91 protein-coding genes and 4 tRNA genes (2 of these 95 cut by a window edge) are annotated in these 115343 nt (G+C 46.9%); 59 read left to right on the top strand and 36 right to left on the bottom strand.

The features are described from left to right. On the top strand, positions 1 to 203 hold the 3' portion of the coding sequence (locus WBG78_RS24830) for a hypothetical protein (protein ID WP_337329212.1). Its footprint begins 112 nt before the window's first position; 203 of the gene's 315 nt are visible here — the last part of the coding sequence; its start codon lies off the left edge, out of view; its stop codon occupies positions 201 to 203. Positions 204 to 223: 20 nt separating this feature from the next. On the opposite strand, the gene WBG78_RS24825 is transcribed toward WBG78_RS24830, so the two are convergent. The 3 genes from WBG78_RS24825 to WBG78_RS24815 form a co-directional block, all read right to left on the bottom strand. Then, entirely contained in the window at positions 224 to 952 is a 729-nt protein-coding gene (locus WBG78_RS24825; RefSeq protein ID WP_337329211.1) for a restriction endonuclease subunit S, read from the bottom strand. Then, complete coding sequence (locus tag WBG78_RS24820) at positions 943 to 3354, bottom strand: restriction endonuclease subunit M (RefSeq protein WP_337329210.1); 2412 nt, start codon at positions 3352 to 3354, stop codon at positions 943 to 945. Before WBG78_RS24820 ends, WBG78_RS24825 begins: the two co-directional genes overlap by 10 nt. Positions 3355 to 3625: 271 nt before the next feature. Next, a tRNA-Lys gene (locus WBG78_RS24815) sits at positions 3626 to 3698 on the bottom strand. Between the two features lie 165 nt (positions 3699 to 3863). Between WBG78_RS24815 and WBG78_RS24810 the strand changes: the two genes are divergently transcribed. Continuing rightward, on the top strand, positions 3864 to 4598 hold the full coding sequence (locus WBG78_RS24810; protein ID WP_337329209.1) for an SH3 domain-containing protein: 735 nt from the start codon (positions 3864 to 3866) through the stop codon (positions 4596 to 4598). Here WBG78_RS24810 and WBG78_RS24805 read toward each other — a convergent pair whose 3' ends face one another. Continuing rightward, complete coding sequence (locus tag WBG78_RS24805) at positions 4599 to 5168, bottom strand: hypothetical protein (RefSeq protein ID WP_337329208.1); 570 nt, start codon at positions 5166 to 5168, stop codon at positions 4599 to 4601. 842 nt (positions 5169 to 6010) lie between these two features. On the opposite strand from WBG78_RS24805, the gene WBG78_RS24800 reads away from it, so the two are divergent. Further along, positions 6011 to 9457, top strand: a complete 3447-nt coding sequence (locus WBG78_RS24800; protein WP_337329207.1) for a two-component regulator propeller domain-containing protein — start codon at positions 6011 to 6013, stop codon at positions 9455 to 9457. Between the two features lie 127 nt (positions 9458 to 9584). Here WBG78_RS24800 and WBG78_RS24795 read toward each other — a convergent pair whose 3' ends face one another. Then, positions 9585 to 12275 carry a gliding motility-associated C-terminal domain-containing protein gene (locus tag WBG78_RS24795; protein ID WP_337329206.1) on the bottom strand — a complete coding sequence of 897 codons (2691 nt, stop codon included), beginning with the start codon at positions 12273 to 12275 and terminating at the stop codon, positions 9585 to 9587. A gap of 76 nt (positions 12276 to 12351) precedes the next feature. On the opposite strand from WBG78_RS24795, the gene rlmD reads away from it, so the two are divergent. Together rlmD and WBG78_RS24785 are read left to right on the top strand one after the other, a co-directional pair. Continuing rightward, positions 12352 to 13788: a 23S rRNA (uracil(1939)-C(5))-methyltransferase RlmD gene (gene rlmD, locus WBG78_RS24790; RefSeq protein ID WP_337329205.1), complete on the top strand. Its 1437-nt coding sequence runs from the start codon at positions 12352 to 12354 to the stop codon at positions 13786 to 13788. Positions 13789 to 13903: 115 nt separating this feature from the next. Beyond that, positions 13904 to 16573 carry a cation-translocating P-type ATPase gene (locus WBG78_RS24785; RefSeq protein ID WP_337329204.1) on the top strand — a complete coding sequence of 890 codons (2670 nt, stop codon included), beginning with the start codon at positions 13904 to 13906 and terminating at the stop codon, positions 16571 to 16573. Positions 16574 to 16710: 137 nt separating this feature from the next. Here the strand turns inward: WBG78_RS24785 and WBG78_RS24780 are convergent, their stop codons facing one another. Then, entirely contained in the window at positions 16711 to 17715 is a 1005-nt protein-coding gene (locus WBG78_RS24780) for a hypothetical protein (RefSeq protein ID WP_337329203.1), read from the bottom strand. Between the two features lie 406 nt (positions 17716 to 18121). On the opposite strand from WBG78_RS24780, the gene WBG78_RS24775 reads away from it, so the two are divergent. From WBG78_RS24775 to WBG78_RS24725, 11 genes are all read left to right on the top strand, one after another. Further along, a complete protein-coding gene (locus WBG78_RS24775) occupies positions 18122 to 19423 on the top strand; it encodes a pyridoxal phosphate-dependent aminotransferase (protein ID WP_337329202.1) in 1302 nt (433 codons plus the stop codon). 432 nt (positions 19424 to 19855) lie between these two features. Continuing rightward, positions 19856 to 20743 (top strand): branched-chain amino acid transaminase, encoded by an 888-nt coding sequence (locus tag WBG78_RS24770; RefSeq protein WP_337329201.1) that lies wholly within the window; start codon positions 19856 to 19858, stop codon positions 20741 to 20743. Positions 20744 to 20868: 125 nt separating this feature from the next. Continuing rightward, positions 20869 to 22548, top strand: a complete 1680-nt coding sequence (ilvD, locus tag WBG78_RS24765; protein WP_337329200.1) for a dihydroxy-acid dehydratase — start codon at positions 20869 to 20871, stop codon at positions 22546 to 22548. Further along, positions 22523 to 24271 carry a biosynthetic-type acetolactate synthase large subunit gene (ilvB, locus tag WBG78_RS24760; protein ID WP_337329199.1) on the top strand — a complete coding sequence of 583 codons (1749 nt, stop codon included), beginning with the start codon at positions 22523 to 22525 and terminating at the stop codon, positions 24269 to 24271. The genes ilvD and ilvB overlap by 26 nt, the downstream gene beginning before the upstream one ends. A gap of 59 nt (positions 24272 to 24330) precedes the next feature. Further along, positions 24331 to 24624 (top strand): hypothetical protein, encoded by a 294-nt coding sequence (locus tag WBG78_RS24755; RefSeq protein WP_337329198.1) that lies wholly within the window; start codon positions 24331 to 24333, stop codon positions 24622 to 24624. A 171-nt stretch (positions 24625 to 24795) separates the two neighbouring features. Next, complete coding sequence (gene ilvC / locus WBG78_RS24750) at positions 24796 to 25866, top strand: ketol-acid reductoisomerase (RefSeq protein WP_337329197.1); 1071 nt, start codon at positions 24796 to 24798, stop codon at positions 25864 to 25866. A gap of 90 nt (positions 25867 to 25956) precedes the next feature. Beyond that, positions 25957 to 27210 (top strand): threonine ammonia-lyase IlvA, encoded by a 1254-nt coding sequence (gene ilvA / locus WBG78_RS24745; RefSeq protein ID WP_337329196.1) that lies wholly within the window; start codon positions 25957 to 25959, stop codon positions 27208 to 27210. Between the two features lie 112 nt (positions 27211 to 27322). Continuing rightward, a complete protein-coding gene (locus tag WBG78_RS24740; protein ID WP_337329195.1) occupies positions 27323 to 28657 on the top strand; it encodes a hypothetical protein in 1335 nt (444 codons plus the stop codon). An 88-nt stretch (positions 28658 to 28745) separates the two neighbouring features. Beyond that, on the top strand, positions 28746 to 29057 hold the full coding sequence (locus WBG78_RS24735) for a hypothetical protein (protein WP_337329194.1): 312 nt from the start codon (positions 28746 to 28748) through the stop codon (positions 29055 to 29057). 202 nt (positions 29058 to 29259) lie between these two features. Next, positions 29260 to 30456, top strand: coding sequence for a serine hydrolase domain-containing protein (locus WBG78_RS24730; protein WP_337329193.1), 1197 nt, complete (start codon positions 29260 to 29262; stop codon positions 30454 to 30456). Positions 30457 to 30712: 256 nt separating this feature from the next. After that, the gene (locus WBG78_RS24725) at positions 30713 to 31195 is read left to right on the top strand and encodes a hypothetical protein (RefSeq protein WP_337329192.1); all 483 of its coding nucleotides are present in this window, start codon (positions 30713 to 30715) and stop codon (positions 31193 to 31195) included. A 73-nt stretch (positions 31196 to 31268) separates the two neighbouring features. Here WBG78_RS24725 and WBG78_RS24720 read toward each other — a convergent pair whose 3' ends face one another. After that, on the bottom strand, positions 31269 to 31925 hold the full coding sequence (locus WBG78_RS24720; protein WP_337329191.1) for an ankyrin repeat domain-containing protein: 657 nt from the start codon (positions 31923 to 31925) through the stop codon (positions 31269 to 31271). A gap of 28 nt (positions 31926 to 31953) precedes the next feature. After that, entirely contained in the window at positions 31954 to 32964 is a 1011-nt protein-coding gene (locus WBG78_RS24715) for an AraC family transcriptional regulator (RefSeq protein WP_337329190.1), read from the bottom strand. Between the two features lie 130 nt (positions 32965 to 33094). Here WBG78_RS24715 and WBG78_RS24710 point away from each other — a divergent pair, with 130 nt between their 5' ends. Beyond that, positions 33095 to 33586, top strand: a complete 492-nt coding sequence (locus tag WBG78_RS24710) for a hypothetical protein (RefSeq protein WP_337329189.1) — start codon at positions 33095 to 33097, stop codon at positions 33584 to 33586. 1 nt (position 33587) lies between these two features. Here the strand turns inward: WBG78_RS24710 and WBG78_RS24705 are convergent, their stop codons facing one another. Continuing rightward, positions 33588 to 34580: a cytochrome C gene (locus WBG78_RS24705; RefSeq protein WP_337329188.1), complete on the bottom strand. Its 993-nt coding sequence runs from the start codon at positions 34578 to 34580 to the stop codon at positions 33588 to 33590. Positions 34581 to 34866: 286 nt separating this feature from the next. On the opposite strand from WBG78_RS24705, the gene WBG78_RS24700 reads away from it, so the two are divergent. From WBG78_RS24700 to WBG78_RS24685, 4 genes are all read left to right on the top strand, one after another. Further along, the gene (locus tag WBG78_RS24700; RefSeq protein ID WP_337329187.1) at positions 34867 to 36387 is read left to right on the top strand and encodes an alkaline phosphatase family protein; all 1521 of its coding nucleotides are present in this window, start codon (positions 34867 to 34869) and stop codon (positions 36385 to 36387) included. Between the two features lie 80 nt (positions 36388 to 36467). Further along, positions 36468 to 36803 (top strand): cupin domain-containing protein, encoded by a 336-nt coding sequence (locus WBG78_RS24695; RefSeq protein ID WP_337329186.1) that lies wholly within the window; start codon positions 36468 to 36470, stop codon positions 36801 to 36803. A 419-nt stretch (positions 36804 to 37222) separates the two neighbouring features. Beyond that, on the top strand, positions 37223 to 43516 hold the full coding sequence (locus tag WBG78_RS24690) for a putative Ig domain-containing protein (protein WP_337329185.1): 6294 nt from the start codon (positions 37223 to 37225) through the stop codon (positions 43514 to 43516). A gap of 221 nt (positions 43517 to 43737) precedes the next feature. Further along, positions 43738 to 44184 (top strand): hypothetical protein, encoded by a 447-nt coding sequence (locus WBG78_RS24685; protein ID WP_337329184.1) that lies wholly within the window; start codon positions 43738 to 43740, stop codon positions 44182 to 44184. Between the two features lie 231 nt (positions 44185 to 44415). Here WBG78_RS24685 and WBG78_RS24680 read toward each other — a convergent pair. Then, positions 44416 to 44487: transfer RNA gene (locus tag WBG78_RS24680), tRNA-Thr, on the bottom strand. 121 nt (positions 44488 to 44608) lie between these two features. Here WBG78_RS24680 and WBG78_RS24675 point away from each other — a divergent pair. Both WBG78_RS24675 and WBG78_RS24670 read left to right on the top strand, forming a co-directional pair. Continuing rightward, positions 44609 to 45076, top strand: coding sequence for an RrF2 family transcriptional regulator (locus WBG78_RS24675; RefSeq protein WP_337329183.1), 468 nt, complete (start codon positions 44609 to 44611; stop codon positions 45074 to 45076). Between the two features lie 117 nt (positions 45077 to 45193). Further along, positions 45194 to 45829 (top strand): peroxiredoxin, encoded by a 636-nt coding sequence (locus WBG78_RS24670; protein ID WP_337329182.1) that lies wholly within the window; start codon positions 45194 to 45196, stop codon positions 45827 to 45829. Positions 45830 to 46476: 647 nt separating this feature from the next. Here the strand turns inward: WBG78_RS24670 and WBG78_RS24665 are convergent. Both WBG78_RS24665 and WBG78_RS24660 read right to left on the bottom strand, forming a co-directional pair. Next, a tRNA-Leu gene (locus WBG78_RS24665) sits at positions 46477 to 46558 on the bottom strand. A gap of 343 nt (positions 46559 to 46901) precedes the next feature. Further along, positions 46902 to 46985: transfer RNA gene (locus WBG78_RS24660), tRNA-Leu, on the bottom strand. Positions 46986 to 47165: 180 nt separating this feature from the next. Between WBG78_RS24660 and WBG78_RS24655 the strand changes: the two genes are divergently transcribed. After that, positions 47166 to 47693 (top strand): GNAT family N-acetyltransferase, encoded by a 528-nt coding sequence (locus WBG78_RS24655; protein WP_337329181.1) that lies wholly within the window; start codon positions 47166 to 47168, stop codon positions 47691 to 47693. A gap of 84 nt (positions 47694 to 47777) precedes the next feature. Here WBG78_RS24655 and WBG78_RS24650 read toward each other — a convergent pair whose 3' ends face one another. Continuing rightward, the gene (locus WBG78_RS24650; protein ID WP_337329180.1) at positions 47778 to 48563 is read right to left on the bottom strand and encodes an XRE family transcriptional regulator; all 786 of its coding nucleotides are present in this window, start codon (positions 48561 to 48563) and stop codon (positions 47778 to 47780) included. Positions 48564 to 49086: 523 nt separating this feature from the next. On the opposite strand from WBG78_RS24650, the gene dinB reads away from it, so the two are divergent. The 4 genes from dinB to WBG78_RS24630 all read left to right on the top strand — a co-directional run bounded on the left by dinB (position 49087) and on the right by WBG78_RS24630 (position 55505). Continuing rightward, the gene (gene dinB, locus WBG78_RS24645; protein ID WP_337329179.1) at positions 49087 to 50280 is read left to right on the top strand and encodes a DNA polymerase IV; all 1194 of its coding nucleotides are present in this window, start codon (positions 49087 to 49089) and stop codon (positions 50278 to 50280) included. 17 nt (positions 50281 to 50297) lie between these two features. Then, on the top strand, positions 50298 to 50834 hold the full coding sequence (locus WBG78_RS24640; protein WP_337329178.1) for a 2'-5' RNA ligase family protein: 537 nt from the start codon (positions 50298 to 50300) through the stop codon (positions 50832 to 50834). Between the two features lie 142 nt (positions 50835 to 50976). Then, positions 50977 to 52476, top strand: a complete 1500-nt coding sequence (gene recQ / locus WBG78_RS24635) for a DNA helicase RecQ (RefSeq protein WP_337329177.1) — start codon at positions 50977 to 50979, stop codon at positions 52474 to 52476. Next, positions 52467 to 55505, top strand: coding sequence for a DNA polymerase III subunit alpha (locus tag WBG78_RS24630; protein ID WP_337329176.1), 3039 nt, complete (start codon positions 52467 to 52469; stop codon positions 55503 to 55505). The genes recQ and WBG78_RS24630 overlap by 10 nt, the downstream gene beginning before the upstream one ends. Here WBG78_RS24630 and WBG78_RS24625 read toward each other — a convergent pair whose 3' ends face one another. From WBG78_RS24625 to WBG78_RS24585, 9 genes are all read right to left on the bottom strand, one after another. Next, positions 55506 to 55991: a hypothetical protein gene (locus tag WBG78_RS24625; RefSeq protein WP_337329175.1), complete on the bottom strand. Its 486-nt coding sequence runs from the start codon at positions 55989 to 55991 to the stop codon at positions 55506 to 55508. It abuts the gene before it with no gap. A gap of 376 nt (positions 55992 to 56367) precedes the next feature. After that, the gene (locus WBG78_RS24620; protein ID WP_337329174.1) at positions 56368 to 57171 is read right to left on the bottom strand and encodes an ABC transporter permease; all 804 of its coding nucleotides are present in this window, start codon (positions 57169 to 57171) and stop codon (positions 56368 to 56370) included. A gap of 5 nt (positions 57172 to 57176) precedes the next feature. Further along, positions 57177 to 58070 (bottom strand): ABC transporter ATP-binding protein, encoded by an 894-nt coding sequence (locus WBG78_RS24615; RefSeq protein WP_337329173.1) that lies wholly within the window; start codon positions 58068 to 58070, stop codon positions 57177 to 57179. Positions 58071 to 58124: 54 nt separating this feature from the next. After that, a complete protein-coding gene (locus tag WBG78_RS24610; protein ID WP_337329172.1) occupies positions 58125 to 58643 on the bottom strand; it encodes a DUF4252 domain-containing protein in 519 nt (172 codons plus the stop codon). A gap of 50 nt (positions 58644 to 58693) precedes the next feature. Continuing rightward, positions 58694 to 59191 carry a DUF4252 domain-containing protein gene (locus tag WBG78_RS24605; RefSeq protein WP_337329171.1) on the bottom strand — a complete coding sequence of 166 codons (498 nt, stop codon included), beginning with the start codon at positions 59189 to 59191 and terminating at the stop codon, positions 58694 to 58696. A 50-nt stretch (positions 59192 to 59241) separates the two neighbouring features. Further along, positions 59242 to 59769, bottom strand: a complete 528-nt coding sequence (locus WBG78_RS24600) for a DUF4252 domain-containing protein (RefSeq protein ID WP_337329170.1) — start codon at positions 59767 to 59769, stop codon at positions 59242 to 59244. A gap of 82 nt (positions 59770 to 59851) precedes the next feature. Next, positions 59852 to 60355, bottom strand: a complete 504-nt coding sequence (locus tag WBG78_RS24595; RefSeq protein ID WP_337329169.1) for a hypothetical protein — start codon at positions 60353 to 60355, stop codon at positions 59852 to 59854. Continuing rightward, entirely contained in the window at positions 60345 to 60857 is a 513-nt protein-coding gene (locus WBG78_RS24590) for an RNA polymerase sigma factor (protein WP_337329168.1), read from the bottom strand. Before WBG78_RS24590 ends, WBG78_RS24595 begins: the two co-directional genes overlap by 11 nt. 113 nt (positions 60858 to 60970) lie before the next feature. Next, complete coding sequence (locus tag WBG78_RS24585) at positions 60971 to 63787, bottom strand: VWA domain-containing protein (RefSeq protein WP_337329167.1); 2817 nt, start codon at positions 63785 to 63787, stop codon at positions 60971 to 60973. Between the two features lie 428 nt (positions 63788 to 64215). Here WBG78_RS24585 and WBG78_RS24580 point away from each other — a divergent pair, with 428 nt between their 5' ends. Further along, entirely contained in the window at positions 64216 to 64743 is a 528-nt protein-coding gene (locus WBG78_RS24580; RefSeq protein ID WP_337329166.1) for a YceI family protein, read from the top strand. A gap of 128 nt (positions 64744 to 64871) precedes the next feature. Then, positions 64872 to 65708, top strand: coding sequence for a 4,5-DOPA dioxygenase extradiol (gene ygiD, locus WBG78_RS24575; protein ID WP_337329165.1), 837 nt, complete (start codon positions 64872 to 64874; stop codon positions 65706 to 65708). Positions 65709 to 65756: 48 nt separating this feature from the next. Here ygiD and WBG78_RS24570 read toward each other — a convergent pair whose 3' ends face one another. Continuing rightward, complete coding sequence (locus WBG78_RS24570; protein ID WP_337329164.1) at positions 65757 to 66278, bottom strand: 5' nucleotidase, NT5C type; 522 nt, start codon at positions 66276 to 66278, stop codon at positions 65757 to 65759. A gap of 186 nt (positions 66279 to 66464) precedes the next feature. Here WBG78_RS24570 and WBG78_RS24565 point away from each other — a divergent pair, with 186 nt between their 5' ends. Genes WBG78_RS24565 through WBG78_RS24555 form a run of 3 tightly spaced genes read left to right on the top strand, consistent with a single transcriptional unit; the run spans position 66465 to position 69458 of the window. Further along, positions 66465 to 68477: a glycoside hydrolase family 97 protein gene (locus tag WBG78_RS24565; RefSeq protein WP_337329163.1), complete on the top strand. Its 2013-nt coding sequence runs from the start codon at positions 66465 to 66467 to the stop codon at positions 68475 to 68477. Next, on the top strand, positions 68474 to 68896 hold the full coding sequence (locus WBG78_RS24560; protein ID WP_337329162.1) for a putative signal transducing protein: 423 nt from the start codon (positions 68474 to 68476) through the stop codon (positions 68894 to 68896). The genes WBG78_RS24565 and WBG78_RS24560 overlap by 4 nt, the downstream gene beginning before the upstream one ends. 58 nt (positions 68897 to 68954) lie before the next feature. Further along, positions 68955 to 69458, top strand: coding sequence for a TIGR00725 family protein (locus tag WBG78_RS24555; RefSeq protein ID WP_337329161.1), 504 nt, complete (start codon positions 68955 to 68957; stop codon positions 69456 to 69458). Here the strand turns inward: WBG78_RS24555 and WBG78_RS24550 are convergent. From WBG78_RS24550 to WBG78_RS24540, 3 genes are all read right to left on the bottom strand, one after another. Then, a complete protein-coding gene (locus WBG78_RS24550) occupies positions 69455 to 70450 on the bottom strand; it encodes an aldo/keto reductase (RefSeq protein ID WP_337329160.1) in 996 nt (331 codons plus the stop codon). The two genes, WBG78_RS24555 and WBG78_RS24550, sit on opposite strands and share 4 nt — an antisense overlap. A gap of 129 nt (positions 70451 to 70579) precedes the next feature. Further along, entirely contained in the window at positions 70580 to 73435 is a 2856-nt protein-coding gene (locus tag WBG78_RS24545) for a CHAT domain-containing tetratricopeptide repeat protein (RefSeq protein WP_337329159.1), read from the bottom strand. Positions 73436 to 73544: 109 nt separating this feature from the next. Beyond that, positions 73545 to 74465 (bottom strand): hydroxypyruvate isomerase family protein, encoded by a 921-nt coding sequence (locus tag WBG78_RS24540; protein ID WP_337329158.1) that lies wholly within the window; start codon positions 74463 to 74465, stop codon positions 73545 to 73547. 142 nt (positions 74466 to 74607) lie between these two features. Here WBG78_RS24540 and WBG78_RS24535 point away from each other — a divergent pair, with 142 nt between their 5' ends. From WBG78_RS24535 to WBG78_RS24520, 4 genes are all read left to right on the top strand, one after another. After that, a complete protein-coding gene (locus tag WBG78_RS24535; RefSeq protein ID WP_337329157.1) occupies positions 74608 to 75804 on the top strand; it encodes an RsmB/NOP family class I SAM-dependent RNA methyltransferase in 1197 nt (398 codons plus the stop codon). A gap of 68 nt (positions 75805 to 75872) precedes the next feature. Continuing rightward, positions 75873 to 76832 (top strand): formylglycine-generating enzyme family protein, encoded by a 960-nt coding sequence (locus WBG78_RS24530; RefSeq protein WP_337329156.1) that lies wholly within the window; start codon positions 75873 to 75875, stop codon positions 76830 to 76832. A 146-nt stretch (positions 76833 to 76978) separates the two neighbouring features. Then, a complete protein-coding gene (locus WBG78_RS24525) occupies positions 76979 to 78316 on the top strand; it encodes a Gfo/Idh/MocA family protein (RefSeq protein ID WP_337329155.1) in 1338 nt (445 codons plus the stop codon). A gap of 143 nt (positions 78317 to 78459) precedes the next feature. Beyond that, positions 78460 to 79200 (top strand): lysophospholipid acyltransferase family protein, encoded by a 741-nt coding sequence (locus WBG78_RS24520; RefSeq protein WP_337329154.1) that lies wholly within the window; start codon positions 78460 to 78462, stop codon positions 79198 to 79200. Positions 79201 to 79357: 157 nt separating this feature from the next. On the opposite strand, the gene WBG78_RS24515 is transcribed toward WBG78_RS24520, so the two are convergent. The 6 genes from WBG78_RS24515 to WBG78_RS24490 form a co-directional block, all read right to left on the bottom strand. Beyond that, positions 79358 to 80905 (bottom strand): phosphatase PAP2 family protein, encoded by a 1548-nt coding sequence (locus WBG78_RS24515; RefSeq protein ID WP_337329153.1) that lies wholly within the window; start codon positions 80903 to 80905, stop codon positions 79358 to 79360. Positions 80906 to 80912: 7 nt separating this feature from the next. Beyond that, the gene (locus tag WBG78_RS24510) at positions 80913 to 81866 is read right to left on the bottom strand and encodes a transporter (RefSeq protein ID WP_337329152.1); all 954 of its coding nucleotides are present in this window, start codon (positions 81864 to 81866) and stop codon (positions 80913 to 80915) included. A gap of 136 nt (positions 81867 to 82002) precedes the next feature. Beyond that, positions 82003 to 82536: a hypothetical protein gene (locus WBG78_RS24505; RefSeq protein ID WP_337329151.1), complete on the bottom strand. Its 534-nt coding sequence runs from the start codon at positions 82534 to 82536 to the stop codon at positions 82003 to 82005. 147 nt (positions 82537 to 82683) lie between these two features. Continuing rightward, positions 82684 to 83313 carry a 16S rRNA (guanine(527)-N(7))-methyltransferase RsmG gene (rsmG, locus tag WBG78_RS24500; RefSeq protein ID WP_337329150.1) on the bottom strand — a complete coding sequence of 210 codons (630 nt, stop codon included), beginning with the start codon at positions 83311 to 83313 and terminating at the stop codon, positions 82684 to 82686. Positions 83314 to 83415: 102 nt separating this feature from the next. Further along, on the bottom strand, positions 83416 to 84024 hold the full coding sequence (locus WBG78_RS24495) for an RNA polymerase sigma factor (RefSeq protein ID WP_337329149.1): 609 nt from the start codon (positions 84022 to 84024) through the stop codon (positions 83416 to 83418). Next, positions 84012 to 85124 (bottom strand): glycosyltransferase, encoded by a 1113-nt coding sequence (locus tag WBG78_RS24490; RefSeq protein ID WP_337329148.1) that lies wholly within the window; start codon positions 85122 to 85124, stop codon positions 84012 to 84014. Before WBG78_RS24490 ends, WBG78_RS24495 begins: the two co-directional genes overlap by 13 nt. A 469-nt stretch (positions 85125 to 85593) precedes the next feature. On the opposite strand from WBG78_RS24490, the gene WBG78_RS24485 reads away from it, so the two are divergent. From WBG78_RS24485 to WBG78_RS24470, 4 genes are all read left to right on the top strand, one after another. Next, on the top strand, positions 85594 to 86661 hold the full coding sequence (locus tag WBG78_RS24485; RefSeq protein WP_337329147.1) for a substrate-binding domain-containing protein: 1068 nt from the start codon (positions 85594 to 85596) through the stop codon (positions 86659 to 86661). A gap of 604 nt (positions 86662 to 87265) precedes the next feature. Further along, a complete protein-coding gene (gene tgt, locus WBG78_RS24480; protein ID WP_337329146.1) occupies positions 87266 to 88396 on the top strand; it encodes a tRNA guanosine(34) transglycosylase Tgt in 1131 nt (376 codons plus the stop codon). Between the two features lies 1 nt (position 88397). Next, complete coding sequence (locus WBG78_RS24475) at positions 88398 to 89528, top strand: LptF/LptG family permease (RefSeq protein ID WP_337329145.1); 1131 nt, start codon at positions 88398 to 88400, stop codon at positions 89526 to 89528. Next, positions 89529 to 90431: a DMT family transporter gene (locus WBG78_RS24470; RefSeq protein WP_337329144.1), complete on the top strand. Its 903-nt coding sequence runs from the start codon at positions 89529 to 89531 to the stop codon at positions 90429 to 90431. A gap of 47 nt (positions 90432 to 90478) precedes the next feature. Here the strand turns inward: WBG78_RS24470 and ispE are convergent, their stop codons facing one another. Continuing rightward, complete coding sequence (ispE, locus tag WBG78_RS24465) at positions 90479 to 91282, bottom strand: 4-(cytidine 5'-diphospho)-2-C-methyl-D-erythritol kinase (protein WP_337329143.1); 804 nt, start codon at positions 91280 to 91282, stop codon at positions 90479 to 90481. Positions 91283 to 91306: 24 nt separating this feature from the next. After that, positions 91307 to 92119, bottom strand: a complete 813-nt coding sequence (locus WBG78_RS24460) for an enoyl-ACP reductase FabI (protein ID WP_337329142.1) — start codon at positions 92117 to 92119, stop codon at positions 91307 to 91309. Positions 92120 to 92253: 134 nt separating this feature from the next. On the opposite strand from WBG78_RS24460, the gene murI reads away from it, so the two are divergent. The 10 genes from murI (at position 92254) to WBG78_RS24410 (ending at position 104929) form a co-directional block, all read left to right on the top strand. Further along, positions 92254 to 93069 (top strand): glutamate racemase, encoded by an 816-nt coding sequence (gene murI / locus WBG78_RS24455; RefSeq protein WP_337329141.1) that lies wholly within the window; start codon positions 92254 to 92256, stop codon positions 93067 to 93069. 87 nt (positions 93070 to 93156) lie between these two features. Beyond that, positions 93157 to 94239: a complex I subunit 1/NuoH family protein gene (locus tag WBG78_RS24450; RefSeq protein WP_337329140.1), complete on the top strand. Its 1083-nt coding sequence runs from the start codon at positions 93157 to 93159 to the stop codon at positions 94237 to 94239. A 58-nt stretch (positions 94240 to 94297) separates the two neighbouring features. Further along, positions 94298 to 96259: an ATP-binding protein gene (locus tag WBG78_RS24445; protein WP_337329139.1), complete on the top strand. Its 1962-nt coding sequence runs from the start codon at positions 94298 to 94300 to the stop codon at positions 96257 to 96259. Between the two features lie 72 nt (positions 96260 to 96331). Beyond that, positions 96332 to 97099: a NuoI/complex I 23 kDa subunit family protein gene (locus tag WBG78_RS24440; protein WP_337329138.1), complete on the top strand. Its 768-nt coding sequence runs from the start codon at positions 96332 to 96334 to the stop codon at positions 97097 to 97099. After that, positions 97096 to 97605 carry an NADH-quinone oxidoreductase subunit J family protein gene (locus WBG78_RS24435; RefSeq protein ID WP_337329137.1) on the top strand — a complete coding sequence of 170 codons (510 nt, stop codon included), beginning with the start codon at positions 97096 to 97098 and terminating at the stop codon, positions 97603 to 97605. The genes WBG78_RS24440 and WBG78_RS24435 overlap by 4 nt, the downstream gene beginning before the upstream one ends. After that, positions 97602 to 97907: an NADH-quinone oxidoreductase subunit NuoK gene (nuoK, locus tag WBG78_RS24430; RefSeq protein ID WP_337329136.1), complete on the top strand. Its 306-nt coding sequence runs from the start codon at positions 97602 to 97604 to the stop codon at positions 97905 to 97907. The genes WBG78_RS24435 and nuoK overlap by 4 nt, the downstream gene beginning before the upstream one ends. Beyond that, on the top strand, positions 97904 to 99868 hold the full coding sequence (locus WBG78_RS24425; protein ID WP_337329135.1) for an NADH-quinone oxidoreductase subunit 5 family protein: 1965 nt from the start codon (positions 97904 to 97906) through the stop codon (positions 99866 to 99868). The genes nuoK and WBG78_RS24425 overlap by 4 nt, the downstream gene beginning before the upstream one ends. Before the next feature lie 35 nt (positions 99869 to 99903). Continuing rightward, positions 99904 to 101517 (top strand): complex I subunit 4 family protein, encoded by a 1614-nt coding sequence (locus WBG78_RS24420; protein WP_337329134.1) that lies wholly within the window; start codon positions 99904 to 99906, stop codon positions 101515 to 101517. A gap of 2 nt (positions 101518 to 101519) precedes the next feature. Then, positions 101520 to 102992, top strand: coding sequence for an NADH-quinone oxidoreductase subunit N (locus WBG78_RS24415; protein WP_337329133.1), 1473 nt, complete (start codon positions 101520 to 101522; stop codon positions 102990 to 102992). Between the two features lie 53 nt (positions 102993 to 103045). Further along, complete coding sequence (locus WBG78_RS24410) at positions 103046 to 104929, top strand: amidophosphoribosyltransferase (RefSeq protein WP_337329132.1); 1884 nt, start codon at positions 103046 to 103048, stop codon at positions 104927 to 104929. Between the two features lie 53 nt (positions 104930 to 104982). Here the strand turns inward: WBG78_RS24410 and WBG78_RS24405 are convergent, their stop codons facing one another. Continuing rightward, entirely contained in the window at positions 104983 to 105984 is a 1002-nt protein-coding gene (locus WBG78_RS24405; protein WP_337329131.1) for a glycosyltransferase family 9 protein, read from the bottom strand. A 66-nt stretch (positions 105985 to 106050) separates the two neighbouring features. Here WBG78_RS24405 and WBG78_RS24400 point away from each other — a divergent pair, with 66 nt between their 5' ends. From WBG78_RS24400 to WBG78_RS24385, 4 genes are all read left to right on the top strand, one after another. Then, a complete protein-coding gene (locus WBG78_RS24400; protein WP_337329130.1) occupies positions 106051 to 106455 on the top strand; it encodes an EVE domain-containing protein in 405 nt (134 codons plus the stop codon). Between the two features lie 65 nt (positions 106456 to 106520). Next, complete coding sequence (locus WBG78_RS24395) at positions 106521 to 108125, top strand: hypothetical protein (RefSeq protein WP_337329129.1); 1605 nt, start codon at positions 106521 to 106523, stop codon at positions 108123 to 108125. Then, positions 108076 to 109617, top strand: a complete 1542-nt coding sequence (locus tag WBG78_RS24390; protein ID WP_337329128.1) for a hypothetical protein — start codon at positions 108076 to 108078, stop codon at positions 109615 to 109617. The genes WBG78_RS24395 and WBG78_RS24390 overlap by 50 nt, the downstream gene beginning before the upstream one ends. A gap of 70 nt (positions 109618 to 109687) precedes the next feature. Beyond that, entirely contained in the window at positions 109688 to 110809 is a 1122-nt protein-coding gene (locus tag WBG78_RS24385) for a Gfo/Idh/MocA family protein (protein ID WP_337329127.1), read from the top strand. 55 nt (positions 110810 to 110864) lie between these two features. On the opposite strand, the gene WBG78_RS24380 is transcribed toward WBG78_RS24385, so the two are convergent. Continuing rightward, entirely contained in the window at positions 110865 to 111824 is a 960-nt protein-coding gene (locus WBG78_RS24380) for an alpha/beta hydrolase (RefSeq protein WP_337329126.1), read from the bottom strand. 34 nt (positions 111825 to 111858) lie between these two features. On the opposite strand from WBG78_RS24380, the gene pyrR reads away from it, so the two are divergent. The 4 genes in view from pyrR to WBG78_RS24360 are tightly spaced (at most 60 nt apart) and all read left to right on the top strand, a layout consistent with a single transcriptional unit that may run on beyond the window. Next, complete coding sequence (gene pyrR, locus WBG78_RS24375) at positions 111859 to 112401, top strand: bifunctional pyr operon transcriptional regulator/uracil phosphoribosyltransferase PyrR (protein WP_337329125.1); 543 nt, start codon at positions 111859 to 111861, stop codon at positions 112399 to 112401. 5 nt (positions 112402 to 112406) lie between these two features. Next, positions 112407 to 113330 carry an aspartate carbamoyltransferase catalytic subunit gene (locus tag WBG78_RS24370; RefSeq protein ID WP_337329124.1) on the top strand — a complete coding sequence of 308 codons (924 nt, stop codon included), beginning with the start codon at positions 112407 to 112409 and terminating at the stop codon, positions 113328 to 113330. A gap of 60 nt (positions 113331 to 113390) precedes the next feature. After that, positions 113391 to 114761, top strand: a complete 1371-nt coding sequence (locus WBG78_RS24365) for a pyridoxal-phosphate dependent enzyme (RefSeq protein WP_337329123.1) — start codon at positions 113391 to 113393, stop codon at positions 114759 to 114761. 37 nt (positions 114762 to 114798) lie between these two features. Next, positions 114799 to 115343 carry the start of a tetratricopeptide repeat protein gene (locus WBG78_RS24360; protein WP_337329122.1) on the top strand. The gene runs 1000 nt beyond the window's last position, so only the first 545 of its 1545 coding nucleotides appear in the window; the start codon lies at positions 114799 to 114801; its stop codon lies beyond the right edge, outside the window.

Below are 115343 nucleotides of genomic sequence, written 5' to 3'. Positions count from 1 at the left end.
AGGGCTGGAAAGATGTTGAACGACTAATACGTCTTTTCGATTTGAACGTTACAAAGAGATACGAGGCATTTGAGCTACTTACGGGCGACTTGGAATCCGATCAGGCAAGAGTCTTTATCTACGACGAAATAAAACAACCTGCACGTTTCGGAACCGAATTGGCGCAGTTCTTAACAAAAATCAAAACTAAATTTCCGAGTTAGACTATTTGACTATATACGCGCTACTTTCCCGCAAGTTTGTCGTTGAAATTCAACCAGGCCGTTGCAAGGTCGCTATCCAGCTTGCTCTTTTGAAATTCAACTTGCTTTTTCATTTTGTCCATCTTATTAACCTCCTTTTCAAGTGCATTAAGGTTAACCAACGGAAATCTGAAACGTCTGATATCTTCCTCTGTTACCGCCGTTTGTCCACTCGCGCCTGACTCGGCACGCTTAAACTGTATTTGACCCATTGGGGAGGCCAGCAAATAAACCAGGACAACGGGCTTGATTCCAACTGGCCTCAGAATAGAAACGTGACTATCAATCGTAAAATCGCCTTCCAAGGAAAATAATACAGCCTTTCCAATACTCGTGCCCCCATCGACAGTCAAAAGAATATCGTTCTGTCGGCACTTCCGTTCCTCGTCAATGCTGTCAAAGTCTTCCTCCGTAATAAATCGACAGTCAGAAACATTTATCTGCATGTTTTGAATGGCCAAAGTATTAACAACAGGAACTCCAGATACATTTATTTCCTCTATATAGGACGGCTGTATTCCCTTAATAATTGGATTCGGTAGCACATCGCCAACCTCGAAACTTTCAATGCTATTTATGAATGCATCGAACTTCAAGAATCGGTCCTGTGCTTGCTTTGCATCACAACGAAGCGAATGACTTTTTGCAATCATTTTTAGGTCGATTGAGAGGCACTGCGGATTTAAGGGCTCGTCAAATATCAATCCCATTTTACTTTCGTTTTAATGTGGTCAAGCACCGTTTGTGGTTTTTTAATGTTGATCACTAATTCAAAGTCCTCGTCCATTAAATGCAAGTTTGGCTTTTCCAGTTTACTCGTTAGTCCTACAAACTTACATAGCTGGTTCGGCCTGATCTTTTCTTTTCTATTGCTCAGCTTGTATCCTACTTCATCAACAGCATAAGCCGGAAAGCTGTAATTCAGTTTATCGGCAACCACCTTAAAACAATAATTGGTAATTAGTTGTTCAAATCCTGCTGTCGCCAACATGGCTATGCACTTACTGACTACCTGCGTTGATGTCAAACTACCTAAAGCAAAATTGATTCTTTGAACGGATGGATTTTTCCCCCGCTTTATTAGCCAATCAGTGTTGGAAACGACTGGGGAAAGCATTGAAATGAACTGGTCCTTAACGGCCGCCGGCGTTAGCTTGGCTTTATTCATCTTTAATTCCGACAAAAACTTTTTAGCAAGCTTAACCTTTGTGCGGGCGAAATGCTCGGCCGCCTCCCATGTTTCATCCCATGTCGCAATTTCAGCGGTTGTCTTCTTTTGCGCGAACAAGAGGCTGCAAAGCGTCGGTGTATCCTTAAAGATATTTCGCGGCAATGACACTATCGTCTTAATCTTGAAGGTTCGGTATAAAAATATCCGGGCCTCAGCATTATCACCAGAATTCAGAATTGACTCCGGCAGTACCAACGCCATGCGACCGTTTTGCTTCAAGAGTTGAAAACATCTCTCAATAAACAATGCCTCACTGGGCAACGATTCCTTCAGGCTGAAAACCTTCGACAATTTCGACTTGGTTTCGCTGCTTAGTGATACGCCAAACGGCGGATTGGAAACAATCAAATCGAAACTTTCGCAGGTCTCAAACGGATACTTTGTTTTACTAATTGCTCGATTTTTTTCAGGCGCGGGGCGCAGGTTCGACGCCTCATATGAATTAAAATCCTTATAAGCATCGTACTTATAGATGTGTGCCGATCCGTCACCGTGGAGCACCATATTCACTTTTGCTGTAATGGCCATAATGAATTTGGGATCCATCCCATAGATGAAGTTTTCAGCCCAATAGTTAGGTTTTGATTCGGAAAGTCTCGCATTAAAGAACTCCTCCGCCTCAAGGTCAGCCTTAAAAGCATTTGAATTCCGTTTTACGTAGCCAGTAATCGTATTCATCGCCTTTAGCAAAAATGTGCCCGATCCGCACGCAGGGTCGATGATGTAAGGCAAGCGATTATCAGGATGCGTCGATACACTCCAGACTTTTTCGACCAAGCCATTTAAATCAACAACTTGTAACATGAACGAGACAAGATTGTCATGCGTGAAATACATCCCCTTGTCTTGCTTAAATCCGAAACGCAAGATCTCTTCAAAAAATGCTCCGATAACATCACCATGAATAGATGCACCTTTCGTTATAGACATCGATTGGATCGCCTTTACCACCGTCTTGACCTTCTCAGGTGGAAATTCACCACGATTTATTTCGTCATTTTCCTTTGCAACAGGATCAATGTAACGTTTAAACGCTACCATGTATAACTCCTCATTTATCCTTTTAAAGACCTCTTCCGCGCTTTCAGGTTTGCCATTTTTTTGAAGGACTTGGAATTTATACACGCCATTTTTGACGGTGGTCCTTTCATCATATATTTTTGCGAGCAGGCACTTTACCAAATTAATGAACAACGAGTTATCAGCGTGTTCTCCAAAAAACTCATTGTGAAAAGTCGCTGCAACGCCACGAAAATCCGCCTGTGTGCAATCAGTTCGCAAGTCATTGCTACCGCCATTTCGCAGCGGCTCGTAATCAATATCTTGATACTTAATCGGAAATTGATTGTAAGCCGGACTATCCGCATTAGTCCAGCTTTGAAATGACTGATAATCCGTGTAGTTAATGGTTTGAAGTGACAGCACTGCGGTTTCACCCTCTGGAAAAACCGTTGCATAAACGAGATACTTGGGCACGCCTGTCAAGAGTGCTGTTCCGAACAATTGAAACTCAATTGTTTCAGCAGCCTTAGATTTAAATTCTCGCGGTTCTTTAATTTCCCACAGGGCATAAGGCAACTCATCCTCGTCATAAATCATGAAATCGACTTCGTCACTAAGGGAACCTGCACTGCCATGGCGAAAATACTTTTCGTGATATATAGACTCAATTTGGTATCCGTATTTTTTAGAGCAAAGCATGGCCAGAACCAGAGCATGGACAAGCTCCTCGGGAGTTATGTTTTTGTGACTCGTTTCGTCGGTTCTAAGTTTAGGAGAGTATGAAATAATTTGTTTTTCTAAGTCAACCTTCACGGAGACTCCTTTGGGGTCATGCTTTACTATTTGGTTAGCGTACCAGTTTAAATCCTGCTTGGTCATGAGGCTGTTAAGGGGTAACTACTTTAAATAATTAAACTTAGATGTTTATAGCTAAAAATCAACATTGGCCCATGAAAGCCTTAGAGGAAAACAATTTCTTATAGTTCAATTAGTTTTAGCGCTGCCAGTTAAGCACAGAAGACAACTACAACCAGGTAGCCGCGTAGCGCAGGTATGTTAAAACTGAACTTTTGTCCGCAAATGTGTCCGCAGGAAACAAAAAAATAAGGCCTAAGTTGCTTATAATTAGCTTCTTAGACCTTATTTGAAGTGATCCCGCTGGGACTCGAACCCAGGACCCATACATTAAAAGTGTATTGCTCTACCAACTGAGCTACGGAATCTTGACCCCCTACGCCAAAACGTTGGACGCCACGATTTTAAGTTATCTCCCTATTAATCAACCAATTTCACTAACCACACGACAAACCCGGAGATCACTCATTTCAACTTCGTTCTTGGCCGTTTTCTAGCCATTTCCGTAATTGAGGTCGCAAAGGTAGCAGGATATGAAAAATATACAAAGGTGGCTGTGCAAAATTGTGGTGATGATTGTAATTGTTGCATCAACCCCCGCCCTGGCCCAAAAAACGGGTTTTCGCCTGTCGCAGGCCGACTCCCTCTACGACAAAAAGCAATACACCCAGTCACTCGAGCACTACCGCGAAATCCTCGACCAGCATGAGTACACTCCTGCCATGCTTCTGAAAATGGCCTACATCGAAGAAGGCTTAAACCACCCGGGAAAAGCTCTCTATTATCTGAACCTATATTACCTCGCCACCAGCGACAAGGGCGCCCTCGACAAGATGGAAGAGCTGGCAACAAAGTTTGACCTTGAAGGATATAATACCTCAGACGCTGACCTGGCGCTGTCGTTCTACCACGACTATCATCAGCAAATATCGCTTACCCTGGGCGCCATCGTTCTTTTCTGTATCGCTCTCGTTGTATTTTGGAAACGAAAAGGCAAACGCTCAATCGCCGCAGGCACTGTGGCCTTCTTCCTGCTGGCCATCATGATCGTCCATGTAAACTTTGGTGAAAAGATTTCTACCGGCATCATCGGTGAACCAAACACATATTTATTGGATGGCCCGTCGGCTGGCGCATCCGTTGTATCCGTTGTCGGAGAAGGACACAAGTTTGAGATCGTCGGTAAAGTGGATGTCTGGTATAAGGTCCGCTGGAATGATCATACAGTGTTTGTAAAGGATCACAACCTGCTACCCGTCCAGTTGTGATTATTGGCGCTGTTCAATAATGCACCCGATTTCTTTCAGAACGGTATTTCCCGCCACATCCTTGGCTTCGGCAACTATCATCAATCCCTTAGCGTCCGGTATCCCAGTAGTTGTCATGAATCTCCATAAACCTCTTTTTCCACGCGCCTGAGCGTGTCCAGTCTCAACAAGGTTTCCGCTGGTAGTTCGGACAGTAACAATCACAGACATTACCATAAAGTCATCAAACGCACGCACCCGGATCATTTCACCAGCGCGGCCGTTGTAATCCTTTATGTCAATCTCCTCAATGATAGGCTTGTTCAGTATATCCTTCAACGCGACAGCATAGGCACTCCTCTGTCGTTCATTAATGCCGCGTTCATATAAGGCCTTCTTTTCAGGCAGCTTCATCAACTTCTTCGCGAATCGTGTCGCACTCTTGAAGTTGTCAATAGTAGTTACCTGCTTTTCGGAAATCGACTTTCGCTTCTTTGGCTTGTTCGTCACGAGTGTACGTCCATACCAATCTTTGTACACGAGGGTCTTGCCAAGCATGCCGCGCGTGCCATACATAGCTGGATTGTTCATGAAGGGCATAAGAAAATGAGGGTTTTGATAGTGATAAAATAGGGTTGAATTCGAGCTAATTGGCTGGTCTCCTGAATATAGCAATTTATGCGGCTCCAGCCTAGGGCAATAGACAACATACAGACAAGATCTACAGTGCTTCTTCCGTGATTAGTCCGTGCCTTTTCCGTATTATGGGGTTATTTTCTTTGAAAACAGATCGTAAAAGGCATTCCGATGAAAAAATAATGCCTTGACGCACTAAAAAACGAGTTGCGATACAACTCATATGACCGAAATTAAGAATATCAGTGCACTGCTAAGATACTTATAATCAATAAATTAAGCAAATTAAATTTACAGGAGTTTAAACATTTATATGTCTTCTGGTATAAGGATTTAAGCGGCAGTGTTGGCGGATCTCTTGGCATCAATTATTCCACAAATGTTCGCGTCCTGGTCGATGCAGTGTGTCTGCCTAACTAATGACAATACATCCTATCATTACCAACAGCTGTCAATGATTCATCACGATGCATCTGATGGTCATCAGGCACGCCGATGAAGTCAATGAACGTATTGTGAATGATGGCGCTCACAACAAATCAATTGCTAAGCGCATTGTGACTCAGGAACATAGACGTATCGAATGCACACGTCGCCTCAATCAATGTGCAAAGCTGGTGAACAATGCTCCTCCCAACATGTCACATCCCGGGGGTGCGGCCGCCCCCACCAATTATCAATTATGAATTATCAATTGTCAATTAACTTGATGTAGACTTTTCTCCGCGAACGCCTCCGCTCCTCACAATTGTCAATTATCAATTGTCAATTATCAATTCCTTAACCTATCTTATAATATGAATCGTCGGGCCGTACTGTTCATATCTCTGCTACTGATTACTTCTCCCCTCGCGGCACAAACGATCTATTTTAATAACCTCGGAATAGACGATGGTCTCCGTAACGGCAACGTCAGGGCTTTCGTGAAGGACTTCCAGGGATTTATGTGGATAGGAACTGAGGACGGCCTCCATCGCTACGATGGACAATCCATAAAAGTCTATCGGAAAATCGACGGTGACCCGACAAGCCTCGGCAGTAACTTCATCCTTTCATTAGTTGAAGACAAGCGACATAATCTGTGGATAGGCACGCTGGATGGCGGACTCTACGTATACAGAAGAAAGACAGACGATTTCAAAGCCGTTCCCCTGCCCTCACGCGAAGATGAATCACCGCGGGTCACTGTTCGCTCAATGCTGGAAGCACGCGACGGTTACTTGTATGTGGGTACGGATGGATTCTTTCGTACCAAGGTTACTCACATCGATTCAATTCGTATAACGAAAGTCCCCTTTGTCACCGACACGGTTGAAGGACGATTAACCCGATTTGTTGCCATTGCACATGATCTTGATTCCAATCTTATTGTTAGCGTCAACTCCGAAGGCCTCTTCAAGTATGATCTTGACTCTGGCAAAAGTTATGTACATCCTGCCAATGGTATACCCGATGCAATTACCGTCTACGTTGATCGGCGGAGGAAACTGATCTGGACAGGATCATACAAGTCCGGTGTGGTCATTAATGACCCTGCTAATAACCGACGGATACAGATTGGTGATGGAACTGACAATAAAACTATCCGAAGCAACTTCGTCGCAGCCATCACTGGAGATGCAACAGGAAATGTTTGGATTGCTGCTGACAACGGACTGAGTCTTATCCGAACAGATATTGATCCGTTTTCAAATCTTAGCATAACGACCTTTCTTCCTGGCGCCGCCGATCGGACGCGAATTCACGGTAACATCATGAAGTCAGCGTACGTGGATCGGGATGATAAGGTCTGGATCGGCACTATTTACGAAGGCGTCGACATCTACAATAAGAACGCGCTGAACTTTGGCTCTATTACCATTGATGCAACTGGGGGATCGGGTACGGGCCTTGGCAATGTAAACGCGCTTGCCCAGGATAAACTTGGCAACATCTGGATAGGCCTGGACGGCGGAGGGCTGTATCGTTATCATGGACAACTGGGTAGTCAACCAGACTCGTCCCTTTCCAAATTACCAGTCCCGCCCGTCGTCGATAAGATCAAGGCTTTGGCCGTTGACAAAGAACAAAACCTTTGGATTGGAACCTGGGGCGAGGGACTATTCCGATATCGGCAAGCCACACGGACACTCGAGAGAATTAAACCTTCAAACGATGTGGACATGGGCACAGAAATTATGGCGCTCGCCACGGATGGGCTGGGTAACCTTTGGGTTGGCACATTTGACCAGGGTCTGTATCGCTATACTATCAGCAACGGAGAGGCTGTATACACGAGAGGACCGGATACTGACCCCAATACGATTGATCGCATTCATGGAATAACGATCGACCCGGAGAACAACGTATGGATTGCAAAAGATGTAGGGGGTCTCAATTTCCTGAAAGCAGGACGCACTGAATATCACCCGGTATTGACCAATCACCTCAACGCTGCCACAACAGTTACTTCAATTGGTATCGGCAACGGTGACATAATCTGGGCAGGTGTCCCCAGCATAGGACTTGTTTCCTATAACACCAGCAGTAAAACAAGCGAACTCTATAACGAATCAAACGGCCTTGCCAATAGCAGTATCCATAGTATTGTACTGGACAGCTTAAACCGCCTTTGGATAAGTCACAACGCCGGCATTAGCGCTTTAGAATTGTCCGACCATCGCTTCTCAAACTATCAGAGAGCGCATGGTATCGCTGCCATCCAGTTTAACAACGGTAGCGGCATTGGCCTGAGCAACGGACAAATCGCCTTCGGAAATATCCACGGTGTCAGTTTCTTCGCCCCAAATGAATTCAGGCAAAACGAGTCCAGCTTTCCGATCGTCTTCACACGCTTTTATGTAAACAACGAGGAGCAGTATCCTGGAGCGTCCTCTGTTCTTCGTGAAAACATTGTGATAGCAAAACAGGTGATGTTGAATTACGATCAGCATTCATTCAGCGTACAATTTTCACCACTTCGTTTCGATTTCACGGACGATCGTCAATACGAATACATGCTTGAAGGATTTGATAAAGAATGGCAACCCGCCGGAAGCCGGCGACTATTATCATACACAAATCTTGAACCCGCGAGATACGTCCTTCACGTTCGGAATACCCGCAGACCAGGCGACACGTCAGTCAACGAAGGCACTCTCGAAATAGTCATCATCCCCGCCTGGTACCAGGCCATGTCCTTTAAAATATTCCTGGCTGGAGCGCTTGTGCTGCTCGCTCTTGCTTTCCACCGGCTACGAATACAATTCCTGATTCGTCAGAAAAAGATTCTGGCCCAAAAGGTTGAAGAACGGACTCACGCGATCTTTGAAGCCAATCGTGTATTACAGACCCACCTCGATGAAATCAATCTTATGAATGAACAGCTTCGTGTTCACCAGGTTGAAATATTTGAAAAGAATAAGGAAATACAGACGCAGAACGAAGAACTGATGGCGCAGCATGAACATATCATGCATCAACAGGAGAGCCTGTTGCAGGCACGCGAACAATTACAACACATCAACACGACCCTTGAGAAGACCGTCGAGGCGCGCACTGAACAATTAAACAATACGATCAGCAATCTGAATAAAACAGTCTTTGAATTAGACCGCTTCGTCTACAGCGCCTCGCATGACTTATCTGCACCGCTGAAATCTATCAACGGCCTTGTCCAGCTGATCAACATGGAAAAGGAGCCTGCCAAGATTTACGAGTACACGGCTTTCATCAGGCAAACCATTACAAAGCTCGAGGCTGTTATCAAAAGCATGGTTGACTATGCCCGCAATACGCACGTGCTGGTTAATTATGAAAATGTACTGCTGAAAACCTTGGTAGACGAAGTGGTGAATGAGCTGGCATTCTGGCAGGAAGCGTCCAGATTTCGATTCATCAATCAAATCGACGATACACTGAACATCACGACAGACCGGGCACGGATCAAAGTCGTCCTTCACAATCTGGTCAGCAACAGTATCAAGTACCGCGACCGCTTCAAGGACGACAACTGGATCCGTTTCACAAGTGCGTCGACGGCCACTTACTGGGAGCTCACGCTCGAAGACAACGGTATCGGCATACGTCGGGAATATCTCGACAAAGTTTTCAACATGTACTTCCGCGCCACCGACAGCTCAAAGGGATCAGGACTCGGTTTGTTTATAGTGAAGGAAACGCTGGCCAAGGTTAACGGCACCATCCACGTTGAGTCGGAACTGGGCCATTTTACGAAGTTCGTCATCCGCGTCGGCGTCGGATAAAACCTGCGACCTTACCTTTTTTTCATCCAGGGACAACGTCATCCAACAACGTGACATCCACGACCAAAAGTCGTGTCACATGCGGCGTATAGCCGCCAGCTAATTCTTAATTCTTAACTCTTAATTCCTAATTCTTCTTCGCCTGGTCCTCAAAATAAGCCACGCTCACCGTGCCCTTATAGTCGCGGTCTGAGTACTTCAATGTATAGAAGTAGACCCCTGCAGCCTGATTGTCGGCGTACCATCGGAAATCGCGATCGGATGAATTATATACTTCCATGCCCCAGCGGTTCACGATGAATATCCCCTCAAAGTGGCCATCACAGTTGTCTGTGGGCAGAATGTTCACGAGCTCATGCGTTATGGGATCTTCCCTCACCATGGCGAAGAAGTCGTTCTTGTCATCGCCATTCGGAGTAATGATATTGGGGGGCAGGAAATCTTCGTCGTCGCGGTCAACATCGTGAACCGTGACGTCTACTGCAACAGTATCTCCCTTCTGACTCCAGCAACGATCGTCGGTGACGTTGAATGTGAAGGTGAACGAAGCTTCATCTTCTCCTCCCAGTATTTTACATTCGGGAAGCCAGGCAAAGGTGCTGCTCACGGATCGCCGGCCGTCAGCCGCTTCAAAGATATAGCCGTCTGCGCCGCCCTGCACATCGATGAGGTCCAGATGCAGCATGTCCGCCTGCGGCGCGACATCCGGATCAGTTGCCGATAGACCAAGCGTTATCTGCTGACCTATCATTGCAGCTACACCGCCATTTGTCATGGGCATATCCTTTTCAAGACTGGTGATCTGCAGTGTCGGAGCATCGTTATCGGGAGGAAGCAGCTTCACCGTTACATCCAGCGTATCTGCCTGATATACCTTGCATCGGTTATTGTCGTCGACAAGAATAAAACGGAATGTGAATTGGTCGCGCTTCTTCAGATCGACGTTGTCGCAGAATACATTCCATGAAAATGGCGAGACTACCGCTCCATTACCGCTGGCACCCGGAAAGGAAATATTGTAATCAGCCATGGTGAACCCAACGCCCTGACCACCCAGAACCAGGTGATCATTATCGTCGTCGCGCCCCATGACGTGAAAGAATAAAGACTCATTTACTTTTCGGGTGATGCCCGTTACATAGCGCTCGGCCGGATTAGCTGTAAGATCGGAATCGATGATTGGCGGAACGTTTGGCGGAAGGTCGACCTTCAGCTTGAATTCCATAATATCGGGCTGCGCCAAAAGACATTTGTCGACATCGTCGAGAAGGATTTTGATGTTGAACTCCGACTTGTATTTGAAGTCTGCAATGTCGCAATGTGTATCCCATATAAGCTCGGCTTCGTAAACGCCATTTGCCAGCTGATGCTGAACGATCTGCATGCCCACGTCGGCCAGTACGAAATTATCGGTTACGACGCCGACAACCAGCTGATCGCCGTCCGGGTCCATTCCCTTAATTGGCCATGACTTAGTAGTTCCCTCGGCAACCGTTTCCTCCACGTCGGGTGTGAGAAACTGCGCGAGCTGATTAGGCGGCGGTTGAATATTTACCGTGATCACGAGTGTATCGCTCAACGGCACGCTACACGCATCATCGAAAGCAACGATGCCCACTTTGAATGGACCGTTTACAAGAGGGCATTCATCGAAGCAGATCTGAAAACGTCTCGTGCTGCCGTTAATGAGCGTGGCGGATACCTGAGCAGGCAGAATATCGGAGACGTTCTTTTTGAAGCCGATAGCAATAGCTTTGATCCTTACGTTCTCCGTCATGTTGTCATCCGGACTCAATGCATCGGGGTCAGAAACCTCTACTTCAATGCAACGGTCGGCATCGGGTACGTTGGCAAATGTTACTGACATCTGCTCATCATAGCTGAAGGTGGCGTCGGCAAGTTTACGCCCCTTGATCTGCGGAGGCTCGGCCCTCGGACACGCATCAACAACAAGCATTTGAAAGTCTCTGCGAACTTCTCCAATCTTAACTCCATTGCGATACTCCTCACACTTCACTGCAAATACGAACAACCCCTGCTGCATCGGTGTCGCCGTGAGCAATCCGTCGGTGCTGATACGAAGATCAGGGGCACCATTGATAATATTATTGAGACTGAAGGGTGGACGCCAGGCCACTTCCGGATACGGTCGCGGCAACAATGGAGGAAAGGCATCAATTGTGTGTGTACTTAAGGGCGTTACCAGCGAGTAAGCAAGCGAATCACCATCGTCGTCAACACCGGCGAAGTCGACAAAGTATGGTTTCCGTGGGCACGCATAGTCACTGAGTGGCGGAAACAGGTGCGGCGTTGAATTGATGAATGACGTTCCATTTTTTACCACGGGAGGAAATTCGAGATAAAATGTCTGGCCCGCAGCAAGTGAGCTTACCGCCGGATCGTTGCTGTAAACGTTGGTGATGGTGTAATTCCGACAGCAACGTTCCCATATAATATAGTATCCCGCCGGGTCTGAATACTGTGAGTCAGATAGCGTGACCGTTGTGCTATAAACCATTTTCGTGGTCACCACCTCTCCGTGTGAACAACTAGGTTGCGTGTATTGTACCGGAGATTCAGCAGGGTTGGAAAAGCTCACACTCCTCATCAGAGCATTGTCACTTTTCCGGTAGATCACTGCGGTTATGGCATTATCGCGGGCGCCTGAGGAGCCATTAAGCACATCGAAATATAGAATCAGGTTGATCCGGTAACTGTTCCCTGAAATATGGCTAATCTCGAATTCGCCACCGACAATGTGCGATGCGAAGGAGGGTAGGGAAATAAGCAATAGAATCGCCAGTAAAATCCGCTTCATATCAACCCATAAGACACTCAAGATAGACAAATGGTTGAAGGCATAAAACCCCCGTTTTGTGTATTTTGACGCCCCCATGAAAAAAGGAGACATAATCGAGGATATTGTAGTCGAAACCATGGCGGCCGAAGGCAAATGCCTGTCCCGTATCGGCGGTCTGGTGATCTTTCTGGACGGCGGTGCACCCGGCGATACAGTAGATGTAGAGTTGACTAAAATAAAAAGCTCCTTCCTGGAGGGGCGTGTAAAGAGAATTAAGCGCTATTCTGAAGCCCGCGCTACCCCTTTTTGCCAGCATTTTGGTACCTGCGGCGGCTGCTCCTGGCAGCACATTCAATATGAAACGCAGCTTCAGTACAAGCAAAAGCAGGTTGTCGACAACCTTGAACGCATCGGCGGATTAGAACTTCCATCCATTCGGCCAATCGTTGGCGCTCCTGAAACGCGTTATTATCGTAACAAACTCGACTTCACGTTCTCCGCGCAGCGATGGCTCACATTCGACGAAATGTCCGCGCGGAAAGAGGCAACTGGAAATCCCTGGGGGAATCCGGAACCGGCGTTGGGATATCACATTCCCAGGAAGTATGATCTCGTGTTTGATGTAATTGAGTGTCATTTACAAGCGGATCCATCCAACGCCATACGACTTGCCCTGAAAGATGAAGCGCTCCGGCACGACATTCCGTTCTTCGATCTGAGGAAACAAATAGGATATCTCAGAACCGTCACCATTCGAACTACTACCAGTGGCGAGGTGATGGTTATCCTGCAGGTCACTTATGACCGGATGGAATGGGTGGATTTACTGCTGTCACGGCTCGAACGCGATTTTCCTTCGATAACGTCGTTCATGCACGTGATTAATGGTAAGAAGAACGATACGTTTGCTGATCTGAACATTCTTACCTGGAAGGGAACACCTTATATAACAGAGCAGATGCCTTCTGCGGACGGACAAAGTACACTTCAATTCCGTGTCGGGCCCAAATCATTCTATCAGACAAATTCAGTTCAGGCCCATCGCCTGTATCAGATCGCATTCGATATGGCCCAATTGCGTGGTGACGAACTTGTTTATGATTTGTACACGGGAACGGGAACGATTGCAAACTTTGTTGCTAATAAGGCTAAAAAGGTAGTGGGGCTTGAGTATGTCGCTGCCGCAATCGAGGACGCAAAAGTGAACTCGAAACTAAATAATATTACCAACACAGATTTTTACGCTGGCGATATCAAAGACCTGCTTGATGATGAGTTTCTCAGTCTGCATGGTCGCCCCGATACTGTAATAACGGACCCTCCACGCGCAGGCATGCATGAGGATGTGTCGCGCATGCTCCTGAAAGCGGGACCGAAACGTATCGTTTATGTCAGTTGTAATCCCGCTACGCAGGCACGCGACCTGAAGATCCTCGCTGAGCGATATGTGATCGAAGATGTCCAACCTGTGGATATGTTCCCTCACACTATGCATGTCGAAAACGTGGTTGGGCTGAAACTAAAAGTCTGAGACTGAAGAATTCGTATTCATTAACGGAAACTTCTTTGAAATAACACGTCGCCAGGGGATCGTTCAATGATTTGGCCCTATCTTATAGGGAATTCATTGATTAACCCACAAAATCATGAGTAGTGAAAAATTCTACTTACTGTCAGGCCCGGACGTCGTGACTAAACTTTCGGCGTCAACTGAGGGCCTAAGCGACGGCGAGGTGAAGAAAAGGCTGGAACAGCACGGCAGGAATAATATCCCTCAGCCAAAGTCGAAGACACTGCTGCGCATTTTTCTATCTCAGTTCCTCAATCCATTAATATACGTCCTTATTGCCGCTGCAGTAATCTCATTGTTTACAGGCGACTCGGGCGATGCAATATTTATCACAGCAATCATCACCATCAATGCAGTTCTGGGAACATACCAGGAATCACGCGCTGAGAACAGCGCCAAAGCATTGCGCGACATGGTGAAGGTGATGACGCGCGTTCGTCGTGGAAACAAGATTCATGAAATCGATTCGGAAGAGTTGGTGCCGGGAGATGTTGTACTCCTTGAGTCGGGGAACAAGATTCCGGCCGACCTCCGTCTGCTTGAGGCCAGGGATCTGGCAATAGAGGAAGCTCTGCTTACAGGAGAGTCTGTTGCAGTTGTCAAGAATATCGAGCCATTGGATGCCAATGCAGAACATTCACTGGGTGATCAATTGAATATGGCATTTGCCGCGACGACGGTTCAAAAGGGTCGGGGCATCGGAATCGTAACTGCCACGGCACAGCATACCGAAATCGGCCGGATAGCCGACTCGTTGAGAACAACAGAGCCGGAGAAGCCACCCCTGGAAAGAAGGATGGAATCTTTCAGTCGCCGCATCAGCGTGATCGTTGTTTTTGTGTGCATCGCCCTGGGCATCATTGGCTACTTCGAAGGAATGCCAGCGCGTGAAGTATTCTTCCTGATGGTAGCCGTTGGCGTATCGGCTATACCGGAGGGGCTGCCGGTCGCTCTCACCGTCGCGCTGTCGATTGGAACCAGGCGAATGGCCCGTCGTAATGTAATCGTGAGGAAGCTGCCTGCCGTTGAAGGACTGGGAAGTTGCACCCTTATCGCAAGCGATAAGACAGGCACACTTACGATGGATCAGCAATCGGTTCAAAAGTTATACATGCCCGATGGCATCTTCTACAACGTGACGGGTATTGGCTATACGGGGGAAGGAACCATAACCGACGACAAGAACAAACCAGCGGAAGCAACGGGTGCCCTGGAGAAATTTCTAGTCGCCAGCATTCTCGCCAATGAAGGCATCTTGCGAAAGACCGATATTGGCTGGGAACACAGTGGTGATTCGGTCGATGTGGCCATCAGAGCATTGGCCTATAAGATTGGAAAAGAACCTGGTACATTTAAAAGTAAAGGAGAGGTATTGGAGATGATACCTTACGAATCCGAGCAGAAATATTCGGCGGTTTTCTACAAACAGGATGGACAGACGTTCTATGCTATGAAGGGAGCTGTTGAAGTAGTTGGAAAGATGTTGAAGGAAGATCAGCAGGTGAAGATAAAAGATGTTTCCGAACAAATGGCAGCCGACGGCTTTCGGGTGCTGGCCATGGCTGGTGCATCTGTTCAAAATACATCGCGGGATCAGCTCCCTCCGCTTGAGCTCCTGGGGCTTATTGGCATGATCGACCCGCTGCGCGAAGAAGCAAAAGAGGCGGTCATCAAATGTCAACAGGCCGGCATTCGTGTAGTGATGGTTACAGGCGACCATCCTGCTACTGCCCTTGCCATTGGCAAATCACTGGGCATCGTTTCCAAACGCGAAGAGGTTATCACGGGCACCGAGCTCTCTGCCTTTGATAATGTGGATCCAAAACAAATGGCGGAAAAGATCAAAGACAAAATGGTCTTCGCCCGTGTTGCTCCACTTCAAAAGCAACGCATTGTAGAAGCCTTTAAAGCTCTCGGACACTTTGTAGCCGTTACTGGCGATGGAGCAAACGACGCCCCTGCCTTGAAATCAGCGCACATCGGAGTGGCTATGGGCGGAGGCACGGACCTCGCCAAAGAGGCCTCGTCAATCATCATCACCGACAACAATTTCGCTTCTATAACAGCTGGTGTAGAAGAAGGACGAATAACGTTCAGCAACTTGCGTAAGGTTATCTATCTGCTCATTTCAACGGGCGCCGCCGAACTCCTTATTGTTGCACTGGCCATCATATTTAATCTCCCACTCCCTTTCATTGCAGTTCAATTGTTATGGCTGAATCTGGTGACCAATGGAATTCAGGATATCGCCTTGTCATTTGAAAAGGGACATGGCTCTGTCATGCAAAGCCCGCCGCGCAAACCGGACGAAAGCATATTCGATAAACTGATGAATTCGCAGATGCTGGTCTCCGGTTTGGTAATGGCCGGCGTTCTTTTCGGAGCCTGGTTGTTTCTTCTTGATCACGAAGCCTACGGCGAACGCCACGCCCGATCAGTTGTGATGATGCTCATGGTATTCCTTCAGAACTTCCACGCGCTCAACTGTCGCTCTGAAACGGAAAGTCTCTTCAGGATCCCGCTGCGTAACAACTATACATTGATCATCGGATTGATCGTTGCCCAGAGCGTACACATCGCTGCAGCATATATTCCTGGTCTGAATGAGACGCTACAACTCGAACCGATCACGCTTCGCGAATGGCTTATTCTCTTACCGGCAGCTCTATCAATACTGCTTGCAATGGAGATCTTTAAAATGGTTTGGCGAAAGATTAGTTCTAAGAACGCTGTGAAGATTTCGTAATCTTCATTGTAATTAAAACGATTCACAGTTCTTAACGCGAAGAATTGTTGAATTAGCTGGTCGGCATTTAAAATCACGACTGCAGTCGTTTACCGCAATCAGCCGTAAGGCTGTCGCTAATTCATAATTCTTAATTCTTAATTTCTGATCGTTTTCGTGCTCAGCGTTTTTGCCGTTTGTTTGAAGCTCATAATGTTCGACGTGATGCCGATGCTTAGTTGGGTGAGCGGCTCGTTCACAAAGTAGATATTGTAATAGTCCTGGCCCTGGTAGAAGCGCAGAAAGAAAGCAATCTCATCAAACCAGGTCGGATAGTATTTGTATGTGACGTCGAGAACAAATCGCTTATAAAAATCAAACGGACTCGCACCATCCATCTTACCGAATATCCATCCGCTCTTTAACTCAAGGCTTGAGTGCTGTAACCATCGGTTGACTCCGTCATTTTCTCTCCTTTTTGTTGGACCTACCAAACCAACCTTTCCATACATTCTGAAGTAGCCGTACAGGTTGTCAAGTTCCTCGGCCGACCATCCGGGCGGATGGACTTCCATCCATGCTCTCACTTCCCTGATTGAAAAGTAGTCTTTATCAAACTCCTTTATCTGATACGCCGATACCCCGAACTCAAGGAAATTGGTGGAGAAGTTTCCATTCTCGGTGTTCACTTCCTTTGTACTATCCGATACATAGAACGAACCATCCTGACCATTGCTATGATGGGCCAGTGATGCAAACACAATCGCGTTATCATAAAAGATCTTTCGAAGGAAACTCTTCTCCCAAAACTTGATCTCCTTATAGTAGGTCAGGTAAACTTTATAGCTCGGATTCCGGATCGGCTGGGATTTTTTGTCCAGCATACGGATCGTGACCTGGGGATTCATCATAAACGCCCAGCTTCGCTGCTTCCCTGTGAAAAAGTAACTGGGTGATAGCTTGCCTTCAAATATCAGTGGCTCGAGGTTGCCAATGCCGCTGCCAAATGTGATGTAGCTTTGTTCGCGATTGGCATTAACCAGGGTAAGAAACTTCTTCTGCTCCAATACAACGTTCGCAGAAGAATCAGCCGACTGCGCCCTCAATTCATTCGCGATTATCAGAGGCAACATGAGCAGGACAAACAGGCGCAATACAATCATATCAGTTCACTAAGCGGATAAACCGGTTCGCCATGTCAATTATTGCGCCGACCAATAGCCCTGAATTGAGCTTTCAGCTTTGGACTTAAAGCACTGGTTTATCCTTCGGCAAAAAAAGCAGCCATCTATTACCAATGCCCGGTTTCGGATTAACAATAACTTACCTGCTGTGTATAAAGAAATGCACTGGATGTTTTCTTTTGATAGCCATTGCATGCGGATGACAGAAGGATTTTCCACACCTAATGTGGTTTATTCACCCAACGTGAAGATGGAGATGATAGGGAAAATACTAGCCACGACGGACTCGGACTTTAAAATTCTAAATTTTCAATTCTCAATTCTCAATTATTTTCTTGGTTCCTAACTACAAAAGCGTCAACATCGCCCCGAAAAATCAAATGCCATGCGACAAAGACTACTCGCAGAGGGAGCGAACGAACTTTCGTATGAGATACGGGAGATTGTAAAGAAGGCTGAGCAACTTAAGAAGCTCGGCATGCGCATCTCATGGGAGAACATTGGAGACCCGATCCAGAAGAATCATAAGCTTCCACAATGGATCAAAGACGTGATCGCGGATCTCGTAAAAAGTGATGATGTATACAGCTATTGTCCTTCCAAGGGTATGCTGGAAACGCGTCAGTTCCTGGCGGCGCAAACCAATGCGTATGGAGGTGTTCAGATCTCACCGGAAGACATTTGCTTCTTCAATGGTTTGGGCGATGCTATTTCAAAAGCCTATCAGTTCCTCGCGCATACGGCTCGCGTGATCGGTCCTTCACCTGCATACTCTACTCACTCGAGTGCAGAGGCCGCACACGCAGGACATGAACCCCTGACCTATCGGCTGGATCCCGATAATCACTGGTATCCTGATCTCGACGACCTGTACAACAAGGTGAAGTACAATCCAAACGTTGTTGGCATACTTATCATCAACCCCGACAACCCTACGGGTATGGTGTATCCGCTGGAGACACTTCAGCGTATTATCGCCATCGCGAAGGAGTTCAACCTTTTCATTTTCGCCGATGAGATCTACCTGAACATTACATACAATGGTGCCCGTGCGTATTCACTCGCAGAAATCATTGGTGACGTTCCAGGCATTTCAATGAAGGGCATCTCAAAAGAATTGCCATGGCCCGGTTCGCGCTGCGGATGGATGGAGTACTACAATCGTGATAAGGATCCGGACTTCGATCGTTTCTGCAATGTGCTTGACAATGCCAAGATGATTGAAGTTTGCTCAACGAAATTGCCTCAGTTGGCTATCCCTAAGATATTCGGCGATCCGCGCTTCAAAACATATCGTGAGGCAACAAACGAGAATATAGGCAGACGCGCCCGCATCATCGCAGACATTTTGCACACCGTTCCGCAGCTGACGTTCAATGAAACGTATGGTGCTTTTTATAACACCATCATCTTCCGCGAAGGAACGCTCAAGGCAGAACAAAAAATGAAGATCGACAACGAACAGGCACGAGTACTCGTAGAAGGTTGGACAAGTCAGCCGATACCTCTCGATAAGCGTTTCGTGTACTATCTGCTGGCCGCCAAAGGTGTGTGTGTTGTGCCCATCTCGTCGTTTTGCTCTGAGTTGCAGGGCTTCCGCGTTACACTTCTGGAGGAAAAAGAGGAGGTTCTTGTGCAGACGTTCACGGCGATCCGCGACGGAATCGTGGAATACCTTAATAGTTAGTCTTTAGTCCTTAGTCCTTAGTCTTGAGTATTGGTTACTAGTACAAACAGTCGTTAGTTATTGTACTAGAAACTAGCACTAGTAAGGACCAAATACTCAAGACTCAGGACTCAAGACTCAGGACTATTCCTGCCTAACATTTGTTACTATTCATTTTAGTAAATATTTTCTAACAAATCCTTGATCTCTAGACGATAATTCTAGAAAATTGTAGCCACACGAAAGTATATGTCGAAAAGCAGCCAAATAGCAAAATACGAACTGATGACCGGTAGGTTCATCTCGTCTTTGCTGTCACTTGTGCTAGTCGTCGTCATTTACAAACCCAAAGGGGCGATGGTGTAACATATTGAATTAAGAATATACAAACCGCCCCGACACAATCGGGGCGGTTTTGTTTTATACAGGGCAAAACAAACTAACAATTGTTATATGTACTATTCGAACGACACGATTCTCTTCCTGAACGGCAAGTTCATTAAGGCAGTCGATGCTCATACGGATTTATACAGCCAGACCCTGCATTATGGGTTCGGTGCCTTTGAAGGCATTCGGGCCTACAACACCCTCAATGGGGTGAAGATCTTCAAGGCGCGGGAACATTTCGATCGCCTGAAGAACAGTTGCGCCCTGGTAGGCATTCCGTTCCAGTACGAAACCGAAGAGCTTATCCAGATCGCTTATCAGCTGCTGCGCAAGAACGATCTGTCGGACGCATATATCCGGCCTCTCGTTTACTGCGGTCCGCAGATGAGTCTTGTGCGTCCTCAGGATGTATACCTGATGATGTGCGCCTGGGAGTGGGACAAGTACCATGGCGATAGCTTGCTTAAGCTTTGCCTTTCGTCCTACCAGCGACCCAATCCTAATTCGATCAAGATTGAGTCGAAGGTAACCGGTCACTATGTGAATTCGGTGCTTGCCACCAGTGAGGCCAAAGTGAGAGGTTACGACGATGCGCTCATGCTCGACATGAATGGCTTTGTCGCCGAAGCACCCGGTGCCAACTTCTTCATGGAGAAAGAGGGCACACTTTATACGCCTGCAACAGGTCATATCCTGCCAGGCATAACAAGACAAACAGTACTTAACATCTGCCGCGAGTTGGAAATACCTGTGGTGGAGAAAAATATTAAGCCGGAAGAACTGGAAGATGCTGATGGCGCATTCCTCTGTGGCACTGCTGCTGAAATAGCGGGCATCGAATCGATCGATGCAAAACCTTTCCGTAAGGAATGGGCCGATGGACTCGGAACCACAGTACAGGAAGCGTACAAGTGCCAGGTATTGGAAAAGTCTTTCAGCTACGTCATCATCTGACAACCAGATGCAGAGGATGGTGAAGCGATTGAAAGATTGCTTCCCCGCCTCGATTAGAATAGAAAGTGCTTCGCACAAATGAGTTGGATAAGGTTGTGATCCGACAGAATTTTTTGAACTAGAACATGGAACTTAACAAATACAGCAAAACACTCACGCAAGATCCTACGCTCCCTGCAGCGCAGGCAATGCTTTACGGAATAGGACTTACTGAATCAGATCTTAAGAAGGCCCAGGTGGGCATCGTCAGCACAGGCTACGACGGCAACACCTGCAACATGCACCTTAACGATCTCGCAAAAGAGGTAAAGACGGCAGTATGGGACAACGATCTCATCGGTCTTATCTTCAATACCATTGGCGTCAGCGATGGCATGAGCAATGGAACAGAAGGCATGCGTTACTCACTGGTAAGCCGTGAGATCATCGCCGACTCTATCGAAGCCGTATGCGGAGCGCAATACTACGATGGACTTATCGCCGTTGTAGGTTGCGACAAGAATATGCCCGGTGCTTTGATGGCCATGGCAAGATTGAATCGTCCTTCCATCATGGTTTATGGCGGAACGATTGCCGGTGGACATTGGAAAGGACAGGAGCTCAATATCATCTCCGCGTTCGAAGCTTTAGGCAAGAAACTCGCAGGCAACATCACGCCTGAAGATTATAAAGGCATTATTCAAAACTCATGTCCCGGCGCCGGCGCATGTGGCGGAATGTATACGGCAAATACCATGGCTTCTGCAATAGAAGCAATGGGTATGTCACTTCCCTACTCTGCAAGCAATCCGGCCCTGAGCAAAGAGAAGAGCAACGAGTGCAGGGATGCGGCTAAAGCAATATATCATTTGCTTGAACGTGATCTGCGCCCCCGCGACATCATGACGAAGAAAGCATTTGAAAATGCTATTACTGTTGTGATGGTGTTGGGAGGTTCAACAAATGCAGTACTTCACCTGATCGCGATGGCAACATGCGCAGGCGTTGAAGTTACGCAGGAGGACTTCCAGCGCATCTCCGACAAGACACCGTTGATCGCTGACCTTAAGCCAAGCGGAAAATACCTGATGGAAGCGCTCCATAAAATCGGAGGTGTTCCGGCAGTGATGAAGTACCTGCTTGAGAAAGGTTATCTCCATGGTGATTGTATCACCTGCACAGGAAAGACCGTTGCTGAGAATCTTAAAGATGTGAAGTCCCTCGACTTCAACGCTCAGGATGTGATCCTTCCTCTCGAGAAACCGATCAAGGCAACAGGTCACCTTCAGATCCTCTATGGCAACCTTGCAGCAAAGGGTTCTGTGGCTAAGATCACTGGTAAAGAAGGCGAGAAGTTCAAAGGTCCGGCTCGTGTATTCAACAGCGAGTTTGAACTGAACGACGGAATAGTGTCGGGACGAGTCAAAGCTGGTGATGTCGTCGTCATACGCAACGTAGGCCCTAAAGGCGCTCCCGGCATGCCAGAGATGCTCAAGCCAACTTCCGCTATCATGGGCGCGGGCCTTGGTAAGAGTGTTGCGCTGATCACAGACGGACGCTTCTCCGGAGGATCTCATGGATTCGTAATCGGGCATATTACTCCCGAAGCTTTTGAAGGAGGATTAATTGGACTTGTTGAAGACAACGATCCGATTGAAATAGATGTACAGGGTCATACGATCAACCTTTTGGTTGATGACGCGACACTGGCGAAGCGCAAGGCGGCATGGAAACAACCCGAACTGCGTGCTAAGGATGGAATATTGAAGAAGTATGCAAAACAAGTAAAAACCGCCGCCGATGGATGCGTTACTGACCAAGACTAAGGCAGCTTCAGCAGAGCAGCCAAAATTGAAGATCACGGGTTCTGAAGTTTTGTTGGATAGTCTCGTCGCTGAAGGCGCTGACCTGATCTTCGGATATCCCGGTGGAGCAATCATGCCGGTATACGATGCGTTGTATGGTTATGCCGAAAAGCTCACACATATCCTTGTGCGTCATGAGCAGGGCGCCATTCACGCCGCCCAGGGTTTTGCCCGCGTAACGGGTAAGGTAGGCGTTGTGTTTGCTACTTCCGGACCTGGAGCAACAAATCTTGTAACAGGTCTTGCAGATGCTTTGATCGATTCAACTCCATTGGTATGCGTTACCGGGCAGGTGTTTGCTCACTTGCTGGGAACAGATGCATTTCAGGAAACTGATGTGGTGAACACAACGATTCCGGTAACGAAATGGAACATACAGGTAACGGAAGCAAAAGACATTGCTCCTGCTATTGCTAAAGCATTTTATATAGCTGCCTCCGGCAGACCAGGACCTGTGCTCGTCGACATTACGAAGAATGCACAGAACGAAATGATTGAGCCGGTAAAGCACGAGAAGTGTGAAAGTATCCGGACTTATCGTCCAACTCCTGTGCTTCAGCAAAGCCAGATCGATGCAGCTGCCGCATTGATCAATGGTGCGAAGAAGCCTTACATACTTGCGGGACAGGGAGTATTGCTATCGGGCGCTACTGAAGAGTTGAAAGCCTTCTCCGAGAAGACTGGAATCCCGGTAGCCTGTACGTTACTCGGCCTCGGAGCTATTCCTAACGATCACCCGAATTATGTTGGGTTCCTGGGAATGCACGGAAATTATGGCCCCAACCTTAACACTAATCAGTGTGACGTGTTAATCGCGATTGGTATGCGCTTCGACGACCGTGTAACGGGCAACGTTAGCAAGTATGCCAAGCAGGCAAAGGTGGTTCACATCGAGTTGGATAAAGCAGAGATCAACAAGATCATCAAAGCCGATGTGGCCGTTCATGCCGATGCGCGTGAGGCACTCGCTGCTCTCATCAACAGATGCGACCTCAACAAACACGAAGCCTGGATTGAAAGCTTTCGCAAGCTGAATCAGGTTGAATATGATAAAGTCATTCTCAAGGAATTTAATCCTGAAGGAGTCCTTACGATGGCTGAGGTTATCAATCATCTCTCGAACAAAACTAACGGAGAGGCTATCGTAGTCACCGATGTTGGCCAGCACCAGATGGTAACTTCACGTTACTATCAATACAAGAATCCACGTGCTAACGTTACCTCAGGTGGCGCAGGCACAATGGGATTCGCACTGCCAGCCGCTATTGGTGCTAAACTGGGCCAGGCCGACAAACAGGTGGTGGCCGTAATCGGCGACGGTGGATACCAGATGACGGTTCAGGAACTCGGTACCATCATGCAGTATCAGATTCCGGTGAAGATTGTCGTGTTGAACAACAACTTCCTCGGCATGGTACGTCAGTGGCAACAGCTCTTCCACGGCAAGCGTTATTCGTTTACCGAAATGCAGAACCCTGACTTTGTGAAGCTCGCTGAAGCTTATAGTATACCAGCCCGTAAGGTAGAAGATCGCGGCCAGCTGCAGGACGCACTTAGCGAAATGTTGAATGCCAAAGGCCCATACTTCCTTGAAGTTGTCGTTGGCAAAGAAGACAACGTATTCCCTATGGTACCAGCCGGCTCAGGAGTAGGAGATGTATTGCTCGAGCCACCAACAAACTAAATGACACGGCAATGACACTTACGCAAGCGCATACAAAGACAATTTTGACCGATATAGACATGAAACAGGATTTCACGCTCGAGATTCATTCCGACAACAATTTCTCCGTCCTGAACCGGATCGTTAACATCCTGAACAGACGGCGCGTTCGGATCAAGAAACTGATCGCCCACGAAGACGAAGGTGATTTCAAACGCGGCGTGGCGGTAGTCCTCCTGTTCACTACACCCGATATGATCGAAAAGGTGAAACATCAGCTGGAAAAACTGATTGAAGTAGAACACGCGGTCTATTATGAAGGAAGCAATGAGTATTGCGAACTCAGTTCTAAACACTCGCTGATTAGTAATTAGTCCTGAGTATTTAGTCCTTAATGGGTCTTGAGTATTAATAGTAAAGACAACTACAAACTAGTCAACTACAAACCAAACTCAGGACTCAGGACTCAAGACTAAGGACTGCTAATTAAGTGACTAAGCACTTTTAAAAACGTACAACAACACTTATTAATAACAACTCAAACTATGGCAAAGATTAATTTTGGAGGAACGATCGAAGAGGTGGTAACCCGCGAAGAGTTTCCAATGGAAAAGGCACTGGATATCATGAAGAATGAAACGATCGCTATCATCGGTTATGGCGTTCAGGGTCCGGCTCAGGCGTTGAACCTCCGCGATAACGGCTTCAAAGTAATCATCGGACAACGCAAAGGTTCCAAGACATGGAACAAAGCTGTAGAACACGGATGGGTTCCCGGCGAAACATTGTTCGAGATCGAAGAGGCTGCCAAAAAAGGAACGATCATTCAATTCCTTCTCTCTGATGCAGGGCAGATTGAACTCTGGCCAACCATCAAGCCACACATCACAAAGGGCAAGACGTTGTATTTCTCACACGGCTTCGGTATCACATTTAAAGATCAGACTGGCATCGTTCCTTCTGCTGACGTAGACGTTATTCTCGCCGCACCTAAAGGATCAGGAACGTCAGTGCGTCGCCTCTTCCTTCAGGGTAAGGGTATCAACGCCAGCTATGCAATATTCCAGGATGCAACCGGTCAGGCAAAGCAGAAAGCTATCGCACTTGGCATCGGCGTAGGAGCAGGATATTTGTTCGAAACAGATTTCAAGAAAGAAGTATACTCAGATCTTACTGGCGAGCGCGGTACTCTGATGGGTGCTATCGCCGGTATCTTCGAAGCACAATACGAAGTATTGCGTGCAAACGGCCACTCTCCTTCTGAAGCATTCAACGAAACTGTTGAAGAGTTGACACAGAGCCTTATGCCTCTTGTTGCTGAAAACGGTATGGACTGGATGTATGCCAACTGTTCGACTACTGCTCAGCGTGGTGCACTCGACTGGAAGAAGAAGTTCAAGGCAGCAACATTGCCTGTATTCCAGGAGTTGTATAAGAGCGTTGCTACCGGACAGGAAGCAAAACGCACTATCGAAACCTGCAGCAAGCCTGACTATCGCGAGAAACTCGCGGAAGAGCTCCGCGAAGTACGTGAGAGCGAACTCTGGCAGGCAGGTGCCGCTGTACGCGCACTCCGTCCTGAGAAGAATACAGTTGAAGCCAGCATGATTAACTGATCAGCCTACGGCGATCAGGAATCATCAAAATACGATCAAATCAATTCCTGCGCCGTCGACATCGACGGCGCAGTTTGTTAAAACAAGGCCATGACATCTTTATCGAAGACACAAACCCTGAACATCGAAGCCGCGGCCGAAACGCTGAAGGATGTGGTGCTGAAAACACCATTGCAGTTTCATCGCAAACTCTCTGAAAAGTTCCAGGCATCGATTTATGTAAAACGTGAAGACCTGCAGGTAGTGCGTTCCTACAAGATTCGTGGCGCATATAATTTGATTCAAAGCCTCACCGAAGAACAGCGTCGTCGCGGCGTGGTTTGTGCAAGCGCCGGCAACCATGCGCAAGGCGTTGCATTTGCCTGCCATCACCTCGACATCAAAGGCGTGATCTACATGCCTGCAATCACGCCGAAGCAGAAGATCAACCAGGTAAAGATGTTCGGAGGCAGCAACACCGAAATCGTTCTGATCGGTGATACGTTCGACGAGTGTCAGGCACACGCTCTTGAATTCACGCGTGAAAACAACATGGTTTTTATTCCGCCATTCGATCATCCAAAAGTGATTGAAGGACAAGGCACCGTAGGAAAAGAAATATTGGATGAACTATCCGGCATCGACTACATCTTCGTCCCCGTTGGTGGAGGCGGGCTGCTGGCCGGTGTAGGTACCTATTTCAAAACACTTTCACCGAATACAAACGTCATTGGTGTCGAGCCGCTCGGTGCACCTTCAATGAAAAAAGCGCTGGAAGCAGGACGTCCCGTCGTGCTTGATGAGATTCAGCGATTTGTCGATGGAGCCGCTGTAAAGAAGGTTGGCGACCTGACCTTCGAATATGGTAAAGATGTTCTCAGCGATATGCTTCTCGTTCCCGAAGGAAAGATCAGTACTACAATACTTCAGCTTTACAACGAGGACGCTATTGTCGCCGAACCTGCGGGCGCACTATCAATCGCTGCCCTCGATCAGTACGCCACTCAGATTAAAGGAAAGAAAGTCGTCTGCGTACTCAGTGGCGGCAACAACGATATCGACCGCATGCAGGAGATCAAAGAAAGGTCACTGCTCTATGAAGGTCTTAAGCATTATTTCATTGTACGGTTTGCTCAGCGCCCGGGAGCGCTGAAACAATTTGTAAACGACATCATGGGACCTAATGATGATATCGTGCGCTTCGAGTTCATTCAGAAGAATAACAAGGAAAGCGGCCCTGCGCTTATCGGAATTGAAGTGAAATCAAAGGACGATTTCAATGCTCTGATTGCGCGCATGGATGGTTTCAAGCTTAACTACACGCTGGTCAATCAGAACGAAAATCTCTTCGAATACCTGATATAGCGAATTGCAAAACAACAGCTAGTCGTAGGCAGCAACAGGCAGCGTAGACACCGATTGTATTTGTAAACAGGTCTTAGTACCTTATATCGCAAGCACTAACATCGTTGTAACTATGAAACTTGCCCGTGCGGTAACTTTAGCCTTTTGTCTTGTTCAACTGACCATTCCTTGTTCTTTAGCCCAATCCAATCAGGATTCTCAAGGCACGTTTGAAATACTGAAGCAGCCCGCCAACGCGTTCCCTCAGACGTTATCATGGTGGGACAGCATCTATATGTTCAGGAATTTTCAACCGGGCCGCATAACCTATTTCACCGGATTCACTCCTCAGCAGCAACTGAAACTAAATTACAATCTCTATTATGGTCAGATGGATCTGATCGAAGCTAACGGAGACACCTCTCAGCTGGAGGCACTGAAAACGATCCGCTCTATTGAAGTCGGCAATGATGTATTCTACTATTTTCCGAAGATCGGCTATCTGCATGTGTTGGTTCAGGGTGACATCGTTCTGGCGGCACACACGATGCTACACCTATATTCCATGGATCGCGCCAATGGCTATGCAGTTCCAAGCAATCTTGCAGCCGGTGGCGATGTGCGCGGTAGACCTTCGACCGTAGACAAATACTACATCAACGCTTCGGCATATTACTTCCTCGATGAGGAACGACAAGCACTTGTTCCTGCCAAAAATGTTCTTACGAAAATGTTTAGTGAACACAAAGAGGGGATCAACGAGTTTGTAAAAACGCACTCGACTAACTTCAACCTGGAAAAGGACCTTTTGGAGGTTGTTGAATACTGTAACAGCCTCAGACGTCTTAGCTCAGGAAAAGAAAATCGCATGGTTGTCCGCGCGAACGAACTTGCTTTCAAGATTTTGCGCGACAGCATATACCGCTTCAATGAGTTTCAGGATGGAACAGTTGTTTATCAGGATGGAAAAATGAAAACTTATGGCAATGCACTAAATTACAATCGGCTGAGTGGCGATCTCGAGGCTATTGTTAGCAATGATACTTTGAAGGCATCAAACAGCGACTTCATTTCTACCTGCATACTGGGAAGTACAACATTTCTAAAGAGGCCTGAAGGATTCATCGAAATTGTTTTAAATGGTCCTGTATCGGTGGGGGTGGTTCGTAAACTTGCTCTGGTTCATTCTCAAAGCCCCAGCGCATCGGTGAAAAAAAATATAGCTGACAACTACAATCCTTCACAGGTTGCTAACAACATCGCCGACTATGATCGCGAGTTTGCAGCTCAAAACCAGTATTACCTCATTGACACGCGCGGGCAGATACATCTCCCATCCTCGTCTGCTCTTTATCGGATCTACCCTGATCAGAAAAAGCAGATTGATCAATATATCAAAGCCCATCAGCCAGACCTCCGGAATGAAAGTGATTTGAAACTTATCATAAGTCGTCTGGAGTCAAAGTAGCTTCTCAAATTCCTGTACGCCGGATTAGCAGAATTTCTGCAACTCTGCGGAAAAGCCTTAACTTAAGACTACACTAACATCTTCGGCTATGTACAACTGTGTATGGTCGCTTACCATTTTGTTCGGGAAACAAAAGGAAGCATTGGATATTATTAAAGCATGGGGAGCAGAAAAATTCAGGTCATCGCATTTCAAGGTCTCAACGAACCGATTATGCGTTGGACACATCGGCGAATCGCCATCACATATTCTGGACGAGTATCTCTTTGATTCACTTTCTGACTTTGAGAAGGCCTTAGATGATATGCGCCAACCGCAGTTCAAACAATTCAGCGATGCAATTGCGCCTTATATAGTTCCAGGTTCACAGAAGTGGACTATCTACAGGATGATCAATTAGCTATTGCTTTTCGTCAATCAGGGCGTATCAGTCTTTTCGTTTCACCGGAGAAATGCTACTTTACGCTGGAACGCAAAATACGATGCACACACCAACATTGCAGCCGGCTAATGCAAATGATTATCTGGATCCACGTTCTCCACTGAAAGGTTGGATTATCATTTCTTGCTGGAGTCGCTGCTCGATGATCATGTTATTGGTCATGGTTTCAAATCATTTGATCGCCCAGAAATCAAGACGACAGACTGAACCAATACGATACTACCCTGGAAAGGAATGGACGAAGAAGACTCCCGGGGAAACTGGCGTCAATGCTACCCAGTTAAAAACAGCAATTGATTTTGCGATTGCCAGTGAAAGCGCTGCACCAAAAGATCTCAAACTCAATCACTACAGAAGCTTTGGTCGCGAGCCATTCGGAGATGCCGTTGGCCCTTTGAAGGATCGTGGTGAGCAGACGGGCATCATCATCAAGAATGGTTACGTAATCGCCGAATGGGGCGATCCTTCCCGAATCGACATCACGAACAGCGTGACCAAAAGCTTCCTGGCAACCGTGGTGGGCCTCGCTCACGATAGAAAGTTAATCAACAGTATCGACGACCAGGTCTATAAGTACGTACCTCCCATCCTGCTCTATAACCCTATGCCTACTGGCGACAAAGCAGATGCTTTCGACAAGAAGTCTGATTTCATAGAGCCGTTCAACACACCACACAATAGGACGATCACCTGGCGCCAGATGCTTCAGCAAAACAGTGACTGGGAAGGTACCTTGTGGGGCAAACCTGACTGGGCCGATCGTCCCAGCAATGACTATAAGGAATGGGCGACAAAACGAAATGAGCCCGGAACGGTCTACGAATACAACGACACCCGTGTAAATGCACTTGCTCTGGCAACGCTGTCAGTCTGGAGAAAACCATTGCCAGATGTTTTGAAAGAAGAAGTGATGGACCCAATAGGTGCATCAAACACATGGCGGTGGTATGGTTATGAAAATTCCTGGATCGTACTTGATGGAAAGATCGTTCAATCCGTTTCAGGTGGCGGTCATTGGGGAGGAGGCATGGTTCTGAATGCTTATGACATGGCGCGATTTGGATATCTCACCCTCAACAATGGTAAATGGAACGATCGACAGCTTGTGTCGGCAGAGTGGAATAAGCTTGCTCAATCACCATCAGCACCACAGCCGACCTACGGATTTATGAACTGGTTTCTAAACACCGATAAGAAACAATGGCCCAGCGCACCCGATAAGGCGTTCGGTCACGTCGGCAATGGAACAAATCTTATTTATGTCGATCCTGTGAATGATCTGGTAGTGGTATTAAGGTGGATTGAAGACAGCAAAATAGATGAGTTCTTAAAACTGTTGCTCGCGGCGAATAAATGATCTCTTCAATCGCGTTGCGACGACTTGTCATCAGTTATTCGCATTGATGTAATATGCAGGATTGTCGTTCAACGGAACCGGGGATGACCACTCCTTCCTGATGGAATCCAGCACCACTGCCTAAGACATTCCAGGCCGAAAACGACTCCGCAAAAGGCTATTTTGAACCTGATCACGAAACTATCAGACGACAGGTTTAGTAACAGAACGTAAGATGGCAACAACAAGGAATGCGCTATTTCGGTATGAATAGCACATGAGAATTCATAAAATACTAGTCATCGCCCTTTTACTTGTAACAAGCCTGAACGCGAGCGCACAGTCGATCTGGACGATTGGCCCAATGCTGCACGTCAACTTCGGAGGCGGCCAAAAGAAAAGCGTTTCTTTTGCCATTGAAACTGCCTATTGGAACGTTAACAAATGGCCCTACAGTGTTGACTTCGGTATTGAATTCGATCGTAAGAAAACCAGGTTCTACTCCGAATTTCAAACAGGCATTGGTGTTGCCGGGATATCCGCCGGACCGGTATTTCAGGTTGGTAAAGGAAGCGGCGCTAAGCTAGGTCTGCAAGTAACTTCCTGGGTCAACTACTATCTGGGATTTGATTATCGCATGATCTTCCTGCGGAATGAAAAGAGAATGGGTGTAGGCACGTATGTCAAAGTTCCCATTGCTACACACGGCCTTGAATCCAGTAGTAGTGGACACAGTCATTGGGATAGTGACTGGGACTAAGAAGTTACTGACTGAATTTCGACTGCTATATACTTAACGTATTATGATGCAAGTTACTCTGTAGAGTACCAAATCAACAACCTCCGTACTTAATGATCAGCTGAACGGTTTCTTCATCACCTTTCTCTTTCGCCATGGTTAAAGGAGTCTGACCGGCATCCGACTTCACGTTCACATCTGATCCGTTATCAATCAACAACTTTGCAAGTTTCGCCTGGCCATTATGCGCTGCCGAATGAAGCGGCGTTACACCCGAGTGCTGCCTTGCATTTACATCAGCGCCAGCTTTGATCAACAAGGCAGCAATTTCATAATTTGAAATCGCGCAGGCGGAATGTAACGGAGCAACGTGCATCTGGTTGCTCGCAGCAATATTGGGATCCGCATGATTTTTCAGAAGAAGCTTTACCACATCCAGTTGTCCAAAATATGATGCAAGGGTAAGCGGAGTAAATCCATCGCTTGAAAGCGAATTAATCTGATCAGGTTGTTTCGTCAAAAGCCTCTGCACTGTGGCTACATCGCCGACAGTAGCGGCTTCGAAAATATCTACTCCATCTTTGTATCGGAGAATGATTTCGATCGCCTCCTGATTTCTATAGTAAGCCGCAAATTGCAGCAACGATATTCCCTGTTCAGTTGGCGCGCTCGCCAACAAAGGATTCGCTTTCAATTCTTTTTCAAGACCCCCGTTGTTACGGGTCTTAATAAATTCCGCCAATTCATTCATGAGTGAGTTGTCTAACGTGTGTTGAAGTCTAAGCCTGTCGATCATCCAGTAAACGACCAGAGTTCCTATACTGCATCGGAGTCATGTTGTGTTGTTTTCTGAATGCCGTATAAAATGATGATACAGTATTGAACCCGCTTTCAAATGCTATGCCCTCAACTGTATACTTGTCACTATCCGATATCAGCCTTGCTTCGGCATGCCTGAGTCTATGCGACGTAAGAAGTTCGGAGAATGTCTTATTGAATGTACTGTTCACCGCGCGCGAGACAACATAAGGTGGCACCTTGAGCAGCTGTGCCAGCCCGGAAACATTCAAAGTAGGATCAACAAAGATCCGTTCTTGCGTTAGCAGTTGTTCAATCCGAATTCCGACGTCGCGGTATAAATCAACTACCGCTTTCTGTTTTCTCGGTGGCGTGAACAAGCGCGCATGGCCAATGGCCCACCAGCTGAGACCATAAAATATGACGGTAGCGGAAAGAACGATGAGCCGGTAAATCAGGGGTTGATAAAAAGTAAGCTGCAAACCAAAGGTGATACACAAAATAAATGTACCCGCCGTGACGTACCATACCCATCGCCAGGCGTCATCGTCCGATCTGTGCGACGATCGGTTTCTAATCAACCAAACGGCCGTCGCAATCAGATATATAAAGAGATGGACCGTAAATATCCGATAGACGATCCAATGGCCCATGATTGCAAAGCCAAGAGCAATGACACCAGGAACAAAATGCAATAAATGAATACGTCTAAAGCGGAAACTGCTGTCGAACAAGGCAAGTGCAAATAGAAGCGTAAACGGTCCGGCCCACGACATTCCTAGCAACCCCACAACGTTAGCCGGGATCATAGCTTCGGGAATCACAAAAATCGTTACCGACTTGCCAACCCTGAGAGCAAGCGACACGAGCAACCCCGACAACATCAGATTTGAAAGCCGGTCGCTCACCCGAATCAGTACTAATGACCAATACAACGCGTGTGCGCACGCAGCCATGCACAACGCGAATACCAGGATCATAGAAGAGCTCATGTGTCGATTGTTTTTACGGGCAATGACACTACAATTTGCCAATAACTACTACAGATTCGCGAATCCGAATGAAGTTTCTGGTACTAAGAGTGATTTTGCTTTCAAAAATACAACACCAAAACACAACGCCATGAAAACAAACAGACGGACTTTCATACAACGGGCAGCACTGTGTGCCGCACCGTTCTCGCTCCCGGGCTACCACATTCAACACGCAATGCAGGAACGTCCCGCTCCTTTAAGCGGAGATCTCGTTCTTGATTTCGTAAGAAGTGCCCATCACGATCTCGCACGGGTAAAAGAACTTCTCGAAAAAGAACCAAACCTGTTAAATGCCACCTGGGATTGGGGCAAAGGAGATTTCGAATCAGCCATTGGCGCAGCAGGTCACATGGGACTCGTCGACATGGCTGAATTCCTCATCTCCAAAGGCGCCCGCATGGACATCTTCGTTGCCACAATGCTCGGTAAACTGGACATCGTAAAGCCGATGCTCGAAAACTTTCCTTCTCTAAAATCATCCAAAGGTCCGCACGGAATCACGCTCCTTTTTCATGCAGAAAAAGGAAAGGAAAGAGCGAAACCAGTTCTGGATTATCTGAAGTCTATTGGGGCGAGCTGATTTACTGCCCGGCAGCAGCAGGCGTGAACTTTGTTATCTCACTTTTATAACCGGGAAGTGATCTTAAGTAGGTGTATATCGCACCCAGATCTTCTTCCGTCATGTTCGCATACATCATCCACGGCATGATCGTATTGAATTCACCAGCAGCAACAGTCGGAGGTGTGTACGAAGAGTCGGCGTAAGCCTTGAAGCGCTGAATGAAAGCGCTCCGATTCCACTTTCCAATGCCGGTTTCAGGATCCTGGGTTATGTTAGCAGACCTGATCACTGAGCCTCCGGGCATGCCGAATTCACGACCGCCCGAAAATGCTTTCTCACGTATGATCTGATGCTGATCATTGGTCGGAGTGTGACATTCTATACACCCGCCAGCGTTTGCCATATATGCGCCATACGCAACCGTGTCAGACAGCAGTGGTCGTTTTGTTGGAGTGCCTTTAGCAGGCATAGTGCGCAAAATGATGTTTACGGGGAAATCCGCAGATGACTCAGGAATCTCATTATCAATGGGCTCAAGTGTCCGAAGGTATGCAATGAGCGAGTAGACATCCTCTTCATCCATCTGTCCATAGTACGGATAAGGCATCACCGGAAACATCGCATTTCCCTCTTTGGTAACACCACTGGTGATTACTCTGAACAATTCACCATCGGTATAACGGCCGATACCTGATGGAGTAATATTCCGCGAATAAAATACACCGGGAAAGCCTACTGAATGATCGAAACGTTCACCCCCTTTGCCCATTGTGCCTGGAATTACCGGGCCGGAGAACTTATTCCAGTCACGAGTCGAGTGGCAATCCATACATACGTTGACAGCGTTGGCGAGATATCGGCCGCGCTCAATACGTTCTGCTGTTAGCTCCACTTTTAATTCAGGAGCCTCTCCTACATTAGGAAATGCAGACACTACATAAATAAGAACACCACATAATAAGATGACAATGGCGCCGAGAACAACGCCAATTACTTTCAAGGCTTTTTTCATGCTGGGGGTTTTGTTAGCCAAAATTGAATCTAGCCACGAATACAGTCAAATGCAATATTGGGTCTATTGTAAAGGCATTTTTCGCGTACCAGTTTCGTTGTAACGGGATTTCCTTCCGGACGTTGCCTGTATCTGCGATATATATCAAACTAAAATTCAGGTATTGCAGGTCTTTCCATGTCCACGTATAGCCCACAGGTGGCCGCCCGCTATGCAAGCGGAAAAGCAAAGATGCCATAACATTTTGTTTACGTATATTCTGCTATTTACCGGGCAAATGAACCACGTGAACAATCTTAGAATCGCCATCATCACAGCGGGGTTACTGCTCCTTGCCATCAGTGGATTTTCTCAGGCCACTCCAGATACCGAGACAAAAACATTGGTCGTGCTCTTCGATGGCCTTCGACCCGACTACATCACCGCTGAGGCAATGCCTAACCTTTACGCATTTTCAAAAGACGGATGCTATGGTCTGCAACATCACAGCGTGTTTCCAACGGTAACACGCGTAAATGCCTCATCATATTCCTCGGGCAGCTATCCTCAAACCCACGGGCTTATGGGTAACACCGTGTACTTCCCGGAGGTAAATCCTACCAGTGGATTGAATACCGGCAACTATAAAGACTTGTTCAAAATTTCAGAAGCTACGCACGGTCACTTGCTAACGACAATAACTCTTGGTGAAGTGCTGGCAAAGCACAACCAGAGAATGATGGTCTTCAGCTCAGGGTCGCAGGGTCAGGCGCTAATGCAAAACCATACGGTAAGTGGTGGAGCGATTGTTAATCCACAACTTATTCTTCCTGAATCCTTCAAGAACGACGTTATCCGGGAAGTTGGTCCGATACCTACAGGCAAAGTGGATGGAGTCGTGCACCGATGGATCACAGATGCCTGGATGAAATTCGGTCTGGCACCCGACGGTCCATTAGTTAGCTCCATCTGGTATGCCGATCCGGATGGAGTTGCTCATGATGCCGGTATGGGTGCACCCACTTCAATGGAATCAATAAAAGTGGTCGACGCGGAATTCGGACGAATTCTCGCTGAGATCAAATCAAGAAATCTGTCAGATAAGATAAACATCATCGTTTCTGCCGATCACGGGTTCATTAGCCACAACGGAAAGATAGAACTCGAAGATTTTCTGATCGCTAAGGGTTTGAAAAAGGCAAAAGACAGTGAAGACGTTGTTCTGGCCGACAAGGCCATCTTCGTCGCCAACCATGATCCGGCTATTATCCAGAAAATAGTTTCGGCGCTTCAGGCTGAACCCTGGGTCGGCCCTGTTTTCACAAGGGGCAAAGCTGGTGACATGAAGGGTAGCGTAGCAGGAACGTTATCCTTTGAATCCATTCACTGGAATCATCCTGCGCGTGCAGCAGACATACTGATCGACAACAACTGGAGTTCTGAAAAAAATGAGTTTGGATATGCAGGCACGAGCACATTTGTGGGCGTGGCTGGTCACGGTGGATTGAGCCCCTACGAAGTTCACATTGCGTTACTGGCCAGTGGTCCTGCTTTTAAAAAGAATTTTACAAGCGAGCTGCCCACCTCGAACGTAGACATTGTACCTACAATCCTGGCGATTAACAAACTCCCCATTCCAGACGAGATGGACGGACGCGTAATGAATGAATTGCTTAAGAACGCTCAAGCAAACGAAAAAGCACGTGTAGTAGAAACAGCAGTCACAACAGCGATTCCGGGTGGTCAGTACAAAGTCACCCTCCAGCGAACGGTTATTGGGAATTTCAGCTATGTGGACAAGGCCACAACGGTAAGAACGATCAAATAATGGCGTTGTATAACTGCCAACTGTCGTTGCAATAAAGAGTTAATGTTTACCTTGGTAAATTCTAACTTTTAGAAATCCAAATGCCCGTACAGAAAGCAGCCAATGTAGAGCCCCATGTCTTTCGCGAAGGCGCCAGCCGGACACTGGTGCACACAGAGAATCTTATGGTCGTAGTCATCGACTTCTTTAATGGGCCCTGGAGCGAACCGGATCCATACCATCATCATGTTCACGAGCAGATCACCTACGTTGCGTCCGGTGAGATTGTATTCATGTGTAAAGGAGAGCCGGATCAAAATCTGCAGGCTGGCGATATGTTCTCGGTGCCTTCAGGGGTGCCGCACACCATAAAGCTACTGTCTGCAAAAGCAAGACTTGTTGATAGCTTCTCGCCTGTGCGGGAAGACTTCTTGTAGATCAAGGCTGCTTGTTATTAAGATGAGCATTCAAAACCTATAAGATCTCTGGAGGTCCATCACATACTTTCAAAATGAATACGTACGGAAACTTTTACTGAACTTTAATGATCGCTTACTCAAGTACGCGCAACGAAAAATTTGCCCCTGCTTTTCTTGTTGGCAGGTTGATCGTCATATGATTTGACTTCAATGCATTCATTAAGAACAAACTCTTCATTGAATAGCCTAAAGTCTCTGCATATCATGATGCTTGTCACTAAAGATTTATAATCACGAGACTATATTAATTATCTCGTTTGCGTCCGGCAGGCAAGCAGGGCTCCGAAGAAAAAATATCAGTTTTTAATCTGAACCCACCGACCTCGGCACATTCGATTGCCTCGGTTAATCGAACACCTCATTAAGTTTAACTGTTTATGAAAAAAGCATTACACAGCAAATGTTTGATTTGTGTGTATGCGCTTTCACTTTTTGCCACTAGTGTGAGCGCACAGACTCCGCCGGCGGGATTCGCCACCGTTACTGTCTCCAATCAATGGACTGAAGCAGTTGGTCTCACCTTCAATCGGGACGGTTCAAAGATGTTTGTTTGGGAACGAGCCGGAAAGGTTTGGGTTGTCGCCAATAATCAAAAGCAACTGATGCTGGATATCAGCGAAGAAGTGGGCGGATGGTGGGATCACGGCTTGCTGGGGTTTGTATTACACCCGCAGTTCGAGCAAAACGGATACTTCTACATCCACTACCTCGTAGACAGACACTATCTGATCAATTATGGTACGCCTGCATATAACCCGGCAACAAATGATTTCTATAGTGCGACTATAAGCAGGGTAACCCGATACACAGCCACTCCATCAGGTAACGGATATACTGTGGATCCTGCCAGCAGAAAGATATTACTTGGAGAAACGAAGACGACGGGACCAGCTTCCACAGACCGAAGTCACGTTGTGGGAGCCATCGCGTTTGGAACTGACAATACGCTGCTGATTGGGGTCGGTGATGGTGCGGCAGCGAATACTGACCTCGGTAGTTATTCCGGTTCATTCTACCAGCAGGCTTTAGACGACGGTATTCTTACACCACAATTGAACATTGGTGTTTTCCGCTCGCAGGTACTTGATTGCCTCAGTGGAAAAATCCTTCGTATCGACCCTGAAACCGGTTTGGGTATCCCTAGCAATCCCTTTTTCGATCCGTTGCGACCCGATGCTCCTGTTTCAAAAGTTTGGGCACTAGGATTACGACAACCCTTCCGAATGTTCCACAAGGATGGGACGGGCAGTCATAGTCCTGAAGACGGAGACCCGGGAGTGTTTTACATAGGAGAGGTTGGGTACAATACCTGGGAAGAACTGAACGTGATGGATAAGCCTGGAATAAATTTTGGCTGGCCAATTTATGAAGGTCTGACTCCATCACTGTTTGCGACAATCAACATGGCAAACACATTTGCACCAAACCCATTGTACCTTACCAGCGGATGCAGTCAACAGTATTTTAACTTTCAGGATCTGATAAAACAGCAAACACCATCAGGTACCGCTACATTCAATAATCCCTGCAATACTTCACAAGGGATACCTTCATCAATCCCAACTTTCGTGCATACCCGGCCATTGATTGACTGGAAACATGGTTCAGGTCCTTCAAGGACGGGCACATTCAGCGGCAACACCGCTACTGAGGTAAACATTGGAGCTGCGGGTTCTCCGGTATCGGGTCCGCAGTTCGGCGGAAGTGCTTCGGTGGCTGGTGTCTTTTATGCTGGTACCGATTTCCCGGAGGATTATCAAAACACATTTTTCTTCGGTGATTATAGTTCAGGATGGATTCGGAATCTTAGGGTAGATGGTAATGACCGTCCTGTCGCTGTAAGAAATTTTATCAACAGTGGCGCCACGGTAGTTTGTATGGCCACCAATCCGACCGGCGAGGGTCTCTACTACGTAAACTTTGGATCTGAAATAAGGAGAGTCTATTACACTGCGAATCGTCCACCTGTGGCTGTTGCCTCTTCGGATAAAACGTTTGGCCCCACTTCTCCTGTGCTAATCCAGTTTACGGGGAGCACATCTTCCGACCCGGAGGGTCTGCCATTGACTTATTCCTGGGACTTCGGCGATGGGTCGGCGCTAAGCACAACCGCCAATCCTTCTCATACTTTTTCTGCACCACCTGGAGTACCAACAAAGTATGTTGTAAAACTGACCGTTCGTGATAATCAAAATGCAACAGACGAAACAACTATAAATGTATCGGTTAATAATAAACCACCTAACGTCACAATTACCAGTCCTGCAGATGGTACGTTATATCCAATGACGGGAGAAACAATATATCAGTTACAGGCTGATGTCACTGATGACGAACACAGCGCTGCGCAACTTTCGTACGCCTGGCAAACAATTCTTCATCACAACCAGCATGAGCACCCCGATCCTATCGATACTTCGCCATCCACCACAACGCACATATCTCCGTTAGGATGTGATGGTCAAACGTATTATACAAGGATCGTTCTTACAGTTACTGATGCAGCTGGTGCCTCCACCACTAAAGAGGTCAGAGTTTATCCGGATTGCACTGGTATCATGCTTAATCCCGAAATAACCTGGCCACCGCCGGCAGCCATTACTCAGGGAACTGAGCTGGGTTCGTCACAACTGAATGCATCGGCTAGTTACAATGGTACCACAGTAGTTGGAACATTCGAATACGATCCTGCTCCGGGTACAGTACTGAATGCTGGCGATGATCAACCGCTGAAGGTAACTTTTACTCCATCGAATACATCACTGTTCAACGTCGTCTCCAAGACAGTAACCATCGATGTACAACCGGGATCCAATGCAATTTATAGAGCCATTAATCTGAATGGACCAGCGCTGCTTATCGATGGCTTCAGTTGGGAGAATGGATCTGGCGCTCCGAACCTTTCAATCACCAATGGCACAGCCTTCTCCAACCAGGGCGTGACGCTCGTGCCCGCCACTGATGCGAACCGCGCTACTATGATTCGATCTTCCGTTTTCGGCCAGACATGGGGTGTTACACTTGGAGCAATTCCGGCAGGTACCTACCAGATTTACCTGTACATGTGGGAAGACAATAACCCTGAAACTTTTTCAATCTCTCTGGAAGGAACACCTGTGCTGTCAAATTACAACAGCGGAAGTACCGGCACCTGGAGAAAACTGGGACCATTTCAGGCGATCATTAATGACGGTGCAATAAATCTCGGCTTTACAGGCGGTTCATCGAATTTGTCAGGGTTGGAAGTGTGGCGCATGGGGACGCCGCCGTCAAATCAGCCGCCTATAGTTAGCAATGCAATACCCGATCAAACTACATCTGCCAATGCATCGTTTAACTTTACTTTTGCTGCAAATACGTTTTCCGATCCGGATGCAGGTGCTACGCTTTCTTATGTTGCAGCACTTTCTCCAAGTGGTTCATTGCCTGCCTGGCTAACGTTCACACCTGCAACACGAACCTTCAGTGGTACACCCGGACCGGGAGACGTTGGCACAATACAAATTCAGGTTACCGCTTTTGATGGTATCGCCGGTGGAACAGTAAGTGATGTTTTCGCACTCACTGTTAATCCTGGAGCGGGACTCACATTGTATCGCGCTATCAACATAAACGGGGCTGCATTAACAATTGACGGAAACAATTGGGAGACCGGAATAGGGGCACCCAACCTTTCATTTACTAACAGTACAGCATTCTCCAACCAAAGTGTCACACTCGTACCAACGACCGATGCAAATCGCGCGACGATGATCAGGTCTTCAGTTTGGGGCAGCAACTGGACAACAACGATTGGAGGAGTTCCCGCCGGCACGTATCAGATCGCCCTGTATGTCTGGGAAGATAATAATCCGGAAACTTTCACGATCTCTTTGGAAGGGGCGGTCGTGCAATCAAACTACAATAGCGGATCGACAGGAACGTGGCGACGACTTGGACCATACCAGGCCACTATCAACGATGGAACAGTAAGTCTCGGGTTTACAGGCGGAGCTGCTAACCTTTCTGGAGTTGAGGTGTGGCGAGTGGGCGCACCGACGGGAAACCAACAGCCGGTGGTCGCCAATCCTATCGCTGACCAAAATACCAACGCGGGAACGCTCTTTAATTTTGCTTTCCCCACCAACACTTTTACTGATCCCGATATCGGATCAGTACTTTCGTATTCAGCATCACTTTCACCCAGTGGTAGCCTTCCATCCTGGCTAAGTTTCACTCCAGGCACGCGTACCTTCAGCGGTACACCGGCAGCTGCTGATGCAGGGACATTGCAAATACAGGTAACTGCATCCGACGGTGCAGGAGGAAGCGTCAGCGATGTATTCTCACTGACTATAAATCCGCCGGCAGCTACAACACTTTACCGTGCAATCAATTTAAACGGACCTACGTTAACAATTGATGGCTATAACTGGGAAGCCGGAACCAGCGCTCCCAATTTGTCATTCACGAATAGCACTGCATTTACAAATCAAAGTGTGACGCTGGTCCCATCAACCGATGCAAATCGTTCAACGATGATACGCTCCTCTGTTTGGGGACGTGGCTGGACAGCAACGCTCGGAGGAATTCCCGCCGGCACCTACCAGATATACTTGTACATGTGGGAAGATAACAACCCGGAAACTTTTTCAATCTCTCTTGAAGGAACGGTGGTATTGGCAAATTACAATAGTGGATCAACAGGAACGTGGAGGAGGCTCGGTCCCTATCAGGCGACCATCAATGACGGAACAGTGAGCCTCGGATTCACAGGCGGATCGGCCAACCTTTCGGGACTTGAGGTATGGCGTGTAGGGACACCGGCACCTAATCAACCGCCGGTGGTCAGCAATGCGATACCCGATCAAAGTACCGTCGCCGGTTCGTTGTTTAACTTTGCCTTTGCGGCCAATACGTTTTCCGATCCCGATCCAGGTACAGCGCTTTCCTATTTTGCATCGCTATCCCCAAGTGGTTCATTACCCGCCTGGCTAACGTTCACACCTTCAACCCGAACCTTCAGCGGCACACCACCTGCCGGAGATGTTGGTACATTACAAATTCAGGTGACCGCTTCTGATGGTGTCGCAGGCGGAACAGTTAGTGACGTTTTCACGCTCACCATTAATCCCGCAGCGGCGGCAACATTATATCGTGCCATCAACCTAAATGGACCTGCCCTGGTTATTGATGGAATTAATTGGGAGACGGGAACAGGCGCGCCGAACCTTTCATTTACTAACGGTACAGCATTCTCCAACCAAACTGTCACGCTGGTACCTACGACCGATGCGAATCGTACGTCAATGATTCGATCTTCTGTTTACGGCCGTACCTGGGGAGTTGCCCTTGGCGGAATTCAAGCCGGCACCTACCAGATATACATGTACATGTGGGAAGACAACAACCCGGAAACTTTTTCAATCTCTCTTGAAGGAACAGCCATACAGTCAAACTACAATAGCGTAGGTACAGGTGTCTGGCGAAGGTTGGGACCTTATCAGACAACTATAAACGACGGCACTATAAATCTGGGATTTGTTGGTGGTTCCTCCAATCTGTCAGGACTAGAGGTGTGGCGTGTAGGGGCACCGGTAGGAAATCAGCCGCCAATTGTTGCCAATCCCATTGCTGACCGAAGTATTAACGCAGGTTCTCCGTTTAATTTTACTTTCCCTCCAAATACATTCAGCGACCCTGATATCGGAACTATTTTCAGCTATTCATCATCCCTATCACCTGGTGGTGCATTACCCGCATGGTTAAGTTTCACTCCTGGCACGCGAACATTTAGCGGTACGCCAGGTACCGGAGATGTTGGCACACTTCAGATACAAGTGATCGCATCTGATGGTGCTGGCGGAAGCATCAGCGATGTGTTTGCATTAACGATCAGTCCTCCTGCAGCTGCTACGCTGTACCGCGCAATCAACATAAACGGACCAGCATTGGCAATTGATGGCAACAACTGGGAGGCCGGAACAAGTGCTCCAAACCTATCATTCACGAATAGCACGGCATTTACAAATCAAAGCGTGACGTTGGTCCCATCAACAGATGCAAATCGTGCAACGATGATACGCTCCTCGGTTTGGGGGCGTGGCTGGACGACAACACTTGGTTCGATCCCTGCAGGCGTGTATCAGATCTATGTTTATGTTTGGGAAGATAATAATCCGGAAATCTTCTCCATCTCTCTCGAAGGAACTGTGGTACTGGCAAATTACAACAGTGGATCAACAGGAACGTGGCGGAGACTCGGTCCGTATCAAGCTACCATTAATGACGGAACGGTAAGCCTCGGATTCACCGGTGGCTCTGCTAATCTTTCGGGACTCGAAGTGTGGAGCGTCAATCAACAAAGCGCTTCCGGACGTGTGGCCCTTGAAGCTCAGGGGTCATCAACAGTAGAACAGGAAGAAAGTAATGACGCGCTTTTTACGGCATTTCCAAATCCATTTTCAGACAAAATCAAAGTCAACTTCATTGCCGAGGAATCTGGGGCAGCAGTTCTGAGTTTGTATGACACGCGCGGTGTCGCTCTCAGAGTACTTTTTGAAGGAACAGTGACGGTCGGACACCCTAAGACTCTCGAAGTAGCAGCAGACAACCTGCCAGATGGCGTCTATATCCTTCAGTTGTCAACCGGGCGAAGAATCAAACGCATCAGAGTAGCACTTTCAAGATGACAAAATCAATAATTTTTAAATTAATCAATATGCATTGAGTTTGATAGCGGAGTATTGTTATCACAAATCATCCCGAAGCATTTATCTCCGGGCGTCATCAATTGCATTTTGGCGCCCGGAAATACCAACATTGGTGATCAAGCATTGATATTGCTGTCAATTAGGAGTAGTATTACTCAATTAAATGCAGGCGCATTGCAAACACTACTCAACGACAAATTATGAATGTTGCAGACATAATTGGCCAGTTCAAATCGGGGAAAGCATCTGCAAGAAGTCATATGCGGAACCTGATTGAGATCGCTGCAGCTGATGGCAATCTCGGATCTGAAGAACAACGTCTCCTTGAACATGCTGCTGTCAGGAACAATATCACAGCAGAACAGCTAAAAGAGATTCAGGATAATCCATCACTTCCGCGCTTTGTTATACCAACCAGCAATCGCGACAAATTTTATCAGCTTTATGATCTTGTTCATATGATGTCGGTCGACAAGAATGTGCACAGCGAGGAGATGCGCTTGTGTGAAATATTTGCCCTTAAGTTCGGCTACAGAAAAGAAGTAGTACGCGAAATGATCGAGATGATCACCCGTCACATAGAACAATGGAGTGGCGCGAAAGAAACGATGGATGCAGTGTTAGCTAAGCTGAAGGTCTACGAGTAGCTATTCATTAATCACGTAGAATCCCGCAGCACAAAAGCCGCAACATAAACCAGACCAATGGTATTTGAACTCATGTTCGGCTGCAAGCTCCAGTGACATTCCAAAACAGTTTCAATTGACACGTCGAAAACGTATTTCAAAACCATGACAACAGAACTGTAGTACATCGATTCGTCAACTGAGTCGACTTGGCAAAAAGAATTATGAGGATGCCAGGCGGAAATATTAAAGAGCCGAGAATGGGATTTGAACCCACGACCTGCTGTTTACGAAACAGCTGCTCTACCCCTGAGCTATCTCGGCTTAATTTTGTCTTCTTTATTCGCGCCTGATTAGTGGAGGTATATCGCAAACTAGCCACTTCCCTTAATCTTATACAAATCATGCCCTCAAAAAATCGCGAAATGGCATTAAATTGACGGCCATGCTATCGAAAAAATGCAAGTATGCAATCCATGCGTTAGTGCACATGGCCAAGACACCCGACGAAAAGTTTCTCATTAAAGACATTTCTGAAATCTGTAATATTCCAAAGAAGTTCCTTGAAACGATATTACTCGATCTTAAACGCGCGGGTATTCTTGGGAGTAAGGCCGGCAAGGGCGGCGGTTACACGTTACGAAGAAAACCCTCAGAAGTTAACCTTGCAGAGGTAGTACGATTATTTGATGGTGCAATTGCTGCGGTTCCCTGTGCGACTCATAAGTTTTACGAGCCATGTGAAGAGTGTTTAGATGAAGTAACATGTGCGGTACGTCATGCCTTTTTGGAAGTAAGAAATGCCACGGTCGAAATGCTGAAGGCGGATACCCTGGAAAAGCTCGTCAAAAACGAGGGGCGCCTTAAACTGAAGGCGCAAAAGGCACCCGCTGTCAGAAAGAAAGATTCCTAGTTCCAGCTGCTAATAACTATTTTACCGATAGGCAATAAAGAAATTGCCTAACTTCCGGGCACTAAATAGTTCGATTGCTAGTTTAACATTCATTATTCAACCATAAAATCTATAAATATGTCACTTCGATTAGGCGATGTAGCACCTGATTTTACTGCCGAGACAACAGAGGGCACAATCAAGTTTCACGAATGGCTGGGCAACTCCTGGGGCGTCCTGTTTTCACATCCTGCTGATTTTACACCTGTGTGTACAACTGAGCTGGGGGCTGTTGCTAAACTGAGAGGTGAATTCGACAAACGAAATGTTAAAGTGCTGGCACTAAGTGCAGATCCGCTCGATTCTCATCGGAAGTGGATTGGTGACATCAATGAGACTCAAAATACCGTTGTGAACTATCCATTGATAGCCGATCCTGAATTCAAGATTGCAAACCTATATGACATGGTTCACCCGGCTGTCACGGACAAATTCACGGTTCGTTCCGTGTTTGTGATTGGTCCTGATAAAAAGGTAAAACTTACGATTACCTATCCCGCTGCTACGGGTCGTAACTTCGATGAGATACTCCGGGTTATTGACAGTCTTCAATTAACTGCTGGTTACAGCGTGGCAACCCCTGCGAACTGGAAGCACGGTGAAGACGTAATCATAACAGCAGCGGTGAAGGATGAAGATGTTGCAGCAAAATTCCCTAAGGGACACAATCGGATTAAGCCATACCTGCGCACCACGCCACAACCTAACCTCTAAGAACAGGGCTTATGCCCTTCTTTGGGATTATTTGGAAACGTAAATGACATTGGCCCGTTCTCAGTTTGGGAATTAGCCAATGTCATTTCTTTTGAGTCGGAGCGCCCTCGTGCCGGTTGCCGGGTCATTTTAAAAAGTTTTATTCCGCTCCACCAAACAATCTTTTTTCGCCTTCCCTCTTCCGAGAACGTTTGAGATAACGATCAAAGGCATCAAAATGCCGCTCGTCAATGAACCTACCGGGCCTCATCATCGTTAAAATACCATTCAGCACCCGGTCGAGTAGAAATTTCTACAATAAAGAGTAGGGGTATTCGTCTCTAAGGGTGTCAATTAGGTAACAGGATGCTTATGGAAAATAGGATTAACCTCGCTCCGCTACCCAACAGCTACCTACAGCACTTCTCAGTAGCGCAGTTGAATCTTAACTCGCTCATTCGGGAAGAAAGAATGCTAAAGCGGTTGGTGCGCAGCAGACAGCGCCGCGCAAAGGTCCAGTAGCGGCCAACGAAACCTTTATTTATAATTTTGAGCAAGCCAGGCTTCAGGTGAAGATAATTTGCCGGGTATAGGTGGAACTTGCAAAAATAACGTACGGACTTATGATGCTGCGCCCTTCGCAAGACCATACGTCCCATACGTTATCGTGCCGAAGGCGGGACTCGAACCCGCACAGCTTGCGCCACACGCCCCTGAAACGTGCGTGTCTACCAATTTCACCACTTCGGCAAAAACAATTTGAGACCTTCATCATTTTCCGACATCAGGGCCAAGTGACTCTCTTCCAGAATCTCTTGTGAATTATGCGGTTTAAAATCCGCTTAGAAGGTCCCGTCGGGCGGCAAATCTAGAAAATTTTGAGAAACAAACTCATTGGGAATGCTGATTTGTTGTCTTGTAAAGAAAATAGAAAAAGTGGCAGGACACAGGCAGTCAAACGAATACGGAGAGCCCTGCTGAAGCTCCCAAGCCAGCGGCAAATCTAAAGCTTGCCCTGATCAGAACCGCTGTAAATAAAGTAGGCCCGGAAAAGAATTTCCGAGCCTAAAACTCTGAACCTTTCGGTTTCACGTGCCCAGGACTGGACTCGAACCAGCACACCGGTAAAGGCACTACCCCCTCAAAGTAGCGTGTCTACCAATTTCACCACCTGGGCATTAAATAGGGCCGTTGGGCCAAGGGCGACAAAAGTAACAACCTTTCGATACTAAACAAAGGAATTACTGAAATCGCGCGGCGATCGCTTGCTGGTTGATATTCTCCTGGCAATGTCGTAGGAGCCTCGCCTACTTGCTACCTCATTAAATTGCGTGATATTGCGAATCAACAATTTCTTATGCGCTATCGGATTGCAGACCTAAATGATCTGCCGGGGATCGTTAACCTTTACAAAGCTGTCGCCCGGGTTGAAGGCGGAATCGCCAGGCTTGAACGCGAGGTATCTGAAGACTATGTAAAGAACTTCGTTCTGCAAAGCCTGTCGACCGGCTTAATCATTGTTGGCGAACATCCGGAAAACCCGGATGAGCTCATTGCCGAAGTTCATGGATATAAATCGGGACTTCATGTGTTTGGGCACGTCCTCGGTGATGTGACGCTGGCTGTTCATCCACATCATCAGGGTAAAAAGATCGGCCGCACAATTCTCACCATTTTCCTGGAAGAGATTGCAAGAAACAGAACTGATATCGGTAAGGTTGAATTGATAACGCGCGAGGGCAACCTTCGGGCTATCAACCTTTATCAATCACTGGGCTTTCGAATTGAGGGCCGTCTGGAGATGAGGATCCGGACACCCGAGAAAACTTATGAGGCTGATATTCCAATGGGCTGGCAAAACCCGAACTTTGAATTCGACTTTTAATGTTTGAGGCCATCGTGATTCTTCACTAAAATCAAATCACGGGTTTACTTTTCGAATTGTTGATTCATCAACACCACCGGCAGATCATTTCCGTCTTAACCTGCTGAGCTCCTCCTGTAACTGCACAATGGTATGAGCCATATTATCCGTTACCGGCGATGGTGCAATCTGAGCATCGGGAAACTGATTTGTAAAGAAGGCCTTGGCTGTCCATATCTCCAGCACATCACTCGCATCGACGGTATAGGGTGCGTATTGTCGATTGTCCGACACAAGCAATAACTTGCTCTTATCCTCCGAAAGATTGAATACCCGCTTGAATACAATCCCGTCCTGACGCGTCATGATGATATAAAGCTTTCCGTTCTTTATTCCGTCGATTGACTCAAGGTATTCTCCAAATATGATGCTACCTGGCTGGATGGGTATCATAGAATCTCCCTGAATCTCAAATGCGCGATACGTCCTGTTGCGAGGTAATACAGGGAGACTAATTTTTGGAAGCTCTTTAACAAATTCCACGTCCTGATAGCCCGACATGTAGCCTGCAGAAGCCTTTTGTGTGACGAGCTCAACATTCTCCCGATTCTGACTGTCGACAGTAATTGCCAATACTTCGCGGCCCCGACTGACAGCAATACGCTTCCTTTCCTTTTCCGGCGACTTACTTAAGTCCTGTCTTACGAGGTCGTCCAGATTCACATTAAAAATCTTCGACAGGTCGAGCAGAGATGCCAACGGAGGCGTGGCCCGCTCCTCTTCATATGCGCCTATAGCCGCCTGTTTCAGACCGAGTTTTTCTGCGAGCTGCTTTTGGGTAAGCCCTTGCTGCCCCCGCAAAAACTTCAAATTCTTGTTGATCATTGCCATAGCGTAAAGATAAGGTTTACTAGTCAGTGGTTAGATTGCTTCATTGAATTGAAAATATCATCCGCCCCGGCGAGGTCTGGCTCACCATTGCAGGATCTGCAATTTTCGGTCTATTATATATAAAGAATTCCCGCGTGTTTCTTTTGCAATGCTTTTTCAGGATAGAAAATTAAGTCAACACATTCTTTCCACGTAAAACAGGCTGTGATCATACTCCCCAATCGTTGCGTACACGACCCCTTAAGAAGATCTGCATTCTCAACAATACATTTTATTTCATAGCCTTTAAATAAACATCGTCACTCAAACAAACTGGAACGAGTTCTAAATAGGCATGCATCACATTTTCACCCAGACAGCCATTATCATTCTCATTTCAACAACGTCCAACACTAGTACCACCCTTCCCTAGTAAAACGGGAAAGGTGGAAAGTGTTGCTATGGCAAAAACAACGATGTAAAACTAAAAAAAATAGATTCAATGTCAAATTGAAATACTAATTATTTTAGTTTACTTGGTGGTGTGGATCGGAACATCATTCATATGGACCTCGATGCGTTTTTTGTCGCTGTTGAGCGTCGTAACAACCCGAAGCTTATTGGACTTCCACTGATTATTGGTGGTTCAAGTCGTCGTGGCGTTGTAGCGGCCTGCAGTTATGAAACCCGAAAGTTCGGCGTGCATTCGGCGATGCCCATGTACCTGGCGTTGCAACTTTGCCCCGATGCAAAAGTTATTTCAGGCGATGTTGAATCGTACAGCAAATGTTCCCATGAAATCACTGAACTGATTGCTGAATCGGCACCGGTCTTTGAAAAAGCCTCTATTGATGAGTTCTATATCGACGCAAGTGGAATGGACCGGTTCTTTGGGGCATTTAAATGGGCCGTCGAACTACGACGCAAAATCATAAAAGCATCCGGACTTCCGATCTCTCTTGGAATGTCTGTTAACAAGTTGGTGTCTAAGGTTGCAACGGGTGAATTTAAGCCGGATGCTGAAGAGCAGATACCCGCCGGATCGGAGCGCGACTTTCTAGGACCATTGTCGGTAGAAAAGATACCCATGATCGGCAAACAGACCGCGACCTTTCTTTATGATATGGGCGTGCGCCGCGTGGAGACGTTGCGTGAAATGCCACTGCATTTTCTTACGAGTGCATTTGGTAAGAATGGAGTCAGCCTGTGGAATAAAGCGCATGGGATCGACGAATCGCCGGTGGTACAGTATTCCGAACAAAAATCCATTTCAACTGAATGCACCTTTGACGCGGATACAACAGACGTAAAAAAGCTCAATGCTATAATGGTGGCGATGGTAGAAAAGATCGCCTTCCAGCTCCGCTCTCAACACAAGCTTACGTCGTGTGTAACGGTAAAGATCCGCTATTCGAATTTTGACACCGAGACAAAGCAGGTGCACATCCCCTACACGTCTTCCGATCATATACTGCTCCGCGCCGTATCAGACCTTTTTAGAAAACTATATAGCCGGCGGATGCTGATCAGACTTGTTGGCGTGCGGTTAAGTGGTCTCGTGCATGGGAACCACCAAATCAATCTGTTCGACGACACAACGGAATCGATTCAACTTTATGAAGCGATCGATAAGATTAAACATCGCCATGGTACGGAAAAAGTTGTTCGCGCAACTACGCTCGGAGTAAGTCGGCGAATCCGAATGGAGATGAACATGTTTAAAGGTAACCTACGATAAACTTAATTAGAATGACTATGGAATCTCTTAAAATTAACCTGTCAGTTGAAGAGCTCGCATTTGTGATCTCGCCCCCTGGTCACATAAAGAGTGACGTTGGGGTTTTAAAAGATGATGTACACTTCCTTATTGGTCGCCCCTTTGACGACATGTACACCAAGGCGCATGTTGGCCTCTTTAAGTTTAATGAGTGTGCATACTTCGACGACATCACACAGCATGTCGCAGATGCGGCTACCCGGTTCGACGCATTCAACATCTTCTTGAAAGATCTCACGATACTGTACACTGGATCGACCCGAATGATCGCCATGAACGTTTTAAACAAATATCCTGTTCGGGAGATCTTTGAAAAACTGGTTAGAAAAAACGATCGATATGTTCCATACATCAGTATTGCATCACATCTCACTCCCTCAGATTTACTTAAAGCATGGCCATATCTGAAAGACTTCACATACAGTCAGCATTTCACGTGCGATCACATCGCTGTTTATGCAAGGACAGGAAAACAGTGGACGCTTTTCAAAGAAATTCCTTTCGGGAATAACTAACGCGACGAGAAGTAGTATTCTTTGTTCTACACGCTCACAATTGAGCAATCACAACAGGTGTAAGTAGTGCCAAGGCTCTGCACCTATTCCATTTCATATCAAGAACGTTGTCTCATGTCAATCACTTTTAACCGTTGTACCCATGTCACCATTACAAATCTTACAAGAAAAATTTGGACACACATCCTTCAAATTTGAACAGGAACGTATTATTAACGCCATTCTCGATAAGCGCGACGCCCTGGTGTTGATGCCAACGGCTGGTGGAAAGTCACTTTGCTACCAGGTCCCTGCACTAATATTCGGCGGACTCACTGTTGTTATTTCTCCGTTAATCGCTCTTATGAAAGATCAGGTCGATAGCTTAATATCAAATGGCATTCAGGCGGCATACCTGAATTCTTCGCAGCCGCGATATGAGCAGGAGCGTATACTGCAGCGCGTGCAGCTTCAATCGCTGAAGCTCCTTTATCTGGCACCCGAGAGTATTTATTTAAAGCGGCTCAACAATTTGAACGTTAGCCTGATCGCAATTGATGAGGCGCACTGCATATCGCAATGGGGCCACGATTTCCGGCCAGAATATCGGATGCTTTCCGACCTGAAAGCAATGTTACCCGATGTCCCGGTAATTGCGCTGACGGCTACTGCTGATGAAATTACGCAAAGGGATATCATTGAACGTTTAGCACTTCGTAATCCCGAAGTTTTTATCTCAAGTTTTAATCGCACCAATATTCGGTATCTGATCGAACCGAAAAAGAACAGCTATTCGCGCGTAGTTGAGTTCTTACGGCGGCATAACGAGGATTCAGGTATTATATACTGTCTGTCGCGCGTCGCTACGGAAGCGCTGGCTACGCACCTGAGAGAAAATGGATTTCATGCACTTCCCTATCACGCAGGGATGGACCGGGCCATGCGATCGCGAAATCAGGAAAAGTTTCTAAATGATGAGGTTCGCATTATCGTTGCAACGGTCGCGTTTGGGATGGGGATAGACAAACCCAACGTGCGTTTTGTTATCCACATGGACCTTCCAAAAAATATTGAAAGCTATTATCAGGAAACAGGAAGAGCAGGTCGTGATGGGCTTCCTAGCGAAGCACTTCTTCTGTTCAGTTTTGCGGATGTTGTAAAATTGAGGAAGCTCGTAGAGATCGAAGGAAACGCAAGGGTATCAGAGGTGTTCATCACGAAACTTCAACAAATGGCAACGTATGGAGCGCTTCACACCTGCCGCCGAAAGTATATTCTCAACTATTTCGGTGAGGAGGCACCCGAGCATTGTGGGAACTGTGACGTCTGTTTGTCAAACCCAGAGCGCTCAGAAGGAACGGAACTTGCTCAGAAAGCCCTGACGGCAATTGCGGGTCTGCGTCAACGTTTTGGATCCGGTTATGTGGTTGATTTCCTGCGCGGCTCCAGGGCAGGTAAGATAAAAGCACAGCATCGGACCTTAACAACGTATGGCATAGGCGCCGGAATTTCGCGCGACACCTGGCATGCAATCCTAAATGATCTGATTGCCCAGGGATATATTGAGCAATCTACAGGCGAGTATCCTACGTTAAAATTAACTCGGCGAAGTGCATCTGTCATCCGGGGAAAGGAAAAGGTAATGATCGCACCATGTACCTGAATACACACTCAGCATATAGCTTTAAATATGGTACGATGCAGGTGAAAGACCTGTTCGAAGAGGCACGGCGTTGTGGTGTTCGCAAACTCATCCTGACGGACATTAACAACACCGCTGCCTACATCGAAATGATCCGCTATTGTAATGAGCAACGTCCAGTGAAGGGTTCATTGAACCGGTTTGGTGACGAGGGCTACGACCTTCAGATAACAGTTGGCATTGAAATCAGAAAAGGCAATGAGCTCCTTTACATATTAATTGCCCGGAATAACAAGGGTTTCGAAAAGATAAACCGGTTTTTGTCGTTCCATAATCTCAACGATCGTGCGCTGCCCATGCGGGCACCTGAGATTGAGGATTCGTTCGTTGTTTACCCATTCCGAAAAGTTTCACCTGAACAACTTAGAATTAACGAATTCATTGGTGTGCAATCTCATGAACTGGGGCCACTCATGTTTCATGAGCCATACCGAGACAGTCCTAATAAATTTGTTGCCTGGCAACCTGTTACGTTTGCTGGCAAGAGAGACTTTAACACGCATCGACTATTACGCGCCATTCACCACAACACTCTTCTGAGCAAGCTGCAATCAGATGAACACGCCCGCCCGGATGAGATCATGATTCCTATAAACTCATTAAAGAAAAAATTTGCGCAATTCCCAGACCTCATTGTAAATGCAGAGCGCATCGTAGCAGAGTCATCAATTCATTTCGATCTGCGCACCGACAAGAACCTTAAATGCTTCGGTAAATCCGCGGGCGACGATTGGACGATGCTGAAGCAACTAACCTGGAAAGGATTCGAGCGCAGGTATCCTGCAAGAACAAAAGAACTGGACGATCGAATTGAACGTGAACTTCGCGTGATCCAATCCAAAGGCTTTTGCGCATACTACCTGGTTGCACATGACCTCGTAACTTTTGCCACGCAACGGGGATTTCCATTTGTGGGTCGGGGAAGCGGTGCTAACAGCGTAGTTGCCTATTGCCTAGGGATAACAAACGTGGATCCTATTGAGCTCGATCTCTATTTTGAGCGGTTCCTCAACGATGAGCGTTCGTCGCCGCCTGATTTTGACATTGATTTTTCATGGGATAACCGAGACGCGATTTACGAGTACATTTTTAATCGCTACCCTAAGGACCATGTCTGCCTGCTCGCGACTCACGTGACATACCAACGTCGTTCGATGATACGCGAGCTCGGAAAAGTATTTGGCCTTCCAAAAGAAGAAATTGAAGACCTGGTTGAAAACCCGTCGATGCGTGGTGAACGCGACGATATAACAGGGCTCATTATGCAATATGCCGAACGAATCAAAGACCTCCCTTCGAACATTTCTATCCACGCAGGCGGCGTGCTGATAACGGATAAACCAATCTTTGCATATACTGCCCTGGACCTGCCACCGAAGGGCTATCCGGTATCACAATTTGAAATGCATAATGCGGAGGACATGGGCATTTTTAAATTTGACATCTTGAGCCAACGAGGCTTGGGACATTTGAAAGAATCCGTTTTACACGTTAAACGCAATCGCGGTATCGATGTGGATCTGGACCGGTTCAGCGACTTCAAAGACGACGATGGTGTAAAGGCAATTTTGCGTGAAAGCCGAGCCATGGGATGCTTTTATGTTGAGTCGCCGGCAATGCGAATGCTGCTTGCCAAGTTAAGATGCGACGACTACATCACACTGGTTGCAGCAAGCTCGATCATTCGTCCCGGGGTGGCCCGTTCCGGCATGATGCGCGCCTATATCGAGCGGTTTCATGCCGTGAAACGTGGTGAGGGCTATACGTGTATTCATCCGACCATGGATACTCTGCTCAAAGAAACATATGGCGTAATGGTTTACCAGGAGGATGTGATTAAGGTCGCTAACCAATTCGCCGGGTTGTCTCTTACCGAAGCGGATGTAATTCGTAAGGGAATGTCCGGAAAATACCGATCGCGTCAGGAATTTTTCCGCGTGCGGGAAGGATTTTTTAAGTCGTGTCGTGATAAAGGATATAGCGACAACGTCATCGATCGCGTGTGGTATGAGATCGAGAGTTTTTCTGGTTATTCTTTTGCAAAGGGGCACTCGGCAAGTTATGCGGTGGAAAGCTATCAAAGCCTTTATATGAAGGCTCATTATCCTCTTGAGTTTATGGTCGGTGTGATTAACAACTTCGGAGGCTTCTATCGAACAGAATTTTACTTCCACGAAGCGCGCATGCTGGGAGCCCGAATTCTGGCTCCGTGCGTCAACCACAGTGAGCGCCTGACAACAATCCATGGCGATAATATTTTTATCGGCTTCATCCATTTAAAAGGATTGGAAGAACAGCTTGCCAAAAAAATTGTCACAGAACGACTACGAGCTGGCGCATATACCGACATGGAGAATTTTTTGGAGCGCATAGCTACTGGGTTGGAACAAGTGCGAATACTCATTCGTGTAGGATCTTTTCAATTTACCGGGAAAAGTAAACAACGTTTGCTTTGGGAGGCTATGCTTTATTTTGGCAAAGGTGAACGGAAACAAAAGGCTGTGCCAAAATTGTTCGATACAGAACCGAAAGCTTATCCATTGCCTGCGTTGGAACGACATGAACTGGAAGACGCATTCGAGGAAATAGAACTGTTGGGCTTCCCACTTTGCGACCCTTTTTTATTACTCAACACTACGGACCGTGGTGATTCAACTGCAAGAGATCTCACATCGAAAATTGGGTCCTGTGTACACATCGTCGGATATCTGGTTGCAACGAAGGACACTAGTACGACGAAGGGCGAATCAATGCACTTTGGGACATTCAATGACATGAATGGCGACGTTTTTGACACCGTCCATTTTCCGGACGTTGCCAAACGTTGCCCCTTTCGCGGTCGGGGATTTTATGGAGTTTGGGGAAGAGTGACCGAGGACTTCGGAGTGCCGGCGTTGGAAGTAACCAGCATGGAAAAACTCCCCCTCGTAAACAAACGTGCTGAAGAATTTCTGCGAGAGTCTGTCTACGAGGAGAAGTCAAAATTGTAACTACTTCACCAGAGGTACTCTTCCAATGGTGCCATCAAACACCACTTCCTCTGAAGTTTGAAGCTTTGTTGCTGTGGCCAGCTTGTTCTCGTCGGTTCGAGGTTGGATCGAAACCTTGCTGTCCACCAACAAAAGTGGCTTACCGTTAAAAGTTGCAGACAAGAGTTGATTCTCGCCTAAGTTACCTGGAAAAAAGTAGTCGTTACCAGGCGATTTTTTAACAATGCGTAACTCCAATGCGTCGCCACTCTCGAAAGTGTAAGACAACGCAAAGACGTCCTCGCCCGCAGAACGGAGGTTTGCCATCTTCACAATGTAGCTGGTCTTTGTCTCAGCTTTGTACTGATCCACCGACCCCATCGCAAAACCTGATGTACTCTCGCTTGAGAAGTCGATCCCCCATTGAGGAGATGCCTTCTCCTCCTCCGTACTGCATGCTCCCAGAAAAACTGAAAGACTTAGCAAAAGTAATAGTGTTCTTTTCATACTCGTTCGCGTTTTGTATGGCTAGCAAATAGCGAAAGTTGGTGTTCAAGTGGGGTGGTTCTCTCGACCAACGCGAGTTTCAATCGACGACAATACATGTAAGAAACGCGTAGGAAGTAACCCGAAAAACAACAAAAAATTAACTCGTTCGGAAAGCCGAAACTGGCGATAAATCACCTGGTATGCCGTCAAATCGACACAAATAAATGGTTACCTGCAATCGTGGTTGCGTATGGGTTTACCCGGGTTTACCATTCCACACTTTCACTACCACTAAAGAAAACTGGAGGGAACAACAGTCGAAACCGTCATGTCTAGAATCGTAATCACCGTACGAAAAGGTTTATAGCAACACTCAATCTCGAGCCTATTCTCGCTACAAATCTGACCGAGTCAATTTCAGATAGCTGAAGTAGTTAAACAGCGCCATCCACGTCGTTGCGATTATGATGGCCACTGGATCAACATAATCCTGGATCGGTTGGAATGCATACCGATAGAATGGAATGGGCACCAGCGCACTAATGGACTCCATAGGGAAAAATTGAATCAGCCAAGGAAGATAGTCATCTACATTAGCCTTGATGATCGCTTCCAGCATGTAAGACAACAGCAACAGGATAATTGTTAACCCGGAACGCTGAACGAGAATTCCAAGCATCAAAGCATAAGAAAGGAACGACAAGAGCTCCAGGAAATAGACTGGATAAAACTCAAGATCAGTGAATACATACTTCCAATTTATCTCTGGCGTGTAAATGAAGCCGGTCACTGCGGCAATAATAAAAATCAGCACCACGCTCGCAGCACTAAGGACCACATTCATTAAGATCTTGGAAAATAGAAATTCCCAACGGCTGAGACCATCGATCACATTCTGTCTGATAGTTCTGTAAGAATATTCATTGGTTATTGATATCACCACCATAATCCCCAGCAACACTTTAAAGAACCCGCTCCACCAGACGAGGTTTAACCAAACATCCGGAAAATGATACAACGGAATACGGTCAGTATTCAACTCTGAGCCAAACTTACCAATTGTGTTGGCAAGCCATTTCAGAAATTCCATGCCTGTGGCCGTTGAAAAACCTATCGTGAGAAAGTAAAGTCCACACACAACCCAAAAGGTTCTGTAACTATACATCTTCCTGAATTCGATACTGAGCAGATGCAACATATTCCTTAGTTCTTTGTGGACAGTATTTCCAAAAACATTTGCTCTAGGGTTTTCTTACGCGTAACAAGGTGATCTACCGTAATCCCGTTTTCAAAGAGGTATCGATTAATATCACGCCCATGAAAGGATTCGCGCAAAGTCACTCTATAAAATCCGTTCTCCCGGCTAATTGAATTGGTCCCCGGAAATGCCTTCAGGATTTCATGCAACTCGATAATGTCAGCGCCAACCTCCACCGTCTCCGACCCAGAACCAACTACATCCACCGGTCCCGTATAAATCAGGTTGCCCTTTCTCAAGACTGCAAAATGAGTACACACTTTTTGAACTTCATCCAGAAGATGGCTCGCCAGGATTATCGTTTTTCCACCGGCCGCGATCTTCTTGATCAACTCCCTGATCTCAGCTATCCCCATAGGATCAAGTCCATTGGTTGGTTCATCCAGGATCAGCACAGTCGGATCGTTCAGCAACGCCGAGGCAATAGCCAGACGTTGTTTCATGCCCAATGAATAAGTCTTATAAGGATCGTCTTTCCGGGTGGTTAATTCAACTATGTCCAGAACCCGCGATATGTTTTCCTTAGAACATTCCTTAATTGTCGCATTAAGTTCGAGATTTCTCTGACCACTTAGATAGGGATAAAAGATCGGGTGTTCAAGGACTGCCCCAATCTTCTTTCGCACCTCATGGCCGGGTGGTTCACCAAACCAGCTGAAGCTTCCCCGAGTAGGATTTATCACACCCATCAGCATTCCGAGGGTCGTAGTCTTTCCGCTGCCATTCGGCCCCAACATTCCAAACACATGTCCGGCACCAATCTCCAAACTCAGATTGTTCACCGCACACAGCTTTCCAAAGTTTTTGGTTAGCCCGGAAACTGATAATACGTTATTCAAGATGCTCAGATTGTTTGACCGTAAGTCGCGAAATAGAATCAGCGATTACAAAGATTAATTCTTTTCTGCAAAGTTCTTTATCTTCTCGCGGATGTCCGTGCTCTCGTCAATAGTCTTGAATAAGGTCGTGATCTTGTCAAGCGCTACACTGCCAACAATGTCGAGCACGTAAAGGCTGGTTGAATCGCTAACTGTTACAATCATGCCTTCAGTCTTTCCTTTATCGTCTTTCAGAAAGACATCAAAGTTTCTACCCTGATATCGGCTGGTCATTATTTCTTCGAATGACTCAGATTTATACCCGGACACCAGCGCCTTGTACTGACCAGCATCAAAGTTTGACCCTTTGTCGATCATGATGAATTTCATCTTTTCAATGTCCTTAATCAATTCGTCGAAGGTTTTATCCTCGGTCTGATTCAACATCCGAAGAGTATTATTGTAAAAATACAATGACAAGGCTTCGCTGTGTTTCTTATGAAGCGCTTCCGTTGTTTTTGACTGGCCGATTGCCGGTGCAGACCCGACGCCGGCCACACACAACAAGACTAACAGACATTGCCGTAAACTCATACTATGGTGGTTTTGATTCTTAGCTGCCGCGACACGAAATCCGTCGCGACCTAAGTTCGTTGAGATTGTATTTTGACCAGGTTCTTGAAATACGTTTCATTCACATTCCCCAACACTTCAATGAGAACAACTTCTTCATCGGATTCGACCAGCATCAGATAACATTGTTCATCGTCATGCCTGGGCGAATTACTATAAACCGTAACGTGATCACCGTTTTCCCGAAAACTCATCATCTCATCAAAGTTATCCTCGTGCAGTATCCGGCGGAATCCATTTACCGAAACCTTCTGCGCATTAAATGCATCACGCGGCACAACAGCCAAACGAACTCTGTGAATGCCCCGCACAGCCTCTTTCGCCTCATGCTCACCGGCCATCCCCAACACCGATCTAACTATAAACCCACTAACCTTAAAGCAATGCACATCATCCTCGCCGGCAAACTTGTTTTTGAAAGTCTGGAAGCTTTGACTTTGAGCAAAGCTCTCCTGAAGCGCCAACTGCGTGATGGCCAGCAGTATTAAGGATAAGATGAATCTTTTCATATACTTTTTATGAGTAGATGCAGCCGGTACCAATCCCGTTGCGCAGAGGATCAGTTTTGTTTGTCTTTTTTATTCATGTTATCCAGATGCTCCAACCCACTTACATTCATCTTCTTGCCAATTCGTGAGATCTGCTTCAGATCAATCTCACCGAATAAGCTCATCACCATAAAGTCATCGGTGCCTCCCATTACCATCAACAACTCAGAAATCTTTCCTCCGCTCTCCTTGATCATGAACTTCATATCCTTATCCTTATCACGAACAGACATCAGCTCTTCATACTCCTTCATGGGAATCAATGCGAATGCTTCCTTGTATAACCCCCTCGCATCGCTGGTATTCTCCTTTGCCAGAATTCGAAGACCTTTTAATTTGCTGATCGCATTGAGTACTTCTTTGTCCTCCGGGGTATCTGCCTCCATGTTGGTAAAAAGTCCAAACATTTTGCTCGACACCGTTACCTGGCTAAAGGATTCATCGGCCTGATACTTTGTAAAGAACTTTGAAATCGCATCCTGACCGAAAGCGTTGCTCACCATAAGGATGAATACAGCCGCTGCTAAGATTCTTTTCATATTGATAAATGCTTTAAATGCTTTGTTTCTTATTTGATTTCGATTGCCTCTGCGACAAGCCTGCAGACTTGCGCTTTGTGCACTAGTTATTTGTGGGCGTCTTTTGAATTTCTTCCTGTGCTTCGTTAAATAGATTTATTTTCTTCGCCTGCTCCTGGGCTGTACCAAAGCTCTTGCTGATCATCATCAATGCCTTCTTAGTCTCCTCAAAGGCAAGCTTTGGATCATCGTAAGTATCGATCACTTCCTGCGGCGTTGATTGCCGAATCTCTTTCCGGATAAACCACGTGGCTGCAATTACAACGACTACGCCCGCAGCAATGCGCATACTGTTGAAGATCAGATTCCTTGCGCGACCTTCTCTTGGCTTTGCTGAGACTTTGTCCATGAGCGTGCGGTCGAACGTAATATCATTCAGGTTATTTTTTTTTGCCTGATTGAAGTACTGGAACATCGAAGCAACGTCGCGCAACTCATCCGACACCTCGTTGGATTGGAAGTAGTCTTTTAGCAATTGCTCTTCCTCCAGCGTAGTTTCGCCTTCCCAGTATTTCTGCAGGAGCTGTTGCAATCTGCTAGAGTCCATAGGCGTTAAGTTTTGTCATTTTTTCCCGCACCGCATTTCTGGCCCTGAACAGGCTAACCTTGACCTGATTCATGTCAAGTTCCAGTATCTCACAGATCTCATTATAGCTGTACCCTTCCACGTCACGAAGGTGAATCACCTGACGTTGTTTCTCGGGTAGGCCTGCTATGATCTGAGCTATCCTTGTCGTACTTTCCTGAGCTTCTGCTGAATCGTGCGGCGATGGCGCCGAATGCATGATCGCGAATCCTTCTTCTATCGGCTGGGTCTGCTTACGCGTAAGTGTGCGTATCCGATCCAGCGACAAGTTCTTCGTGATGCGCATGCACCAGGCCTCCCAGTTCTGCACGTCGTTCATCTGATCACGACCGTTCCAGACTCTTATAAACACTTCCTGTACGATGTCCTGGGCCTCATCTTCGTTGCCCAGGAATCTAAGAGCAAAGCGATAAAGCTTGTGCTTAACAGGTAAAACCCGAGTTTGAAACGATTCGAGGTTCATTCAGTCAAATTCAATAACAAGACGACGTGAGGCAGGCTATGTTACAACAACCCTGAAAATATTTCTAACGATCTATAAATCAATGTAATAATATGGATCTGCCGTATTGCGCATCAGCGGGCACGCTTTGCTTTAACCTCTCGTATGAGCTGGAGTTCCACGTTCTCTTTCGAAATGTATTGGTAGTTCCCTTTCCCCATTGTGGCAATTTGCTCCAGTGCCCTGGAGGCACCAGCACCCTTCCCGAAATTAAAGATTGACAGGAAAATATCTTCGGTTGAAAACTTCCTGATTAGCTCACGGGTGGGATCCGCAAGTGCAAATTCGCCGTCGGTGGCAAGTATGATTCTGTTGTTTCCCCCTCTGATGTAGTTTTCATCTGCCAGTTTGTACGCGAGCTTGAGACCGGCATTTCCATCTGTTTTTCCCGACGACTTAAGGGCACTAATGGCCTGCTGGATCCTGGTTTCATCCTTGAAAGATGCTGCTGTAAGCACGGCCTTTGGCTTATCCGAGAAAGCAATGATTGACACCTTGTCTTCCGGGCGCATCATCGAAATCAACTCCAGAACAGACGATTTCAGGATGGGAAGTTTTTCCGGTGCATTCATCGACCCTGAAACATCCAAAAGCAACACCATATTATTGACTGCATATCCTTCCATCGAACGGAGTTCTTCATTGCCGGTAGTCAGATATACGGTATCACGCCGCTCTATATAAATAGTGTCATGATTTACTTTATGTTCTGTCATAACCTGCTGAGCTGGCGCAGCTTGCTTAGCTCCTTCGTTCCGCATGTCGGCAGATTTATCAGAAACCGTACTACCGATAACAACGGCTGCGCCCGCGGTAGCACCGGTTCCAGCCGACGTTGCCGCTCCACCACCAGAGGTGGTTGCTTTGTCCCCGGTCTGACTCACGGATGGGCTGGACGCAGTCGTTTTTGCTGCAGGGGGCGCACTATCCTTCGATCGATTTATGTCGTGAAGCTGCGGTTGATACACTGTTGGAAGAAGGAAGTCGTTCTTCGACAACTCGCAGAACTGGTTATAATGCCGTACAACGTCGTTGTACTGATAAAGGACTTCGTAATAAGGATGATTGTATCCTGTTCCCGCCCCCGTCTTCAGAGGATTGAGTTTTTGACTCAGCCTCTTCGACGTTTCAGGTAAGTCTTCGTACGGCGTATATGGACACAGCCCATTGCTGCGGCCATATTTTTCAATGCCCTTCATGTTCTGATACTCCTTGCTAATCACGTCGCGTAACGCAGCGTCAATAGCCGCTGTCGGAATAGACGGAGGCGTACCCTGCTGACCTCCCTGAAAGAAGGCTTTTGCCTTAAACAATCCCTCATGATCGAGATCCGTAAGATGCTGCAATGCCATTCCGGAAACATACCACGACGAGTTCGACTTCAATGCCGGGAACGCTTCGTAGACTTTGCGGGTATCCTGATACAATTGTTCTTTCCGGTCATCCCAAATTTCCAGCAGTTCGCTGCTTCTTGCCAAAAGTGTGTGTACCCTTCCCGTTCGTGACGCATCATATTTTGCATCGCCGGCTTCAACCTCAATGGTGGCTGAAATCGCATCAAGTTCTTTCAGGATATTCAATAGCACTTCTGCCTGCTGATTGAGTGGTTTCGCAAACTGAGTCGGGATTTGATTGCTCTCGGAGATGGTTTTTTGATATTGAGCAAGCGGAATATTAAAGTCTTTGTAATCAAAGTTAAGGGCGCCGTGGCGACCATAAGAATCCACCTTATCGTAACGTGGCAAATCACCGCTAACGTTTCTGAGCACTTGCGCAAGGTTCTCTGTCTGCCTCCAGGTCTCATTGATGAAAATGACATAATTGACAAGTGCGTCATATGCCGTTCTTGAAAGTGCATTCTTTTGTGCTGGCGGATTTAACGGAGTTCGTGGATGATCAACGAAAGGCTTTACCGTTATCAATTGAACAACTGATTCAGAGCGCCTCTCAAAAAGCGGAAAGTACTTGATTGACTTTATGCCCCGATAGCCATCGTTGGATGCATATTGTATAAATGCATTCTGATCAGATATAAGTGTGCCATTGAAGTAGTTGATAAGCCCCAGGTATGCGTCGTTACCGTGACGGTCCGACTTCTTCGCCTCATTGTTATACTCATCAAGCGCGTTCCGCTTCGTTTCAAGTACACTGGACAAGGACTCCTGAAAATTGGACCACATACTTGATGCTGGATACTTCAGCGCGGGTTGTAGCTTCTTAAGTAATGCAAGGGCCTCGGTCGTCTCTGCAATGCTTTGCTCTAACTTTTCGGGCGACCATCCCGTAGGCACAGACTCGTCAAGGTTAAAAGTCCATATGTCGAGGTAGGCGCGTTCGCGGGCAATCTGTTTCTTCAGGGCAGCATCAGCCTTGCCATAGGCACTCTGAACTGCCGTCGGATTAATCCGGCTGAATGCCGATTCCAGTTCAGATGCGAGCGCATCCTGTGACGCCCGGTAGGCGCGAACTTCGGATTGTAATTCTCTGATGATTGCCCTGGCCCGATCAAAGTTGTCCTTCTTGTAATCCTCCAGCTTGTGGTACGTGTCAAGTGCTTTACATTTCTCGTCAACGGCCGACGCTGCTGATTCCAGATCGTTAAGTCTTTTATTGAGTCCCGCCACAACTGCGGAGGGTAGGTTTCGTGATTCTGCCAGTGCCGTCTTAAGATAGAACTCCTCCCGCTGTATTGGGCACGAGTATCGTGGTACGCCCCAGGAGCTCTTCTGGTTAATGGTCGGGTAATACTGTATCACGCTCATAACTACCGCAGCAACTTCATCGGCTGACTGGTTCGTAAAATCAACGTAGTTGTTAAGGGCCTTTTGTTGCGCAGCGGTTTGCGCGTTACTAGTGTAAGCGAATAAGAGCATAATAAGGGCGACTCGCATGGATGTGGGTTAGATCTATAATATAGTCATTAATGCAAACTGCGACTGGTCGTGCATGCTAACGAAAGTTTAGGAAACGGGATTCGAAAACTCAGATATCCCGGAGATATCCCGGTGATGTCCCGGTTTTATCCCGATAATAAGCCGGTGCTATTAGAACCGGGACATCTTCGAAATATAGCTATGTTAATTACCTAAATATATGAACTGAAAGTAGGCTGGCTTTTGAGCCGATAAGTACTGTCCAATGTTTTAGTGAACACAGAGAGTAAGCTACGTAGCCTCTGGCCTGGGCATTATTTAACTGGCTGTTTTATAGATAGATACGGGTTTGAGAGAAATAACTCTACCTAGAAGGAACTAACATGACGACTATTTGTTGTATGTACAACAATCATTCAAACAAGAAACATTAAATACCAAATCATATGGCAACCTGGAAAATGGATATCGCTCACTCAGAAGTGAAATTCAAAGTAAAACACCTTGTAGTATCGACCGTAAGTGGAAACTTTGACAAGTTCTCTGCAACAGTAGAAAGCAATAAGCCCGACTTCAGCGACGCAACTATAACGTTTGAGGCCGATGTAAACAGCATAAGCACCAAGAGCGAACAGCGTGATGGGCACTTGAAATCACCTGATTTCTTTGACGCCGCAAACCATCCTCAGATCACCTTCAAAAGCAAGTCATTTAAACCTGTATCAGGAGACGACTATGAGTTAACGGGCGACTTGACCATCCGCGGAACAACTAAGCCTATCAAATTGAATGTGACTTACAACGGTACCGTTAAGGGTTTCGGAGGAAGCTTTGACGTTGCCGCATTTGAAGTCACGGGAAAAATAAATCGTCAGGAATATGGTCTCAAGTGGAGTGCGCTAACTGAAAGCGGAGGCATCGTTGTTGGCGATGACGTGAAGATTGAAGTGTTTGCGGAATTTGTTAAGGCGTAAGTAGTCGCTATTGACCGAATTGATTCAGCAATAAAAATATTGCCGGACTTCAGGACGTGTGGTGTTGAGAGTGGTTTATGGAAATCGCTCCTGGAGTTCCGGCTTTTTAAGAAAGGATTAACTGTCCTATGAGTACTTTAAGTGATTTGAGACTTCTTAAAGATAGACTTCCAAACAATGGAACAGTCATGCCGGTTTTGTTCCTCGGTCATGGCAGTCCGATGAACGGAATAGAAGATAACGAATTCAGCCAGTCATGGCAGACTCTAGGGCATACGTTATCCAAACCTAAGGCAGTAATTGTCATCTCCGCACATTGGCTTACAGCGGGTACGCGAATCACGGCGATGGACTATCCTCAAACGATTCACGACTTTGGTGGTTTTCCAAAAGCGTTGTTCGACGTTCAGTATCCTGCGCCCGGCTCTCCTATTCTGGCCAACGAGATGATGAGCCTGATTCGAAGCACCCAGGTCGAACCTGATCACGATTGGGGCCTTGATCATGGTGCATGGACAATAGTTCGCCATATGTACCCGGATGCCAGCATCCCTGTCTTACAGCTGAGTATCGACTACACCAAGCCTGCGTCTTACCATTATGAGCTGGCGAAAGAATTGGGTGAGTTGCGTAAGCGTGGAGTTCTGTTGCTCACAAGCGGCAACATGGTACACAACCTTCGCATCATTAATTGGAACCTTCCGGTAAGCGGTTACGATTGGGCCATAGAGAGCAATGAAATCTTTAAAAAACATTTGCTCGATGGCAATCACAAGGGGTTGATTGAATATGAACGTCTTGGATCTGCCGTGCGTATGGCAATCCCAACACCTGAACATTACTTGCCTCTGATCTATGCCATTGGCCTTCAGGAAAAGGTCGACGCCGTCACGATTTTCAACGATAAGACCCTGATGGGTTCAATATCGATGACCTCGCTTCTTATTGGACAGCTAATAACCTGATTGTTATCTCAGCAAATTACTCTTGCGGCCAGCGCGGTTCAGCGGCTACTAGAGAAACCGCGTAGCTACTTCGTTCCAATTGTTCACCCTGTTGAATCTGTCGATGTGCAAATTGTGTGGCGCCGTGAATAGATACTTTTCACCATTGAACCCATCGAGGTTATAGTACAGATCATCGATCATGTAGTCCCCGTGTACAACTGTTTTACTCCCGCAGAAAACGATCTGCTTCCAGCTCAGAAAAGGAAAATGTTCTTTCAACCACGACAACTTCTCGGGAAGTGACTGAGGAAACTCCATCGCTGCCGAAACAATAAAGAGGTCGTACCTTCTATTGAGCTCTTCAATTACAAGCTGACTTCCCTCATTCGGTGTCATCGTTTGAAAGAATTGTTCGCGATATGGGAACTGCTTAATAATTTCATAGTTGCCCGGGAAACCCATTCCTTCCTCCTGGTGGTTGAGGCTATTTCGATCCACACGAATCCCAAATTCTCTCTCGTAGTAATTAATGAACTGTCCGGTTGCATCTGCAATAACGTCGTCCATGTCGATGATCATCCTTTTCATTCGAAATAACTTCGGCTTTTTGTTGTTGACTAAAAAATCAAAGGGCGAATTTAATAAAACTATGCTTACTGTGCAGGTTACAATGGCATAGCGACCTGGGGCTGGTACTTGATTTCCGAATACTGCGTATATTGATTATGCGACTCACATGAGTCATCAACAAATTTGTTGTGAAGTAACCCATCAATGGCGTTCATCAAAATTATGTTCAGCTGTCATCATCTCCTCCGTCGCTATTTACTTCTGGCACTGGCCGTGCTTGCCTCAGTCGGCGCGCGCGCACAAAAGCACTACTCACTTCAGTCACCATCCAAAAGCATTAACGTCACGATAGAAACTGGTGACTCAGTGTACTATAGCATCGCACTTAACGGAACTGAAATTCTATCCCGGTCCACTGCCGCCTTAATTACTAATCGCGGAAAGCCGGGAATCAAACCTCAATTGATATCGGCCAAGAGTCGTGAAGTACGGGGTGGTATCATCAACCAGGTCCCATTCAAACGGAGAGAAATTCCCGACAGATTCAACGAAACAGTCTTCAGATTCAAGAATGAATATTCAATCACCTTTCGTGTCTACGATGACGGTGTTGCGTACAGGTTTGAAACTTCAATGAATGACACTGTCCTCATTCAAAAAGAAATCGCCCACTTCAACTATAAGAATGCCGATACAGTGTTCTTTGCCAGGATTCAAAAAAGGGACAACCAGGATCGATATCATACAAGCTTTGAAGAGCCTTATCTGGTAACAACGATCGATGCCGTCCAGCCAACAGAAATCTGTTTTTCTCCCACCCTGATCAACTCCAGTCTCGTCAAATCGTTTATAACCGAATCAGATCTAAATGACTATCCTGGAATGTTTCTTCAAGGTACATCTGCGAAGAGTCTTCATGGTGTAATGGCCGCCTACCCCGACCGTGAAGAGGTACAGGGTTCTGAATACAAGCAATGGGCGGTGACGTCACGTAAACCATACATCGCCAAAACTAAGGGGAAGAGAAGTTTTCCCTGGCGCGTAATTGGATTAGCGGAAAGTGATAAAGATCTTTTGATGAACGATCTCGTTTACCGGCTCGCCAGTGCGCCGGTATCGACGGACTGGTCCTGGATTAAGCCCGGCATGTGTACGGATGAATGGATCATCGGTTCAAATCTGTTCAACGTTGGATTCAAGACAGGGTTCAATACGGCGACTTACAAATACTACGTTGACTTCGCGAAACAATTCGGAATTCCATATGTCATGCTGGATGCAGGGTGGTCGGATAACGATGATCTCCTGAAGATAACTCCCGGACTTGACCTGGCTGAAGTAGTACGGTATGCAAAGCAAAACAACGTCAGGATCATGCTATGGACCTTGGCGATGACACTGGATCGTCAGCTCGGAGAAGCAATGCGTATGTTCACCACGTTGGGGATTGCCGGCATCAATGTAGACTTCATGGACAGAGATGATCAGAAGACGGTCAATTTCTATCATCGGATAGCAGACGCAGCAGCAAACCATAAACTAATGGTAATGTTCCATGGTGCTTTCAAGAATGCCGGCTTCGAACGCACCCATCCCAATGCGATAACACGGGAAGGCATACTTGGTTCCGAATACAACATGTGGAGTGAAAAGGCAACTCCTGATCACGATGCCATGATTCCTTTCATACGAATGCTTTCAGGACCTTTGGATTACGAACCGGGCTTCCTGGTTAATGCAAACAAAAAGACCTTCAGGGCTCTCCCTGAGCTTGTCATGTCTCAGGGCACACGCACACATCAGCTGGCGATGTTTGTTGTCTATGAAAGTCCGCTGCAGGTATTCGCCGGAAATCCATCTCAGGCAATGCTTGAGCCTGAGTATACAAAGTTCATGGCCTCAATACCGAGCACCTGGGACGACACTGTGCCACTTGCCGGCAAAATCGGTGACTACGTTGCTGTAGCCAGAAGAAGCGGTACCATATGGTACGTGGGCGCCTTAAACGACTGGACTGCACGGAACGTGGAAGTAGATCTAAATTTTCTCGGCGACAAACCCTATCGGATAGAAATTTGTTCTGATGGTATAAACGCTGACAAAGCAGCAGTGGATTATACGCTTCAAAGTCAGAATAAGAAAGTAATTGATAAGCTAATAATTCACCTTGCTGCGGGTGGGGGTTACGTTGCAAGATTTATTCCTGCGGACCAATGATAATTGATGAAACCCAACAAAAGGATAATGATATAGTGGTGTTCAGAACCTTTCGGGACGCCATCACAGCAAATATTGTCAAGAGCAAGCTCGATGCTTTTGGCATTCCGTGCTTTCTGACCGAGGAGAACCTTTCAAATCTGTATCCCGGTGCAAGTGCACTGATGAATTCGCAGGTAAGGCTTCATCTTTTCCAACATGACGTGGAGTCTGCCAGGCAGGTACTGTCAGAATCGAATCTTGTATTGCAGGATGAAACTGTCTTGCACTGTCCTGCCTGCCATTCGACAAACATTGAACGCGACTTTCCCCGGAGGCTTTCACAAAACACACTGTCAGCTCTTCGATATATCTTCTTTGGAATATTCAGCCCCGAGAAGAAGGTTTATCGTTGTGCAAATTGCGACTTCGAGTTTTAGCCTGTGTGGCGCTTTGTTCATATCCCGCGTCGAATTACATTGCGTTTTCAATACAACTATGTCCAGAATAATTGTAGGAGTAATGGGACCGGGTGAGAATGCCACTCCGGACGACAACGAGCTCGCCTATGAGCTTGGAAGAGCCATCGCGAAAGCGGGATGGATAACACTCACCGGCGGAAGAAGTTTTGGTGTCATGGATGCATCGCTGAAAGGTGCTGCCGAAGAAGGAGGTCTAACCATTGGTATCCTTCCCGGTGATTCCGATAAGAATTCTTCTGAACACGCGCAGATCAAAATAGTTACCAGCATGGGCAGTGGTCGCAACTATATCAGTGTGCTCTCAAGTCACGTACTGGTTGTCCTTGGAATGGCGGCTGGAACGGCGTCAGAAGTTGCTCTCGCGCTGAAATCGCGCAAGAAAATCATTCTCCTTAATCAGGACGAAATTACAATCCGGTTCTTCAAGAATCTCGGCAGCTATAACGTAATCGTGACCAAAACTGTTGATGAAACGATCCGGTCAGTCAAAGATTACTTGTCTGTAAACCAGGTTGTCTAGTCAGCCAGAACCAGGCTCTCCGCTTCCCTACGAATTTGCTTAACCTCGTCGTCTGTCAATGTGAAGGACAATGATTTAACGTTGTCAAGCACCTGGGCCTCGTCACGTGCACCGACAAGAACGCAATCCATTGCTGGTTGTCGCGTTGTCCAGTTGACGATTAGTTGCGCCAGACTTGCATTATACTTTGCAGCGATAATTTTAATACGATCGAGCATCTCATTAACACGTCGTACGTTTTCGGGCTGATAGTAGCGGTGTCCCTGACGTGTATCCCCCTCGTTAAACTGATGGCCAGGTTTTATCTTTCCTGTAAGAAGGCCTCGCTGCAGGGGACTGTAAGGAACTATACTCATGCCTTTGTTCAAAGCCTGAGGTACTACATCCTTTTCTATTCCCCGATGGATCAGGCTATAGGGGACCTGATTTGACACAAGCCTGATTGTTTTCAACGCTTCGTCTACCTGCTCGGCGGAATAGTTGCAAACTCCGGCAGCGCGTACCTTTCCCTGCTCAATGAGAGTCGCCACCGCCTCCATTGTTTCGGATATCGGAGTAGTTGCGTCGGGCCAATGGATCTGTAGCAAATCGATATAGTCGGTCTTGAGTCGCCTCAGGCTGTCTTCACATTCAGTAAGTACTGCCTTACGCGCGGAGTACTTGTAGACCTTTGTCGGTTTACCGTCGTTGTTAACGGTGTCGAAGTAAAACTGACCCTCCTGCGTTTTCCAGTTCAGGCCATATTTTGTTAGTATTTGATACTTGTCGCGCGATACACCCTCCATGGCACGGCTCACCAGCTCTTCACTTCTTCCAAAACCGTAGACAGGCGCTGTATCTATTGTTGAAATTCCGGCATTGTACGAGGCACGGATGGCTGCAAGTGCGTCGCGAACTTCGGCACCACCCCACATCCAGCCACCTATAGCCCATGCTCCGAATGCAATTGGCGTTACCATTACATCCGAGGTTCCAAGTTTCTTAAGCTTCATCTTTCTGTTCGATGCTATTAATGTGTTGTCAATTCAAAACCATTCCACAATAATTCAAACCCATTTTCCAGGTCCAAAACAGGTCACAACCAGTTCCAATCATGCGTTATTCAGTACACCACGCATCGGCTACATGCCCATCATTACAAACGAGCCCCAGTAATAGGGATCTTTAAACTTTGTCATGAGCTGAAGCTGAGCCTCGCGAAATGCTTTTTGTTTGTTGCCCAGCTTTATCCAGTTGGAATAAAAGCTTGTCATCAGCATTTGAGTCGCCGCATCGTCAACTTTCCACATGCTCATGATCATAGCATCGGCACCTGCGACCTGGAATGCGCGTTGCAACCCATACACGCCTTCGCCAGAGCGTATATCTCCAAGCCCTGTCTCACAGGCACTCATCACGACGAGCTCAGTGCCCTCAAGATTAAGGTTCATCGCCTCGTATGCCGTTAGCACCCCGTTGTCGTTACTTTCAAGGTTGGGCATCCGATGACCGCTGACAGTAGCCGCAGCGTTGGCAAGCATCAGTCCTGATCGCAGCAAAGGATTTTCAGAAGCGCTTTCAACATTCACACCGAATGCACTTTCTCTCCTGTCGACATCCTGTAAAAAGTACCCGTGTGTGGCGATATGCATTAATGAAGGAGCTTTGACGGATTTAAGCTTCGCTTCAGTCGCATCCTTCTGCATATACGAGGTAACCTGATATCCGGAAGTCTTCAGGACCTTGCCAATGGTTTCGACCTCCACTTTCGTAGCCGGCAGCGGTGCAAGGTCCCCCTGCCCGTAATCGGGGAAACCAATTAGCAATGCATTCTTCTTCGAGGTTCGGGCAGGACGATTCTTAAGCGCGATAAGGTCTTTTGAATTACCCAGAATCACCAAATCGAAACGGTTGATCACAAATCCAGCATCAGATTTCTTCAGCGTGTTCAGATTCACCTGATTGTAAATACCATCAGGCGAAATGTAAATTACTTTCTTACCTGCAATTTGTGATTCTATTGGCGCCCAATACTGAGCATGGGAGTAGTCGTCAGCTATTCGCTGCCTTACTGCATTTCGGTAATACTTCAGGTAGCGTGTCTCCAGCTGATCTCCGTTCTCAATAACGGTTAACCGCGGCAGACTGGCCTCCTTCGTAAGAATGACAGCGAGATACTTAACGCCTGGAGTCGTAGCATTGCCGAACATCTGAACACGAACGATATCCACAACAGCTTCAGTCGGCGCTAATATTGCTTTGATGTCCTTTGATGTTATCCGCTTTGTTGAATACCCGGAAGAAAAATCCGCTGACCGTGCCGACAAGCTCTTTTCCATTGAATTAGTCGCCTGTTCCATCGAATCAAGATTGATGCGCTGTAACTTCAGGTCTTCCTGTGTATAACCATACAAACGCGCCAGCGTTTCCTTTTGATCAAGCCAAACTTTATAGTCGTGTACCAGCGACTTGTCACCGCTGTTCAGGATTGATTCCTTAACCTTATTGGTCGAGCTCAGCAGCAATGCTTTCGTGGCGATCTGGTAATCAAATATGTCTTCGACAATTCCAGGTTGCACCTTGGCTGCGTCTATTGCAAAACTGTAAAACCGCTGAAACCGGGGTGAAAGGACATCCCAGTACTTTGTTTTCTCGGCCTCACTCATTGGCGGGAAGTAGCTACCAATGAAGTCAAGGGATTTTTGCATTGCCGCCTTATAATGCACAACGGCATCGTCCCACGCGTGACGCTTCCACAATAGAATTGCCATGTCCTCACGAGACTGCACATAATGCGGATGATTCGTGCCTAATGTAACTTCTCTAATTTGCAGAGCCTTCTCGACTAATGGGGCTGCATCTGTCAGGCGATTCTTATATACATAATAATTACCGAGATCGCTTATCGCTTTGGCGTATGCAGGATTGTTCTCTCCGAAATTGGACTTATAGATATCACCGGACTGTTTAAGCAGGCTTTCGACGCGTTCCTCTTTTTGCATGAGCATGTACAGAGAGGCAAGGTTGTTCAACATGCTCGCGTAGTCAGGATTGGTTTTTCCCAGGCGATTCTCCATGCCGAGACAAATAGCTTCTGCCTCCGGATATTTCTTCATCACTGTATACAGGAGGGCGAGATTTGAAAGGAATTTAAGGTGATTGCGCGACTTTGTACTCTGAAGTTTTTCGGCAACTGCTATCGCTTGTTTCAGAATGCGTTCAGATTCTTCGTAACGCCCAATCGCCTGAAACAACATCGCTTTGTTATTAAGGAGGATCGCATAAGACATTTGTGTCTGCATGCCTTTAGAAACAAGTATCGCCAGGGCGGAATTGAGGTCCTGCTCTGCTTCGTTGAACTGCGCGAGGTTATAACGCAGTACTCCATAGTTATTCAGCGACGCTGCAACTCCGATGTCCTGTTTGCCAAAGGTCTGTTCGCGAAGAGACAAAGCAGAAGAGGTAAATGCTTCGGCCTGCGTATAACGACCCATTGTCGCATAAAGAAGGCCCTGATTTGAAAGCGTTTTCAGATAGCCAACGTCCTTCTGGAGGCTCGCCTTTTCGTACGCATCCTTAGCTAGCGAGAACTTCTTTTCCGCAGCGGCATACTTCTGACTCCCATACAACACCTCGCCCATTTCACGATTGAGTCGGGCACGGTCTGCGTCAGTAAGACTTTCGTTTCGATAGGCTTTTGAGCCCAGGTCCACCATGGAAGTAAAACGTGCCGTGCCCTCACCTTTCTCTTTAATATCGAACAGCCCGGAATTATCACTTAAAAGAATAGCATAGTCGAAGTCGGTAGAGTCGAATTCACTGCGGGCACGATCCATTTCCTTAACGAGGGCGTTCGCAAGTTTGTCACGGTTCTCCTTCGTGTTCATGCTTTTCGCCTTGTTGATGGCGGCCTTTTCGAGATCCTTGAAGATCTGAGCCTGGCTGCACATTGAAAACGACACCACACAAATTAGCACATACACCAACCGTTGCTTCATAAGCACTGCCAATTGTTGATCAACTATAAATGCCCGAAATATGATCTTGAAAAGATAACATCCGAAAACATGTTTACGGATGCACATTTAACCTTGCGCTCGTCTTAACTTAAGCGATATCACTGTCGCGATACGCCTTAATCAATGCGAGCTCACCCTCCTGGCCCGGCTTTGCGTTGCCATGTTCCATCCCCCAGACGCCGCGATAGCCTTTTTCATGAACGTGCTTGAAGATATTCTTGTAGTTGATCTCTCCACTGGTTGGCTCCTTGCGACCTGGATTGTCACCAATCTGGAAGTAGGCTATTTCATCATAACACTTGTCGATGTTCGCAATGAGATTGCCCTCGTTGCGCTGCATGTGATAGATATCGAAGAGGATCTTGCACGAAGGACTGTTCACTGCCTTACACAAAGCATAAGTCTGGGAGGAAAATCTCATAAACAGATCGGGGTTGTCGCTCAGCGGCTCCAGTACCATGACGAGATTGTTTGGTTCGAAGATCTCTGCCCCGCGACGCAGTGCGTCCACAACATTCGCAGTCTGAATACCCATGGGAAGTGTTCTGTCAAAGTATCCGGGCACCACGGTCATCCATTTAGCGTTCACGCGCTTAGCCAGCTCAACACTCTCTTTACATGTCTTCACAAAAACATCTTTGAATTCCTGCTTGCCGGTAGTTAGAGAAACCTTCCAGTTATCGCCGCCGTCAACGACAAAAACGCCGAGAGTCATTCCAAGTTTTGCGAGCAAAGAAGCAATCTTTTCCTGTTCTTCCTTCGGCCGTTTTAGCATACCGTTGTCTTCAATGGCTCTAAAACCATGATCGTACATGAACTGTATTTGATCCAGAAATGTCTTCGCATGGTTGCTGAAGGTTCCATCGTGGGGAGCGAATTTCAGATTAAACGGCTTTTCAGGTGCTACTAGCGAGGCTGCGGAGGATGCCGGCGAGGCAAGGGCTCCGTTAAAAGCAACGGCCGCCGACGCTGTGGTCAACGAATGCCGCATGAAGCTTCTTCTTTTCATGGATAGGGCGTTAAGTTATGGTCTCAATTTGAGGACAGCCAATTTAGGATAAATTTGCAATCGGAAACCATACGTTACTGTTGGCGCGAGCATTATTACGCACCCGGCAGAACGCCACGGAAACTTTACAGCGCACTCATACATGAAGTTATACATCAATCTGGCCCGCGCAGTGACGCAGTCGCTTCAATTGATCTTTGAGGAAGGTCGTTATGCCGACAAAGTGATTGAAAAGGTATTGAAGCAAAACCCTAAGTGGGGTGCACGCGACAGGAAGTTCATCGCCGAGACCACTTATGATATTGTAAGATGGTACAGATTGCTACAAAACATTACTGAAGCAGAAGACGGAGACTACTGGAAACTACTGGGTGGATGGTGCATTGTTCATCAGATCCCATTGCCAAAGTGGGAAGAGTTTGAAACCCTCAATCCAAACAGAGTAACGCAGCGGCTAGACAAAATGAACAACATCCGCCGCTTCCGGGAATCAATCCCCGACTGGCTGGATGAGTTAGGCGAAAACGAACTGAATAATCGGTGGGAAGGAGAACTTCACGCATTGAATGACGATGCGCCCGTAGTACTGCGGGTCAACACTTTAAAGGTTTCACGGAATGAATTGAAGGAACGACTTTGGGCCGACAAGATCGAAACTTCAAATGTTGCCGAAGCCTCTGATGCACTTCAGCTTAAGCAGCGCCAGAATGTATTCAGGCATGAGTCGTTTAAAGAGGGCCTGTTTGAAGTTCAGGATACGGCATCACAACTCGTGGCACCCTTTCTGCAACCCTCGCCGGGATTGCGTGTGATAGACGCATGCGCCGGGGCCGGAGGAAAGACTCTTCATCTGGCAGCTCTTATGAAGAACAGAGGACGCTTGCTTGCTCTGGACGTTGAGGCAAATAAGCTTGAAGAATTGAAAAAGCGTGCCCGGCGTGCGGGAGTTGACAATCTCGAAGTGCGGCAGATTGAATCTTCAAAAACGATCAAGCGACTCGAAAATGCTGCTGATCGTCTGCTCTTGGATGTCCCCTGTTCAGGGCTGGGAGTGTTGCGAAGAAACCCGGATGCCAAATGGAAGTTATCGCCAACCTTTATAGAAGAAGTGCGGGCACTTCAACAGCACATTCTCAATGACTATGAAGGCATGCTCAAACCGGGCGGGCTTCTGGTCTATAGCACCTGCAGCATTATGCCTTCGGAAAACGAGAATCAGGTGAAGGCATTTCTGGAAAAGCAACAGGGTAAATTTGAATTGATTCAGCAACGCCATTGCTGGCCATCTGAGGGTTTCGATGGTTTCTACATGGCTTTGATGCGAAAAATCGACAGTTAAATAAGCGGCTCCGCTTATAACAAACCGTTGCAGTCGTACGGGTATTTTGGCTACCTTGAAAACCTTATATGACTTTTTCGGTAAAAACATCCATCTCTTTCCTGCTCATTCTGGCAAGTATTGAAAGTCTCGCACAGGAATTCCAATCCTATGAACAGGCCGTTCCCCAAACGGAGGTCAAGTTCAAAATGATTGCGATTCCCGCTGGAAGCTATCTCATGGGGAGCTCCTATTCCGAGCCTGGTCGCGAGGATGATGAAGGACCACAACGAAACGTAACCGTTGATGCTTTCTGGATGGAAGAACACGAAGTGACTTTCGCGGAGTGGGACGCCTTCTTCAAAAACATGGACGTGCCCCAGACAAAAGCTATCGCTTTGGACGCAGTGTCCAGGCCCACAGCGCAATACATTGATCTCACCTGGGGAATGGGTCGCGACGACAATCAACCTAGCAACAGTATGAGCCAGGCGGCGGCAATAATGTATTGTAAATGGCTTTACAACAAGACCGGTATCTTCTTTCGCCTGCCAACCGAGGCAGAATGGGAGTATGCTTGTCGTGCAGGCAGTAAAACGGCGTATTCGTTTGGTGATGACGCGTCGGTGTTAAAGAGCTATGCTTATAACAAAGACAACAGCGCATCAAAGTTTCACAAAGTTAGGCAGCTCAAGCCAAATGCCTGGGGTCTTTACGATATGTTGGGAAACCTCAGCGAATGGACCTTAGATCAATATAACCCGAAAGCTTACGATGCTTTGGCAGATGGCGTACAGAATCCTCTTACACCTCCAGGAACACGTTACCCGCGCGTGGTAAGAGGCGGATCATATCAGACGGACGCGGCGGCTTGCAGATGCGCTAACCGGATATCTTCGTTAGCCGATTGGAACAAGAGGGATCCGCAGATACCGAAGAGCCGGTGGTGGCTAACAGACGGCATGACCATTGGATTCAGGGTTGTTCGACCTAAGACAGCGCCATCCAAGGACGAGATTGAAAAGTTCTATGCACAATACCTGAAGTAAATCAGAGTGAGAGTGAATTGTGAGAGCGATAGGAGGATGAAGTGTGAGAGCGATGGGAGGATGAAGTGTGAGGGAATTTGTGTAAGGGGATTAGTATAAGAGAAAGACATAACATACGAAACTGGAATAAATAAAATACGTGCCCTATGAAAACTGACGAACAAAAGACGAGCCGCAGGACCTTCGTGAAACAAACCACGATGCTTGCCGGAGGCTTAATGTCCGCTCCATTGTTATCCAATGCTGGATATTTTAACTCTGTCGATGATACCATCAAGGTCGCACTAATTGGCTGCGGTGGCCGCGGCACTGGAGCTGCAGTGCAGGCGCTCTCGTCGAAACAAAATGTTAAACTCGTGGCTATGGCCGATGCTTTCAAAGATCGGCTTGACAGTTCTTATGCTATACTGACAAGCGAAGACAATGAAGACGCGAATGTAAGAGCGAAAGTCGCGGTACCGGAATCTAATCGCTTCGTTGGCTTCGATGCATACACCAAGGCAATGCAACTTGCAGATGTGGTGATACTTGCAACGCCTCCCGGATTCAGACCGATTCACTTCGCTGAAGCTGTTCGTCTTGGCAAACACATATTCATGGAGAAACCCGTAGCAACTGATCCCGCTGGTGTGAAGAAAGTACTGGAAGCGGCTGAGATTGCTAAACAAAAGAAGCTGAATGTAGTCGTCGGCTTGCAACGACACTACCAAAATTCTTACCGCGAGCTGTATAAGCGTGTAAAGGACGGCATGATTGGTGAAATCACATCGGGCCAGGTTTGGTGGAACAACGATGGCGTATGGGTGAACATGCGTCAACCAAATCAAACAGAGATGGAATATCAGATGCGCAACTGGTATTACTTCAACTGGCTGTGTGGCGACCATATTAATGAGCAGCACATTCACAACATCGACGTTATGAACTGGTTCAAGGGTGCATACCCTGTAAAAGCTCAGGGAATGGGAGGTCGTCAGGTTCGGACTGGCAAGGAATATGGCGAGATCTATGATCACCACTTTGTTGAGTTTCATTACGCCGACGGATCGATCCTCAACAGTCAGTGCCGTCATATAAAAGGAACTTATGCCAAAGTGGACGAACAAATCGTTGGGACAAAAGGAACAATGTTTGCCGGCGACGGAAATCTTGTAAGCAAGGGGAAAGTTTTATATCAATACACGCCGCAGAAAGAAAACGAGCCTGATCCATATCAGACAGAGCACGACGAGCTCTTCGAAGCAATTGCCAAAGGAAAATACAAGTTTGCCGATGCCGAAAACGGAGCGAAGTCTACCATGACATCGATCATGGGTCGCATGGCTACTTACTCAGGACAAGTTATCGAGTGGGATAAAGCACTCAACTCGGGCATTAACATTATGCCTACGACATTTGCCTGGGATGCAAACCCGCCTGTGATGCCGGATGCAAATGGATTCTATCCAGTTGCCACGCCTGGAGTCACCAAGTATTTGCTTTAACTGGTAACAAACACCGTCGCGCCATCATGACTGATGGCGCGATTTTTTTTATATTCTGATCACCTGGCCAGTGCTTCCCCTGCCTGTTGTTTGTTACTCAAGTTTTTGGAACTTGCCGCCACAAAAAGTAACCCACACGAATCTTGAAGATCATTAAAGAAGTACTGCTAAAATTTTATGCGTTTTGGGTATTCCTCGTGTTTACCGTCTTCATGATTGTATTGTTGCCCGGCATCGTTCTTCCGTTTTTTCTGGGTCAAAAGTTTGGTTGGATAGGATACAAGTTTCTCAGACTTTGGTCCTGGATATTCAGCAAACTCACCTTCATCCGATACTCATTCTATGGCCGTGAAAACTTCAAACCAGGCAAGTCCTATATATATGTAAGTAATCACACTTCATTCCTTGACATTCCCGGCCTCACTATGTTGTTCCCGGGTGAATACAGGCCTTTGGCCAAAAAGGAATTGTTGCGTATTCCAGTATTCGGATGGATAGCAAGATCGGCTGCTGTTATTGTGGATCGTTCAAGTGGTGAAAGCAGAAAGCGAAGCATGGACAAGCTCAAGCGAATGTTGCTTGATGGATTATCAATATTGATTTTTGTCGAAGGAACCCAAAACAGAAGTAAGGAACCATTGCAGCCTTTCAAGGATGGCGCTTTCCGTATTGCCATTGATACGCAACAACCCATTCTGCCAATGGTGGTTGTCGGCGCTGGTCCTTTAATGCCGCCTGGAACCATACGGATGCATCCCGGGCACGTAAAGCTCTACGTCGCACCCGAGATCCCAACGGCCGGGCTGGGTAATGCCGATCTTCAAAACCTGAAACAGCAAACGCAGGATGTCATGCTGAATATGATCCTGAAAGCCCGTGGATAAGTCCGTATAATTATTTCGGATATCACAGGAACGACTGCTGTATCAAACCACTTGCGTTACTACCCGCTAAGATTTGATCTGCTGACAAAACAAAAACGCCCTCAGATGGACTGAAGGCGTTTTGTATTTAAATGACCTGATAACTCCAATCTACGAATCAGTCAGCACCATCAACTTTTGCAAAATTGTTGATCATAATATCCGACACCTTGTATCCAAGTTGAACTCCTGCCTCACAGTCCTTGCGGTAATGGATCGCACCATACATCCGGGACATTGAAGCCTCAGTTGCCTGATCCTTGAAATATGCCTCACCATCTGGGAACAAATAAGAAAGGACTCCTGCAGCTGCTGCCGAGAAAGTAGAGTGACCTGAAACATAAGCCGGGAAGTTAGGTACACCAGTTCCAGTCTTGATTGATGGATCGAGCTGACAAGGACGTGCATTGAAATAGAAATACTTAGTATCCCAGCATGCAATAGCTGCATTTTGTTCAGCCATGTTCAACAGAGCGAATGCGCGAGCCGCCCGGACCTCACTAAAATTAGCATCACGAACATATTCCGCTGCAATATCATTCCAGTGACCGGGAGGCGAATACGTTCCAGCTCCATCAGCCCATTTGTGCACAATAGCAAGACGCTCACGAGTGAGATTATCAGCATAGTATTTTACTTCCTGAACTTCAGCGTCCATTTCTGCCGATCCACGAATAGGTGGCGCAGGAGGTCTGATCGCTACGATTTGGTCCGGCGTCATTTGCCATGGCGTTACCTTTCCAAATACTGGCAGCATGGGAGGGCGTGGCGGCGTTTCAAGACTCACCCACGCTTCATCTCCTCGTGACTCTGCATTTTGTTTGAGGCCGTCCCATAAAGTTTTATTACCACCTGCAGCTCCCATACCGTCTGTACGACCGCGGGCTACGAACAATGCGGCGACAGATTTGCCCAATGCAAGACCGGCAGCAATATCTGAGCTTGTTGCTTTGCCAGACCATAGGGCAGCATTTCGCTGTTCAGCGGCCTTCAGTGTTATGTCTTCTACGGCAGCTGGGAATAAGAACTTTAACATTTCGGCAGAAACGCCAGACATTACGGCATCTTCTGATGGATAACCAGGGAGGTCAGTTTTTGGTACAAGAGCCTCAACTCCTGAATCCGCATTATACGCAGAAGGTCGGTTGTAAAGGTACTTGAAGTGCCATGCAGCCTTAAGTGCATCATATAACGATGCACTTACATAGCCGTAAGCACGTGCTGCGTATGGGGGATTAGCAAATGGAAAAGCAGGATCACCAAAGGGATTTTCTGCATCCGGTGCAGGATAAGATCCATCTGCTTTCGGAGCAGGTGGCAAATTATAACGAGACACAAGGTCGCGGAAGAATTGATTCCACCGCAGAACCCCTCCTCCACTCCAATATTCAATGGCGTCGCGTTGTGATTTGGTGAGTTTGCTTTGCGCGTCCTTCACTGCGGTGAGTTCCGCTTTATATGCATCACTTCCCACGGGTGTGGGAGCGGGAACTGCTACCTGATCAGGAGCGGTCATAAATGCCATTTTCCAGGTACCCGCGTCAGCGTCAATGTTAGCCGGAGTAAGCGGTGTGAGTTGTTCAGTTACTTCGATCTTGTCACAGCTCGTGGTCGTGATACAGAATACTGCCGTGCACAGTACATATATGTATAAGTTCTTTTTCATCGCGCTCTTATTCAGATTTACCAAATTTGAAAGTGTAAAGGATACCGGCCAGATAAGTAGTTGCCTGGCCCACGTTGCGGCCATTTACTGTGTAGTGTACCGATCCCCGAACGGCCAAATTCTTAGGCTTTGGCAGGTAGTACATAGCCAGTAGGCCAACACGTTGTGCATTCATTTTGTTTGAAACAAATGGCATGTCCTGCCTGCGAATGTCGGCTCCCCCCAGCGTATTCTGCTGAATATAATTCAACTCAACCTGCAGGCTTTCCTTTTGATAACCGGCGCTGACAAACAAATCGAACACGTTAGGCATGTCCACTTCACTACTATTGTAGAAGTTACTGCCATCGTAATACGAAGGGCGATCAAGCTCCGTGTTGCTACGGAACGTATAACCTGCCGAGCCGTTAACAAACCAACCCTGATTCATCTTGACCATGGCGTTTATTCGTGGCGTAAGATTAGTGGTATGAGCTCCCAGAGCGAGAGGAAGAAAATCTGGCGTATAGTCGGTGAGTGGTGTAGAGAAAGAAAGCACACCAAATGCGCGAAATGTAAGTTTCTCAGACTCGAGACGAAGAAAATTGTACTTCACGGCAAGCGTAAGATCCTGCACGCCTTCCATGCTATGCAGTGTCCCCTGACTGGCTTCCGTTTTCACGTATGGGAGCATGGCAATAACATTCAGCTTTCCCGTTATCCCATATACGCCGTAATAGGCGAGACTCTGTGTTGTGATACTGCCGATGTTGCCGTTCTCACGCTTCAATTCACCCTCCCAGTAATCGGTCCATTTGTCGTTTGTATACATGAATCCCGTGCAAAACAAATTCTTGCCCATCATTAGTCCGTCGGTCGTAGTCTGTGCTGAAGAGTTGAAACTGATCAAAGTCAACAGCCCCACCATGCACATCAAACCCGCTCGCAGGGATTTATCAATAGAAAGTAAAAGTCTCATCATTCTTAGTTAAATAAATAGTTAAGGAATCGATAGCTCATGCAGGAATGAAACGTACACGTATGGCGCGTTCACTCCAGCTCAAGCTGGAATTGTTGCCCTTTTAATCAATAAAAGAGCTAAGTAAGAAAAGACGAGATTAGTCCCGGGGAGGCGGACTTTTATGCGTTGCCGGCACGCTGTTGTAGATCACGGCAGAAGACATAAACTGAATATCGTGATTCCAACCACTTGTGTGACAGATGAGGTCTGTTGTAGTTGGCAGATAGTCTTTAATAAAATTGAATGCTTTTAAAGTTTGTTTTGCATCTCCGGGCTTGTCAGTATAAGTCTTGACATAATCGGAAAGGGCTTCGGCGATCAGCTTGCTGTCGCGATCTTTGATACACACAATATATAAGGTGTCCTTTTCGAGCTTTTGTTTTACCAGGCGATAGTATTCCCCTTTGTGCTCAACTTTACCATCAACGCGCTGATATTTTTGGTCGCCATGATAAGGCAACGCCATGGGGAACTTCAGTGTAACAGTTTCAGCTGGATCATATTGATCTCTGTCAAGCCTGCTTTCCAGCGCGCGACCAGAATGATATTGAATACCTACCAAAATACCGTAAAAACCCAACGAGTTTAGCAACACGAGGGACGCGAACAGTATGGCGGCAATCTTTTTCAAAGGGGACGTTCTGGGCTACGTCTTGCATAGTTACGAAAAACGCTATAAATATTCAAGGAACGCGTCGCGTTGCATCGTTTTCGGAAAACCCTTAGTAATTGTGGTTTGCGAAACATTTAACGTTCGCAAGAAATCGCGAGTCACACCCTACATCGGGACGTAAACCACCTTCTTGGTCTCAAAAAAGGGCTCATTGAAAAAATCGGGAATGTTAAAGATCTGCATCGGGCGCTTAAGTTCTGCCAGCTCCTCTTCAAGGTCACCTCCTTTGAGGTATAAGATTCCGTTTTGAATTGAGTGGACAGAGTCACTCTTCACTTTCCCTTTTACCCACCCATGAAACTCCTTTAACCGGGTAACAGCCCGGCTCACAATGAAGTCGTATTGTGACCTAAGCTCTTCAGCCCGGATCTGCTGAGCGTTCACATTGGATAATCCCAATCCAGTGGAAACCTCTTTAACCACCGTGATCTTCTTTCCAATGGAATCCACCAAGTGAAATTTGACATCCGGATACAGAATGGCTAGTGGAATGCCTGGAAAGCCTCCTCCAGTTCCAACGTCCATGATATGCGCACCGGGTTTGAACTCAACGATGCGGGCAATAGCTAATGAATGCAAAACATGGTTAACGTAAAGATTGCCAACGTCCTTACGGGAAATCACATTGATCCTGTCATTCCATAGCTCGTAAAGGCTACGAAGTTTTTCGAGCTGTGCCTTTTGTGCCGGCGTTAGGTGGGGAAAGTATTGAAAGATTATTTCAGCGCTGTCCAATCGAATGGTGATTTGTCCGTCTGGCTTAAGGTTGCCGGAGATGATTTGACACAATAATTAGTGAGCCTGTCGGCTGTTCGCCGATCAGTGTAACCCTATGACTTAAATATGATCGCGCTTATTTTTGACCATCTCGAACATCAGCTCACGGGCACGATGCAACTGTGCCTTTACCGTACCAAGAGGTGCGTCAAGTTCAACGGCTATCTCTTCATAAGAGAGTTCGTGAAAGTATCTCAGCCGAACCAGTTTTTGATATTTGGGGGGAAGCTTGTCGACAAATACCTGAATGAGTTCTGCCTTTTGCATCCGGATAGTTTCTTCCTGAGGATCGAGGTTTTCATCCTCTACATCGATAGAAACGGACTGTCCATCATCGTCCGTAAATGTGTTTTCTATGCTTAGGGTGTTAAGCTTCTTTTTACGGATGAAATCAATGGTGTTATTCGTGGCAATCCGAAACAGCCACGTGCTGAAGGTAAAGTCCTTTTTAAACCGATGGAGGCTGCGGAAAGATTTTGCAAACGATTCGATGGTCAGGTCTTCGGCGTCATCGACGTTCCGTACCATCTTGAGTATCATGTGATAAACAGGCCTTTTATACCGTTGCAACAGACGGGCATAGGCCTTGTCATCTCCTCCTACCGCCAAATCAATGAGCTTGAAATCCTCCAGCGCCTTAGAAGAAAAGCGACTTTCTAATTCTTCCATTGTATTCTTTTTGTTGCTAGCGCCCGCAGGCCCGCGACAAGATAGTAAAAGGCATAAATAAAATCTAAAAGGGGCACGAGCCACATTTCGAACTTACCTGATAAGCGCTGACATGCCTGTGAGTAGGTGAACATCCATCCTATTAACCGTAACACCAGCAGACCTGCCACCCATTCCCACCTGTGTTGAAGCGCCAGCAAAAGTATTCCAACGATCCAGCTCAGTATCCAGGTCACATGAAATGTGCCCAGGATGATCTTGTGTTTTGCCTTATAGCGTTTTCCTACCGAGAGATGCCGAAGCTTTTGACGGTTATATTCTCCCCAGGTGAGCTTTGGTACTGATGTCATCTGAGCGCCAGCCGCAAGACAAACAGCTGTATCTTTGCTGGTTGCGTTCTGATTGACATACAAATCATCATCGCCGCCAGTAATCTTCAGGATGTTATTGAAACCCTTGCCTTCCAGGAATTTCGACCGACGATAAGCGAGATTTCTGCCGACGCCCATGTATGGCATCTTCAACAACGCGAACGACAAATACTGAATAGCTGTAAGCAATGCCTCGAACCTGATCAGTTTGTTCAACATTCCCGGCAACTTTTGATAGGGTGAGTATCCCAAAACAAAGTTGGTTTGGTCATTGAACGCTGCGCTCATAGTGCTGATCCACGACTTACTTGTAGGTACGCAGTCTGCATCAGTCAGCAAAAGCCATTCGTAGCGTGCGGCCTTTATCCCAAGCGTTAGAGCATACTTCTTTGGATCAACATGTGGCGGGGTACGATTCACATGAACCATGCGTAGTCTATGATCGCGCGCCGCTTCTGCCAAAAGCATATCGAATGTGGCATCGTTCGAACGGTCGTTGACAATGATTACCTCAAACAGGGAATGATCCTGTTCGAGCAGGGCCGGAATCAAAACCTTGAGATTTTGTTCTTCATCATGAGCGCAAACGATCACGGAGATCGGAAGAAGCTGCGGCTCGGTAGTATTGTCCTTCCGGGAAAGTCCAATGATGAATATTAACTGATAAACGATTTGAATACCAATCGTTACGAAAAACAGAACAAGCAAAAAATCCAATAGAGTCGGCATGAAGTGAGCTCAAAAAAATACCGTGGCGACCATAAAAGTAGAATACTTTTGAAACAACGCTATAATGTTCATTCAAAAAGCCGATTCATGATGGGAAGAAAATTGTTCAGCCCAACTCTTATCGAGTCCACATCATCAAAGATGATCATTCTTTGACGATTGGGTCACGAGAGAATAGATTGTTTGCTGTTTTTTTCGATGAGCATGAAGACATCATCATCACCAAAACTAACTTAAGTAAAGCGCAATTGTGAACAGAGGTTAAGCACTACTTTCTGTGTTGCTCCTGTTACGCGACGAGCCGATCGTTTGCAATGTCGCTGGTGAGTAGTAACTTCATATGTCGACGTGTCTCTCCCCGACGACGGCACTGACTGGTGCCATTCCGGCGCTCACAGGTAAAATTATCCGACGAATTTCTTTCAAATGTGCACGCACACACATAATTTGTGTGCGAAAACATCATGCAATGGAGGTTGGTAAGAATATTCGCATAAAGGACATCGCCAAGCTTGCTGGCGTGTCAGTTGGCACCGTCGACCGTGTATTACATAATCGTGGTAAGGTCTCCGATTATGCTCTGAAAAAGGTGACCGACGTGATGAACCAGATCGACTACAAGCCGAATCTCATTGCCAGAACACTGGGTTCTAATAAGAACTATCGGATATCAGCTCTCATCCCCGATCCCACCCTCGACCCATATTGGGCACAGTCGAACATGGGAATAATCCAGGCCGAAACTGAATGGGCACAGTATGGTGTCACCGTCGACACCAGGCCTTTTGACCTCTACAATAAGGACTCATTTCTCCGACTGTCGCGTGAGGTGGCGGAAGATCAGCCCGACGGAATAGTCATTGCCCCTATTTTCTATCATGAATCTCTCCCTGCCTTTGAACTGTTCCAGCAGCGGCAGATCCCCTATGTGCTCTTTAATACCAACATCCATGAAGCCAAACCTCTTGCCTTCATAGGCCAGGACCTCTATCAAAGCGGTCGCCTGGGTGCACAACTTATGAACTTCGGACAGGCTGAAAGTGGAACGTTCGCAGTGTTACACATCGATGAGGATGTGCAGGATTCTGTTCACTTGCTGGAAAAGGAACAGGGCTTCAAGGACTACTTCGCCGAAAAGACCGGCGACAAATTCAAGATTGTAGAATTCAGTATGAATCCTCAAAAGCCAACGTTTGAGGCCGAGATCGAAGGACTTATGGATATGGACTCCCTGAGAGGCGTGTTCGTGAGTACATCGCGGGGTACAGCCGTTGCGGCCTCCTGCCTGGAAAAGCATGGCAAGAGCGACATCCGAATGATTGGATACGACATGCTTGTCGACAACCTGAAATATCTCAAGGCGGGTATAATCGATTTCCTGATCAACCAAAATCCTAAGCGACAGGCATTGCTGGGCGTTAGCCATCTGGTGAATCACCTTATGTTCAAGAAGTCAACGCCAGGCACCGAACTCTTCCCGTTAGAGATCATCTCGCAGCAAAACGTAGATTCATATCTGGGCTCCGGAATCCATTAGCCAATTTCCGTATACACTTTCGTTATTCGGGCATTCGGAATGTGGCGGTGAATATGACCTCCATTCGCATTCCCAAAACCTGTCAAGTCTTTTCGGGACGGTTCAAACAGACTCTGGGAAAGTGTGGGAACAGTCTGGGCGGAGTGTGGGAAAGACGGATGGGACTCTGGGAAAAGTGTGGTAAGAGTCCGAGAAAGACCGATGACAGGCTGGTCGGCAATTGGAGAAATGTGGGGAGGGTGGACAAAAACGTGATCGGGGATTGGGAAAGCCCGGTCAGAGAGCGAAGGGGGTGCGGTCGTAGTGCGGTCGATATGCGGAAAGCGTGCGGAAGGAGAGGGGAACAAGAGCGAAGAAGGTGTTGAAAAGACGGATGGCTGGTGCCTCTCTGGTGCCTCCCTGGTGGGGAGAAGGTCGTCCATAACAGTAGTGCTATTCGCCATCTGAAACGTTTGGAAAAATAAAACGGAGTTTGAGTGTAAGCGTTTTATTCAGTATGTACACTCCGTGTACCAGCCCCCCTGATTAGCCAAGCAAGCGGGAAAACAACTCCTTAGAATCGCAATCATTATGCATTCCCCAATTTTGTATTTTTGCGCCTTTTATGACTTTCGAGCACACCCACACTGATCGCGGTTCGGGCGCCAGGGCCGGAACTTTGACAACCGCACATGGCGTAATCCATACGCCGATCTTTATGCCCGTGGGGACCGCCGGTTCCGTAAAAGCAGTTCATCAAAGGGAGCTCGAAAGCGACATCAACGCGGAAATTATCCTTGGCAACACCTATCACCTCTACCTTCGTCCGGGTCTTGAACTGATTGAAAAGGCCGGTGGTCTACATAAATTCAACGGATGGTCGAGAGCGATGCTTACAGATAGTGGTGGGTATCAGGTTTACTCCCTTGGCGCTAACCGAAAAATTACTGAGGAAGGCGTCATGTTTAAGTCCCACATTGACGGGTCGAAACACGTGTTTACGCCCGAAAACGTTATGGACATTCAACGCACGATAGGCGCCGACATCATCATGGCTTTCGATGAGTGCACACCCTATCCATGCGAATATGGGTATGCGCAGAAATCCATGGGCATGACCCATCGATGGCTTACAAGATGCATTGAACAGTTATCGAAAGTTGATTATAAATACGGATACGAGCAGGTACTATTTCCAATTGTGCAGGGCAGTGTTTATAAGGATCTTCGTGAACAATCGGCAGAATTTATTGCCCGTCAGGAGCAATTTGGAAACGCCATCGGGGGACTCTCTGTGGGAGAGCCTCACGAAGACATGTATGCAATGACAAACCTGGTTTGCAGCATTCTCCCCTCGTCGAAACCGCGTTATCTGATGGGTGTGGGCACGCCTGAAAACATTCTGGAGTGTATCGCACTTGGCATAGATATGTTTGATTGTGTGATGCCAACGCGCAATGCCCGCAATGGTATGTTGTTCACTACTGAGGGCATTATTAACATCAGGAACGAGAAGTGGAAAGATGACCTTTCCCCTATTGATGCACAGTTGGGGGGCTACGCCAGCGGCAGTCATTCCAAAGCGTATCTCCGCCACCTGATCATTAACAAAGAAATTTTAGGCGCGCAAATTGCAACGCTGCACAATCTAACCTTCTATCTGTGGCTCGTTCGCGAGGCGCGAAAGCAAATACTGGAAGGAACGTTTGCCGCATGGAAGAACCGAATGGTAGAGAAAGTAAGCAGAAGACTTTAAGATGAAGCTGCTTGACAAATACATTATCAAACGGTTTCTAACGACGTTCTTCTTCGTCGTGCTGATCCTGCTTGCCGTGATCACGGTTATCGATCTCACGGAAAAGATGGACAAGTATGCCCGGTTTGGTCTGACCAAGCTGCAGATCCTTTCGTACTATCTTGATTTCATCCCGTGGATCGGAAGTCTGCTGGCACCTATCACGATATTTATCGCGACCGTTTACGTCTGTTCCAGGATGGCATCTCACACGGAGATCATCGCCATACTCAGCAGTGGTGTGAGTTTCAGAAGAATCCTCTTTCCATTCTTTTTGGGAGCATCACTCGTTGGCGGATTGAATTTCTATCTCAACGGATGGGTCATCCCGAACTCCAACAAGGAACGTCTGGAGTTTGAAGTTCAGTACTTAAAAACAAAGTTCTATTACGATCAACGGAACATCCATATCCAGGTAGCCCACGATGTATACCTTTACATGCAGAGCTATAACAATAGTAATCGAACTGGCTATCGCTTCACCCTGGAAAAGTTTGATGGCACACGTATGATTGAAAAACTTACCGCGGAACGTGTTGAGTGGGATTCCGTAAAAGTGAAATGGACATTGAGAAACTGGGAGCGAAGGAAGATAGAAGCCGTGTTTGCTGACGTGGCTAACAGGCCCGACAGTGCTGCCGGGAGTTCCATACCTATAAAAGTAGATAGCGTGCAGAAAGGCGAATCACTCGATACCGCATTGGTCATACGCCCTAAAGAATTTGAAAGCGACTATCGCAAGTACGAGAGTCTTACGATGAGCGAACTGGATAACTACATCAATACACTGCGCGCCCGTGGCACCACTGGCATCGAAGCATATGAAGTTGAGAAATTCACACGTTACACCTCGCCATTTACGATTTATATACTCGTTTTCATGGGAGTGATTGTAGCCTCGAGAAAAAGCAGAGGAGGAACGGGACCTCAGATTGCCATGGGATTCGTCCTGTCCTTTATTTTCATACTATTCTTTACGTTGTTCAGAACTTTCGCTGAAAATGGATCGTTACCTCCCGAGATTTCGGTGTGGATACCGAACCTCGTTTTCGGGGGCATATCCCTGGTGATGTATAAATACGTTCCGCGCTAAATGGCAACACGGTCAGACTACTTTAAATTACACTTCATTGTTTTTCTTTGGGGCTTCACGGCCATCATTGGGAAACTAGTGAGCATTCCAACTGTTGAGATGGTGTTCTATCGCGCTATCCTCGCTGCTCTCGGAATGGGTATCGTGATCTTGCTGACTCGTGGTACATTCCGTGTTTCCGGTAAGCAATTGATACAGCTCATTCTTATCGGCTTTGTTGTCGCGTTACACTGGGTTGCCTTTTTCGGAGCGGCGCGCGTTTCAAATGTGTCCGTGAGCCTTGTTGGCTTTGCTACTAATTCCCTGTGGACTGCCATACTCGTTCCGTGGTTCAACAGGACAGGGGTGAAGAAGTTTGAACTGATGCTGGGACTTGTTGTTTTGTTCGGGTTGTACATCATATTCTCCTTCGACTTTCAATATAAGCTGGGACTGTTTCTTGCCGTGATCGCTGGCCTTACGTCAGCTGTGTTTTCGATTTTCAATTCACGTCTGGTTCGGGACATTCCAGCGTTCACGATTACGTTCTACGAAATGATCGGGATATTCATTGGTCTGGCAGCATTCATGCCTGTTTACAAAGTGATGTGGGCTCCTGATCACGCACTTCATCTGGTGCCTACTACCTACGATTGGTTTTATATCGCGTTCCTTGCCATCGTATGTTCAGTCTATGCCTACTCAACCGCAGTGGAATTGATGAAGAAGCTCAGTGTCTTCCTTATTCAGCTGTCGTTAAACCTTGAACCGGTCTATGGGATTATTATGGCGGTGATGATCTTTGGTGATAAAGAAAAGATGGGCGCCAACTTTTATTTAGGCACGATCATCATTCTCTCCGCAGTGTTGCTTTATCCGGTATTTAAGCGACGCTTTGAAACCCAGCCTAAAATAGCAGACTGATCATTTGGTGTGGTGCTTAATCCTGACCATCATTTGACATGTGTTCGTTAGAGCCAGCCGCTCCATTTTATAACTGGTGAGCCGACCTGAACGTCAACTTCTTCCCGAAATAATCCATAAACCGTGGATCCTGTTCCGGAAAGACTGGCATAATACGCGCCCGCAGCGTAAAGCATCTCCTTCAATTCAGGAAGTACGGGAAATGCAGGAAATATAGAGTCTTCAAAATCATTGCGCATTACAGATTTCCACGACGAGGAATTTTCAGATACTACCTGGTCAATCGTAAGAGGTGGAATACGAGGAGTTATTCCAGCGAATGCCATTGCAGTACTAATGTGAATTTCCGGCTTTAGTAATACGGCGTAAGTGCCGGCAAGATTCAATTTAGTGATGGTAAGAATTTCGCCACGGCCCTTTCCTATCATTGGCCCGTCACCTATAAAGAAAGGACAATCGCTGCCAAGCATCGCTGCGTATTCAATCAGCTTATCTCTGTCAAGGTGAAGTTCAAACAGTTTGTCAAGCAGACGTAGCATCCAGGCGCCGTCGGATGATCCGCCGCCAAGACCTGCTCCCATAGGAATCACCTTGTGCAGATGAGCGCTTACCGCTCCGATGTTGAAGTCACGTTGAAGCAGCCGGTAGGCCTTTTCGATGAGGTTGGATGATGAATCACCAGGGATAACGTGCCCGCTATACGCGAAGGAAAGAGAGGAGGCATGAACCACCTCCAGTACATCCGTCCACGGTACAGGATAAAAGCAGGTCTCGAGATTGTGGTAACCGTCAGCGCGCTTCGCTGTGATGCGAAGACCGAGATTGATCTTGCATGGTGGAAACGCGACCATAGATTCGAATAGCGGACGCAGTCCCTATTTAGTCAGGCGGTCGATCAAATCTTGTGTGATACCTGTAGAAGAGAAGCCACCGTCGTGCATGAGGTTCTGCATGGTGACCATACGCGTGAAGTCAGAGAACATAGCCACAATGTAGTTAGCGCAATCTTCTGCCGAGGCATTTCCTAGTGGAGACATCATCTCTGCAAAATCGAAGAAAACATCAAAGCCTGAAATGCCGGAGCCAGCTGTTGTCTTGGTGGGTGATTGAGAAATAGTATTTACGCGTACTTTTTTCAGCTTGGCAAAACGAGCTCCATAGCTGCGGGCAATAGACTCAAGCATTGCTTTTGCCTGTGCCATGTCTGTATAATCAGGATATGAGCGTTGCGCAGCGATGTAGCTAAGTCCGATAATCGAACCGTATTCGTTCATGGCATCCAGCTTCTCAAGCGTCTGCATGATTTTATGAAAAGAGAGTGCCGATATATCGAGAGTCTTGAGGTACCACTCATAATTCATGTCGCCGTACGACTTGCCCTTGCGAATGTTCGGGCTCATTCCAATAGAATGGAGTACGAAGTCCAGTTTACCTCCCAGCACCTCTTCGGATTTCGCGACCAGATTCTTCAGGTCCTCTTCAGAAGTCGCATCAGCAGGAATGACTTCTGCGTTACATGCTTTGGCCAGCTCATTAATTTTGCCAAGGCGCATGGCTATCGGTGCATTAGTAAGTGTAAATGACCCGCCTTCCTCTTTTACTTTGAGCGCCGTTTTCCAGGCAATTGAATTTTCATCCAGCGCGCCGAAGATAATTCCCCGTTTTCCTTTTAAGAGATTATTTGCCATGCTTTGACTTTGTTAATAAGGGGCAATAATACGCATTTTAAAGGTTCAGCAACAGATGGCGCCAACTTTCTCGTGGTACACGGACATGCCTGTCGAACGTGTTCATCCATAGTGTATATTCGCACGCTTCAAATATGAATTCACGCGCTTCTCAGCCGATTGGTGTATTCGACAGCGGTATTGGTGGCCTTACAGTTGCCCATGCCATTCGTGAATTACTGCCTAACGAGAACATGATTTACTTCGGCGACACCGCCCACCTTCCCTATGGTGACAAGTCAGAAGCAGCCATTCAAGCTTATTCAATCCGGATCGCCGACATACTTCTCAAGAAGGGTTGTAAGGTGATTGTTATTGCATGCAACTCTGCCTCTTCGGCTGCCTATGAATTGCTGCGTGAGTACGTGCGCAAAGACACGCATATTATCAACGTAATCGATCCGATGGTAGACTATGTACTGGAGCATTTCGCGGGGCAAGACATTGGGCTTATTGGAACAAAGAGGACAGTGCAATCGGGAGTATATGCCCGTAAGATTGAGGAGGGGAACAAGAACATTCGGCTGCATTCATTGGCCACGCCACTATTGGCTCCAATGATTGAAGAAGGCTTTTTCAACAATCAGATAAGCCAGGAAATTATTGCTCAGTATTTATCGGATGCAAAGCTTTCCGGCATTGAGGCTCTCATCCTGGCCTGCACGCATTATCCGCTTATTATAAGTGAGATTGACACTTATTATCATGGCGAGATGTCCGTATTAGATTCCTCGGCAATTGTTGCGCGCGCACTTCGTGAATACCTCACACGTGAAAATTTGCTTAATGACGTTCGTCGACCGGAGCGACTGTTCCTCGTTTCAGATTACACTGAGTCGTTCGCAGCAGCCGCACGCATGTTTTTTCACGACGAAGTGCAACTGGAAAGACACGCCCTTTGGAACAGCTAATGCATGTATGTTTCTACTCAAGAATCGAAAAATCGCCATGCTAAATATTATGACCTTAGTGGATCGATTTAACCCAGACCCCACACATTGACCACGGTCATATTCATATTGCCCTTTCTGCTGATTTACACGGTTTTGGCAACATATGCTGAACGAAAGATTGCTGCTTTCATTCAGGACCGGATGGGACCGATGGAAGTGGGCTACTATGGTTTGGCCCAATCTATTGCGGATCTGTTAAAGCTTATTCAAAAGGAAGATATCGTAACAGATAAAGCCGATCGCACGCTGTTTCGAATAGCTCCAATCGTAATATTCACGACAGTCTTTGCCGGTTTTGCTGTTATACCGCTCAGTGCCGGATGGAACGGAGCTCCAATTTCTACAGGACTATTTTTCCTGCTGGCTATCGTGTCGCTCGATGTGATCGGTATTGTAATGGCCGGATGGAGTTCGAATAACAAATACAGTATGATGGGAACGATGCGCTCTGCAGCGCAACTTATCTCATACGAGGTACCTCTTGGGCTATGCGTAGTATGTGTTTGTATGCTAAGTCAAACGCTCGACCTGCAACAAATATCTTATCAGCAAAGTACGCTCAGCACGGAACAGGAATTCTTGTTTGGCATCCCTGCAACAGGAATTCAAACAAACAATATCGGAGGATTCTTCTTGTGGAACATCTTCCGCATGCCGCTGCTCGCTGTTGTTTGGGTGATATTTTTCATTTCATCGCTGGCCGAAAGTAATCGCGCTCCATTCGATTTACCGGAGGCCGAATCTGAAATCGTTGCTGGTTTTCAAACCGAGTACAGTGGATTCAGGTGGGCCATCATCATGCTGGCAGAATACGGAATGATGTTGCTGGTGAGTATACTCGGAGCAATACTATTTTTTGGTAGCTGGTCTTCGCCTCTTCCCAATATAGGAGCATTAAAGCTGGGCGACTGGACGAACGGTGCACCTGGCAGCGTTGCTTCATTTGTGTGGGGAACATTTTGGCTGTTAAGTAAATCGTTGTTCTTTATTTGCCTCCAAATGTGGGTTCGCTGGACCTTTCCCCGCTTACGTGTTGACCAGCTTATGTCTTTATCTTGGAAGTACCTAACGCCGATATCATTGTTGTTAATTATTGCTATCGGAACTTGGAAACTAATTTTTGGTTGATCCTGTGAAAAACTTTTTTCTTGTACTGCTAGGCAGTCTTTTTTTTATTACTCAAGCGGTGGCTCAGAATAAGGCCGACAGCCTCAGAAGGGTGCTGGACAGTAATCCGCCCGACTCGATTAGGGTGCGCACGTTGATTGCCTTATCATCACATCATCAATACGTTGACTTTCGCCAGGCACGGGTCTATGCCGATGAGGCGCTCTCAATTGCATCCAAAATCAATGATCTACCCATAAAGGTTGCAGCCTATCAGAACAAGGCCGTGCTTCTTACTATGAGTGGCGACTACAGTGCTGCACTGCGTTACGACAATCTTACGCTGGAGAACGATATTTTATTAAAAGACAGTACCAACATCTCACGGGATTATAACAATATCGGAAACGACTATTACGATCTGGGAGAATACGACGATGCCTTTTTTTACTTCTCATTGTCGCACCGGATCGCCGCTGCATCACAAGATACGTTCCGTATGCTCGTTGCTGATCATAACCTTGGACGCGTGTTTAAAGAAATGGGGCAATACGAAACTGCAGTACAACACCTGCTCGCCTCAAAACGTCTTAGCGATCATTTGAGAGACGAAGAAGGCCTCGCCTACACGTACGATGAATTGGGCGATGTTCAATTACGACGTCAACAGTACGACTCAGCTGAAAAGTCGCTCTCCTATGCTTTGAAAGTTGCACGCAAGGGCGATTATAAGGTTGTACAACCCCGGATATACGGGAAGCTGGCAACCGTATCATTCAGAAAGGGGGCTCATGATCGCGCCCTCGCATTTTACGATACGGCATATCGCCTGAATGAGCAAACTACTGATCGCCACGGAATGGCTGAAGTGGATCTTGGACGCGCCGTTATCTTCACCAGTCAAAATCGTTATGATCAGGCGCTGGCCAATTTGGAGACCAGCCTCACCGTTGCGAAAGAATTGAACGCACGTATCCTGGAGATCAAATGCTATAATCAACTTTCACAACTGTGGGAGATGAAGGCTGACTATCAAAAGTCGTTGATGTATTATAAGCAATACAAGCAGCTTGAGGATTCGCTTTTCAGTCAGGAGTTGCAAGGCAAGCTTCTGCGGAGTCAGCTTCGCTTTGAAACAGAGTCGCGCGACTCACAGATCGCTATGCTCAGCCAGAAAGATGCACATCAGAGCAGCGAGTTGAGAAAGCAGGAATTTGTGCGCAATATTCTGGCCGTGGTGATGGCACTCAGTGTTATTCTGCTGATCAGTGTTTACCGAAGCGGAAGAAGGCGCAGGCAGATTAATACGCTCTTGCTCCAGCACCAGGAAGAGATGGAGAAACGAAGCGAAGAGCTTGAACGCCTCAACCAGGTTAAGGACAAGTTTTTCTCGATCATATCTCACGATCTGCGCTCACCAATTAACGCATTGTCAGGCCTGCTCGATCTCCTTGACAAGGGAGCGGTATCGGCCTCAGAACTTCCTAAACATATCAAGGAACTTAAGGCTCGTTTCAATCATACCCGCACACTGCTGAACAACCTGCTTGACTGGACGTTGCTCCAGATGGACAAACTCAGCGTACAGGCTGCGAAAATTGACATCTATAATATTGTAGAGGAAAACATCCAGCTGCTTACTTCTGTTCAGAGCAAAGACATTCGTTTGATCAATGAAGTGCCCCGGAATGCCATTGGCTTTGCGGATTCAAATACCATTAATCTTGTAATCCGTAACCTGATCACAAACGCAATCAAGTTTACTAACGATGGCGGTACTGTGCGCATTGCCTCACGTGAAAAGGATTCGGAATGGCTGGTATCTGTTAAAGACAACGGAGTAGGGATGAATAACGACGTACTGAAGATGCTGTTCGACAAGACATCCCCTTACACCACGCGAGGAACGGCTAATGAAAAAGGTACCGGCCTCGGACTGATCCTTTGCAAGGAGTTCGTGGAAAAGAATGGCGGCCGCATCTGGGTTGAAAGCGAAGAAGGAGTGGGCAGCACGTTCTTTTTTACCTTACCAAGGGCCTGATTTTACGTCCGATGTGGTAATGTTGCAAAGAGGTTGACTCGGGATCAGTCCGAATGTCTATCTTTGCAGTAGATGATACGATCCACCAATACGTATTTCTCCAATATTTCTCTGGTTATCAGGTCGTTAGTTGCCGGCCTCCGGATTACGATAAAGCACCTTTTTAAGGCAAGGCGTACCCAGCCCATTGTCGCTATCAACAGCGCGAATTATTTCGACAAGCGATCGGGTATAGCCACTATTCAGTACCCATATGAAATGCAACCTGTCCCTGACAACGGGAGGTACAGGCTTCACAATGAAATTGACGACTGCATTGTCTGCGATAAGTGCGCGAAAATATGCCCGGTCGATTGTATCGAGATCGAGCCGGTTCGAGCCATTGAAGAGATAGGCAAGACCTCTGATGGCACATCAAAGCGCATTTATGCAGCGAAGTTTGACATTGATATGGGCAAGTGCTGCTTTTGCGGCCTTTGTACAACCGTGTGCCCCACAGAATGTCTCACCATGACAAAGGTGTACGACTTCAGTGTAACTGATATTCATGAACACAACTTTGCTTTCGGCGAGATGAGCGAGGCAGAGATCTCTGAGAAGAAGCGGATATTGGAAGAATATCAAAAGGCAAAGGCTGCACCCACGCAGAAGGAAGTGCCTGCTGTGAAAGAAGCGCCTGCAGCAAAAGAAGCAGATGATGTTAAAGGGGGACCTGCTGTTTCGGGTTCCACAGAAGGTCCTGTTTCTGATACACCAAAAGCAGGCGAAGCACCCCGGCCGGCCAAACCAGTATTCAAACCCAGAATCAAGCCACCCTCTCCACCGTCGACGTCGTCATGAACGCAGCCACTATACTGCATTACTTTTTTATTACGACTGCAGCCGTTGCAACGGTAGCGCTGGTGTTTGCCCGAAGCGTATTCTATGGTGCCCTGTATTTGATGATCATACTTTTGTCACTTGCCGGACTATACGTTCTTTCGTTTGCCGAGTTCCTGGCTGTGACACAGATACTTGTTTACGCTGGTGGAGTTCTCGTGCTGATCATCTTTGCCATCATGCTCACCTCAAATCTTAACGGCAAGCCTCTATTGGTAGATCATAGCAATCGCCTTTCCGGTGGGTTGCTGGGACTTACCCTGCTTTCTATACTTGTATATCTTATTGCCGGACAGATTAATTGGAACAATGCTTATGGCTCCGAGGCTTTTGCACTACCTGTATTTGGCAGATTGCTAATGACTCGTTATGTATTGCCATTTGAATTGATCGGCATCGTCCTGTTAATAGCCTTGATTGGCGCTGCCGTCGTCGCGTCGTCCTCCACCAAACGCCCGAAACCATGACGCCCGATTACGATCTGCTCTTTCTTGGCGCTTTGCTCTTTTCGGCCGGGTTATCGATTGTCATAATCAAACGCAACATGATCTTCGTACTAATGGGTATTGAGTTACTTCTCAACTCATCGGTATTAAACCTTGTTGCTTTTAACCGAATTCACAATGATGTGCCTGATGGTCAGATATTCGGACTATTCGTGATTGTGATTGCGGTTTGTGAGGCAGCTGTTGGATTGGCTATTGTAATTCAGGTCTACAGATACTATCAGTCGTCTGTGCCGGACCAGATAAACGAATTGAAAGAATGACGATCAGCGCACAAATACTCTCTGCCGACACGCTGATTTCCGGCGTATTGCCTGCGCTATTGCTGCCGCTGATTTCAGCGATCGTTTGCCTGATCGTAAGTGAAAAATACGGCTGGGTAGTTGCATTCATTTCTCCCCTGTTTCTGCTGGTCAGTGCCGCCTTTGCTGTGTACACTTGTTACCATCAACTGGGTAGCGACCCCTTGATCTTCAACCTGACCTGGTTCTCTGTTGCCGGGCGGGAGTTTGACATAAACCTGCTTTTGAATAATATCTCGACGCTCATGATGTCCGTTGTGAGCGTCGTTTCGTTTCTGGTGCATGTGTATTCCATCGGATACATGGCTGACGACGCAGCACAAAGAAGATACTTTAGTATGCTTGGCCTGTTCACATTTGCCATGCTGGGGATCGTCGTTTCCGGAAATTTCCTTCTACTGTTTATGTTTTGGGAATTGGTTGGTTTCTCGTCATACATGCTCATCGGCCACTGGTATGAAAAACCCGAAGCTGCAGATGCCGCAAAGAGGGCCTTCCTCTTTAACAGGCTTGGAGATGCCGGGTTCGTGGTTGGTTTGATGGCTATTTGGAGTGGCTATGGAACATTCAACTTCGCTGATATTGATATTGCCAACGGTGGCGGATGGCAGATCGTAGCCGGTATTGGTGTACTCTGCGGAGTTCTTGGAAAGTCTGCACAATTTCCTTTGTTTGGATGGTTGCCTAAAGCAATGGAGGGACCTACTCCGGTCTCAGCTTTGATCCATGCAGCAACCATGGTCGCGGCAGGTGTGTACTTGCTCGATCGCGTGTTCTGGATATTCGCGCCACCTGTTCTTATCACAATTGCAATCATTGGTGCCAGCACAGCATTGATCGGTGCCTGTGCGGCAATCGGGCAGCATGACATGAAGCGCATCCTCGCCTATTCGACTATGTCGCAGTTAGGTTTGATGGTGATGGCCGTTGGAATGGAAGCTCCATTCGCATCCATGCTACATCTTATTACCCACGCCTTTTTCAAGGCTGGATTATTCCTCGCGGCGGGTTGTATTATTCATACACTGCATCAGGCGCAACATCATTCACGTGACTCATTTGATGTACAGGATATTCGCAATCTGGGAGGACTCAGAAAACGCCTTCCCTTTACCTTCGTGGCATTCCTGGTCTGCGGCTCGGCGCTTGCAGGCTTACCATTCTTTGCCGGATTTCTTTCAAAGGAAGCCATATTGGAAGCCGCGCTCCATTGGGCGAGCCATGGACAGTCGTGGCGATGGCTGTTGGCGGGTAGCGCCTTCGTTGTCTCATTCCTTACTCCTATTTACACCTTTCGGATGATATGGAAGATTTTCATGGACGAAGAAGTGCTGACTCAAAACCTGGAAATTGCGGAAGCGCCACCTGTAATGCGCTTTCCGTTGCTGATATTATCTATTGCAAGTCTTTGGTTTGCCGTTTCCTTTAACCCTTTTGATTTTAACGGTTGGGTGTTCCGAAATATTTCTGACTTTATTCCACCTGCTGCCGGGGCGTCCCACCATCCCTTTCCCTGGCTCAGTTTTGCATCTATTTTTTGGATTGCCCTTGCCCTCGCTCTTGCCTACTTCAGCAGGAACGCCAGCATCAGGTCTCGGCTGTTGTACGAGGCATTTTACTTTGATAAGGTAATTCATCTTTCAGTGGAACTTCCAATAAACTTCCTCGGCAATATGACGAGAAGGCTTGATAGAAAGTGGATCGATGGTACGCTGCATACAGCAGCATACACCTATACCATACTCGCCCATGTGGTCGGATGGTTTGACCGCTTTGCAATTGACGGGCTCGTAGATGGTGTCGCCTGGTCGGCGAGAATGGTTGGGTATTCCGTTCGGCGGTTTCAGCGTGAAGGCGTTCAGCTTTATATTTTCTGGGCCCTTTTTGCAATCATTATTTTTATAATTTGGACACTTCTTTAGATAGTACGGTCAAGGCAATAAATAATCTACGTTAAATGCAGGAGATCCAGCTATCGTTACTCATTTTCACGCCTCTCCTTGCCGCATCTATCGGGCTGTTGATACCGGCTGTTAATTCTGGCTTGTTTCGCTATCTCAGTCTCGTGGCTAACCTGATTCAGATAGCTGTTATCGCTTCAGTGTTAAGCCTCTTTAAATCGGGTGATGGCATACAGTTCGTTGAATACCAATCCTGGATTACTATCGATCTCGGCACCTGGGGGACTTTAAGGGCCGCGTACTTCCTTGGTGTTGATGGATTGAGTCTTCCGCTCGTTGCACTATCAGTCGCGATCCTGTTGATTGCCACTATTTCGTCGTGGAACGTGAAGCGTCAGACAAAAGGATATTTCCTCCTTTTGCTACTGCTCAATGCAGCGATAATCGGCAGCTTTACAGCTCTCGATTTCCTGCTGTTCTATCTGTTCTTTGAGTTCATGCTGCTGCCAATGTTCTTCCTGATTGCTCTGTGGGGAGGGCCTCGCCGTGAATACGCTTCCATTAAATTCTTTCTCTACACGCTCGTAGGTTCTATTTTCATCCTCGTTGCCATGATTGCCTTGTACATTTCTGTGCAGGAGCCAATGGGGTCGCAGCAAATTGTGCACAGTTTCAACCTCGTGAACATGCGCGATTGGTCAAACTACCTTCCAGGGTCTGTGTTAGAGCCAGGTAATGCCAGATTGATTGGAATCTTTGACGCGCGTCAGTGGTGTTTCCTTTTATTGTTCCTGGGATTCGGTATCAAACTGCCCATGGTTCCTGTGCACACGTGGCTTCCTGACGCACACGTAGAAGCGTCAACACCGGTATCGGTCCTTCTGGCAGCTTTGCTACTAAAGATCGGCGGCTACGGACTCCTGCGTATAGCATTTCCGTTATTTCCTGATGCCGCGGCTTATTTTGGATCGTTTGTTGGATGGGTCGGTGTTGTTTCTATCATCTACGGTGGTCTCAATGCAATGTCCAGCAAGGACCTCAAGAGAATGATTGCCTATTCATCAGTCTCCCACATGGGATTTGTGCTGATCGGAATGGCATCGTTGACTCCAGAGGGTGTGTCGGGCAGTGTTTATCAGATGTTCAGTCACGGCATCCTTTCTGCAATGTTGTTCCTTCTTGCAGGTGTTGTCTACGACCGCACACACGACCGGACGATTGATCACTACTCAGGGCTCTATAAAAAGATGCCTGTATATTCCACTTTTGTACTTATCGCTTTCTTCGCTTCGATGGGATTGCCCGGTTTTGCAGGATTCATTGGCGAAATACTTGTGTTCCTGGGCGCTTTCAAATCAAATAGTGCCGGCGGGCCGCTGCATGAAAGTCTGGCCATCATTTCAACGGTGGGGCTGGTGGTATCGGCAGTATACTTCCTGTGGACACTGCAGCGGATGTTCTTTGGTCCTTTCTTTGTCAAGGGTGAGATCCAGGCCGATGACCTTACAGATCTGCGGAGCCATGAATACCTTGTGCTGTTGCCTCTGGCAACAGCTGCCTTGTTTTTCGGAATTATTCCACAACCCTTGGTCAATGTGATTGAACCGTTTGCTAAAGATTTTACTACGTTCATCTTAAACGCTGGCACTTCAATTCACTCAACTCACTGATCGTGGAGCAGCTTGCTGAGAACATCAGATCCATCAATACAAGCGTTACGCATGTCACGCCGGAAGTCATCCTTGTGCTTGCTATCGTAGTAGTGCTTGTTACAGGACTGATGACTTCGGGCAAGCTCCTGCTTACAATCCTTAGTTCCGCTTTCGTTCTCGCTTCTCTATTAACTTGTTGTCAACGGATTGAAGAGCCAATCCAACGTCCGCTCTTTGACGGAATGCTGACTGGCGATTCATATGGTACCTATATCAAGATATTGCTGGATATCGCAACGTTGCTTACGATCTGGATGTCGTGGACGAACAAGAAGATTACTGATCGCCTCTCAGAATATTACATCGTGCTTATAGGGACCCTGCTGGGTGCTCATTTCCTGTCGATGAGCATCAACTTCATCTCTGCCTTCATTTCTCTTGAGCTCATATCGCTTGGATCTTATGTCCTCACGGGATATACGTTTGACCGCCGCGGGGCCGAGGGTAGTTTCAAATACTTTGTGTTTGGATCTGTTGCATCTGCGATTATGCTCTATGGTTTCAGTTTACTTTACGGGCTAAGTGGAACCTTATCTTTTGGCAATGCTGATTTCGCCTCTGTACTGGCAGGATCGAACGGTATGCTGATGTATACATCCGCTATCATGGCACTAACAGGCTTTCTATACAAGATCGCGGCGGCTCCCATGCATCCATGGGCGCCCGATGTTTACGAAGCGGCGCCTCTGCCAATAGTAGCCTACTTTTCTGTGGTGCCTAAACTTGCCGGACTGGCGGTACTCATTCGCTTCTCAGAAGCACTTCCGGGCGTCAACGGACTGCCTGACTGGCAGAATGTATTGGCGTTGATAGCGATCCTCAGCATCACTGTGGGTAATTTTGCGGCTTTGTGGCAACAGAATCCAAAGCGACTGATGGCCTATTCGTCTATTGCCCAGGCTGGATTTCTACTCGTCGGTGTCGTGGCTGTTGACTTTGATGGAATTCGGATCGCTTTATTCTACGCATCTGTTTACCTGGCGGCAAACTTTCTCGTGTTTGTATATCTGCAGTTTTATGAATCCAAAGGTATTGATACGCTGGAATCGTTTTCGGGATCAGGAAGGTCGTCATTGGTGCAATCGTTATTTCTGCTCGTAGGACTCATAGCTCTCACAGGACTGCCTCCAACGGGCGGTTTCACCTCCAAACTCTTCATTTTTTCTGCATTGTGGGAGGCATACAACGCGTCAGAGAAGCCATTACTCCTCTGGCTGTTAGTTTTCGGTCTGTTAAACACTGTAGTTTCACTTTTTTACTACATCCGAATCCCCTATTTCGCATTCATTCGCCCCGGGTCCAGAAATCTTGAAACAAAATTCCTGTCGTTTGAAAATCTTTTTGGCCTGGTTATAGTTCTAGTCGTACTCGGTCTTTTCTTCAAGCCCGGCATGTTGATGGGATGGATTAATAAAATTAACTTTGCGTTATAATTCATTCTATTGCGTGCTGAATTGGTGAGCCCGAATGATAAACACATAAATCCATGAGCGACCAGATCCTTCATGAATGCGGTATTGCCCTGATCCGCTTGCGAAAGCCTCTTTCGTATTACATCGAAAAATATGGTCCCATGTACGCTGCTAACAAGATGTACATCCTCATGGAGAAGCAGCACAACAGGGGCCAGGATGGCGCAGGGATTGCCAACATCAAAATTGACGTCGATTCGGGACATCGGTATATCAGCCGATATCGCTCTGTAAAGACGCAACCCGTTGCAGATCTCTTTAGAAAGATCGGGAAGAAATATCGCAAGGCTCAGAAAGAGGGCAAAGACAAATTCAGAGACGAGCACTGGCTAAAGGAGAACGTGGCTTTCTCCGGCGAACTTTGGCTTGGTCACCTTCGCTATGGCACCCATGGCGTCAACAGCATTGAAAACGTACACCCTTTCCTCCGTCAGAACAACTGGCGTAGCCGTAACCTCGTAATGGCCGGCAACTTCAACATGACCAATGTTGATGAATTGTTCGACCTCCTCGTCGATCTGGGCCAGCACCCCAAAGAAAAAGTGGATACCGTGACCGTTATGGAGAAGATCGGCCACTTTCTTGATGAAGAAGTACAGGGACTTTTTCAAAAATATAAGGACAAGTTTTCGAACCGCGAGATATCCGAGATCATTGAAAACGAGCTGAACATTCCGCGATTGTTACGTCGTGCATGTAAAGACTTCGATGGTGGATACACAATGGCCGGTCTTATTGGATCCGGCGCATCATTTGTTGTTCGCGATCCGAACGGTATTCGCCCCGCCTACTTTTATGCAAATGATGAAGTTGTGGTGGTGGCATCTGAGAAGCCTGCTATCAAGACTGCTTTCAACGTTGAATACGATCAGATCGAAGAGATCACTCCTGGTCATGCACTCGTTATCGACAAGAACGGCGAGTATGGGCAACATGCGATACTCAGGGCCGGAGAAAAGAAGTCTTGCAGCTTTGAACGCATCTATTTCTCACGCGGGAATGATCCTGACATTTACAGGGAACGCAAGCAACTTGGTCGTCTCCTCGTGCCTCAGGTACTGCGCGCTGTAAACTTCGATATCAAGAATACAGTATTCTCATTTATTCCGAATACAGCTGAAACCGCATTCTACGGCCTGATGGCTGGTATCGAAGATTACCTGATCAACAAGCAGAAGGAGATCATCATTGACCAAAAACCATCCGTTGACTCATTAGAAGACATTCTTTCTTTCCGGCCAAGGATTGAAAAGCTGGTTATGAAAGACGCGAAACTGCGAACTTTCATTGTCGATGATGAGCATCGCGACGAAATGGTTGCTCACGCTTATGATACGACGTACGAAGTAATCCGAAAAGGAATTGATACACTTGTGGTGTTGGATGATTCGATCGTGAGGGGCACCACTCTTGAAAAGAGCATTCTTATTATGCTCGATCGCCTGCAGCCGAAGAAAATAGTAGTTGTTTCGTCTGCTCCGCAGATCCGCTTTCCTGATTGCTACGGTATAGACATGAGCCGCATGGGTGACTTCGTTGCCTTTCGCGCAATGATTGCTTTGCTAAAGGATCATGGAAAGGATTACCTTCTTGGAGAAGCTTACGAGCAGGCTACGCGCGCACGCGGGCATCAAACACAGCAAAACTTTGTGAAACAGTTATACGATCAGTTTACTGATGAGGAACTGTCTCATAAAATATCTGAAATCGTTCGTCCGGTTGGCATGCATGCTGATTTGGAAGTTGTATTTCAAACCGTAGAGAATCTTCACAAGGCCATACCGAACCACTCTGGTGATTGGTATTTCACTGGTGAATATCCCACAGCTGGTGGCATGAAGGTCGTCAACAGGTCTTATGTCAACTATATGGACGGCAAGTTGGTACGGGCATACTAACCTTTTGAACCAAAATAGAACGCTTCAGGTACCGTAAGGATCATGCTGCGCTCTTAGGGAAGATAGAAGTCGAACGCGATATCACGCATGCATTTGAAATGTCCTTTTGGACACCGATCAAATCCTTGGGACGAACACGGCCTGCACTCCAGATCAGTGCGTTCCATTATCGTATAACGGGTGCGGTAGGGGTAATTTCCAAGCAACGAAGTAGTACTTCCCCACAGTCCGAATACCTGCTTTCTGAAAGCAGATGCTACGGCAACAAAATCATTGTCAAAAGTGAAAACCGCCAGTGACTGCCTGATAATGCTCGCCATCTGGTTGAAACTATACTTTCCGCAAGCATTGTAAATGTGAGTGCGCGCGGCAAATATTGATTCATTCTGTTGCAGGCGACGAGGTCCAGAACCTGAAAAGAAACTCCAGATTACTTCAGCATTGTCGTGGTCTTCGCTTGTGCCGAGCAACACGATTGGCCTTCGGATCTTATCGCAGAGCTCGATCATTCTATCGAGCGGAAGTTTCCTCGTTAAGAATGGCGCGCTTATACAAAAGACAACATAACCGCGGCGAAAAGCTTCTGGAAAGCCCTGCCGCGAAACCATATCATGAGTGGGTATAAAGAAATCCAGGCCAAGGTTGTCGCCTTTAACTCCAAGTGGACGCACCGCGTCAATCATATGCTCAACGGCATGCTTACTGGAAATCTGGTTTATTTTGAACCTTACCATTAGCCATTTCTTCCATCGATTTGTAGTGAGACGACGTTTGGGCGACGTTACAAAGCGCAATAGGACCGTTGATCTCCACTGTTCGTCCAGATTTATAATGACATCGAACCGTTCATCCATCAATTTTCTCCATGTAACAAACGTGGCTGCAAACAGGTGGATCTTTGCTATATAAGGGTTCTCCCTCAGAAGATATGAAGTTTCAGGATGCACCAGCACATGCACGGAGATGTCATCGATATCCACTCGCAAACCCCGAATTGCTGGGGTCGCAAAGATCACATCGCTGATCGATTCTCCACAAACTACAAGTGCCTTCATTTATATTTTCGGTCACAGGAAATTACAAAGAGTATTTGCTAATTTGTATAGCTTAACGGTTAAGTTATGAACTATTGGTTGATGAAAACTGAACCTGAAACATTCTCGTGGGATGACCTCACCCGCGACAAAAAAGCCGGATGGGACGGCGTTAGAAATTTTCAGGCGCGCACGCATCTTAAAAACATGAAGGTCGGTGATCAGGCTTTTTTCTATCACACCGGTGATGAGAAAGCTGTTGTTGGAATCGCCAAAATAACTAAGGAACATTATCCTGATCCTACCGACAACGAATGGGTGGCGGTAGAAATTGTTCCTGTTAAAAAACTTAAAAAACCAGTGACGCTGGCCCAGATAAAAGCCGATAAGCGTTTAAGTGATATGGTGCTCGTAAAGGCATCACGGCTTTCAGTTCAGCCGGTAAAACCCGATGAATTTGATAAAGTAGTATCCCTGAGTGAAGCCGGGTAACGGATTGTGCCCTTTAAAAGCGGTGCGTTTAGAAATGTTTGTATGTTTTGCCTCTTAACATGTTCGTGAAACCGTCATACTCCAAAGTGTTGTTCGCTACATGGCTAGCGTTGTTTTGTCTTGTGCTCACATTGAGCGCTGTGACTCCTGCCCGTGCGCAAATGAGCCAGCCCCGGCGCTACGAAAAAATTCAAAAGAACGCCGATGATGGTTTCAATATCATTTCGCTTGGACATGACGGAATTGCTTTGTTTCGCGACCTCAATAAGTATAGAAATTCCAACAAGCTTTGGCAGCTGATTTATCTGGATACTGCGCTTCAGGAAAAGAAGGACATTGAGTTTGAACTTAACGATCGTAATAAATTCCTTGGGTATGAGGTAGCATCAGATCGGTTGTTCCTGTTGTTTCGAACCGGAGAAACTACAAAGAATGATTTCGAACTGATTGAGATCACCTTTAGCGGAAATGAAGCAGGACGTTATCAGTTCAAGCCCGATCTCGACTTCAAACTTACCCATTTTACAAAGGCTGGTCCAAACTTCATATTCGGAGGTTATGTAAACAACGAGCCCGCTGTTGTGCTCTTTGAATTATCTTCGAATCACATACGGGTATTACCAGGCTTCTTTCAGAAAGACACCGAACTGGTTGATCTGCGCGCGAATGAGAATCAGACATTCAATACTGTACTCATAGATCGGGGCACGAAAGAAAACAGGAAACTTCTATTCAGAACATTCGATGAAACCGGCAAACAATTGCTGGACGATCTGGTGCCGATTGAAAGTAATATATTCCTGCAGACAGGTATAACGAGTACCCTTCAGCGGGAAGACCTGGCAGTTTTAGGAACCTGGGGCGAACGAAACTCGAAGCAATCGATAGGGTTCTATTTTATGAATGTGGATCCTTTCAGCGAGCAGCAGCTTAAGTATGTCGACTTTGGACAACTTCAACATTTCGTAGACTACCTTAATCCTAAGCGGGCAGAACGGGTAAAGGAAAGTTCAAAAGCCGACCTTGCCGCGAAGCGTATTCCAAACTTCACATCATACGTTACACCTCACAGACTCAAGGAGTACAAAGACGGCTATCTTTTGCTTGCTGAAATCTACACTCCAGTCTCTACAACCAGTCCATACTATTCAAATCCATATTACTATAATCCGTACTACGGAGGCGGTAGCGCATTTTCACCCTTCTATTTCCCCGGCACAGGAAGAATGTACCGGCCATACAGCTTTAATAGCGCAGGGCGTACAATGAGTGAGATCAAGACATCTCAGGCAAGTGTGCTCAGTTTCGATCCGCAGGGAAAAATTCGTTGGGATCAAAGCGTAAAGATTGAAGATGTAAGAATGGCAGGTGTTGACCAGGTGGCCGATTTTCATATCGAGGGCAACAAGCTTACGTTGCTTTACAAAAAGGAATCCGAGCTCAAGCTAAAATCCGTCATACTCGACAGTGACAAAACAGAAGAATTGACAAGTCCTATTTATACAGGCGCCGCCGAAGACAACATCAGAAGCGAGCGCGAATATGAAGGAGGAGTTCGTCATTGGATAGACAACACGTTTTACGTCTGGGGGTATCATACCGTCCGTAACACGAACAGCGATGACAGAGTGCGCGACGTCTTTTATATCAACAAAGTGGTGGTCAGGTAGCCTTATTGTTCTTGCGCTTATCTCACACTTCTTATGCAACGCTCAACAAGTGTTGCAAACCAATCGCTTTGAACTTTTCTCCTCACGCGATGAAACAGCATTCGACGTTTTACCGGCCCATGAAAATGGCCTGTTCCTATATCGTCGCGTGGGGACCGACAGACAGGATCATATCCAGTTGATAAAGCTGGACACTGCTTTTAAAGAGCAGTGGAAAGGCTTCCTGCCGATCGACAATCGTTTCGTATTAGTGGGCAAGAAAGTTGAAGAAGGTAAACTCTATTTCCTGCTTAGATACCATGACTTCACGCGCAATAACTTTCAGTTGTTTTCAATCGACGTAGCTACAGGTGATTTTGTCCTGCGGGACATTAAGAACTTCATCCCCTTTACTCCTACTGAATTCCAGGTGACTCACAAGGGCGCAATCATGGGCGGATATTATAACCAGGTTCCGGTTGTCATATATTATGCATTTGAAACGGGAAGAGCCAGAGTGCTGCCCGGGCTGCTTAATGAGGCCGGAGATCTTACGCAACTGAAGGCCTATGCCGATGGCACGTTTGATGTATTGATCAGTGCACGCAACTATAAAGGTCAGAATACTATATTCATCAAGAGCTATGATGAGAATGGAGACCTCCTCAGAAACTTTGCACTCGAACCCACTGATAACAGCCATTTGATATTTGCACGCTCTATGAAAACGCCAAACAACTTAGAGATTGTCGCGGGAGTTTTCGGAGGCAAGAACTCGCTGTACTCACGAGGATTGTTTCTCGCAGGTATCGATTTGGATGGCCATCAGCAGTTGCGCTACTACAACTATGGTGACCTCGATAATTTTTTCAAGTACATGAAAGCCAAGCGTGAGGCAAGGGTCAAGGAGCGAATCGAGAGACGCAAAATAAAGGGCAAAAAAACAAAGTTCAATTACCGTTTCCTTGTGCATGAAATCGTGCCGTACAAGAATCAATACATACTGTTGGGCGAAGCGTTCTATCCAAAGTATGTCTCGACAGACCACTCGCTAAGTCCATTCTTTTACAACTCGGGCGGTATGCCTTCTACTATGATGCGCGACGGACGACTCTTTGATGGCTACCACTACACGCACGCTGTAGTGATGGGTTTTGATCAGAAGGGCAATCTACTTTGGGATAACAGCTTCGAGATTAATGATGTAAAGACGTTTACTCTGGAGCAGTTTGTAAAGCTGGAGGTCCAGGGCGACAGGATTGCACTATTGTATCTTTTCGACAATGAACTGCGCACCAAGATCATTCAGGATGATCAGGTGCTCGAAGGAAAAAGTATTGAAGATATTAAAACAAACTTCGACAGTGACATTGTTCGCAAAGAGCAGACGTCGATGAACAAGCTGGAATACTGGTATAAGGACTATTTCTACGCATACGGAGTACAGGAAATCGCAAACGCAGAGCGGGGCAAGCGAAGGGTCTTCTTTATCAATAAGATTACATGCAATTAATACCGCGCAACAAATATCTGACGTGCGACTCTAAAAAAATGGTAAGTTAGAGAACGCTTACCTTTTAGATATGAAACTCCACCCCTGGCTACTCTTCATGGCTCTGATAATGTTTATGTCACTGCCAACACGGTTGATCTATGCGCAAGCAAACAAAAAGCCGTTGCGTCTTGCAGTGGTGCGCACAACCCATGGCCATTCGGGATGGATCCTTGGACGAAAAGGAAAGGACGACGTAACCCTTGTTGGAGTTTACGAGCCTGACAAAGCGCTCGCCGAACAACAGGCAAAGCGTTACAATCTTCCGGCATCGTTGTTCTACACGGACTTGAGTAAAATGCTCGACGCCGTGAAACCAGAGGCTGTTGTCGCTTTTGGGTCTATATACGAACATGAAGCCGCCGTCGAGGCATGTGCCCCAAGGGGAATACATGTTATGGTTGAAAAGCCGCTCGCCACGACCGTCGCCCAAGCGGAAAAAATGAAGGCTCTTGCCATTAAACACAAGATCCATCTATTGACGAACTATGAGACTTCATGGTATCCAACAACTCAAAAGACTTACGCGTTGGTAAATGACAGCGCATATGTTGGGAAACTGAGGAAGGTTGTTGTTCACGACGGGCATGAAGGTCCGAAAGAAATCGGCGTAGGAAAAGAATTCCTGGACTGGCTCACCGATCCTGTACAAAACGGGGGTGGCGCACTCATCGACTTTGGGTGCTATGGTGCTAACATTATGACTTATCTGATGAAAGGAGAGCAACCCGTTTCTGTTACCGCTGTCACCCAGCACTTCAAGCCAGAGATCTATCCCAAAGTGGACGATGAAGCGACAATCATCGTAACTTATCCTTCTTCACAATGCATTATACAAGCATCCTGGAACTGGCCTTTTGGTCGTAAGGACATGGAAGTATATGGCGAGACCGGATACGTCGTTTCGCTTAACAATACAGCTATGCGCATGAGGAACAAACAGATAAAATCTGAAGTAATGCGTCAGGCAACCCTTGAAGAAACCGGTGTGTATCTGGACCCATTCTCATACTTCGCCGATGTGGTCAGTGGAAAGATCAAGTTACGAAGCCATGATCTTTATTCGTTGGACAACAATGTTACTGTCGTCCGGATTCTTGAGGCCGCCCGTAATTCCGCTGCCTCAGGCAAAGCAGTCGCCCTCTCCAGGTAAGATATTCGCAATAATGAAAGCGTCACAAAATTCGTGAGCGATATCGGTTTTTCACCTATTTTGTTAAACGACCCAGAACAGACTCGATAATGGTCTGCTGAAATCGGGCAGGCTCGGCTGTCGGGAGGTTGTGAGCGGTAGATTCAAATACAAAGATCTGCTTATCAGGGGCCTTTACCTGATTGTAAAAGTCGGTCGTTAATTTTGTCGATGTTTGATAGTCCCGTCCTCCGACAAAAAAGTATATCGGGCACTCCACGCGGGGCAGAGCAGTTAGAAAATTCACTTCGCTGGCTTCATTAAAAAGTTCAAGCCACTTCGTTGACCAAGTAAGCACGGTTTCTTTTGAAGGCTCCTTTGCACCCGCATAGTGCAAAAGCCATTTCCTCTGGTAGTACAACTGTTCGCCCGTGGCAAAGGGAATTTTTACGGCAGCCAGCTCTTTGGTGGCTACCTGGTTTTTTTCTTCGGCCGCTTTTTGCTGCATACGTGCAAGAGCCAGCCGTTCACTTTCCGCCTGGTAAATCATTGGACACACGGCGATGTAGGCTTTTAAAAGCTCAGGGCGTTGGGCAGCCACCTCCATGCCCAGAAATCCTCCCCAGGAATGGCCCATCAGATAGATTTTATCGACACTAAATTTTCCGCAGAGATATCTAACCACTTCGATAGCGTCGCTGGTCATTAATTTTACTGTCAGTGAAACAGGACTCTTGTTTATCTCACCAGTTTTCCCGCTTTCCCGCTGATCCCAGTTGACCACCACAAAATGCTTTCTTAGGGCACCGGTAAACTTATCACTGTAACTGATCACCGAGTTTCCGGGTCCGCCATGCAGAAACAGTAACACCGGATTTCGTCTGTTCTCGGACTTAATGCTGACCCACTGCCGGATACCGCCAATCGGTATGGCCATCGCAGTATCTATTGCCTGGCCAGTAGATGGGGTTGCACCCATCAGGAGTATCCAGCACAACAACAACGTCATATTGTTTTTGAATGGAGACTTGGCCATGAACAAATGTAATCGATTATATTTGCCACGCGCTATGCAGAAAAAGCTCATCCTCGATTCTGACCTGCTTGATCTAACAATCAGCCGCCTTTGTCAGCAATTGATTGAGAACCACAATGATTTCAGTAAATCTGTAATCCTCGGAATGCAACCCAGGGGAATCTTTCTGGCTGAAATCATCCACAAGAAACTGAAAGAAGACACCGGAAAAGATATTCCATTGGGATACCTGGATGCGACGTTCTACCGGGATGATTTTCGCCGCCGCGAGACGCCCGTGAAGGCCAATGAGACCCGCGTATCGTTCATTATTGAAGGAAAAAAGGTTGTTCTGGTAGATGACGTGCTCTTTACTGGCCGCACTATCCGGGCCGCAATGGATGCCATGATAGCTTTCGGTCGTCCGGCCACGGTAGAGCTACTGGTATTAATCGATCGACGCACAAATCGGGAGCTGCCAATCAGCGCCGACTACGTTGGCAAAGAAGTGAATACGCTCGCCTCGCAAAGGGTGCTGGTCGAACTCGAAGCGCAGGGTCACAAGCAAAACAAAATCTGGTTGATTAATAAGGATTGAACGATATGTCCAAACTCAGTCAAAAGCACCTGCTTGGCATAAAAGATATCACGCGTGAGGACATTGAACTTATTTTTGAAACCGCCGACAATTTCAAGGAGGTAATCAACCGTCCTATCAAGAAAGTGCCATCGTTGCGCGATGTGACGATTGCAAACATATTCTTTGAGAACTCTACGCGCACACGGCTGTCATTTGAGCTTGCGCAAAAACGCTTGTCGGCCGACGTCGTCAATTTCTCTGCTTCCAACAGTTCTGTAAAAAAGGGCGAAACCCTTTTGGATACCGTCAATAACATATTGGCCATGAAGGTTGATATGATTGTTATGAGGCACGCCAGCGTTGGTGCGCCACACTATCTTTCAAGACATATCAGTGCAAATATTGTCAATGCTGGTGACGGTACCCACGAGCACCCAACGCAGGCCCTGCTGGACGCTTTTTCAATAAGAGAAAGGCTAGGTGAAGTAGGCGGAAAGAAGATTGCCATCATTGGAGATATCCTGCATTCACGTGTGGCGCTTTCAAACATTTTTGCATTGCAGAAGCTTGGAGCCAAAATCATGGTTTGCGGTCCTCCGACGCTGTTACCGAAGTTCATCGGTCAGCTCGGTGTTGAAGTTGAGTACGACGTTCGTAAAGCTCTTCTCTGGTGTGATGTTGCCAATGTACTTCGAATTCAACTTGAGCGGCAGCAGATCAAGTATTTCCCGTCATTGAGAGAATATTCTTTGTACTACGGCATCACGAAGAAGATTCTCGACAGCCTGAAGAAGCAGATTGTCATCATGCACCCGGGACCAATCAACCGCGGTGTAGAATTGAGCAGCGACGCGGCTGATTCGCAGCATTCCATAATATTGGATCAGGTCGAAAACGGTGTAGCCGTAAGGATGGCTGTATTATATCTGCTTGCCAGCAGCAAATAACCCCGTCCGGGGCTCGTTTTCCCATCCCCATATTTGTAATTTTCCCTGAAAATCTGGGAAATGATCTACAATTCAATTGTTGATACCATCGGAAACACCCCGTTGGTGAAGCTGAATCAGGTTAATAAAGGTATTCCGGGAACGATCCTCGCGAAGGTTGAATACTTCAATCCAGGAAACTCCACAAAAGACCGCATGGCCCTCAAGATGATTGTGGATGCGGAAAAAGCCGGTTTGCTAAAGCCTGGAGGTACCATCATTGAAGGAACGTCGGGCAATACCGGAATGGGTCTTGCCCTCACAGCAATCGCCAGAGGATACCGTTGCATATTTACGATGGCTGACAAGCAGTCGCAGGAAAAGATCAATATCCTCAAGGCAGTCGGTGCAGAAGTAATCGTATGTCCGACTAACGTAGCGCCCGATGATCCCCGCTCGTACTACTCTGTAGCGCGAAAGCTCAACAAAGAAATTCCAAATTCCTTCTATCCAAATCAATACGATAACATCTCAAACACCGCAGCACACTATGAAACTACGGGCCCTGAAATATGGGAGCAAACGGAGGGAAAGATCACTCACTATGTAGCAACCGTTGGTACCGGAGGTTCGATGTGCGGCACTGCAAAGTACCTCAAAGAAAAAAATCCATCGTTGATCACCATAGGCATCGACACCTACGGATCGGTTTTCAAAAAGTACAAGGAGACCGGATTGTTTGACGAGAATGAGATCTATCCCTACCTGACTGAGGGGTTTGGAGAAGACATCCTCCCTAAGAACGTAAACTTCGACGTAATTGATCAGTTCATAAAAGTCACTGACAAGGATGGAGCGATTGGCGCGCGCAGGCTTTCGCGTGAAGAGGGATTATTTGTTGGCTGGTCCAGCGGTTCAGCATTACATGGAGCTTTGGAGTATGCTCGCGAGAATCTCAAAAAGGACGACGTGATGGTTATCCTGCTTCCTGATCATGGCACGCGATATCTTGCAAAAGTGTATAATGATCAGTGGATGAAAGATCACGGCTTCCTCGAAACCAGACTTTTCAGTTCAGCACGGGAAATTTTATCGGCCAGGAACGGGAAGGACAGTCTTTTCACGGTACCCAAAACCTCACGCGTTGGTGAAGCAATCCGTGTGATGAACCGTGAAGGTATTGATCAGATTCCAGTGACTGATCAGGACAATTTTGTTGGAAGCGTAAGCGCAGCAAGTTTATTGGAAAAGATTATCCAGGACCCCAATCTGAAGGACAAGCAGGTGGGTGATATCATGGATAAGCCCATGCTCTTTGTTGCGCCGGACAGTACGCTTGATGTTTTGTCTTCACTGCTCAACAAGGACAACAAAGCGGTGCTTGTGCGGGATGCACAGGAAAAAGTGCACATCATCACACAGCATGATGTATTAAAAGCCATGACGAGCTAGCACTGCTGACCGACGTAAGCCACACTTACTTAGAATTTTGAGAATACTTTTTGTGTTGATTTTTATGTGGGCTTTTGGTTACAAAAGTCTCGCGCAACACGTGCTACCCGACAGTGTAGCAAGCAAATTCGAAAATGTCCCCCACGATAGCGTTTACCTTCAGCAACTGAATTCGCTGGCATCCTCCTTTCTGAAGACAGATCCGACCGCGTCGCGGAACATTGCCGCTTATGTTACTGAGATCGCACAAAAGTTAAAGTACCGTCGTGGCTATGCGCGTGGACTAACGCTCATGGGAAATTCCTATTGGTATGAAGGTATCTATGAGTATGCGCAGAACTACTACCTGCTGGCGGCCCGCGAATATATCGCGCTGAACGATAGCATCGGGATATCTGGTGTTTACAACAATATAGGAGAAGTTAACAAACGTATGGGTGAAAATAAAGTCGCCCTGCAATACCTCATGCGTTCATTACAATACAAGAAGAACGACTCCACAAAAGCCCTGACCCTGTACAACATTGCAGAGTTGTACCTGAATATAAAGGAATACGATAGCGTTCAAAGCTATATTGACAA

Origin of the sequence: Chryseolinea sp. T2 (assembly GCF_037203685.1) — a bacterium.
In the GTDB taxonomy this organism is placed as follows: domain Bacteria; phylum Bacteroidota; class Bacteroidia; order Cytophagales; family Cyclobacteriaceae; genus Chryseolinea.
This window is presented reverse-complemented; position numbering and strand designations above follow the sequence as displayed.

What these genes read in the sequence shown, in the direction of transcription:
- WBG78_RS24460 (WP_337329142.1), bottom strand. Translation starts at nt 92,119, where the DNA reads ATGGCAAATAATCTCTTAAAAGGAAAACGGGGAATTATCTTCGGCGCG.
- murI (WP_337329141.1), top strand. Translation starts at nt 92,254, where the DNA reads ATGAATTCACGCGCTTCTCAGCCGATTGGTGTATTCGACAGCGGTATT.
- WBG78_RS24485 (WP_337329147.1), top strand. Translation starts at nt 85,594, where the DNA reads ATGGAGGTTGGTAAGAATATTCGCATAAAGGACATCGCCAAGCTTGCT.
- WBG78_RS24490 (WP_337329148.1), bottom strand. Translation starts at nt 85,124, where the DNA reads ATGCCGACTCTATTGGATTTTTTGCTTGTTCTGTTTTTCGTAACGATT.
- ilvA (WP_337329196.1), top strand. Translation starts at nt 25,957, where the DNA reads ATGACATCTTTATCGAAGACACAAACCCTGAACATCGAAGCCGCGGCC.
- WBG78_RS24570 (WP_337329164.1), bottom strand. Translation starts at nt 66,278, where the DNA reads ATGAAAAGGATGATCATCGACATGGACGACGTTATTGCAGATGCAACC.
- WBG78_RS24560 (WP_337329162.1), top strand. Translation starts at nt 68,474, where the DNA reads ATGATAATTGATGAAACCCAACAAAAGGATAATGATATAGTGGTGTTC.
- WBG78_RS24820 (WP_337329210.1), bottom strand. Translation starts at nt 3,354, where the DNA reads ATGACCAAGCAGGATTTAAACTGGTACGCTAACCAAATAGTAAAGCAT.
- ilvC (WP_337329197.1), top strand. Translation starts at nt 24,796, where the DNA reads ATGGCAAAGATTAATTTTGGAGGAACGATCGAAGAGGTGGTAACCCGC.
- WBG78_RS24670 (WP_337329182.1), top strand. Translation starts at nt 45,194, where the DNA reads ATGTCACTTCGATTAGGCGATGTAGCACCTGATTTTACTGCCGAGACA.
- WBG78_RS24400 (WP_337329130.1), top strand. Translation starts at nt 106,051, where the DNA reads ATGAACTATTGGTTGATGAAAACTGAACCTGAAACATTCTCGTGGGAT.
- WBG78_RS24685 (WP_337329184.1), top strand. Translation starts at nt 43,738, where the DNA reads ATGAATGTTGCAGACATAATTGGCCAGTTCAAATCGGGGAAAGCATCT.
- WBG78_RS24795 (WP_337329206.1), bottom strand. Translation starts at nt 12,275, where the DNA reads ATGAAGCGGATTTTACTGGCGATTCTATTGCTTATTTCCCTACCCTCC.
- WBG78_RS24585 (WP_337329167.1), bottom strand. Translation starts at nt 63,787, where the DNA reads ATGCGAGTCGCCCTTATTATGCTCTTATTCGCTTACACTAGTAACGCG.
- WBG78_RS24655 (WP_337329181.1), top strand. Translation starts at nt 47,166, where the DNA reads ATGCGCTATCGGATTGCAGACCTAAATGATCTGCCGGGGATCGTTAAC.
- WBG78_RS24810 (WP_337329209.1), top strand. Translation starts at nt 3,864, where the DNA reads ATGAAAAATATACAAAGGTGGCTGTGCAAAATTGTGGTGATGATTGTA.
- WBG78_RS24365 (WP_337329123.1), top strand. Translation starts at nt 113,391, where the DNA reads ATGATCTACAATTCAATTGTTGATACCATCGGAAACACCCCGTTGGTG.
- WBG78_RS24515 (WP_337329153.1), bottom strand. Translation starts at nt 80,905, where the DNA reads ATGAAAAAGAACTTATACATATATGTACTGTGCACGGCAGTATTCTGT.
- WBG78_RS24640 (WP_337329178.1), top strand. Translation starts at nt 50,298, where the DNA reads ATGGAATCTCTTAAAATTAACCTGTCAGTTGAAGAGCTCGCATTTGTG.
- WBG78_RS24715 (WP_337329190.1), bottom strand. Translation starts at nt 32,964, where the DNA reads ATGAGCTCTTCTATGATCCTGGTATTCGCGTTGTGCATGGCTGCGTGC.
- WBG78_RS24565 (WP_337329163.1), top strand. Translation starts at nt 66,465, where the DNA reads ATGGCGTTCATCAAAATTATGTTCAGCTGTCATCATCTCCTCCGTCGC.
- WBG78_RS24495 (WP_337329149.1), bottom strand. Translation starts at nt 84,024, where the DNA reads ATGGAAGAATTAGAAAGTCGCTTTTCTTCTAAGGCGCTGGAGGATTTC.
- WBG78_RS24725 (WP_337329192.1), top strand. Translation starts at nt 30,713, where the DNA reads ATGAGAATTCATAAAATACTAGTCATCGCCCTTTTACTTGTAACAAGC.
- nuoK (WP_337329136.1), top strand. Translation starts at nt 97,602, where the DNA reads ATGACGCCCGATTACGATCTGCTCTTTCTTGGCGCTTTGCTCTTTTCG.
- WBG78_RS24805 (WP_337329208.1), bottom strand. Translation starts at nt 5,168, where the DNA reads ATGAACAATCCAGCTATGTATGGCACGCGCGGCATGCTTGGCAAGACC.
- WBG78_RS24720 (WP_337329191.1), bottom strand. Translation starts at nt 31,925, where the DNA reads ATGAATGAATTGGCGGAATTTATTAAGACCCGTAACAACGGGGGTCTT.
- WBG78_RS24580 (WP_337329166.1), top strand. Translation starts at nt 64,216, where the DNA reads ATGGCAACCTGGAAAATGGATATCGCTCACTCAGAAGTGAAATTCAAA.
- WBG78_RS24550 (WP_337329160.1), bottom strand. Translation starts at nt 70,450, where the DNA reads ATGAAGCTTAAGAAACTTGGAACCTCGGATGTAATGGTAACGCCAATT.
- WBG78_RS24420 (WP_337329134.1), top strand. Translation starts at nt 99,904, where the DNA reads ATGCAGGAGATCCAGCTATCGTTACTCATTTTCACGCCTCTCCTTGCC.
- WBG78_RS24825 (WP_337329211.1), bottom strand. Translation starts at nt 952, where the DNA reads ATGGGATTGATATTTGACGAGCCCTTAAATCCGCAGTGCCTCTCAATC.
- WBG78_RS24705 (WP_337329188.1), bottom strand. Translation starts at nt 34,580, where the DNA reads ATGAAAAAAGCCTTGAAAGTAATTGGCGTTGTTCTCGGCGCCATTGTC.
- WBG78_RS24620 (WP_337329174.1), bottom strand. Translation starts at nt 57,171, where the DNA reads ATGTTGCATCTGCTCAGTATCGAATTCAGGAAGATGTATAGTTACAGA.
- WBG78_RS24630 (WP_337329176.1), top strand. Translation starts at nt 52,467, where the DNA reads ATGTACCTGAATACACACTCAGCATATAGCTTTAAATATGGTACGATG.
- ygiD (WP_337329165.1), top strand. Translation starts at nt 64,872, where the DNA reads ATGAGTACTTTAAGTGATTTGAGACTTCTTAAAGATAGACTTCCAAAC.
- WBG78_RS24535 (WP_337329157.1), top strand. Translation starts at nt 74,608, where the DNA reads ATGAAGTTATACATCAATCTGGCCCGCGCAGTGACGCAGTCGCTTCAA.
- WBG78_RS24735 (WP_337329194.1), top strand. Translation starts at nt 28,746, where the DNA reads ATGTACAACTGTGTATGGTCGCTTACCATTTTGTTCGGGAAACAAAAG.
- ilvD (WP_337329200.1), top strand. Translation starts at nt 20,869, where the DNA reads ATGGAACTTAACAAATACAGCAAAACACTCACGCAAGATCCTACGCTC.
- WBG78_RS24555 (WP_337329161.1), top strand. Translation starts at nt 68,955, where the DNA reads ATGTCCAGAATAATTGTAGGAGTAATGGGACCGGGTGAGAATGCCACT.
- WBG78_RS24425 (WP_337329135.1), top strand. Translation starts at nt 97,904, where the DNA reads ATGACGATCAGCGCACAAATACTCTCTGCCGACACGCTGATTTCCGGC.
- WBG78_RS24800 (WP_337329207.1), top strand. Translation starts at nt 6,011, where the DNA reads ATGAATCGTCGGGCCGTACTGTTCATATCTCTGCTACTGATTACTTCT.
- WBG78_RS24410 (WP_337329132.1), top strand. Translation starts at nt 103,046, where the DNA reads ATGAGCGACCAGATCCTTCATGAATGCGGTATTGCCCTGATCCGCTTG.
- WBG78_RS24525 (WP_337329155.1), top strand. Translation starts at nt 76,979, where the DNA reads ATGAAAACTGACGAACAAAAGACGAGCCGCAGGACCTTCGTGAAACAA.
- WBG78_RS24730 (WP_337329193.1), top strand. Translation starts at nt 29,260, where the DNA reads ATGGTTTCAAATCATTTGATCGCCCAGAAATCAAGACGACAGACTGAA.
- WBG78_RS24695 (WP_337329186.1), top strand. Translation starts at nt 36,468, where the DNA reads ATGCCCGTACAGAAAGCAGCCAATGTAGAGCCCCATGTCTTTCGCGAA.
- WBG78_RS24475 (WP_337329145.1), top strand. Translation starts at nt 88,398, where the DNA reads ATGAAGCTGCTTGACAAATACATTATCAAACGGTTTCTAACGACGTTC.
- WBG78_RS24510 (WP_337329152.1), bottom strand. Translation starts at nt 81,866, where the DNA reads ATGATGAGACTTTTACTTTCTATTGATAAATCCCTGCGAGCGGGTTTG.
- WBG78_RS24775 (WP_337329202.1), top strand. Translation starts at nt 18,122, where the DNA reads ATGCGACAAAGACTACTCGCAGAGGGAGCGAACGAACTTTCGTATGAG.
- WBG78_RS24755 (WP_337329198.1), top strand. Translation starts at nt 24,331, where the DNA reads ATGAAACAGGATTTCACGCTCGAGATTCATTCCGACAACAATTTCTCC.
- WBG78_RS24530 (WP_337329156.1), top strand. Translation starts at nt 75,873, where the DNA reads ATGACTTTTTCGGTAAAAACATCCATCTCTTTCCTGCTCATTCTGGCA.
- ilvB (WP_337329199.1), top strand. Translation starts at nt 22,523, where the DNA reads ATGGATGCGTTACTGACCAAGACTAAGGCAGCTTCAGCAGAGCAGCCA.
- WBG78_RS24440 (WP_337329138.1), top strand. Translation starts at nt 96,332, where the DNA reads ATGATACGATCCACCAATACGTATTTCTCCAATATTTCTCTGGTTATC.
- rlmD (WP_337329205.1), top strand. Translation starts at nt 12,352, where the DNA reads ATGAAAAAAGGAGACATAATCGAGGATATTGTAGTCGAAACCATGGCG.
- WBG78_RS24650 (WP_337329180.1), bottom strand. Translation starts at nt 48,563, where the DNA reads ATGGCAATGATCAACAAGAATTTGAAGTTTTTGCGGGGGCAGCAAGGG.
- pyrR (WP_337329125.1), top strand. Translation starts at nt 111,859, where the DNA reads ATGCAGAAAAAGCTCATCCTCGATTCTGACCTGCTTGATCTAACAATC.
- WBG78_RS24470 (WP_337329144.1), top strand. Translation starts at nt 89,529, where the DNA reads ATGGCAACACGGTCAGACTACTTTAAATTACACTTCATTGTTTTTCTT.
- WBG78_RS24600 (WP_337329170.1), bottom strand. Translation starts at nt 59,769, where the DNA reads ATGAAAAGAATCTTAGCAGCGGCTGTATTCATCCTTATGGTGAGCAAC.
- WBG78_RS24435 (WP_337329137.1), top strand. Translation starts at nt 97,096, where the DNA reads ATGAACGCAGCCACTATACTGCATTACTTTTTTATTACGACTGCAGCC.
- WBG78_RS24610 (WP_337329172.1), bottom strand. Translation starts at nt 58,643, where the DNA reads ATGAGTTTACGGCAATGTCTGTTAGTCTTGTTGTGTGTGGCCGGCGTC.
- WBG78_RS24785 (WP_337329204.1), top strand. Translation starts at nt 13,904, where the DNA reads ATGAGTAGTGAAAAATTCTACTTACTGTCAGGCCCGGACGTCGTGACT.
- WBG78_RS24385 (WP_337329127.1), top strand. Translation starts at nt 109,688, where the DNA reads ATGAAACTCCACCCCTGGCTACTCTTCATGGCTCTGATAATGTTTATG.
- WBG78_RS24780 (WP_337329203.1), bottom strand. Translation starts at nt 17,715, where the DNA reads ATGATTGTATTGCGCCTGTTTGTCCTGCTCATGTTGCCTCTGATAATC.
- WBG78_RS24595 (WP_337329169.1), bottom strand. Translation starts at nt 60,355, where the DNA reads ATGGACTCTAGCAGATTGCAACAGCTCCTGCAGAAATACTGGGAAGGC.
- WBG78_RS24390 (WP_337329128.1), top strand. Translation starts at nt 108,076, where the DNA reads ATGACAGAGTGCGCGACGTCTTTTATATCAACAAAGTGGTGGTCAGGT.
- WBG78_RS24770 (WP_337329201.1), top strand. Translation starts at nt 19,856, where the DNA reads ATGTACTATTCGAACGACACGATTCTCTTCCTGAACGGCAAGTTCATT.
- WBG78_RS24675 (WP_337329183.1), top strand. Translation starts at nt 44,609, where the DNA reads ATGCTATCGAAAAAATGCAAGTATGCAATCCATGCGTTAGTGCACATG.
- ispE (WP_337329143.1), bottom strand. Translation starts at nt 91,282, where the DNA reads ATGGTCGCGTTTCCACCATGCAAGATCAATCTCGGTCTTCGCATCACA.
- tgt (WP_337329146.1), top strand. Translation starts at nt 87,266, where the DNA reads ATGACTTTCGAGCACACCCACACTGATCGCGGTTCGGGCGCCAGGGCC.
- WBG78_RS24625 (WP_337329175.1), bottom strand. Translation starts at nt 55,991, where the DNA reads ATGAAAAGAACACTATTACTTTTGCTAAGTCTTTCAGTTTTTCTGGGA.
- WBG78_RS24545 (WP_337329159.1), bottom strand. Translation starts at nt 73,435, where the DNA reads ATGAAGCAACGGTTGGTGTATGTGCTAATTTGTGTGGTGTCGTTTTCA.
- recQ (WP_337329177.1), top strand. Translation starts at nt 50,977, where the DNA reads ATGTCACCATTACAAATCTTACAAGAAAAATTTGGACACACATCCTTC.
- WBG78_RS24370 (WP_337329124.1), top strand. Translation starts at nt 112,407, where the DNA reads ATGTCCAAACTCAGTCAAAAGCACCTGCTTGGCATAAAAGATATCACG.
- WBG78_RS24380 (WP_337329126.1), bottom strand. Translation starts at nt 111,824, where the DNA reads ATGGCCAAGTCTCCATTCAAAAACAATATGACGTTGTTGTTGTGCTGG.
- WBG78_RS24590 (WP_337329168.1), bottom strand. Translation starts at nt 60,857, where the DNA reads ATGAACCTCGAATCGTTTCAAACTCGGGTTTTACCTGTTAAGCACAAG.
- WBG78_RS24540 (WP_337329158.1), bottom strand. Translation starts at nt 74,465, where the DNA reads ATGAAAAGAAGAAGCTTCATGCGGCATTCGTTGACCACAGCGTCGGCG.
- WBG78_RS24605 (WP_337329171.1), bottom strand. Translation starts at nt 59,191, where the DNA reads ATGAAAAGATTCATCTTATCCTTAATACTGCTGGCCATCACGCAGTTG.
- WBG78_RS24405 (WP_337329131.1), bottom strand. Translation starts at nt 105,984, where the DNA reads ATGAAGGCACTTGTAGTTTGTGGAGAATCGATCAGCGATGTGATCTTT.
- WBG78_RS24690 (WP_337329185.1), top strand. Translation starts at nt 37,223, where the DNA reads ATGAAAAAAGCATTACACAGCAAATGTTTGATTTGTGTGTATGCGCTT.
- WBG78_RS24740 (WP_337329195.1), top strand. Translation starts at nt 27,323, where the DNA reads ATGAAACTTGCCCGTGCGGTAACTTTAGCCTTTTGTCTTGTTCAACTG.
- WBG78_RS24710 (WP_337329189.1), top strand. Translation starts at nt 33,095, where the DNA reads ATGAAAACAAACAGACGGACTTTCATACAACGGGCAGCACTGTGTGCC.